This window comes from Lentzea sp. DG1S-22 (assembly GCF_036321065.1).
GTDB lineage: Bacteria > Actinomycetota > Actinomycetes > Mycobacteriales > Pseudonocardiaceae > Lentzea > Lentzea jiangxiensis.
Window position 1 is genome coordinate 4105481 of record NZ_CP143276.1, and the last position, 110447, is coordinate 4215927.

Annotated in this window: 124 protein-coding genes, 1 tRNA gene, 8 other RNA genes and 1 pseudogene (2 of these 134 running past the window's edge); 50 read left to right on the top strand and 84 right to left on the bottom strand. The window is 69.6% G+C overall.

The window, feature by feature from the left end:
* Positions 1 to 403: the 3' portion of an amino acid ABC transporter permease gene (locus V1227_RS18280; protein WP_090102762.1), read on the top strand. 245 nt of this gene lie to the left of the window's left edge; the window shows 403 of its 648 coding nt (coding positions 246-648); the start codon falls outside the window, past its left edge; it ends in the stop codon at positions 401 to 403.
* Positions 400 to 1278 carry an amino acid ABC transporter permease gene (locus V1227_RS18285; protein ID WP_329793779.1) on the top strand — a complete coding sequence of 293 codons (879 nt, stop codon included), beginning with the start codon at positions 400 to 402 and terminating at the stop codon, positions 1276 to 1278. The genes V1227_RS18280 and V1227_RS18285 overlap by 4 nt, the downstream gene beginning before the upstream one ends.
* Positions 1279 to 1358: 80 nt before the next feature.
* Here the strand turns inward: V1227_RS18285 and V1227_RS18290 are convergent, their stop codons facing one another.
* Positions 1359 to 1628 carry a hypothetical protein gene (locus tag V1227_RS18290; protein ID WP_329793780.1) on the bottom strand — a complete coding sequence of 90 codons (270 nt, stop codon included), beginning with the start codon at positions 1626 to 1628 and terminating at the stop codon, positions 1359 to 1361.
* A 113-nt stretch (positions 1629 to 1741) separates the two neighbouring features.
* On the opposite strand from V1227_RS18290, the gene V1227_RS18295 reads away from it, so the two are divergent.
* Positions 1742 to 2410 carry a response regulator transcription factor gene (locus tag V1227_RS18295; protein WP_329793781.1) on the top strand — a complete coding sequence of 223 codons (669 nt, stop codon included), beginning with the start codon at positions 1742 to 1744 and terminating at the stop codon, positions 2408 to 2410.
* Here the strand turns inward: V1227_RS18295 and V1227_RS18300 are convergent.
* The 4 genes from V1227_RS18300 to V1227_RS18315 all read right to left on the bottom strand — a co-directional run bounded on the left by V1227_RS18300 (position 2397) and on the right by V1227_RS18315 (position 6178).
* Positions 2397 to 3146, bottom strand: a complete 750-nt coding sequence (locus V1227_RS18300; RefSeq protein ID WP_329793783.1) for a succinate dehydrogenase/fumarate reductase iron-sulfur subunit — start codon at positions 3144 to 3146, stop codon at positions 2397 to 2399. The two genes, V1227_RS18295 and V1227_RS18300, sit on opposite strands and share 14 nt — an antisense overlap.
* Positions 3143 to 5029 carry a fumarate reductase/succinate dehydrogenase flavoprotein subunit gene (locus V1227_RS18305; protein ID WP_329793784.1) on the bottom strand — a complete coding sequence of 629 codons (1887 nt, stop codon included), beginning with the start codon at positions 5027 to 5029 and terminating at the stop codon, positions 3143 to 3145. Before V1227_RS18305 ends, V1227_RS18300 begins: the two co-directional genes overlap by 4 nt.
* A gap of 9 nt (positions 5030 to 5038) precedes the next feature.
* Positions 5039 to 5803, bottom strand: a complete 765-nt coding sequence (locus tag V1227_RS18310) for a hypothetical protein (protein WP_329793785.1) — start codon at positions 5801 to 5803, stop codon at positions 5039 to 5041.
* An 84-nt stretch (positions 5804 to 5887) separates the two neighbouring features.
* Positions 5888 to 6178, bottom strand: coding sequence for a hypothetical protein (locus V1227_RS18315; protein WP_329793786.1), 291 nt, complete (start codon positions 6176 to 6178; stop codon positions 5888 to 5890).
* A gap of 227 nt (positions 6179 to 6405) precedes the next feature.
* Here V1227_RS18315 and edd point away from each other — a divergent pair, with 227 nt between their 5' ends.
* Both edd and eda read left to right on the top strand, forming a co-directional pair.
* Positions 6406 to 8262 (top strand): phosphogluconate dehydratase, encoded by a 1857-nt coding sequence (edd, locus tag V1227_RS18320; RefSeq protein WP_329793787.1) that lies wholly within the window; start codon positions 6406 to 6408, stop codon positions 8260 to 8262.
* A 328-nt stretch (positions 8263 to 8590) separates the two neighbouring features.
* On the top strand, positions 8591 to 9226 hold the full coding sequence (eda, locus tag V1227_RS18325) for a bifunctional 4-hydroxy-2-oxoglutarate aldolase/2-dehydro-3-deoxy-phosphogluconate aldolase (protein WP_329793788.1): 636 nt from the start codon (positions 8591 to 8593) through the stop codon (positions 9224 to 9226).
* A gap of 16 nt (positions 9227 to 9242) precedes the next feature.
* Here the strand turns inward: eda and V1227_RS18330 are convergent, their stop codons facing one another.
* The 5 genes from V1227_RS18330 to V1227_RS18350 form a co-directional block, all read right to left on the bottom strand.
* Positions 9243 to 9425, bottom strand: coding sequence for a response regulator transcription factor (locus V1227_RS18330; RefSeq protein ID WP_442916506.1), 183 nt, complete (start codon positions 9423 to 9425; stop codon positions 9243 to 9245).
* Between the two features lie 153 nt (positions 9426 to 9578).
* On the bottom strand, positions 9579 to 9824 hold the full coding sequence (locus V1227_RS18335; RefSeq protein WP_329794055.1) for a hypothetical protein: 246 nt from the start codon (positions 9822 to 9824) through the stop codon (positions 9579 to 9581).
* Between the two features lie 12 nt (positions 9825 to 9836).
* A complete protein-coding gene (locus tag V1227_RS18340; RefSeq protein WP_329793789.1) occupies positions 9837 to 10721 on the bottom strand; it encodes an HD domain-containing protein in 885 nt (294 codons plus the stop codon).
* Entirely contained in the window at positions 10714 to 11481 is a 768-nt protein-coding gene (locus V1227_RS18345; protein WP_329793790.1) for an RNA ligase family protein, read from the bottom strand. Before V1227_RS18345 ends, V1227_RS18340 begins: the two co-directional genes overlap by 8 nt.
* A 41-nt stretch (positions 11482 to 11522) precedes the next feature.
* A complete protein-coding gene (locus V1227_RS18350; protein ID WP_329793791.1) occupies positions 11523 to 12284 on the bottom strand; it encodes a hypothetical protein in 762 nt (253 codons plus the stop codon).
* A 188-nt stretch (positions 12285 to 12472) separates the two neighbouring features.
* Here V1227_RS18350 and V1227_RS18355 point away from each other — a divergent pair, with 188 nt between their 5' ends.
* Positions 12473 to 13273, top strand: coding sequence for a S1 family peptidase (locus tag V1227_RS18355; protein WP_329793792.1), 801 nt, complete (start codon positions 12473 to 12475; stop codon positions 13271 to 13273).
* Between the two features lie 54 nt (positions 13274 to 13327).
* Here V1227_RS18355 and V1227_RS18360 read toward each other — a convergent pair whose 3' ends face one another.
* From V1227_RS18360 to V1227_RS18390, 7 genes are all read right to left on the bottom strand, one after another.
* Entirely contained in the window at positions 13328 to 14143 is an 816-nt protein-coding gene (locus V1227_RS18360) for an alpha/beta fold hydrolase (RefSeq protein ID WP_329793793.1), read from the bottom strand.
* Positions 14144 to 14253: 110 nt separating this feature from the next.
* Positions 14254 to 14709 (bottom strand): MarR family winged helix-turn-helix transcriptional regulator, encoded by a 456-nt coding sequence (locus V1227_RS18365; RefSeq protein ID WP_236223427.1) that lies wholly within the window; start codon positions 14707 to 14709, stop codon positions 14254 to 14256.
* Between the two features lie 139 nt (positions 14710 to 14848).
* Positions 14849 to 15355, bottom strand: a complete 507-nt coding sequence (locus V1227_RS18370) for a regulatory protein RecX (RefSeq protein ID WP_090102785.1) — start codon at positions 15353 to 15355, stop codon at positions 14849 to 14851.
* A gap of 11 nt (positions 15356 to 15366) precedes the next feature.
* On the bottom strand, positions 15367 to 16413 hold the full coding sequence (gene recA, locus V1227_RS18375) for a recombinase RecA (RefSeq protein WP_236223429.1): 1047 nt from the start codon (positions 16411 to 16413) through the stop codon (positions 15367 to 15369).
* Positions 16414 to 16572: 159 nt separating this feature from the next.
* Positions 16573 to 16767, bottom strand: coding sequence for a DUF3046 domain-containing protein (locus tag V1227_RS18380; RefSeq protein ID WP_329793794.1), 195 nt, complete (start codon positions 16765 to 16767; stop codon positions 16573 to 16575).
* A gap of 9 nt (positions 16768 to 16776) precedes the next feature.
* Positions 16777 to 18033, bottom strand: coding sequence for an MFS transporter (locus V1227_RS18385; protein ID WP_329793795.1), 1257 nt, complete (start codon positions 18031 to 18033; stop codon positions 16777 to 16779).
* Positions 18034 to 18086: 53 nt separating this feature from the next.
* Positions 18087 to 19937 carry an Hsp70 family protein gene (locus V1227_RS18390; protein WP_329793796.1) on the bottom strand — a complete coding sequence of 617 codons (1851 nt, stop codon included), beginning with the start codon at positions 19935 to 19937 and terminating at the stop codon, positions 18087 to 18089.
* Between the two features lie 111 nt (positions 19938 to 20048).
* Here V1227_RS18390 and V1227_RS18395 point away from each other — a divergent pair, with 111 nt between their 5' ends.
* Positions 20049 to 24593, top strand: a complete 4545-nt coding sequence (locus tag V1227_RS18395) for an ATP-dependent helicase (RefSeq protein WP_442916507.1) — start codon at positions 20049 to 20051, stop codon at positions 24591 to 24593.
* Positions 24594 to 24962: 369 nt separating this feature from the next.
* On the opposite strand, the gene V1227_RS18400 is transcribed toward V1227_RS18395, so the two are convergent.
* Positions 24963 to 25949: a 1-aminocyclopropane-1-carboxylate deaminase gene (locus V1227_RS18400; protein ID WP_329793799.1), complete on the bottom strand. Its 987-nt coding sequence runs from the start codon at positions 25947 to 25949 to the stop codon at positions 24963 to 24965.
* Entirely contained in the window at positions 25946 to 26554 is a 609-nt protein-coding gene (locus V1227_RS18405; RefSeq protein ID WP_236223434.1) for a GntR family transcriptional regulator, read from the bottom strand. Before V1227_RS18405 ends, V1227_RS18400 begins: the two co-directional genes overlap by 4 nt.
* 74 nt (positions 26555 to 26628) lie before the next feature.
* On the opposite strand from V1227_RS18405, the gene def reads away from it, so the two are divergent.
* On the top strand, positions 26629 to 27132 hold the full coding sequence (gene def, locus V1227_RS18410; protein WP_329793801.1) for a peptide deformylase: 504 nt from the start codon (positions 26629 to 26631) through the stop codon (positions 27130 to 27132).
* 19 nt (positions 27133 to 27151) lie between these two features.
* Here def and V1227_RS18415 read toward each other — a convergent pair whose 3' ends face one another.
* On the bottom strand, positions 27152 to 27712 hold the full coding sequence (locus tag V1227_RS18415) for a GNAT family N-acetyltransferase (protein ID WP_329793803.1): 561 nt from the start codon (positions 27710 to 27712) through the stop codon (positions 27152 to 27154).
* The gene (locus V1227_RS18420) at positions 27709 to 28197 is read right to left on the bottom strand and encodes a YbaK/EbsC family protein (RefSeq protein WP_236223437.1); all 489 of its coding nucleotides are present in this window, start codon (positions 28195 to 28197) and stop codon (positions 27709 to 27711) included. The genes V1227_RS18415 and V1227_RS18420 overlap by 4 nt, the downstream gene beginning before the upstream one ends.
* Before the next feature lie 205 nt (positions 28198 to 28402).
* Here V1227_RS18420 and V1227_RS18425 point away from each other — a divergent pair, with 205 nt between their 5' ends.
* Positions 28403 to 28822, top strand: coding sequence for an SAV_6107 family HEPN domain-containing protein (locus tag V1227_RS18425; protein WP_090102845.1), 420 nt, complete (start codon positions 28403 to 28405; stop codon positions 28820 to 28822).
* Positions 28819 to 29565: a maleylpyruvate isomerase N-terminal domain-containing protein gene (locus V1227_RS18430; protein ID WP_329793805.1), complete on the top strand. Its 747-nt coding sequence runs from the start codon at positions 28819 to 28821 to the stop codon at positions 29563 to 29565. Before V1227_RS18425 ends, V1227_RS18430 begins: the two co-directional genes overlap by 4 nt.
* Here the strand turns inward: V1227_RS18430 and V1227_RS18435 are convergent.
* A complete protein-coding gene (locus V1227_RS18435; protein ID WP_329793806.1) occupies positions 29542 to 31116 on the bottom strand; it encodes an alkaline phosphatase D family protein in 1575 nt (524 codons plus the stop codon). The two genes, V1227_RS18430 and V1227_RS18435, sit on opposite strands and share 24 nt — an antisense overlap.
* A gap of 24 nt (positions 31117 to 31140) precedes the next feature.
* On the opposite strand from V1227_RS18435, the gene V1227_RS18440 reads away from it, so the two are divergent.
* Positions 31141 to 31635, top strand: coding sequence for a VOC family protein (locus V1227_RS18440; RefSeq protein WP_329793807.1), 495 nt, complete (start codon positions 31141 to 31143; stop codon positions 31633 to 31635).
* A gap of 131 nt (positions 31636 to 31766) precedes the next feature.
* Here the strand turns inward: V1227_RS18440 and V1227_RS18445 are convergent, their stop codons facing one another.
* Positions 31767 to 33419, bottom strand: a complete 1653-nt coding sequence (locus V1227_RS18445) for a DUF885 domain-containing protein (RefSeq protein WP_329793808.1) — start codon at positions 33417 to 33419, stop codon at positions 31767 to 31769.
* A 97-nt stretch (positions 33420 to 33516) separates the two neighbouring features.
* On the opposite strand from V1227_RS18445, the gene V1227_RS18450 reads away from it, so the two are divergent.
* Entirely contained in the window at positions 33517 to 34179 is a 663-nt protein-coding gene (locus V1227_RS18450; RefSeq protein WP_329793809.1) for a DUF3153 domain-containing protein, read from the top strand.
* Here the strand turns inward: V1227_RS18450 and metF are convergent.
* On the bottom strand, positions 34176 to 35057 hold the full coding sequence (gene metF / locus V1227_RS18455) for a methylenetetrahydrofolate reductase [NAD(P)H] (RefSeq protein WP_329793810.1): 882 nt from the start codon (positions 35055 to 35057) through the stop codon (positions 34176 to 34178). The genes V1227_RS18450 and metF overlap by 4 nt on opposite strands.
* Positions 35058 to 35124: 67 nt before the next feature.
* On the opposite strand from metF, the gene V1227_RS18460 reads away from it, so the two are divergent.
* Both V1227_RS18460 and mptB read left to right on the top strand, forming a co-directional pair.
* Complete coding sequence (locus tag V1227_RS18460) at positions 35125 to 36228, top strand: polyprenyl synthetase family protein (protein ID WP_442916508.1); 1104 nt, start codon at positions 35125 to 35127, stop codon at positions 36226 to 36228.
* A 168-nt stretch (positions 36229 to 36396) separates the two neighbouring features.
* Complete coding sequence (gene mptB, locus V1227_RS18465; RefSeq protein WP_329793812.1) at positions 36397 to 37845, top strand: polyprenol phosphomannose-dependent alpha 1,6 mannosyltransferase MptB; 1449 nt, start codon at positions 36397 to 36399, stop codon at positions 37843 to 37845.
* 100 nt (positions 37846 to 37945) lie between these two features.
* Here the strand turns inward: mptB and V1227_RS18470 are convergent, their stop codons facing one another.
* Positions 37946 to 38131: a hypothetical protein gene (locus tag V1227_RS18470; RefSeq protein WP_329793813.1), complete on the bottom strand. Its 186-nt coding sequence runs from the start codon at positions 38129 to 38131 to the stop codon at positions 37946 to 37948.
* Positions 38132 to 38200: 69 nt separating this feature from the next.
* On the bottom strand, positions 38201 to 38566 hold the full coding sequence (locus tag V1227_RS18475) for an Rv2175c family DNA-binding protein (protein ID WP_236223445.1): 366 nt from the start codon (positions 38564 to 38566) through the stop codon (positions 38201 to 38203).
* Between the two features lie 101 nt (positions 38567 to 38667).
* Between V1227_RS18475 and pknB the strand changes: the two genes are divergently transcribed.
* Positions 38668 to 40665 carry a Stk1 family PASTA domain-containing Ser/Thr kinase gene (gene pknB, locus V1227_RS18480; RefSeq protein WP_442916540.1) on the top strand — a complete coding sequence of 666 codons (1998 nt, stop codon included), beginning with the start codon at positions 38668 to 38670 and terminating at the stop codon, positions 40663 to 40665.
* 72 nt (positions 40666 to 40737) lie between these two features.
* Here the strand turns inward: pknB and V1227_RS18485 are convergent, their stop codons facing one another.
* A complete protein-coding gene (locus tag V1227_RS18485; protein ID WP_329793815.1) occupies positions 40738 to 42126 on the bottom strand; it encodes a class II 3-deoxy-7-phosphoheptulonate synthase in 1389 nt (462 codons plus the stop codon).
* Between the two features lie 184 nt (positions 42127 to 42310).
* Between V1227_RS18485 and V1227_RS18490 the strand changes: the two genes are divergently transcribed.
* Positions 42311 to 43318: a DUF2891 domain-containing protein gene (locus tag V1227_RS18490; RefSeq protein WP_329793816.1), complete on the top strand. Its 1008-nt coding sequence runs from the start codon at positions 42311 to 42313 to the stop codon at positions 43316 to 43318.
* A gap of 119 nt (positions 43319 to 43437) precedes the next feature.
* On the opposite strand, the gene V1227_RS18495 is transcribed toward V1227_RS18490, so the two are convergent.
* The 3 genes from V1227_RS18495 to V1227_RS18505 all read right to left on the bottom strand — a co-directional run bounded on the left by V1227_RS18495 (position 43438) and on the right by V1227_RS18505 (position 45811).
* Positions 43438 to 44466: a 6-phosphofructokinase gene (locus V1227_RS18495; protein ID WP_329794057.1), complete on the bottom strand. Its 1029-nt coding sequence runs from the start codon at positions 44464 to 44466 to the stop codon at positions 43438 to 43440.
* A 76-nt stretch (positions 44467 to 44542) separates the two neighbouring features.
* Positions 44543 to 45055 (bottom strand): polyadenylate-specific 3'-exoribonuclease AS, encoded by a 513-nt coding sequence (locus V1227_RS18500; RefSeq protein ID WP_236223448.1) that lies wholly within the window; start codon positions 45053 to 45055, stop codon positions 44543 to 44545.
* A gap of 21 nt (positions 45056 to 45076) precedes the next feature.
* The gene (locus tag V1227_RS18505) at positions 45077 to 45811 is read right to left on the bottom strand and encodes a lysophospholipid acyltransferase family protein (RefSeq protein ID WP_329793817.1); all 735 of its coding nucleotides are present in this window, start codon (positions 45809 to 45811) and stop codon (positions 45077 to 45079) included.
* A gap of 187 nt (positions 45812 to 45998) precedes the next feature.
* Here V1227_RS18505 and V1227_RS18510 point away from each other — a divergent pair, with 187 nt between their 5' ends.
* Positions 45999 to 46484: a hypothetical protein gene (locus tag V1227_RS18510; RefSeq protein ID WP_329793818.1), complete on the top strand. Its 486-nt coding sequence runs from the start codon at positions 45999 to 46001 to the stop codon at positions 46482 to 46484.
* 66 nt (positions 46485 to 46550) lie between these two features.
* The gene (locus V1227_RS18515; protein WP_329793819.1) at positions 46551 to 46676 is read left to right on the top strand and encodes a hypothetical protein; all 126 of its coding nucleotides are present in this window, start codon (positions 46551 to 46553) and stop codon (positions 46674 to 46676) included.
* Positions 46677 to 46736: 60 nt separating this feature from the next.
* Here the strand turns inward: V1227_RS18515 and V1227_RS18520 are convergent, their stop codons facing one another.
* The gene (locus tag V1227_RS18520; RefSeq protein WP_090105693.1) at positions 46737 to 46952 is read right to left on the bottom strand and encodes a DUF2945 domain-containing protein; all 216 of its coding nucleotides are present in this window, start codon (positions 46950 to 46952) and stop codon (positions 46737 to 46739) included.
* A gap of 50 nt (positions 46953 to 47002) precedes the next feature.
* Between V1227_RS18520 and V1227_RS18525 the strand changes: the two genes are divergently transcribed.
* Positions 47003 to 47335 (top strand): DUF3140 domain-containing protein, encoded by a 333-nt coding sequence (locus V1227_RS18525; protein WP_329793821.1) that lies wholly within the window; start codon positions 47003 to 47005, stop codon positions 47333 to 47335.
* On the opposite strand, the gene V1227_RS18530 is transcribed toward V1227_RS18525, so the two are convergent.
* From V1227_RS18530 to V1227_RS18555, 6 genes are read right to left on the bottom strand one after another with little or no spacing between them, the layout of a single operon-like run.
* Positions 47332 to 48294 (bottom strand): ROK family glucokinase, encoded by a 963-nt coding sequence (locus tag V1227_RS18530; protein WP_442916541.1) that lies wholly within the window; start codon positions 48292 to 48294, stop codon positions 47332 to 47334. The genes V1227_RS18525 and V1227_RS18530 overlap by 4 nt on opposite strands.
* A gap of 14 nt (positions 48295 to 48308) precedes the next feature.
* Entirely contained in the window at positions 48309 to 48653 is a 345-nt protein-coding gene (locus V1227_RS18535) for a hypothetical protein (protein ID WP_329793823.1), read from the bottom strand.
* 26 nt (positions 48654 to 48679) lie between these two features.
* The gene (locus V1227_RS18540) at positions 48680 to 49888 is read right to left on the bottom strand and encodes an ArsA family ATPase (RefSeq protein ID WP_329793824.1); all 1209 of its coding nucleotides are present in this window, start codon (positions 49886 to 49888) and stop codon (positions 48680 to 48682) included.
* The gene (locus tag V1227_RS18545; RefSeq protein WP_329793825.1) at positions 49885 to 50325 is read right to left on the bottom strand and encodes an SRPBCC family protein; all 441 of its coding nucleotides are present in this window, start codon (positions 50323 to 50325) and stop codon (positions 49885 to 49887) included. The genes V1227_RS18540 and V1227_RS18545 overlap by 4 nt, the downstream gene beginning before the upstream one ends.
* Positions 50326 to 50348: 23 nt before the next feature.
* Positions 50349 to 51137: a metallophosphoesterase family protein gene (locus tag V1227_RS18550; protein ID WP_329793826.1), complete on the bottom strand. Its 789-nt coding sequence runs from the start codon at positions 51135 to 51137 to the stop codon at positions 50349 to 50351.
* Between the two features lie 30 nt (positions 51138 to 51167).
* On the bottom strand, positions 51168 to 51548 hold the full coding sequence (locus tag V1227_RS18555) for a polyketide cyclase / dehydrase and lipid transport (RefSeq protein WP_329793827.1): 381 nt from the start codon (positions 51546 to 51548) through the stop codon (positions 51168 to 51170).
* Positions 51549 to 51646: 98 nt separating this feature from the next.
* On the opposite strand from V1227_RS18555, the gene V1227_RS18560 reads away from it, so the two are divergent.
* On the top strand, positions 51647 to 53443 hold the full coding sequence (locus V1227_RS18560; protein WP_329793828.1) for an AMP-dependent synthetase/ligase: 1797 nt from the start codon (positions 51647 to 51649) through the stop codon (positions 53441 to 53443).
* A gap of 250 nt (positions 53444 to 53693) precedes the next feature.
* A complete protein-coding gene (locus V1227_RS18565) occupies positions 53694 to 56552 on the top strand; it encodes an AfsR/SARP family transcriptional regulator (RefSeq protein ID WP_329793829.1) in 2859 nt (952 codons plus the stop codon).
* Between the two features lie 131 nt (positions 56553 to 56683).
* On the opposite strand, the gene V1227_RS18570 is transcribed toward V1227_RS18565, so the two are convergent.
* The 4 genes from V1227_RS18570 to V1227_RS18585 form a co-directional block, all read right to left on the bottom strand.
* Complete coding sequence (locus V1227_RS18570; protein ID WP_329793830.1) at positions 56684 to 57787, bottom strand: glycosyltransferase family 4 protein; 1104 nt, start codon at positions 57785 to 57787, stop codon at positions 56684 to 56686.
* A gap of 10 nt (positions 57788 to 57797) precedes the next feature.
* Complete coding sequence (locus V1227_RS18575; RefSeq protein WP_329793831.1) at positions 57798 to 58565, bottom strand: basic secretory protein-like protein; 768 nt, start codon at positions 58563 to 58565, stop codon at positions 57798 to 57800.
* A 10-nt stretch (positions 58566 to 58575) separates the two neighbouring features.
* Positions 58576 to 59580, bottom strand: a complete 1005-nt coding sequence (locus tag V1227_RS18580; protein ID WP_329793832.1) for a C40 family peptidase — start codon at positions 59578 to 59580, stop codon at positions 58576 to 58578.
* A 65-nt stretch (positions 59581 to 59645) separates the two neighbouring features.
* Positions 59646 to 60989 (bottom strand): NYN domain-containing protein, encoded by a 1344-nt coding sequence (locus V1227_RS18585; RefSeq protein ID WP_329793833.1) that lies wholly within the window; start codon positions 60987 to 60989, stop codon positions 59646 to 59648.
* A 183-nt stretch (positions 60990 to 61172) separates the two neighbouring features.
* Between V1227_RS18585 and V1227_RS18590 the strand changes: the two genes are divergently transcribed.
* Both V1227_RS18590 and V1227_RS18595 read left to right on the top strand, forming a co-directional pair.
* The gene (locus V1227_RS18590) at positions 61173 to 62873 is read left to right on the top strand and encodes a DEDD exonuclease domain-containing protein (RefSeq protein ID WP_329793834.1); all 1701 of its coding nucleotides are present in this window, start codon (positions 61173 to 61175) and stop codon (positions 62871 to 62873) included.
* A gap of 414 nt (positions 62874 to 63287) precedes the next feature.
* Positions 63288 to 63575 (top strand): Lrp/AsnC family transcriptional regulator, encoded by a 288-nt coding sequence (locus tag V1227_RS18595; RefSeq protein WP_030465012.1) that lies wholly within the window; start codon positions 63288 to 63290, stop codon positions 63573 to 63575.
* Between the two features lie 103 nt (positions 63576 to 63678).
* On the opposite strand, the gene qcrB is transcribed toward V1227_RS18595, so the two are convergent.
* The 4 genes from qcrB to ctaE all read right to left on the bottom strand — a co-directional run bounded on the left by qcrB (position 63679) and on the right by ctaE (position 67947).
* Entirely contained in the window at positions 63679 to 65343 is a 1665-nt protein-coding gene (gene qcrB, locus V1227_RS18600) for a cytochrome bc1 complex cytochrome b subunit (protein WP_329794058.1), read from the bottom strand.
* Positions 65340 to 66467, bottom strand: coding sequence for a cytochrome bc1 complex Rieske iron-sulfur subunit (gene qcrA / locus V1227_RS18605; RefSeq protein ID WP_236223464.1), 1128 nt, complete (start codon positions 66465 to 66467; stop codon positions 65340 to 65342). Before qcrA ends, qcrB begins: the two co-directional genes overlap by 4 nt.
* Positions 66464 to 67276 (bottom strand): cytochrome bc1 complex diheme cytochrome c subunit, encoded by an 813-nt coding sequence (gene qcrC, locus V1227_RS18610; protein WP_090100804.1) that lies wholly within the window; start codon positions 67274 to 67276, stop codon positions 66464 to 66466. Before qcrC ends, qcrA begins: the two co-directional genes overlap by 4 nt.
* A 62-nt stretch (positions 67277 to 67338) precedes the next feature.
* The gene (ctaE, locus tag V1227_RS18615; protein ID WP_090100803.1) at positions 67339 to 67947 is read right to left on the bottom strand and encodes an aa3-type cytochrome oxidase subunit III; all 609 of its coding nucleotides are present in this window, start codon (positions 67945 to 67947) and stop codon (positions 67339 to 67341) included.
* A 91-nt stretch (positions 67948 to 68038) separates the two neighbouring features.
* Between ctaE and V1227_RS18620 the strand changes: the two genes are divergently transcribed.
* The 4 genes from V1227_RS18620 (at position 68039) to V1227_RS18635 (ending at position 70834) form a co-directional block, all read left to right on the top strand.
* Positions 68039 to 68428, top strand: coding sequence for a hypothetical protein (locus V1227_RS18620; RefSeq protein WP_329793835.1), 390 nt, complete (start codon positions 68039 to 68041; stop codon positions 68426 to 68428).
* 65 nt (positions 68429 to 68493) lie between these two features.
* Positions 68494 to 68904 (top strand): hypothetical protein, encoded by a 411-nt coding sequence (locus tag V1227_RS18625; RefSeq protein ID WP_329793836.1) that lies wholly within the window; start codon positions 68494 to 68496, stop codon positions 68902 to 68904.
* Between the two features lie 5 nt (positions 68905 to 68909).
* Entirely contained in the window at positions 68910 to 69950 is a 1041-nt protein-coding gene (gene trpD, locus V1227_RS18630) for an anthranilate phosphoribosyltransferase (RefSeq protein ID WP_329793837.1), read from the top strand.
* Between the two features lie 203 nt (positions 69951 to 70153).
* Entirely contained in the window at positions 70154 to 70834 is a 681-nt protein-coding gene (locus V1227_RS18635) for a lysophospholipid acyltransferase family protein (RefSeq protein ID WP_329793838.1), read from the top strand.
* A 156-nt stretch (positions 70835 to 70990) separates the two neighbouring features.
* Here the strand turns inward: V1227_RS18635 and V1227_RS18640 are convergent, their stop codons facing one another.
* Together V1227_RS18640 and ctaC are read right to left on the bottom strand one after the other, a co-directional pair.
* Positions 70991 to 71407, bottom strand: coding sequence for a cytochrome c oxidase subunit 4 (locus tag V1227_RS18640; protein WP_329793839.1), 417 nt, complete (start codon positions 71405 to 71407; stop codon positions 70991 to 70993).
* A 12-nt stretch (positions 71408 to 71419) separates the two neighbouring features.
* The gene (gene ctaC / locus V1227_RS18645; RefSeq protein ID WP_329793840.1) at positions 71420 to 72352 is read right to left on the bottom strand and encodes an aa3-type cytochrome oxidase subunit II; all 933 of its coding nucleotides are present in this window, start codon (positions 72350 to 72352) and stop codon (positions 71420 to 71422) included.
* A gap of 181 nt (positions 72353 to 72533) precedes the next feature.
* Between ctaC and asnB the strand changes: the two genes are divergently transcribed.
* Entirely contained in the window at positions 72534 to 74462 is a 1929-nt protein-coding gene (gene asnB / locus V1227_RS18650; RefSeq protein WP_329793841.1) for an asparagine synthase (glutamine-hydrolyzing), read from the top strand.
* Between the two features lie 35 nt (positions 74463 to 74497).
* On the opposite strand, the gene V1227_RS18655 is transcribed toward asnB, so the two are convergent.
* A complete protein-coding gene (locus V1227_RS18655; protein ID WP_329793842.1) occupies positions 74498 to 75262 on the bottom strand; it encodes a class I SAM-dependent methyltransferase in 765 nt (254 codons plus the stop codon).
* Positions 75263 to 75269: 7 nt separating this feature from the next.
* On the bottom strand, positions 75270 to 76202 hold the full coding sequence (locus tag V1227_RS18660) for a carbohydrate kinase family protein (RefSeq protein ID WP_329794060.1): 933 nt from the start codon (positions 76200 to 76202) through the stop codon (positions 75270 to 75272).
* A 157-nt stretch (positions 76203 to 76359) separates the two neighbouring features.
* Between V1227_RS18660 and V1227_RS18665 the strand changes: the two genes are divergently transcribed.
* Entirely contained in the window at positions 76360 to 76533 is a 174-nt protein-coding gene (locus V1227_RS18665; RefSeq protein ID WP_157984678.1) for a hypothetical protein, read from the top strand.
* A gap of 70 nt (positions 76534 to 76603) precedes the next feature.
* Here V1227_RS18665 and V1227_RS18670 read toward each other — a convergent pair whose 3' ends face one another.
* Both V1227_RS18670 and V1227_RS18675 read right to left on the bottom strand, forming a co-directional pair.
* On the bottom strand, positions 76604 to 76972 hold the full coding sequence (locus tag V1227_RS18670; RefSeq protein WP_236223474.1) for a HesB/IscA family protein: 369 nt from the start codon (positions 76970 to 76972) through the stop codon (positions 76604 to 76606).
* A gap of 167 nt (positions 76973 to 77139) precedes the next feature.
* Positions 77140 to 78177, bottom strand: coding sequence for a glycerate kinase family protein (locus tag V1227_RS18675; protein ID WP_329793843.1), 1038 nt, complete (start codon positions 78175 to 78177; stop codon positions 77140 to 77142).
* Between the two features lie 42 nt (positions 78178 to 78219).
* Here V1227_RS18675 and V1227_RS18680 point away from each other — a divergent pair, with 42 nt between their 5' ends.
* From V1227_RS18680 to V1227_RS18700, 5 genes and pseudogenes are all read left to right on the top strand, one after another.
* Complete coding sequence (locus tag V1227_RS18680) at positions 78220 to 78843, top strand: DUF3043 domain-containing protein (RefSeq protein WP_329793844.1); 624 nt, start codon at positions 78220 to 78222, stop codon at positions 78841 to 78843.
* A complete protein-coding gene (locus tag V1227_RS18685) occupies positions 78844 to 79476 on the top strand; it encodes a class I SAM-dependent methyltransferase (RefSeq protein ID WP_329793845.1) in 633 nt (210 codons plus the stop codon). It abuts the gene before it with no gap.
* A gap of 32 nt (positions 79477 to 79508) precedes the next feature.
* Positions 79509 to 79751, top strand: a pseudogene (locus V1227_RS18690) (aldo/keto reductase); the annotation flags it as partial.
* A 112-nt stretch (positions 79752 to 79863) separates the two neighbouring features.
* Positions 79864 to 80673 carry a hypothetical protein gene (locus V1227_RS18695; protein WP_329793846.1) on the top strand — a complete coding sequence of 270 codons (810 nt, stop codon included), beginning with the start codon at positions 79864 to 79866 and terminating at the stop codon, positions 80671 to 80673.
* Positions 80666 to 82171 (top strand): recombinase family protein, encoded by a 1506-nt coding sequence (locus V1227_RS18700; RefSeq protein WP_329793847.1) that lies wholly within the window; start codon positions 80666 to 80668, stop codon positions 82169 to 82171. The genes V1227_RS18695 and V1227_RS18700 overlap by 8 nt, the downstream gene beginning before the upstream one ends.
* Before the next feature lie 159 nt (positions 82172 to 82330).
* On the opposite strand, the gene V1227_RS18705 is transcribed toward V1227_RS18700, so the two are convergent.
* The 32 genes from V1227_RS18705 to V1227_RS18860 form a co-directional block, all read right to left on the bottom strand.
* Positions 82331 to 82702 (bottom strand): DUF7239 family protein, encoded by a 372-nt coding sequence (locus tag V1227_RS18705; RefSeq protein WP_329793848.1) that lies wholly within the window; start codon positions 82700 to 82702, stop codon positions 82331 to 82333.
* On the bottom strand, positions 82699 to 82848 hold the full coding sequence (locus tag V1227_RS18710; protein WP_329793849.1) for a hypothetical protein: 150 nt from the start codon (positions 82846 to 82848) through the stop codon (positions 82699 to 82701). The genes V1227_RS18705 and V1227_RS18710 overlap by 4 nt, the downstream gene beginning before the upstream one ends.
* A complete protein-coding gene (locus tag V1227_RS18715; protein ID WP_329793850.1) occupies positions 82845 to 83231 on the bottom strand; it encodes a hypothetical protein in 387 nt (128 codons plus the stop codon). The genes V1227_RS18710 and V1227_RS18715 overlap by 4 nt, the downstream gene beginning before the upstream one ends.
* The gene (locus tag V1227_RS18720; RefSeq protein ID WP_329793851.1) at positions 83228 to 83644 is read right to left on the bottom strand and encodes a hypothetical protein; all 417 of its coding nucleotides are present in this window, start codon (positions 83642 to 83644) and stop codon (positions 83228 to 83230) included. Before V1227_RS18720 ends, V1227_RS18715 begins: the two co-directional genes overlap by 4 nt.
* Complete coding sequence (locus tag V1227_RS18725; RefSeq protein WP_329793852.1) at positions 83641 to 83823, bottom strand: hypothetical protein; 183 nt, start codon at positions 83821 to 83823, stop codon at positions 83641 to 83643. The genes V1227_RS18720 and V1227_RS18725 overlap by 4 nt, the downstream gene beginning before the upstream one ends.
* Positions 83820 to 84113, bottom strand: coding sequence for a hypothetical protein (locus tag V1227_RS18730; RefSeq protein ID WP_329793853.1), 294 nt, complete (start codon positions 84111 to 84113; stop codon positions 83820 to 83822). The genes V1227_RS18725 and V1227_RS18730 overlap by 4 nt, the downstream gene beginning before the upstream one ends.
* On the bottom strand, positions 84110 to 84304 hold the full coding sequence (locus tag V1227_RS18735; RefSeq protein WP_329793854.1) for a hypothetical protein: 195 nt from the start codon (positions 84302 to 84304) through the stop codon (positions 84110 to 84112). The genes V1227_RS18730 and V1227_RS18735 overlap by 4 nt, the downstream gene beginning before the upstream one ends.
* 331 nt (positions 84305 to 84635) lie before the next feature.
* Positions 84636 to 85058 carry a hypothetical protein gene (locus V1227_RS18740; protein ID WP_329793855.1) on the bottom strand — a complete coding sequence of 141 codons (423 nt, stop codon included), beginning with the start codon at positions 85056 to 85058 and terminating at the stop codon, positions 84636 to 84638.
* Positions 85055 to 85519 (bottom strand): hypothetical protein, encoded by a 465-nt coding sequence (locus V1227_RS18745; RefSeq protein ID WP_329793856.1) that lies wholly within the window; start codon positions 85517 to 85519, stop codon positions 85055 to 85057. The genes V1227_RS18740 and V1227_RS18745 overlap by 4 nt, the downstream gene beginning before the upstream one ends.
* A gap of 87 nt (positions 85520 to 85606) precedes the next feature.
* The gene (locus V1227_RS18750; RefSeq protein WP_329793857.1) at positions 85607 to 85984 is read right to left on the bottom strand and encodes a dATP/dGTP diphosphohydrolase domain-containing protein; all 378 of its coding nucleotides are present in this window, start codon (positions 85982 to 85984) and stop codon (positions 85607 to 85609) included.
* Positions 85984 to 86265, bottom strand: a complete 282-nt coding sequence (locus V1227_RS18755) for a hypothetical protein (protein ID WP_266038160.1) — start codon at positions 86263 to 86265, stop codon at positions 85984 to 85986. The genes V1227_RS18750 and V1227_RS18755 overlap by 1 nt, the downstream gene beginning before the upstream one ends.
* 10 nt (positions 86266 to 86275) lie before the next feature.
* Positions 86276 to 86340: hammerhead ribozyme type II (locus tag V1227_RS18760), an RNA gene on the bottom strand.
* Positions 86340 to 86783 carry a hypothetical protein gene (locus V1227_RS18765; RefSeq protein WP_329793858.1) on the bottom strand — a complete coding sequence of 148 codons (444 nt, stop codon included), beginning with the start codon at positions 86781 to 86783 and terminating at the stop codon, positions 86340 to 86342. Before V1227_RS18765 ends, V1227_RS18760 begins: the two co-directional genes overlap by 1 nt.
* A 78-nt stretch (positions 86784 to 86861) precedes the next feature.
* Positions 86862 to 87224 (bottom strand): DUF7296 family protein, encoded by a 363-nt coding sequence (locus V1227_RS18770; RefSeq protein WP_329793859.1) that lies wholly within the window; start codon positions 87222 to 87224, stop codon positions 86862 to 86864.
* Between the two features lie 9 nt (positions 87225 to 87233).
* Positions 87234 to 87294: hammerhead ribozyme type II (locus tag V1227_RS18775), an RNA gene on the bottom strand.
* 3 nt (positions 87295 to 87297) lie between these two features.
* Complete coding sequence (locus tag V1227_RS18780; protein ID WP_329793860.1) at positions 87298 to 87636, bottom strand: hypothetical protein; 339 nt, start codon at positions 87634 to 87636, stop codon at positions 87298 to 87300.
* A gap of 16 nt (positions 87637 to 87652) precedes the next feature.
* An RNA gene (locus tag V1227_RS18785) (hammerhead ribozyme type II) lies at positions 87653 to 87718 on the bottom strand.
* A 59-nt stretch (positions 87719 to 87777) separates the two neighbouring features.
* A complete protein-coding gene (locus V1227_RS18790) occupies positions 87778 to 87948 on the bottom strand; it encodes a hypothetical protein (RefSeq protein ID WP_329793861.1) in 171 nt (56 codons plus the stop codon).
* A 63-nt stretch (positions 87949 to 88011) separates the two neighbouring features.
* A complete protein-coding gene (locus V1227_RS18795) occupies positions 88012 to 88626 on the bottom strand; it encodes a hypothetical protein (RefSeq protein WP_329793862.1) in 615 nt (204 codons plus the stop codon).
* Positions 88612 to 88677, bottom strand: an RNA gene (locus tag V1227_RS18800) — hammerhead ribozyme type II. Before V1227_RS18800 ends, V1227_RS18795 begins: the two co-directional genes overlap by 15 nt.
* Positions 88677 to 88955, bottom strand: coding sequence for a hypothetical protein (locus tag V1227_RS18805; RefSeq protein ID WP_329793863.1), 279 nt, complete (start codon positions 88953 to 88955; stop codon positions 88677 to 88679). Before V1227_RS18805 ends, V1227_RS18800 begins: the two co-directional genes overlap by 1 nt.
* A 16-nt stretch (positions 88956 to 88971) precedes the next feature.
* Positions 88972 to 89037: hammerhead ribozyme type II (locus V1227_RS18810), an RNA gene on the bottom strand.
* Complete coding sequence (locus V1227_RS18815) at positions 89037 to 89879, bottom strand: hypothetical protein (protein ID WP_329793864.1); 843 nt, start codon at positions 89877 to 89879, stop codon at positions 89037 to 89039. The genes V1227_RS18810 and V1227_RS18815 overlap by 1 nt, the downstream gene beginning before the upstream one ends.
* Positions 89880 to 89891: 12 nt before the next feature.
* Positions 89892 to 89957: hammerhead ribozyme type II (locus V1227_RS18820), an RNA gene on the bottom strand.
* Positions 89958 to 89960: 3 nt separating this feature from the next.
* Entirely contained in the window at positions 89961 to 90149 is a 189-nt protein-coding gene (locus V1227_RS18825) for a hypothetical protein (RefSeq protein ID WP_266038171.1), read from the bottom strand.
* Positions 90150 to 90231: 82 nt separating this feature from the next.
* Entirely contained in the window at positions 90232 to 90798 is a 567-nt protein-coding gene (locus tag V1227_RS18830; RefSeq protein WP_266038173.1) for an antirestriction protein ArdA, read from the bottom strand.
* A 14-nt stretch (positions 90799 to 90812) separates the two neighbouring features.
* Positions 90813 to 90878: hammerhead ribozyme type II (locus V1227_RS18835), an RNA gene on the bottom strand.
* A gap of 1 nt (position 90879) precedes the next feature.
* Complete coding sequence (locus V1227_RS18840; RefSeq protein ID WP_329793865.1) at positions 90880 to 91470, bottom strand: DUF7178 family protein; 591 nt, start codon at positions 91468 to 91470, stop codon at positions 90880 to 90882.
* A gap of 78 nt (positions 91471 to 91548) precedes the next feature.
* Positions 91549 to 91614, bottom strand: an RNA gene (locus tag V1227_RS18845) — hammerhead ribozyme type II.
* Between the two features lie 4 nt (positions 91615 to 91618).
* A complete protein-coding gene (locus V1227_RS18850) occupies positions 91619 to 91885 on the bottom strand; it encodes a hypothetical protein (RefSeq protein WP_329793866.1) in 267 nt (88 codons plus the stop codon).
* A gap of 119 nt (positions 91886 to 92004) precedes the next feature.
* A complete protein-coding gene (locus tag V1227_RS18855) occupies positions 92005 to 92763 on the bottom strand; it encodes a hypothetical protein (RefSeq protein ID WP_329793867.1) in 759 nt (252 codons plus the stop codon).
* A 78-nt stretch (positions 92764 to 92841) separates the two neighbouring features.
* Positions 92842 to 93114, bottom strand: coding sequence for a hypothetical protein (locus V1227_RS18860; protein ID WP_329793868.1), 273 nt, complete (start codon positions 93112 to 93114; stop codon positions 92842 to 92844).
* 2336 nt (positions 93115 to 95450) lie between these two features.
* Between V1227_RS18860 and V1227_RS18865 the strand changes: the two genes are divergently transcribed.
* From V1227_RS18865 to V1227_RS18895, 7 genes are all read left to right on the top strand, one after another.
* Positions 95451 to 95524: transfer RNA gene (locus V1227_RS18865), tRNA-Trp, on the top strand.
* 69 nt (positions 95525 to 95593) lie between these two features.
* The gene (locus V1227_RS18870; RefSeq protein ID WP_329793869.1) at positions 95594 to 96373 is read left to right on the top strand and encodes a peptidoglycan-binding domain-containing protein; all 780 of its coding nucleotides are present in this window, start codon (positions 95594 to 95596) and stop codon (positions 96371 to 96373) included.
* A 69-nt stretch (positions 96374 to 96442) separates the two neighbouring features.
* Positions 96443 to 96874, top strand: coding sequence for a phage terminase small subunit (locus tag V1227_RS18875; protein ID WP_329793870.1), 432 nt, complete (start codon positions 96443 to 96445; stop codon positions 96872 to 96874).
* Between the two features lie 44 nt (positions 96875 to 96918).
* A complete protein-coding gene (locus V1227_RS18880) occupies positions 96919 to 98562 on the top strand; it encodes a hypothetical protein (protein ID WP_329793871.1) in 1644 nt (547 codons plus the stop codon).
* Positions 98563 to 98573: 11 nt separating this feature from the next.
* The gene (locus tag V1227_RS18885; RefSeq protein ID WP_329793872.1) at positions 98574 to 100004 is read left to right on the top strand and encodes a phage portal protein; all 1431 of its coding nucleotides are present in this window, start codon (positions 98574 to 98576) and stop codon (positions 100002 to 100004) included.
* A gap of 199 nt (positions 100005 to 100203) precedes the next feature.
* The gene (locus tag V1227_RS18890) at positions 100204 to 101121 is read left to right on the top strand and encodes a VG15 protein (protein ID WP_329793874.1); all 918 of its coding nucleotides are present in this window, start codon (positions 100204 to 100206) and stop codon (positions 101119 to 101121) included.
* A 30-nt stretch (positions 101122 to 101151) separates the two neighbouring features.
* Positions 101152 to 101694 carry a hypothetical protein gene (locus V1227_RS18895; RefSeq protein WP_329793875.1) on the top strand — a complete coding sequence of 181 codons (543 nt, stop codon included), beginning with the start codon at positions 101152 to 101154 and terminating at the stop codon, positions 101692 to 101694.
* 8 nt (positions 101695 to 101702) lie between these two features.
* Here the strand turns inward: V1227_RS18895 and V1227_RS18900 are convergent, their stop codons facing one another.
* Positions 101703 to 102263: a hypothetical protein gene (locus V1227_RS18900; protein ID WP_329793876.1), complete on the bottom strand. Its 561-nt coding sequence runs from the start codon at positions 102261 to 102263 to the stop codon at positions 101703 to 101705.
* Positions 102264 to 102381: 118 nt separating this feature from the next.
* Here V1227_RS18900 and V1227_RS18905 point away from each other — a divergent pair, with 118 nt between their 5' ends.
* From V1227_RS18905 to V1227_RS18945, 9 genes are all read left to right on the top strand, one after another.
* A complete protein-coding gene (locus V1227_RS18905) occupies positions 102382 to 103443 on the top strand; it encodes a phage major capsid protein (RefSeq protein WP_329793877.1) in 1062 nt (353 codons plus the stop codon).
* Positions 103444 to 103511: 68 nt separating this feature from the next.
* Positions 103512 to 103973, top strand: a complete 462-nt coding sequence (locus V1227_RS18910) for a hypothetical protein (protein ID WP_329793878.1) — start codon at positions 103512 to 103514, stop codon at positions 103971 to 103973.
* A complete protein-coding gene (locus tag V1227_RS18915; protein WP_329793879.1) occupies positions 103970 to 104305 on the top strand; it encodes a phage head completion protein in 336 nt (111 codons plus the stop codon). Before V1227_RS18910 ends, V1227_RS18915 begins: the two co-directional genes overlap by 4 nt.
* A complete protein-coding gene (locus tag V1227_RS18920; RefSeq protein ID WP_329793880.1) occupies positions 104305 to 104664 on the top strand; it encodes a DUF5403 family protein in 360 nt (119 codons plus the stop codon). The genes V1227_RS18915 and V1227_RS18920 overlap by 1 nt, the downstream gene beginning before the upstream one ends.
* Positions 104661 to 105143 carry a hypothetical protein gene (locus V1227_RS18925; protein WP_329793881.1) on the top strand — a complete coding sequence of 161 codons (483 nt, stop codon included), beginning with the start codon at positions 104661 to 104663 and terminating at the stop codon, positions 105141 to 105143. Before V1227_RS18920 ends, V1227_RS18925 begins: the two co-directional genes overlap by 4 nt.
* A gap of 78 nt (positions 105144 to 105221) precedes the next feature.
* Positions 105222 to 105980, top strand: a complete 759-nt coding sequence (locus V1227_RS18930) for a phage tail tube protein (RefSeq protein WP_329793882.1) — start codon at positions 105222 to 105224, stop codon at positions 105978 to 105980.
* Between the two features lie 132 nt (positions 105981 to 106112).
* On the top strand, positions 106113 to 106466 hold the full coding sequence (locus V1227_RS18935; RefSeq protein ID WP_329793884.1) for a phage tail assembly protein: 354 nt from the start codon (positions 106113 to 106115) through the stop codon (positions 106464 to 106466).
* A gap of 110 nt (positions 106467 to 106576) precedes the next feature.
* Positions 106577 to 106843, top strand: a complete 267-nt coding sequence (locus V1227_RS18940) for a hypothetical protein (protein ID WP_329793885.1) — start codon at positions 106577 to 106579, stop codon at positions 106841 to 106843.
* Between the two features lie 3 nt (positions 106844 to 106846).
* A protein-coding gene (locus V1227_RS18945) for a hypothetical protein (RefSeq protein ID WP_329793886.1) crosses the window boundary here: on the top strand, positions 106847 to 110447 show its 5' portion. Its footprint extends 155 nt past the window's final position; only the first 3601 of its 3756 coding nucleotides appear in the window; it begins with the start codon at positions 106847 to 106849; its stop codon lies off the right edge, out of view.

Below are 110447 nucleotides of genomic sequence, written 5' to 3' on the forward strand. Positions count from 1 at the left end.
CGACGCCTACACCGCGGCTGTCGTGTCCTTGTCGCTCTACACCGCCGCCTTCGTCTGCGAGGTCGTGCGTTCGGGCATCAACACCGTGCCGGTCGGCCAGGCCGAGGCGTCGCGCGCGCTCGGCCTCACGTTCACGCAGATGCTCGGGAACGTGGTGCTGCCGCAGGCGCTGCGTTCGGTCGTGCCGCCGATGACGAGCACGATGATCGCGTTGCTGAAGAACACGACGGTCGCGTCCGGTTTCGCCGTCGTGCAGGCGGGCTCGATCCGCGACTCGCTGTCGGAGCAGGGTGAGAACGTCCTGCTCGGACTCCTGTGGGTGGCGGTCGGGTTCGTGATCCTGGTGATGCCGCTGACGTACGTGCAGCAGGTCTTCGAGAAGCGGTGGAGCGTGGCCCGATGAGCATGGTGCTGTTCGACATCCCCGGCCCGAAGGCCCGCGTCCGCCACCGGATCATGGCCGTCGTCGGCGTCGCGGCCGCCGTCGCCGCGGTCGCGTACGTGGCCATGCGGTTCATCGCCACCGACCAGTTCTCCCCGCGCAGGCTCGACTGGATCAACTACAAGCAGATCCAGCTCTCCCTGCTCGAGGCGATCGGCAACACGCTCACCGCGTTCGCCGCCGGAGCGGTGCTGGCACTGCTGTTCGGCGCGATCTTCGCGGCGGCGCGGCTGTCCGACCACGCGTGGGTGCGCGGGCCCGCCGCGGTGGTCGTCGAGATCTTCCGCGCGATCCCGCTCGTGATCATGATGTTCTTCTTCTACTACGGCCTTCCCGTGGCCGGGGTGAAGCTGAGCGCGTTCACGGCGGTCGTCATCAGCCTGATGCTCTACAACGGCTCGGTGCTCGCGGAGATCTTCCGCGCGGGCATCAACTCGCTGCCGAAGGGCCAGAGCGAGGCCGCGTACGCGCTGGGCATGCGCAAGACGCAGGTGATGACGTTCGTGCTGCTGCCGCAGGCGTTGCGGGCGATGATGCCGACCATCATCAGCCAGCTCGTCGTGCTGCTCAAGGACACCGCGCTCGGCTTCCTCATCACGTTCGAGGAGTTGCTGCGCTGGGGCACGCGCATCGGCAACGACGCGCCGAACTTCGGCCGCCCGATGATCTCGGTCATGATCGTGGTCGCGCTGATCTACATCGGACTGTGCCTGTTGCTGTCGTGGTTCGCGAACTACCTCGAGAAGCGTAACCGCCGCAACAAGAAGGTCATCCACCTCGACGACGGCAAGGCCGCGCAGGTCCAGGTCGCCGAGTCCGCCGCCGCTTCCGCCTGAGCGGCACCGCTCGGAGCCGGGACCGGGTGCACCGGGGCGTGTCCACATCGGACACGCCCCGTTCGCTTTCCCGGGCGGCGTCAGACGTTCCAGTCGACGACACCGGACCAGTCGGGGTCCTGCTCCCCCACGACGTCGAGGGAGAAAGTGGTGCCGGCGCGCAGACCGGCGCCGAGCAGCCGCCGTGAGCGGTCTCCGGCGGGGAACAGCACGGGGCTGCCCGCCAGCCGGTCGCCCCCGCACCACCGGATCTCCAGGTCGACCGGGCTGGCCGTGACGCGGAGCCAGACTTCCGAGCCGTCGACGGTGACCGTGCGGGCGGCGAGCAGGTCTGCCGATGCGGTGCGCATGCAGCGGAACGTAGCGGCGGGAGCGGAACCCGGTCGTCTCACGGGGAGTGGATCTCCTGTCAACTTTCGCGGTACGCTCGTGGTGGGGGAACTTCCGCGGTGACGTCACATGAATGAGGGACGTTGTGGCGCGCGTGCTTGTGGTCGACGACCAGCCGTTGTTCCGTGCGGGCCTGGTCGCGTTGCTGAACGCTTCACCTGATCTCACCGTCGTCGGCGAGGCAGCGGACGGCCACACCGCCGCGCTCCTGGCCGAGTCGTCGCGCCCGGACGTGGTCCTGATGGACATCCGCCTGCCGGGCACGGCCGCGCTGAAGCGGGCCGCGGCCTCGGCGCGGGTGCTGGTCCTGACGACGTTCGACCTCGACGAGCACGTGCACGAGGCGTTGCGGCTGGGCGCGGCCGGGTTCGTGCTGAAGGAGTCCGAGCCGGCCAGGCTGATCGCCGCGATCACCGCCGTCGCCTCGGGCGAGATGCAGTTCAGCCCCACGGTGATGCGCAGACTCGTGGCGGCCTACCTGCGCGGTGACGCGGCGGTGCCGCCGTGGTGCCCGGTGGGCCTGGACGAGCTCACGGGCCGCGAGCGCGAGGTGCTGAGGCTGGTCGGCACGGGCCTGACGAACACGGCCATCGCGACCAGGCTGACGGTCACGGAGGGCACGGTGAAGACGCACCTCAACCGCGTGATGACGAAGCTGCGGCTGACCAGCCGGGCTCAGGCCGTGGTGATGGCGTACGAGTCCGGGCTGGTCGTGCCGCAGGCCTTCGCTAGGACCGCTTGAACAGCTTGTTGCCGAGCCACACGATCGGGTCGTACTTGCGGTCGGCGACGCGCTCCTTCATGGGGATGAGCGCGTTGTCGGTGATGTGGATGTGCTCGGGGCAGACCTCGCTGCAGCACTTGGTGATGTTGCAGTAGCCGAGCCCGTGCTCGTCCTGGGCCTGGTCGACGCGGTCCGCGGTGTCGAGCGGGTGCATCTCCAGTTCCGCGACCCGCATGAGGAACCGCGGTCCCGAGAACGCCTCCTTGTTCTCCTCGTGGTCACGGATCACGTGGCAGGTGTTCTGGCACAGGAAGCACTCGATGCACTTGCGGAACTCCTGCGAGCGCTCGACGTCGACCTGCTGCATCCGGTACTCGCCCGGCTCCAGGTCCTTCGGCGGCGCGAACGACGGGACCTCGCGCGCCTTGGTGTAGTTGTAGGACACGTCGGTCACGAGGTCGCGGATGATCGGGAACGTCCGCATCGGCGTGACCGTGATCGTCTCCGACTCCTCGAAGATCGACATGCGGGTCATGCAGAGCAGGCGCGGCCGTCCGTTGATCTCCGCGGAGCACGAGCCGCACTTGCCCGCCTTGCAGTTCCACCGCACCGCGAGGTCCGGTGCCTGCGTGGCCTGCAGCCGGTGGATGATGTCGAGGACGACCTCGCCCTCGTTGACCTCGACGGTGAAGTCCTCCAGCGCGCCACCGGAGTCGTCACCGCGCCACACCCGGAACTTCCCCTGGTAGCTCATGACAACTCCTCGGCGGTGAGGTACTTCTCCAGTTCGGTGCGGTCGAACAGGTCCAGCAGGTCGGGCCGGATCGGGATCTGCGGCTTCTCCTCGACGCGCACTCCCTCGCCGGAGGTCGTGCACACCAGCAGCTTCCGGCGCCACTCGGAGTCCATCGACGGGTGGTCGTCGCGGGTGTGGCCGCCGCGGGACTCCGTGCGCAGCAACGCCGCCTTCGCGACGCACTCCGACACGAGCAGCATGTTGCGCAGGTCGAGCGCGAGGTGCCAGCCGGGGTTGAACTGCTGGTGGCCCTCGACGGTCAGCGACCGGGCGCGTTCCTTGAGCTTCTCCAGCCGCTGCAACGCCTCCTCCATCTCACCGGCGCGGCGGATGATGCCGACGAGGTCGTTCATCGACTGCTGCAGCTCCATGTGCAGCGTGTACGGGTTCTCGCCGCCCTCGTGCTGGAACGGCTTGAGCGCCGTGGCCCGCGCCTCGGTGACGGCCTCCTCGGTCACGACGGGCCGGTCGCCGAGCGCGCGCACGTACTCCGCGGCGCCCGCCCCGGCGCGCCGGCCGAACACCAGCAGGTCGGACAGCGAGTTGCCGCCCAGCCGGTTCGAGCCGTGCATGCCGCCGGAGACCTCGCCCGCGGCGTAGAGCCCCGGTACGGAGGAGGATCCGGTGTCCGGGTCGACCTCGACGCCGCCCATCACGTAGTGGCAGGTCGGGCCGACCTCCATGGGCTGCGCGGTGATGTCCACGTCGGCCAGTTCCTTGAACTGGTGGTGCATGGACGGCAGCCGGCGGCGGATCTCCTCGGCGGGCAGGCGCGTGGACACGTCGAGGAAGACGCCTCCGTGCGGTGATCCCCGGCCTGCCTTCACCTCGGAGTTGATCGCGCGGGCGACCTCGTCACGCGGCAGCAGCTCCGGTGGGCGCCGGTTGTTCGCCTGGTCGGTGTACCAGCGGTCGGCCTCTTCCTCGTTGTCGGCGTACTTGTCCTTGAAGACCTCGGGGATGTAGTCGAACATGAACCGCTTGCCGTCGGAGTTGCGGAGCACGCCGCCGTCACCGCGGACGGACTCGGTGACGAGGATGCCCTTGACCGACGGCGGCCAGACCATGCCGGTGGGGTGGAACTGGATGAACTCCATGTTGATCAGCGAGGCCCCCGCGCGCATCGCGAGCGCGTGGCCGTCGCCGGTGTACTCCCAGGAGTTCGAGGTGACCTTGAAGGACTTGCCGATGCCGCCGGTCGCGAGGATCACCGCGGGTGCCTCGAACAGCACGAACCGGCCGGACTCGCGCCAGTAGCCGAACGCGCCGGCGATCCTGCCCTCTTCGCCGGACCGGCCGCCGTCCTTGACGAGCTCGGTGACGGTGAACTCCTGGAACACCCGCAGGCGTTCCTCGTAGTCGCCGAACTCCTTGAAGTCGTCCTGCTGCAACGACACGATCTTCTGCTGCAGCGTGCGGATCAGCTCGAGGCCGGTGCGGTCGCCGACGTGGGCGAGGCGCGGGTACTCGTGGCCACCGAAGTTGCGTTGCGAGATGCGGCCGTCCTTGGTGCGGTCGAACAGCGCGCCGTAGGTCTCGAGCTCCCAGACCCGTTGCGGCGCTTCCTGGGCGTGCAGCTCGGCCATGCGCCAGTTGTTGAGGAACTTGCCCCCGCGCATGGTGTCGCGGAAGTGGACCTGCCAGTTGTCGCTCTCGTTCGCGTTGCCCATGGCGGCGGCGATCCCGCCTTCGGCCATGACGGTGTGGGCCTTGCCGAACAACGATTTGCAGAGAACGGCGGTGCGCAGGCCGTGCTCACGGGCCTCGATCGCGGCACGCAGACCGGCACCACCCGCGCCGATCACGAGAACGTCGAACGAATGCCTTTCCAGCTCGGGCAAAACCACTCCTTAGTCGATGAAGCGGAGGTCGGAGATCGTTCCCGAGGCGACCAGCGCGACGTACAGGTCCGTGAGGCAGACGAAGATCAGCGAAGCCCAGGCGAGCTGCATGTGCCGGTTGTTGAGCTTCGAGATCTGCGTCCACGTCCAGTAGCGGACCGGGTGCTTGGAGAAGTGCTTGAGGCGTCCGCCCGCGATGTGGCGGCACGAGTGGCACGACAACGTGTACGCGGCGAGCAGGCTGACGTTGACGAGCAGGATGATGTTGCCGAGGCCCAGGCCGGTGCCGAACGCGAGCACCGCGTCGTAGATGTTGATCAGCAGCAGGAGCGAGGCCGCGTAGAAGAAGTAGCGGTGCAGGTTCTGGGCGATGAGCGGGAACCGGGTCTCGCCGGTGTACTTGCCGTGCGGCTCGGCCACGGCGCACGCGGGCGGTGACGCCCAGGCCGCGCGGTAGTAGGCCTTGCGGTAGTAGTAGCAGGTGATCCGGAAGCCCAGCAGGAACGGGATGATCAGCAGCGGCGGGGTCAGGAAGCCGGGCAGCGCCGGGAACCACTGGCCGAAGTGCGACGCCGCCGGGATGCACTCCTCGGTGAGGCACGGCGAGTACATCGGTGTGAGGTAGTGGTACTGGTCGACCCAGTAGTAGTCCCCCTGGAACGTGCGGAACGCCGCGTAGATCGAGATGAGCAGCAGGCCGACGAATGTCGTCAGCGGTGGCAGCCACCATCGGTCCGTGCGCAGAGTCCTGGCGGCGATCTCTGCCCTCGCCATTGCTCACCTTTCTGGGGGGCCACGTCGTTGTGGAGGAACACACACGGCCCCCGCGTCAGGCGGGGGCCGTGTGATCAGCTCGGCTCAGGTCCGGTGCCGGTAGCCACCGAGTCCTTCGTCGTCCGCGTCCTTCCAGAGCGACTCGTCGTAAGGCGTGTCGGGCACGACCACGACCTCGCGTTCCAAGTGGGGCGCTTTGCGCTGCCTCGGGGTGCTGAGGTCGACGAGTTCGGTGGCGTCTATGTCCATGCGCTCGACGTCGTTGGCGAGTCGCTGCACGGCTGCCACGTCGCCGTACTTGGCGCGCAGGTTGCTGACGGCGTGCCGCATCTGACCGATGACCCGGCGCAGCTCGACGATCTCCGTGGAGTTCATGGGACACCTCCGTTCCAAGGTCGTGCCCCGCACTCTGCCCAATCTCAAGCGATGTGACAAGCACCACACGCCAAGATTCAAAACTGGTTCCAGACCAGTTACTGAATCGTTTTTGTGTCTACGACCAGCCATGACTTACTGTGTGTGGCGTCACGCCCGTCCGTGGGACGCCACTGTTGTCGTCTCGTGAGGGCCCCACCACGGCCCGTGATGACCCGGAGACCCCCATGACCGAACTGCATCCTGTTCTGACCGAGGTGACACGCCGGATCGCCGCCCGGAGCGCCGATTCCCGCCGCGTGTACCTCGAACGCGTGGCGGCCGCCGCGCAGGACGGAACGTCCCGGTCCGGCTTCGCGTGCAGCAACCTGGCGCACGGCTTCGCCGGAATCACCGGCGGCGACAAGGCGGCGCTGCGCGCGCTGCGCAAGTCCAACGTCGCGATCGTGTCGTCCTACAACGACATGCTCTCGGCCCACCAGCCGTTCCAGGAGTACCCGGCCTGGATCAAGGACGCCGTGCGCTCCGTCGGCGGCGTCTCCCAGTTCGCGGGCGGCGTGCCGGCCATGTGCGACGGCATCACGCAGGGCCGTGACGGCATGGAGCTGTCGCTGTTCAGCCGCGACGTGATCGCGATGTCCACCGGCGTCGCCCTGTCGCACGAGATGTTCGACGCCGCCGTCCTGCTGGGCGTGTGCGACAAGATCGTGCCCGGCCTGCTGATCGGCGCGCTGTCGTTCGGCCACCTGCCGTCGATCCTGGTGCCCGCCGGTCCGATGGCGTCCGGCCTGTCCAACAAGGAGAAGGCCCGCGTCCGGCAGCTGTACGCCGAGGGCAAGGCCTCCCGCGAGGACCTGCTGGAGGCCGAGGCGGCCTCGTACCACTCGCCCGGCACCTGCACGTTCTACGGCACCGCGAACTCGAACCAAATGGTCGTCGAGGTCATGGGCCTGCACCTGCCGGGCGCCTCGTTCGTGCCGCCGGGCACGACCCTGCGCCGCGCCCTGACCGAGCACGCGGGCCGCCGCGCCGTCGAGATGGCCAAGGGCGAGGGCTACACCCCGATCGCGCACATCGTCGACGAGAAGGCCGTGGTCAACGGCGTCGTCGCCCTGCTCGCCACCGGTGGCTCCACGAACCACACCATGCACCTCGTCGCCATCGCCGCGGCCGCGGGCATCGAGCTGAGCTGGGACGACTTCTCGGACCTGTCGTCGGTCGTGCCGCTCATCGCGCGGGTCTACCCGAACGGCGGCGCCGACATCAACCACTTCCAGGCCGCGGGCGGCGTCCAGTTCGTCGTCGGCACCCTCCTCGACGCCGGACTCCTGCACGCCGACGTCACCACGGTCGTCGGCCACGGCCTCGACCGCTACCGCCAGGAACCGGTGCTGGCCGACGGCGAGCTGATCTGGGTCGACGGCCCGGGCCGCTCGCTGGACACCGACGTGCTGCGTCCCGCTTCGGACCCGTTCGCCTCCGACGGCGGCCTGCGCATGCTGTCCGGCAACCTCGGCCGTTCGGTCATCAAGGTGTCGGCCGTGGCGGCGGAGAACCACGTCGTCGAGGCCCCGGCCCGCGTCTTCACCACGCAGGAGTCGTTCCAGGAGGCCTTCAAGGCGGGCGAGCTCGACCGCGACGTGGTCGTCGTGGTCCGCCAGCAGGGCCCCCAGGCCAACGGCATGCCCGAGCTGCACAAGCTGACGCCGCCCCTCGGCGTACTGATGGACCGCGGCTACAAGGTCGCCCTCGTGACCGACGGCCGCATGTCCGGCGCCTCGGGCAAGATCCCGGCCGCGATCCAGGTGACCCCGGAAGCCGCGGTCGGCGGCCCGCTCGGCCGGGTCCGCGACGGCGACGTCGTCCGCCTCGACGCCACCGCCGGCACCCTGGAGGTCCGGGTGCCCGCCGAAGAGCTGGCATCACGCCCGCTCGTCGACTTCCCGCCGTCGAGCCACGAGTGGGCGGGCACGGGACGCGAGCTGTTCGCCGCCCTGCGCCGTACCGTCGGACCCGCCGACCGCGGCGCGACGGTGTTCGGCCCGATCACCGCCGACCACTTCGCCCCGGTCACCCACCACTGACCCTCGACCCCATCCACCACCGATATATTACTTTCGCACTACCGCTGACCTGCCCCTTAGCAATGGCTCGTTGGGCTTCGTCCGCAAAAGACCCGTTGCAAAGGGGCGGTGACGCCCGACCAGCCGTCCTCGCGGACGCCCTCGAAGCACCACGTTCCGCCCACCGCCGCCGCCCACCTTTGCAACGAGTCTTTTGACTTCGTCCGCAAACGTTTTTTGCATCCGGTGAGGTGGCGGGCAGTGAGATCAGGGACAGCGGGGCGACGGCCGGCCCGGCGGTGTGCGATATATCGGTTTCCGCTCACCAGATCTGCCAAGGAGTGACACCGTGACCAACGGCGCGACCACCGGAGCCGACCTGCTCGCGCTCTCGCCCGTCATCCCCGTCGTCGTGGTTGACGACGCCGACCACGCGGTGCCGCTCGCCCGGGCACTGCTGCGCGGCGGCGTGCGCGTCATCGAGCTCACGCTGCGCACCCCGGCCGCGCTCGCCGCGATCGAGAACGTCGCGCGCGAAGTGCCGGAGATCGTGATCGGCGCGGGCACCGTCACGGCGCCGGAGCACGCCGAGCAGGCCGCGAAGGCCGGGGCGGCGTTCCTCGTCACGCCCGGCACGACCGACCGCGTGCTCGACGCCGCCGACGCGACCGGACTGCCGTACCTGCCGGGCGCGGCGACGGTGTCCGAGGTGATGCGGCTGGCCGAGCGCGGGCTGGACGCGCTCAAGTTCTTCCCGGCAGAGGCCGCCGGTGGCGTCGACTACCTGAAGTCGATCGGCGGCCCGATTCCGCACATCAGGTTCTGCCCGACCGGAGGCATCACGCCCCAGACGGCGCCGAAGTACCTCGCGCTGCCGAACGTCGGCTGCGTCGGCGGCTCGTGGCTCGCTCCGAAGGACGCCCTCGAGGCAGGCGACTGGGACCGCGTCGAGACGCTCGCCCGCGAGGCGTCGCAGCTCGGGTGACCAGCCCTGCCCGTCGTCAGGACCACAGGGCGGCGGCGAGTTCGGCACGTCCGTGGATGCCGAGCTTGCGGTAGGCGCTCGACAGGTGCAGTTCCACCGTGCGGCGGGTCAGGTGCGGGGTCTCGGCGATCCGCCGGTTCGTCAGGCCCTGCGCCGCCGTCCGCGCGACCCGGTTCTCCTGCTTGGTCAGGCCCTGCACCTGGTCGTCCTCGTCGCGGACCTCATCACCCGCGAGTTCGCCAGCGGGTGGGGCGCTGAGCTGCCGGGCCAGGTCGAAGGCCTGCCGCAGGTGCGCGGCCGCCGCGTTGACGCGGCCCTTGCGGCGCAGATGGTGGCGAGCCGGACCTGAAGATCAGCCTGCCGGGGTGCGCGACGAGATCGGCGAGGTGTCCACTCGTTCGACGACGTGCGCCTCGGTGGGGTCGACCGCCTCCCACTTGCCGACGAGCCGGTCGATCACGGCGGCCGGCACCGGTTCGGGACGCGAGCGGTTGCGCGCGTGGATCACGGTCCGCGGCGCCTCCAGCCCGACCAGGTTGATCCGCGCGCGGTAGTCGGCAGCCAGTCCGATGCACCGGTCGCGCAGTTGCCGGGAAATGTTGGTCGCGTTCTAGACGAACCGCTCCCCCGCCCTCAGCAGCGTCCGCGCCTCCTCGAACGCCGCGGCGGCCACCGGTCGCTGGTCGCCGTCGGGGGCGATGCCGAGTCGGGACCGCACCGCGTCGAGGCTCACCACGGTCCAGCCAGGCCGGTGCGCGGCGATCCAGTGGTCCTTGCCGACACCGGGCAGGCCGGACAGCACCGTCACCTCGACGCGCGTGTCGTCGTAGGCGTCGTAGTCCGGGTCGCGGCCGGGCGTGCGGAAGTACTGGAACCTCGCGTGGTCGGACGGGAAGGCGCGCGGGCGGTCGAGGCAGTCGCGTTCGCGGCAGTACTCCTCGAACAGCGCGATGTTCTCCAGCACCGCGTCGGCGTCCTGGCAGATCCGGCCGAGGATGTCGGCGCGAGCGAGTGTCGCCAGGTCGTCGTTGCGCGCGAGCAGGCTCACCCGGAACGCGATGCGGTCGAGGTCCGGGCGTTCCAGCGCCCAGAACGGCACCTGGTGGTGCCGCACCAGCGCGGCGACGTGCTCGCGCCAGGCGATCGGGCGGCCCATCTCCCACAGGACCCTGCGCGCCAGCAGGTCGCCGGCGCGGGAGTGCCCGTGGGCGGTGACACGGCCGTCCGCGGTCTGGGTGCGGAACGGTTTCGCGGAGTCGTGCAGCAGCACCGTCGCGAACAGCCGCACCCGGTCGGCTTCCGGGCGCGCCCGCCACTCCGGCAGGGACACCAGCGCCTCGCACGCCATCCGGGTGTGCGTGGCGACGTCGCCTTCCGCGTGGTGCACCGGGTCCTGCGGCACGCCCTCCATGGCGCGTACCCAGGGAAACGCCGACCGGACGGCGTCCCAGTCGAGAGTCCACTTCGGACCAGTGGGGCAGAGTTGCTCAAACACGGGCCACCACCTGGTTCGGCAGGATCGGGCGGTCCTGCCAGTGGCTTCCGGAGTCGAGCACGGCCGTGTGGAACGTCGGTCGCACCCACTTGTAGCGCTCGACCGTGCGGCCGTCCTCCTCCACCTTGATGTAGAGGCCTTCCATGTCGTCGTCCGGATCCGTCTCCGCGACAACGACCTGCGGGTTCTGCCCGGCCGCGCGAGCGGCTTCGACCAGGGCGTCATGCCACCGCGGGGTGCGGCAGGTGGACGGGCCGAGCAGCGCGGTCAGGTCCTTCAGCTTCCCCAGCGGTCCCTCGTGCAGCACCGGCACGGAGACGACCGGGGTACCTTCGAGCAGCCGCCGGCGTTCCGGTGTGGACAGGAACTCGCCGGTCGTGCGGTCGAGCAGGTCGAACTCGCAGAAGTGGTGCGGCAGCGCGTCGTAGAACACGGTGTGCTTGGCGTAGAGCCATTCCCCGTAGAGCACGTACCGGGTGCCGAGCCTCTCCCACAGCACTCCCTGGTGCGTCGCGGCCCACGCCTTCAGCGGTGCGAACTGCCGTTCGCGGGGGCCGCCCGCCAGGAAGTGGCCGCGCGACTGCAACTTCAGCACGCCGCCGGAGTCGAAGCTGATGCCCGCGTTGGCACCGTCGAGCTTCTCCTCGACCACGAGGTGCCGTCCCGCGATCGCGCGGAACGGCACCTGGTCGAGGTCCTCGTCGCCCGGCTGCAGGCGCGAGCCCTCGAGGTGGGGCGTTCGCGGGTACTTGCGCAACATGCCCGATTTGTAGCCCGTCCACGTGCCCGCGGGCGAACGGTTTACGCCTGGCCGACGAACGCCGCCTTGTCGGAGTTGAAGGTCGGCTCGAACACGAGCTGCATCTCACCGGGCTGAGCGCCGACCGCGTAGGCGACGTGGAAGGTGTAGGTCTTGCCCGGCAGCACCGTCGCCGAGTCGAACGTGCTGTCGCAGCCGCCGCCGGCGTCGAAGATCATGGTCGCCTTCTGCCCGTTGAACTGCGCGTCGGTGCCGACCGACATCAGCGCGGTCTCGAAAGCGGCGCTCGTCCCGTTGGTGATGGTGATCTCGAACTTCACCGCGCGGGCGATGTTCGCCGGTGCCGCGTACTCGCCGGGCGTGCACGCGGCCGGCGCGGCGACGTCGACCGAGAGGCCGTTCTCCCACGTGTACCGCTTGCCCCAGGTCGGGTTCTCGACGGCGGCGTCCTGCTTGGCGGTCTCGCCCGCGACACCGGTCTGCCCCTGGTTCGTGCCGCCGCCGAGGATCTTGTCGAGCTCCGCGACCGCGGCCTGCTGTGCCACCACGGTCAGCCCGATCGCCGCGACGCACAGGACGATGCCGATGACCGCGACGACCTTGCGGGTGCCGAACAACGCGACGACGCCGAGCACGAGCCCGATGAACGCGGCGATGGCGGTGAGGTTGTTGAGGAGGATGACCCACGAGCAAACAACGCCGACGATCCCGAGGATCAACGCCGTCCAGGCGAGCGCACCGAACTTCGCGGGCTTCGGAGGTGCGAGCGGGGGCTGAGCGTGGACGGGTGGCGTGTAGGTCATCAAGGACTCCTGGCGGTTGCGACGTGTGATCACCACGTCGAGTGGTCCGCTTCACCCGTTAGCCCGCTCCGGACACCGCCACTCGATCGAGTTACCAGCGGCTTGTCAGTCGGCTTCCGTCGGTAGCGGTACCGCTACGATCCGTGCAGGATCGGCCCTGGACGCCATCCTTGAAAGGACACCCGCACATGGCACGACGACTCGTCGGAACCCTGCTCGCGGCGATCGCCGCCCTCGGCGTGACGACGGCACCCGCCCAGGCCGCCGCCGACTTCACCGGCGTCGTGGCGCTGGACAACTGCTCCGGCTCCGTGGTCCGCCTGCCCGGTTCGGCGCCGGGGGACAAAGCACTGGTTCTCACGAACGGCCACTGCGTCGAGCTGATGAAGGCCGGCCAGGTGATCGTCGACCGGACGGTGACCCGCAACTTCAAGCTGCTCAACGGTTCCGGCTCGGACATCGCGACGGTGAAGAGCACCAAGCTCCTCTACGCGACGATGACCGGCACCGACGCCGCGCTCTACCAGCTGACCACGACCTACCAGCAGATCGAGCAGCAGTACGGCAGCCGCGCGCTGGAACTGTCCGCCTCGCGCCCGGTCGCCGGGACGGAGATCCGGATCGTCTCCGGCTACTGGAAGCGGATCTACTCCTGCGGGATCGACGGGTTCGTCCACCAGGTCAGGGAGGCGTCCTGGACCTGGCGCGACTCGCTGCGCTACACGCCGTCGTGCAACACCATCGGCGGCACCTCGGGCTCGCCGATCATCGACAACGCGAGCGGCAAGGTCGTCGGCGTCAACAACACCGGCAACGAGAGCGGCGGCCGCTGCACGATGAACAACCCGTGCGAGGTCGACGCCTCCGGCGCGATCACCGTGCGCAAGGGCATCAACTACGGCCAGCAGACGTACGACCTCGTCCCCTGCTTCGGTCCGGGCACGACGCTGAACCTGTCGCTGCCCGGCTGCGAGGTCGCGAAGCCCTGACGACGGCGAAAGCCGGGACGCCCCTGCCCGCGTCCCGGCTTTCGCGTTCTCCCCCTACTTCGCGGCGCGCACGATCAGGTCGGCCACCGCCTCGGGCTGCGACACCGCGATCGAGTGCGAGGCGCCCCGGACCTCGACGACCGCACGCGCGTGGGCGCGTTCGGCCATCCACTTCTGCGCGGCGATCGGGATGTTCTTGTCCTTGCCCGCCACCACGAAGTACGACGGGATGGCGTGCCACGCGGGGTCGCCGGCCTTCTCGGTCAGCGCGGTGTCGTTGACCGGGCGCTGGGTCGCCGCCGCCAGGGTCGCGTCCTTGCGCGGGACGTCGGCCGCGAACTGCTGCCAGTACTTGTCCTGCTGGATCACGAGGTCCTTGCTGCCGTCACCGATGTCGATGGTTGACAGAGTGTCGCCCAGCGTGCTGCCGGGGAACCTGTTCGACAGCTCAAGGGCGCTCTCGCCCTTCTCCGGCGCGAACGCCGCGACGTAGACCAGCGCCTTCACGTTCGGGTTGCCCAGCGCGGCCTGCGACTGGACCATGCCGCCGTAGGAGTGTCCCGCGAGGACGACCGGCCCGTCGATGGTGGCGAGGACCTTACGCAGGTACTCCGCGTCACCGGCGAGCGACCGCAGCGGGTTCGCCACCGCGACGACCGGGAAACCCTTGCGCTGCAGGCGTTTCACGACACCGTTCCAACTGGACGCATCGGCGAACGCACCGTGCACCAGCACGACGGTCGGCTTCTTCGAGCCCTGCTCCTGAGCGTCCTGCTCCCAGGCGTCCTCCGCGGCACCGGCACCGGACGGAACGACAGCGGCCAGCGCCAGCAGCGTGCCCAGAACGGCGAACACCTTACGAACTCGCATCGGTCTCTCACTCTCTCGTCGGGCACCGTGTCAGCGGTGCATCGCGCTCGATTAGGTCGTGCACGATGTAAGTTACCGGACGAGATACCTCGTACGCGATGTGTTTCAGCTCACTGGCGTTCGGCGCCGAGCTTCACGCGCTGCAGGGCCTTGCGGAGAACGGCGATCTCCTCGACGGTCATACCGAGGGCCTTGCCGAGCTGGCTGAACATCTCGGCACCGATCCACCGCAGGTCACGGCCCTTGTCGGTGAGCTGGACGAGCACGGACCGCTCGTCGTCGGGGTGCGTGACGCGCAGCAGCAGACCGCTCTTCTCCAGCCGTTTGATCAGCGGCGACAGGGTGCTGTACTCGAGGTCCAGCTCCCGCACGAGCTCCCGGATCGGCCTCGAGTCCCGCTCCCACAGCAGCAGCATCACCAGGAACTGCGGGTAGGTGATGCCCGCCTTGTCCAGGATCGGCCGGTAGAAGCCGGTGACCGCCCGCGACGTCGTGTAGAGGTCGAAGCAGAGCAGGTCGGAGACCGTGGGGGTCACGGCGGACGGCGCGTCGGGAGTAGTGCTCACGCATTTCAGGCTACTCGGGACCAACCGGTCAAGCGGCGAGATCGGTTACGGCGTCCCGAAGAGACGGAACCGGGGCCCGCCCCGGCCACCACCTCGCGCCGGACTGCGGACATGAGCCAGGCCGGTCGCGGCCTGGCTGCTACCAGGGTTCGTCCAGCACCGAGGCCTCGTCGCCGGCGTTGCGCAACTCGTCGCGCACCACCCGGTAGGCGAGGCCTTCCGCGTACCCCTTGCGCGCCAACGCACCCACGAGCCGACGGATCTTCGTCGTCTCGTCCACACCGGACAGGGTGCGCAGGCGTTTGCGGACGAGTTCGCGAGCCCGGTCTTCCTCGGCCTCGTTGTCGACCGCGGCCACGGCCTCGGCGACCACCTCGTCCGCCACGCCCTTGCGGCGCAGTTCCATGGCGAGGGCGCGGCGGCCCAGGCCGTTGTACGTGTGGCGGGAGCGGACCCACATCTCGGCGAACTGCGCGTCGTCGATCAGGCCGGCGCGGTCGAACTTGCCGAGGACGACCTCGGCGGCGCCGGCGCTGATCCCCTTGCGCAGCAGGGCGTCGTGCAGCTCCTGCCGCGAGCGGGCCCTGGCGGTGAGCAGCGCGTAGCAGATGTCCCGCGCCTTGCGCTGCTCCTCAGCCTCGTCCAACCCAGGACCTCTTAGAACTCGACCGGCGCGGCGGGAGCCGTCTCGTCGGCGTCGAGGGTGGCGCCGATGCCGAGCTTGTCCTTGATGCGCTTCTCGACCTCGTTCGCGATGTCCGGGTTGTCCAGCAGGAACTTGCGGGCGTTCTCCTTGCCCTGGCCCAGCTGGTCGCCCTCGTAGGTGTACCAGGCACCGGACTTGCGCAGGATGCCCTGGTCGACGCCCATGTCGATGAGCGAGCCCTCGCGGCTGACGCCCTTGCCGTAGAGGATGTCGAACTCGGCCTGCTTGAACGGCGGCGCGACCTTGTTCTTCACGACCTTGACCCTGGTGCGGTTGCCGACGGGCTCGCCGCCGTCCTTCAGGGTCTCGATGCGGCGCACGTCCAGACGCACGGAGGCGTAGAACTTCAACGCCTTACCACCGGTCGTGGTCTCCGGGGAGCCGAACATCACGCCGATCTTCTCGCGCAGCTGGTTGATGAAGATCGCGGTGGTGTTGGACGCGTTGAGCGCACCGGTGATCTTGCGCAGCGCCTGGCTCATCAGGCGGGCCTGCAGACCGACGTGGTTGTCGCCCATCTCGCCCTCGATCTCGGCGCGCGGCACGAGGGCGGCGACCGAGTCGATGACGAGGATGTCGAGCGCGCCGGAGCGGACCAGCATGTCCGCGATCTCGAGCGCCTGCTCACCGGTGTCGGGCTGGGAGACCAGCAGCGCGTCGGTGTCGACGCCCAGCTTCTTCGCGTACTCCGGGTCGAGGGCGTGCTCCGCGTCGATGAACGCGGCGATGCCGCCGGCCTTCTGGGCGTTCGCGACGGCGTGCAGGGCGACGGTGGTCTTACCGGAGGACTCGGGACCGTAGATCTCGACGACGCGACCCCTCGGCAGACCGCCGATGCCGAGCGCCACGTCCAGCGCGATCGCGCCGGTCGGGATCACCTCGATCGGGGCACGGCCCTCCTCGCCGAGGCGCATCACGGAGCCCTTGCCGAACTGCTTGTCGATCTGCGCCAGGGCCAGCTCGAGCGCTTTGTCCCGGTCGGGTGCTGCGGGTGCCATCTTGGGTCCACCTTTTGTCGTCTGCCGTTGCTTCGTCATGTTGGACCTGACGCTACTGGCGGGGTCTGACAATTTTGCGAAGCCGGGGGTCGGGGCCACTGTAGCCGAACACGTGTTCGAGCACACGTGACACTCCGGACGGCCTGTCCAGCCTCGATCTCAGCGTCGTTTCTCCGGAACTTCGAACGCGTCGCAGACCGCGAGCCAGACCTCCTTGGCGTCGATACCGGCCTCCAGCGCCTGGTCGGCGGTGCGGCCCCCGAGCGACGACAGCACGTGGTCCTGGGCGATCATCTCGGCCCTGACCTGGCCGAACTCCCCCGCCATGAGTTTGCGGAACATGGTGATGCGCACCGCCAGACACTAACGAACGGGCCTGCGCAGCGACGCGAAGAGGCACACGACCAGCAGCGGCAGCGCGGTGAACCCGACGATCAGGCCGAGCGCCGCGTACGACCACGCCGTGACGACGATCCCCGCGACCGCTCCCCCGATGGCGCCGCCGGCGTTCATCACCAGGTCGGACAGCCCCTGCGCCGCGGGCCGGTCCTCCACCCGCACGGACTCCGTCAGCAGCGCCGAGCCCGCCACCAGCCCGGCGGACCAGCCGAAGCCGAGCAGCGCGAGCCCCACGGCGAGCTGCGGGGCGTCGTGCGAGGACGCCATGCCCGCGACCCCGGACGCCGCGACCACCAGCGACGCGCCGATCGCGAGCACCGGCACGCGGCCGAGCCGGTCCGCCATCCACCCGAACAGCGGGCTCGCGGCGTACATGGCGGCGACGTGCAGGCTGATCACGACGCCGACGACGCGCAGCGACGACCCGGCGTGGTTCATGTGCACCGGGGTCATCGACATCAGCCCGACCATCGCGGTGTGGCACAACATCACACCGACGAGTGCAAGTCGGGCCATCGGCCCGAGCGTTCCCCAGACCTTCAGGCCACCGGGAGTCGCGCTGGAGCCTCCGGCGCAGTGCGGAGATTCAACCGGTCGTGTGCTTCTCACGACGACGAGCGGGTCCGGCCGCAGCCCGAACTGGATGACGAGCACCGCCACGACGAGCACCGCGGCCGCGAGCAGGAACGGCCCGACACCCGCGGGCAGGCCGAGGACCGCGGCGGCGCGACCGGCGGGATCGGCGAGGTTGGGACCGATGATCGCGCCGATCATGGCCGCCCACACCACGCGGGACAGTTCGCGCGCACGGCGATGCGGGTGCGCCAGATCCGTCGCGGCATAACGCGCCGCGTAGTTGGCACTGGAAGCACCGCCGAACAGGAGGAGCCCCAGCAGCAGCACCTGCCACGAGCCGAGGCCCACGGCGACAGCGGCGGTCAACGCGCCGAGACCGCCCATGCCGTAGCCGAGAACGAGCGCGGGCCGGCGCCCGCCGCGCTGGGCGAGCCGGGCTCCGGGCAGGGCGAGCAGTGCGGCCCCGGCGACGGCCGCGGTCTGCGCGAGCCCGCCGACGGCCTCGGACCCGGACAGCGACGCGGCGATCAGCGTGCTGAACGCGAGGCCGATCGTCACCGCCGCCGACCCGAGGACCTGGGTGCCGGTCAGCACGCGGACGACCTTGCGCTGCACGTGCTCCACCTGCGGCGCGGCAGTCACCATGATCACGATCGTGGCACGCCCGGCGGGCGCGCCGACAGGTCCATCAGGGGCGGTTACTCACCCGGTTGCACGGTCTTCTCGAAGAAGTCGGCCATTTCGTCCGGCTTGAGCTCGTCCGCGTTCTCCTCGGCGGTCTTGGTGAGGATGCCGAACATCGGGCGGCCCTTGGCGGTGAAGACGAGGACGCCGGTGCCGCTCGACGTGGCCGCGCGGTAGTCGCCCTCGAGGCCGTTGCCGGTCCAGTCGGCCTCGACGCGGTCGGTCTGGAACGACTTCGCGATGGCGTCGGCGTTGTTCTCGGCGCCGGTGACGCTGTCGGTGAGGATGTACTGCACCGCGTAGCCGTCGCGGATCGTGCAGCTCACGACGGTGCCCTTGATCTCCTCCATGCCGGTGATCTGCGCGGAGTCGGCCTTCTCGCAGCCGCCGCCGTCCGGCACGGTGCCCGCGAGCTGGCGCAGGCACTTCGTGAAGCCCTGGCCGTCCTGCGCGGTGTCGTCCTTGCACTCGTCCGCGCTCGGCAGGCTGGGGCCGGAGAACGCGAAGACGGCGCCGATGATGCCCGCCACCGCGAGGACCGCGGCGCCGGCACCGATGAGGACCTTCTTGTTGTCCTTCTTCGGGGCCTGCTGCTGCGGGAAGTTCATCGGGTAGCTGCCGCTGGTGTTCGGGTTCACCGAGTACGGCCCCGACACCGGGTAGCTGCCGCTCGCCGAGTACGACCCGCTCACGTTCGGGTTCGGGTACGACCCGCTGACCACGGGGTTCGGGCCGCTGACGTTCGGGTTGCCCACCGGGTGCGGGCCGGTGACGGCGGGGCTGACCGGCGCGGTGACGACCGTGGGCGGCTCGACGGACTTGGGCTTGTCGTCCTCGGCCTTGAGCGTGATCGTCGCCTTGTCGACGACCTGCGCGCCGGAGGCGACGATGGTCTCCGGGTGGTCCGGGCTGGTCGGGACTATGCCGACCTTCTCCGCGATGATCTGCCTGACCAGCGGCATCCGGCAGGAGCCGCCGACGAGGTAGACGTGCTCGGGCGTGACACCGGCCTTGCGCACCGTCGAGATGACGACCTCGGCGCTGCGGATCAGGCTGGGCCGGACGAGCGCCTCCAGCTCGTCGCGCGTGACGACGACCTTCTCGAACGGCTCCGGCATGAGCACCTCGACCTGGGGCAGCTCGGAGAGGTCCTCCTTGGCGAGGCGCAGCTCCTCGCGCAGGCCCAGGCGGGCGCGGTGGTCGTCGACGGTGGTCGGCCGCAGCAGCCGCTGCCAGCCGGCCGGGTCCTTGTGCGAGACCATGCGGCCGATGTGCTCGAGCAGCGCCTGGTCGACGTCGAGACCGCCGACGTCGCCGAGGCTGCCGTCGGCGAGGATGCGGTGCTCGGAGTCGAGCACGGAGACGTCGAACGTGTCGGCGCCGAAGTCGTAGACCGCGAGCGGGCGGCCGCCGCCGAGCGAGGCCACCGCGATGGCCTCGGGAACGGGCACGAGCTCGCCGGTCATGCCCGCGAGCCGCGCCGAGGACAGCAGCTTGTTGCGCCTGCTCGGACCCCATTCGGCCGGGTGGGTCAGGCGGATCTCGTCGAGCGCCGCGCCCATCAGCAGCGGTGTCACGGCCTCCATCACGCGCGCGTAGATGGCCGCGAGGGCGTCGTTGACGGGCAGGTTCCGCTCGCCGAGCTTGAGCGTGGCCTTGTCGATGTGGCGCTTCGGGTTCGGCTCGTAGCGCGACGGGTCCTGGCGCGACCGCCGGTCCGCCTCCCTGCCGACGAGCAGGGTGCCGTCCTCCTCGAGGTAGACGGACGAGGGCATCACGGGCCCTCCGTCCACGTCCACCACACCATGGCCGGACAGCACCGCAACCGTGTTGGCGGTGCCCAGGTCGACGGACAGGACGCGCACCGTGCTCCCCTCGAAGGACGTACTGCCGGTGATCGTGCCACAGGGGGCTCTGACGGGTGCTCGGACCTGCGTAATCAGAAATTGTCGGACCCCGGGGCCATGATGTTCTCCATGGACGTGATGGAGGCTTTCTCCCCGGCGACCAGGCAGTGGTTCGCCGGGGCCTTCGCCGCGCCCACCCAGGCGCAGACAGGTGCGTGGGCGGCCGCGGCGGCGGGCGAGCACGCGCTGGTCATCGCCCCGACGGGCTCGGGCAAGACGCTGGCCGCGTTCCTGTGGGCGCTCGACCGGCTGGCCGCCTCCCCCGTGCCCGAGGAGCCGAAGCGGCGGTGCCGCGTGCTCTACGTGTCGCCGTTGAAGGCGCTGGCGGTGGACGTCGAGCGGAACCTGCGCGCTCCCCTGGCGGGCATCCGGCAGGCCGCGCACCGGCTGGGGCTCGCGGAACCGTCGATCGCGGTCGGCATGAGGACGGGCGACACGTCGCCGGAGGAGCGGCGAGCGTTCGGGCGCACTCCCCCCGACGTGCTGGTCACGACGCCGGAGTCGTTGTTCCTGCTGCTCACGTCGTCGGCGCGCGAGTCGTTGCGCGGCGTGGAGACGGTGATCGTCGACGAGGTGCACGCGGTCGCGGGCACCAAACGCGGCGGGCACCTGGCGCTGTCACTCGAAAGGCTGGACGCACTGCTGGAGCGGCCGGCGCAGCGGATCGGGCTGTCGGCGACGGTGCGGCCGGTCGAGGAGATCGGCACCTTCCTCGCCGGCGGGCGGCCGGTGTCGGTCGTGCAGCCGAAGACGCCCAAGACCATCCAGGTCGAGGTCGAGGTGCCGGTCGAGGACATGACGGTGCTCGGCCAGCCCACGGGCGAGGTGTCGGGTTCGGCCGCCGGCGCCGAGCAGCGCACCTCCATCTGGCCGTCGGTCGAGGCACGGGTGCTGGAGCTGGTGCGCGCGCACCGGTCGACGATCGTCTTCGCGAACTCGCGGCGGCTCGCCGAACGGCTGACGGCGCGTCTCAACGAGCTCGCCGAGGAAGCCACCGAGCCGGAGTCCTTCCCCGCCGAGGCCATCGGCCAGGCGGGGATGACGGTGCAGAAGACCGCGTCGGTCGCCCGTGCACACCACGGGTCGATGTCGCGGGAGCAGCGCACCGCCGTCGAGGAGGACCTGAAGTCCGGGCGGCTGCCGTGCGTGGTGGCGACGTCCTCGCTGGAGCTGGGCATCGACATGGGCGCGGTCGACCTGGTGGTGCAGGTGGAGGCGCCGCCGTCGGTCGCGTCCGGGCTGCAGCGCGTCGGCCGTGCGGGCCACCAGGTGGGCGCGGTCTCGCGGGGCGTCATGTTCCCGAAGTTCCGCGGCGACCTGGTGTCGTGCGCGGTGGTGGCGGAACGGATGCAGAACGGCGGGATCGAGGCCGTCCGGTTCCCGCGCAACCCGCTCGACGTGCTGGCGCAGCACGTCGTGGCGATGGTGGCGATGGAGACGTGGACGGTCGAGGACCTGACGGCGCTGGTGCGGCGGGCGGCGCCGTTCGCCGGGCTGCCGGACTCCGCGCTGAACGCGGTGCTGGACATGCTGTCCGGGCGGTACCCGTCCGAGGAGTTCGGCGAGCTGCGGCCGCGGATCACGTGGGACCGGGTGAACTCCGAGCTGCGCGGGCGTCCCGGGTCGCAGCGGCTGGCGGTCACCTCCGGCGGCACGATCCCCGACCGGGGGCTGTTCGCGGTCATGACGCCGCCGTCGGAGAACGGTCCGGGCTCGCGCGTCGGCGAGCTCGACGAGGAGATGGTCTACGAGTCCCGCGTGGGCGACACGTTCCTGCTCGGCACGTCGTCGTGGCGGGTCGAGGACATCACGCACGACCGGGTGATCGTCGTGCCCGCGCCGGGCCAGCCCGCGCGGATGCCGTTCTGGAAGGGCGACGCTCCCGGCCGCCCGCTCGAACTGGGCCGCGCGATGGGCAGGTTCCTCCGCGAGGTGTCCACGATGGACGACGCGGCGGCCAGGGAACGGGCGGCGTCCGCGGGCCTGGACGCGTGGGCGACGGACAACCTGCTCGCGTACCTGGCCGAACAGCGCGAGGCCACGAGGCACGTCCCGAACGACAGGACCGTTCTGGTGGAACGGTTCCGCGACGAGCTGGGCGACTGGCGGCTGGTCGTGCACTCCCCCTTCGGCGCCCAGGTCAACGCGCCGTGGGCGCTGGCGATCGCCGCACGCCTGCGTGAGCGGCGTGGCGTCGAGGTGCAGGCCGCGCACTCCGACGACGGCATCGTGCTGCGGCTGCCCGACGCGCTCGACCACGACGGCGCGGAGGTCACGGCGAGCGCCGAGGACGTGCTGCTCGACCCGGAGGAGGTCGAGCAGATCGTGGTCGCGGAGGTGGGCGGCTCGGCGTTGTTCGCGGCCCGGTTCCGCGAGTGCGCCTCCCGGTCGCTGCTGCTGCCCCGCCGCGACCCGAAGCGCCGCACCCCGTTGTGGCAGCAGCGGCAGCGCTCTGCGCAGCTGCTGTCGGTGGCCGCGAAGTACGAGAGCTTCCCGGTGGTCCTGGAAGCGATGCGCGAGTGCCTGCAGGACGTCTACGACGTGCCCGGTCTGCGGGAGCTGATGGCGGACGTCCGCGCCCGCAAGGTGCGCGTGGTCGAGGTGGAGACGCCGTCTCCGTCGCCGTTCGCGCGCAGCCTGCTCTTCGGGTACGTGGGCATGTTCCTCTACGAGGCGGACACGCCGCTGGCGGAACGGCGGGCGGCCGCGCTGTCGCTCGACTCGACGCTGCTCGCGGAGCTGCTCGGCTCGGAGGCGATCCGCGAGCTGCTCGACCCGGAGGTCGTGGCCGAGGTCGAGCTCAGCCTGCAGCGCCTGTCCGAGGACCGCCGCCCCCGCCACGCCGAGGACACGGCGGACCTGTTGCGGTTCCTGGGAGATCTGTCCGACGCGGAGGCGCTCGAACGCGGCGTGCCCCGCGAGTGGCTCGACGAGCTGGTGGCCGAGCGCCGGGTGATCCGCGTCCGCATCGCCGGCGAGGAACGCACGATCGCGATCGAGGACGCGGGCCGGGTGCGGGACGCGCTCGGCGTCGCCCTGCCGGTCGGCGTCCCGGAGGCGTTCACCGAGCCGGTCGCGGATCCGCTGGGCGATCTGCTCAGCCGCTACGCCCGCACGCACGGGCCGTTCCCCGCCGCGGAACCCGCTTCCCGCTTCGGCCTGGGCGTGGCCGTGGTGACGGGTGTCCTGGAACGCATGGCCGCCACGGGCCGGTTGGTCCGCGGTGAGCTCCGTCCCGGCGGCACGCACACCGAGTACTGCGACGCAGACGTGCTGCGCCGGCTGCGCCGTGCGTCGCTGGCCCGGCTGCGCTCCGAGGTGGAGCCGGTCGAACCCGCGGCGCTGGGCCGGTTCCTGCCGCAGTGGCACGGACTGGGCCGCCGGCTGCGTTCGGCGCCGACGGTCGACGACGTGTTCTCGGTCGTGGAACAGCTCGCCGGAGCGCCACTTCCGGCCAGTGCGCTGGAGTCGCTGCTCCTCCCCGCGCGGCTGCCGGGCTACTACCCGGCGCTGCTGGACGAGCTGACGGCGTCCGGGGAGGTGACGTGGACGGGGTGCGGCGCACTGGCCGGTGGCGACGGCTGGGTCGCCCTCGCCCCGACCGACGTGGCCGACCTGCTGCTGCCCGACCTGGTGCCGGAGTCGATCCCGGAGTCGCCGCTGCACACCGCCGTGCTGGAGGCGTTGTCCGGCGGGGCGCTGTTCTTCCGGCAGGTCGTCGACAGGGCGTCGGTGTCCGTGACGTGCACGGACAAGGAGGTCGTCGGCACCCTGTGGGACCTGGTGTGGGCAGGACTGGTCACGAACGACACGTTGTCGCCGTTGCGCGCGCTGGTGTCCGGTGGCGGCGCGGCCCACAAGGCTCGCCGCAGCGCACCGCGCGGCCGCTACACCCGGCTGCGCGCCGCACGCCCGGACATGCCGTCCCGCACGGGCCCGCCGACCGCCGCCGGTCGCTGGTCCCTGGCGGTGCGGCCCGCGGAGGACCCGACCCGCCGCGCCCACGCCCGCGCCGAGGCCTTCCTGGAACGCCACGGCGTGCTGACCAGGGGCGCCCTGGACACCGAGCGCGTGACGGGCGGCTTCAGCGGCGTCTACAAGGTGCTGCGGGCCATGGAGGAGTCGGGCCAGGTCATCCGCGGCTACGTCGTCGAGGGCCTGGGCGCCGCCCAGTTCGCGGCGCGGGGCGCGGTGGACCGGCTGCGGGCGTTGTCCCGCCCTCCCGGCCAGCCGCTGCAGAACGACCAGGCCGTGGTGGTGCTCGCCGCGGCAGACCCCGCCCAGCCCTACGGAGCCGCTCTGGCGTGGCCGGATCCGCTGGGCGAGGGCAAGCACAGGCCGGCTCGCAAGGCCGGCGCGCTGGCGGTGCTCGTCGACGGCACCCCGGCGCTCTACGTGGAGAGAGGAGGCAAATCGCTGCTGTCGTTCACCGACGACGACCCGACCCTGCGCATCGCCGCGAACGCCCTGAGCAGGGCGGTCCGCGACGGCTGGCTGGGCCAGCTGGCGGTCCAGCGAGCCGACGGCGAGGTCGCACTCACCTCGCACCTGGCGACGGTCCTGCAGGAGGCCGGTTTCCGCGCCACACCGAAGGGTCTGCGCCTGCGGGCCTGACCCGTGGACCGGGTTCGCGGTCCACGGGGGCGCCACGCGACGCCGCACCTGTTGGTGCGGGGTGGCGTATGTGGTGGTGCGGAGTGGCGTGTCGGCGGCTCGGAGCCGACGGGTTCGGAGTTGGCGCACCTGGTCTGGCACAACGGTCTCGGCAGCCGAGGTCGCCCACGGCCCCGCGCCGGGGTTCGCGTCGCCGGGGTTCGCGCCGCCGATGTTTGCGTCGCCGAGTCTGCGTCGCCCGCGCGATCGCCGTGACAGCCGGCCGGAGTCGGAGCCGGACCTCGGGACGCGCGCCCGTGCCGCGGCTCCGGCACGAGGCGTCGCCGCACCCGGTCGAGAACCGGACCGCGGTGGTCCGGTGCCCCGAGGTCAGGCCGGGAAGAGCGAGCTGTAGGCGTTCAGCGCCGGCTGCCCGCCGAGGTGCGCGTAGAGGACCGTGGAGTCGCGGCTGATCTCGCCGGACGACACGAGGTGGATGAGGCCCGCGAGGGACTTCCCCTCGTAGACCGGGTCGGTGATCATGCCTTCGAGGCTCGCCCCGAGGCGCATGGCCTCCACAGTGGACTCGTCGGCGATGCCGTAGGTGCCGGCGTGGAAGCGGTCGTCGAGGAGGACGTCCTCTTCGGACACCGTGATCTCGCGGAGCTTCGCGGTGTTGTGCGCGATGCGGGTGATCTGGGCGAGGGTCTCGGCGGGCTTGGCCGAGGCGTCGATGCCGAGCACGCGGCGGTTGGTGTCGTTCGCGAAGCCCGCGACCATGCCCGCCTGGGTGCTGCCGGTGACCGAGCAGACGATGACGGTGTCGAAGAAGACGCCGAGCTGTTCCTCCTGCCGGCGGACCTCATCGGCCCACGAGGCGAAGCCCATGCCGCCCAGCGGGTGGTCGGAGGCGCCGGCGGGGATCGGGTACGGCTTGCCACCGGAGGCGCGGACCTCCTCGATCGCCTGTTCCCAGGCGGGTTTGACGCCGATGCCGAACTCGGCGTCCACGAGGCGGACGTCGGCTCCCATCATGCGGCTGAGCAGGATGTTGCCGACGCGGTCGCTGCCGACGTCGGACCACTCGACCCAGCTCTCCTGCACCAGCACGGCCTTCAGGCCCGCCCGCGCGGCGGCGGCCGCGACCTGGCGGGTGTGGTTGGACTGGATGCCGCCGATCGACACGAGGGTGTCGCAGCCGGTGGCGAGCGCGTCGGCGACGAGGTACTCGAGCTTGCGGGTCTTGTTGCCGCCGTAGGCGAGGCCGGAGTTGCAGTCCTCGCGCTTCGCCCAGACCGCGGCGCCGCCGAGGTGGGCCGTCAGGCGGTCGAGGCGGTGGACGGGCGAAGGGCCGAAGAGCAGCGGGAATCTGTTCACAGTTCCTCCTTCAGGGTGCCCCAGTTCTCATCGACCAGGAGCGAGGCCTGTTCGTGGTCGCCTCGTTCGCACGCCTCGATGATCCGGTCGTGCTGCGCGACCGAGTGGCGGGCCTGCGGTGAGGAGAACCGGCTGTGCTCGGCGCGGCGGACCAGGGGTGTGTAGCGGTCGATGGTCGCGGCGACGGCGAAGTTGCCGCAGCGGTGGACGGCCACCGCGTGGAACTCGTCGTCGGCGGCCAGTGCCGCGACGGCGTCGTTGGCGTCGAGCGCCTTCTTGAAGGCCTCGTTCGCCGCGCGCATCGCGGCGATGTCCTCGGCCGGCATCTCCCGGAGGACGGCGATGCCCACGGCGAGGGAGTGCATCGTCTGCACGACGACGAGCGCGTCGAGCACGGGCTCGGCTTCCAGCGCGGTGACGCGCGTGTACGCGTGCGGCTTGGTCTCGACGAGGCCCTCATCGGTCAGGGTCGCGAGCGCCTCGCGCACCGGCGTGCGGGACAGGCCGAGCCGCTCCGCCAGTTCGACGTCCTTGATGGGCGTGCCCGGCTGGAGGTCGCCGCGCACGATCGCCGAGCGGATCTCGGCGGCCGCACGCTCCTTCAACGACCCATATCCAATATATTGCATATCGGCAGCGTAGGTCTGAGGCCCGATGATCGCAACCTAGGCTGGACGGCATGGCGATGCGCGACATCCGGCTCTTCGGCGACCCGGTGCTGACGAGCCCCGCCGACCCGGTGACGCGGTTCGACCGCAACCTCGAAGCACTGGTCGCGGACTTGCTCGACACGGTCGAGCCGGACGGGCGCGCCGGGCTCGCGGCGCCGCAGATCGGCGTCGGGCTGCGGGCGTTCAGCTACGACGTGCCGGAGAAGAGCGGCCGCCGGCGCGGGTACGTGATCAACCCGGAGATCGTGGAGCTGTCCGAGGAGACCCAGGACGGCGGCGAGGGATGTCTGTCGGTGCCGGGACTGGCGTATCCGACCGTGCGCGCGCAGGAGGCCGTCGTGCACGGTGTCGATCTGCGCAACGAACCGGTCGTCGTGCGCGGGAGCGGGTTGATGGCTCGCTGCCTGCAGCACGAGACCGATCACCTGGACGGGAAGCTGTACCTGTCCCGTCTCACGCCCGAGTTGCGGCGCAAGGCGATGCGCGCGGCGCGGGAGTCGGACTGGTTCTGAACCGGGGCGGTTGGGCGGCCTAGAAGGGCAGGGTCCGGCCGAGCACCGCGAACGGGCGCGGGTCGCCGGTGAACTGGTAGTGCCTCAGCACGTCGAGGAAGCCGACACGGCGGTAGAGCTTCCACGCCTTGCTGGGGCCTTCGGGCGTGGACAGCAGCACGCGCGAGGACTTGACGCCCTCCATGAGCCTGCGCAGCAGGTCCTCACCGAGGCCACGGCCCTGGGCGCGCGGCAGCACGTGCAGTTCGGTCAGTTCGAAGTAGTCGGAAAGCCATTCGTCGACGACCGCGGGCGGCGAGACCTGCATCAGCCCGCGCCGCACCTGCTCGTGCCACCACTGGCCGGACGCGCCGCGGTAGCCGTAGCCGATGCCGACGAGCTCGTCCTGCTCCCCCAGCGCGACGACGCAGCGCCAGTCCTCGCGCATCATGTGCGCGAGCCACATCGGGGCGCGCTGCTCGACGGTGCCGGGCGGGTAGTTCATCGCCGTCACGTACAGCGCGAGCGCTTCGCCCAGCCGCGCGTTGAGCTCGGTGGTGGTCAGCTCGACGATGCGCTCCACGCGCGGCGAGGCCGTCATGCCGACACCACCGCTGCGCGGCCGCCCGTCAGGGCGACGAGGTCCGCGAAGGTCGTGGGGTAGACGGCGTGCGGGTGGCCCGCGGCCGCCCAGATCTCCTCGTAGCCGGACAGCGCCTCGTCCACGAGGGTCTCGATCGGCGCCGGGTGCCCGACCGGCGACACCCCGCCGATCACCTGACCCGTGTGCTCGCGGACGAACTCCGGGTCGGCGCGCTTCACGGCGTCCGCTCCGACCAGCTCGGCGACCAGCGACGTGTCCGCGCGGTGGGCGCCCGACGTCAGCACCAGCAATGGCGCCGCCTCCCCGTCGCGCACCGCGGCGAACAGCAGGCTGTTCGCGATCGCGCCCACCGGCACACCGACCGCCTCGGCCGCGGCCGCCGCGGTCCGCACGGCGTCCGGCAGCACGACGATGCGTTCTGCGGTGGCGGGCGGCAGGGCTTCCGCCACTTTGCGGATTCCGGGGTGTTCGAGCGCGCTCACGCCATCAATCAGACCATGACTCACGCCCACGTGGTGGGGCGGGTTGAGGAATCCATCGGCCGGGAGCTACGCTGGTGGGGACTCGAACATGTGTTCGAGTCTCACCATGCCTCGGAGGTGGGGTGGGGGAAGCACCCCACCTCCGAGAGCCGCCGGCTTCCCCTCGGCGGTGGACGTCGTTGACCGACGCCACGAGGAGGCCGAGATGACAGCTGAGATTTCGAGTCCGGCAGCCTTCCCCGTTCCGTTGCCCCCCGCGTCCGCGCTCACCCTGCTGCAGCAGGCCCGCGACTCGCTCGCCGAGTCGGAGCGCACGCCCGAACCCCCTGAGCGGTTCGCGACCGCCTACCTCGCCGCGTTGCGAGCCGCCGCCGCGGTGCTCGCTCTGCGTGGACGGCCTCATCGCGGGCGTTCGCGGCCGACCAGCGCCTGGGTGCTGCTGTCCGCGATCGCGCCGGAGATGGGCGAGTGGGCCGCGTTCTTCGCGTCGTGGTCGTCCACACGGGCCGCTGTGCTCGCCGGGATCACCCGGCACGTCAACGCGCGCACGGCCGACGATCTGGTTCGTCAGACCACTCTGTTCGTGATGCTCGTCGACCGTGTGATGAGCGAGGCGAAGCGGTGAACTTGCTCGACGTTTTGCGCCGTGAGGCGGATCTGCTCGCCATGTCCGCGATCGGCCAGCCTCCGCACAAAGGTGTGCCCGCCTGTCCCGGGCTGAACCTCGGGGAGACCGTGCGGCACATCGGCAGCGGCTACCGCAGTGCGCTGGCCTGGATCACACTCGGCCGCGAGCCCGTGGACGGCGAGTGGCAGGACCACCCGCAGCCGGGAGAGGACCCGCTGGACTTCATGAGGTCGGGCGCGGAGGCCGTGATCGCGGAGCTCGAAGCGCACGACGAGGACGAGCCGTGCGCTTCGTGGTGGCCCGAGCAGCAGACCTACGGGTTCTGGCGGCGACGGCTCGCGCACGAGACGACGGTGCACCGCATGGACGTCCAGGGCGCCGCCGGCATGGAGGTCGGCGCCGTCGCCGACGAGGTCGCGGTCGACGGCGTCGACGAGGTGCTCACGTTGTGGCTGGGGCACAAGCTGGACGTGCTCGGGGTGCGGGGCTCGCGCGACAGCCTCGTCACCGTCCAGGTCGAGGACTACGTGTGGCTCACGCGCTGCGGCCCGCAGGGCGCGTCGGCGTGGCGCGTGGTCGACCCGGAGGACGCCCACTCCGCCGACGCGCAGGTGTCGGCGAGCCCGATGACGATGTACCGCTGGTTGTGGGGACGGCTGCCCGACCGGATGGTCGAGGTGTTCGGCGACCACGACGCGATCGCGCAGCTGTGGGCGCTACTCCGTCTCGCGACCAAGTAGGACGGACGCGGTCTCCTCGCCCGTTGCCGACAGCAGGCGGTAACGGGCCTGGCGGCCGTTGAAGTCCAGCAGTGCCACGGAGTTCCCGAAGTGCGGGCCGCTCGTCTTGCGCCAGTGCACCAGGTCCTCGGGCACGCCGACCATCGTCGCGAGGCGGCGGAACACCTTCGAGGCCGCGCGCGACCACGACAGCCGGAACGCCGGGCGCAGCACCTTCGGCGCCTCGTTGTGGATGGGCGAGCACACGAGTTGCGCGACCACGGCCTTGGTGGGCCGGGGGAACTCGGCCTCGGCGACGTAGCTGTGGTGGACGTCACCCGACAGCACGCACACCGTGGCGGCACCGTTGCCGGCGGCCTTCTCGATCATGCGGGAGAGCCTGTCGAACGACTCGCGGAACGCGGGCCAGTGCTCCAGGTCGACCGCCTGCCGGATGGCCTCGGCGGCCTTGCCCTGCCAGCCCGGCTTGTTCGCGCCGATCTCGTTGATGGACTGGACGTGGCTGAGGGCGTGCGGCATCAGCCACGGCAGCGAAGAGCCGATCAGCAGGTGGTCGTACTCGCCGTCGTTCTCGCTGGTGTTGCGCTCGATCCACTCGAACTCGTCGTCGTTGACCATCTGCCGCCTGCCCTCTTCGAGGATGCGGCCGGAACGCGTGTCGACCATGAGCAGCCGGGCCCGGCCGAAGTCGCGGCGGAAGCTCCACCACGTCGACTTGCGGCCCTCGTTCTCCCTGTCCGCCGCTTCCGCGAAGTCCAGCAGCATCGGCAGCACGTCCGTGCCCTGCGCCTTCACCTTGGCGTACAGGGAGCTCTTCGCGAGCTCGTCCGGGCTGAGGTTGCCCAGGTGCTGGTAGACCCAGTACGAGGAGATGGCGCCGCGGATCCTGTCGCGCCACCACGGCTTCTCCGCCATCTGTGCGCGCCACACCGCGGAGGTGTTCCAGTCGTCGCGCACGTCGTGGTCGTCGAAGATCATCGCCGTCGGCACGACCGACAGCAGCCAGCGGATCTCGGGGTCGCCCCAGGTCTCGTGGTAGAGGTGGGCGTACTCGCCGAAGTGCACGACCTCGCCGTCGGGCTCGTCCGTGCCGCGCCTGCGGTCGCGCAGCCACTGCTTCGTGGACTCGGTGGGTTCGTCGGCGTAGACCTGGTCCCCGAGCAGGATCATCGCCTGCGGCCACTCCTCCTCCGGAGCGGCCATGAGCCGTTGCGCGAACGCGTCGAGCGCGTCCGGGCCGAGCGGCTGGTCGGGCGCGGCGCGGCACGACCCGAAGGCGATCCGGCGGACCTGCCCGGTGCGGATGACCGGCTTCGGGAAGTCGCTGCCCGGTTCCGGCCAGACCTTGGCGCCGTCCAGTTCGACGTCGTACTCGGTGCGGGGACCGAGGTTCTCGAGACGGACGAGCGCGTAGTGCTGGTTGCCCACCTGGAACGTGCGCGCCGAGCTCCCGGCGATCTTCACCTCGCAGGAGGCATCCGTCTCGACCCACACCGTCGCGGACGTCTCGTCGACATATCTCAGGAGGGGTCCGAGCACCAGCTTCGCCACGCGCGAGACAGTACCCTCGCACGGGTGGAAATCACGTTCGAGGCGGCGGATCCGTCCGCCCTCGCCGCCTTCTGGTCGGAGTTCGCCGGCGACGAGGTCGAGCTGACGTTCGTGTGGAGCGACGCTCCCAAGATCGAGAAGAACCGGGTGCACATCGACCTGGCGTCGTCCTCGGCCGAACACCAGGCGGACATCGTCGCGCGCGCGGTCAAGCTCGGCGCCGAACTCGCCGACATTGGCCAGACCGACGTGCCGTGGGTGGTGCTGCGCGACCCGCAGGGCAACGAGTTCTGCGTCCTGGAGCCCCGGCCCGAGTACTCCGGCGTGATCGCGGCCGTCGTCGTCGACTCGCCCGACCCGCTGGCGTCGGCCCGGGCGACCGGGCACCCGGTGGTGCGCAGCGGGGACGGGTTCGCCTCGGTGCGGCCGGAGCCCGGGCCGTGGCTCGAGTTCGTGCGGACCGACGACCCGGAGCCGATCACGAACCGCGTGCGCGTGCGATGGGCGGACCCGGCCTGACCGACGGGCGACTGGCCCGCGCCAAGTAGAACCGATATATCAGTTATGCAAAAGACGTTTGCGGACGTCCGCAAACGTCTTTTGCATTAGGGCGCGTTGATGCAGCTCAGAGCCTTGCAACGAGGTGTGCGTCAGAGAGCGGCCAACCGTTCACGAAGGGTGTCGAGGCCCATCGCGCCCATCTCCAGGGCCTCCTTGTGGAAGCGCTTGAGGTCGAAGTCGGCGCCCTTGCGGGTCCGCGCGTCCTCGCGGGCGGCGAGCCAGAGGCGCTCGCCGATCTTGTACGCGGGGGCCTGGCCCGGCCAGCCGAGGTAGCGGTCGATCTCGTCGCGGACGTGCGCCGGTTCGGAGAGGGTCCGGGTCAGCATGAACTCCAGGCCGAGCTCGGGCGTCCAGCGCTCGCCGGGGTGGAAGCCGGTGCCGGCGGGGATCTCCAGCTCGAGGTGCATGCCGATGTCGATGATGACGCGGGCCGCGCGGAACAGGTGCGCGTCGAGCATGCCGAGCAGGTCGCCGTCGTCGTCGAGGTAGCCGAGCTCGCGCATGAGGCGTTCCGCGTAGAGCGCCCAGCCCTCGCCGTGGCCCGACACCCAGCACATGAGGCGCTGGAAGTCGTTCAGCGTCTCCGACTGGTACACCGCCGTCGCGCACTGGAGGTGGTGGCCCGGAACGCCCTCGTGGTAGACGGTCGAGGTCTCGCGCCAGGTCGGGAACACCGTCTTGCCCTCGGCGATCGACCACCACATGCGGCCGGGGCGGGAGAAGTCGGCGGTCGGTGACGTGTAGTACGCGCCGACGGCACCGCCGGGCGGGGCGATCCTGCACTCGAGCTTCATCAGGGCGTCGGGCAGGTCGAAGTGCACGTCGCGCAGGTCGAGCAGGGCCTTGTCGGACAGCTCCTGCATCCACGCCTGCAGGCCGTCCTGGCCGTGCACCTGGTAGCGCGGGTGCTCGTCGAGGTACGCCGCGGTCTCCGTGAGCGAGGCGCCCGGCTTGAGCCGCGCGGCCACCTCCTTCATCTCGGCCTCGATGCCGAGGAACTCCTCCCAGCCCCACGCGTAGGCCTCGGCGAGGTCGAGGCGCGAGCCGGTGAAGTAGCGGGAGCCGAGGCGGTAGCGCTCCTCGCCGACGGCGTCCTTCTCGGGTGCCTGCGGGGCCAGCGTCGTGCGGAGGAAGGAGGCGAAGTCGGCGTACGCGGCGGCAGCGGCGGTGGCGCCGGCGTCGAGAGAGGAGCGCAACGAACCGTCGACGTTCGCGGAAGCCGCGAACGGGCCGAAGAAGGTCGTGGCGAAGGTCTCGCACTGCTTGGCGACCTGGGTGACCTGGCGGATCGCTGAGACCTGACCACGGGAGGCGGCGCGTGAGAGAGAGGCGCGCAGACCGTCCAGAGCGGCGGGCACGGCGGCGAGGCGTCGTCCGATCGTGGCCCAGTCTTCGGGCGTGTCGGTCGGCATCTGGTCGAAGATGTCGCGCACGGACTGGATCGGGCTCGCGATGACGTTCAGCGAGGACTCGGTCTCCCCGGCCTCGTACAGCTCGTGCTCGAGGCCCGTCCGCTCCAGGAAGACGGCCCGGGCCGCTTCTTCGGAGGCGTCGGCGGGCTGTGCGGCGGTGACGGCGGCGAGGGCGCGGACGGCGAGTTCGTCGCGTGCCGCGTGTCCTTCCGGGGAGAGGTCCGTCAGCTGGTCGTCGTGTCCCGCGAAGCCCAGGCTGGTGGCCGCGATGGGGTCCAGCGCGACGTAGTCGCTGACGAACTTGTTGCTGATCTCGTGCACGGATGACATGCGCCGAAACGCTACAGCGCCCCCTTCCACTCGAAAAGGTAGTTAGTCAAGCTCACGACCAACGGGGGGACTGCGTCGTGCCCGCCGTGCTGGCAGGATGGCCGCCGTGCGTCGATCCCGGGCACTGCTGGTGCCGGTCTTCCTGCTGCTCACCCTGTTTTCGTTGAGCGGATGCGTTCGCGTGTACGCGGCCATGGCCGTGTCCGACGACGACCGCATCTCGGGCGAGATCATCGCGGCCACACCTCCCACGCAGGACAACGATCCCGGCCCCCAGCTCGAGGTTCCGCCGGAGCTCGCGAGCCGGGTCACCACCAAGCCGTACCGGGTGGAGTCGTACGCGGGCACGCAGTTGTTCTTCAACGGGCTGTCGTTCGACGAGATGCGGACGCTGTCGTCGTCGACGAGCTCGTCGAACAGCCGCTACAACCTGAACTTCCGCCGGTCGGGTGATCTTGTGACGCTCTCCGGGTCGGTCGACCTGACCCAGGTGCCCGTGGAACGGGCCGACATCCAGGTCAAGGTCAGCTTCCCCGGCAAGGTCGTGAACACCAACGGCCGCGAGGAGGAGAACAACACGATCGCGTGGTCCCCGAAGCCCGGTCAGGCCTCCATGCTGCAGGCCACCGTGCAGTACGCGGGTCAGAACTCCAGCTCGTTCTTCGGCTGGGCGCTGCTGGTCGCCGGGCTCACCGGCGGCGCCGCGCTGGTCGTCGTCGTCCTCGCGCTCATCGCGCACAGGCGCAGCACCGTCGCCTAAGCGCGGGTGACCAGTCCCAGGCGCCCCAGCACCTCGCGCGTCGCCTTGGCCCTGTTCATCGTGTAGAAGTGCAGCGCGGGAACGCCCTCGTCGAGCAGCCGCCGGCACATCTCGGTCGCGATGTCGATGCCCGTCGCGCGGAACCCGGCGACGTCGTCGGCGTACGGCTCCAGCCGGCGCGAGACCTCCGGTGGCAGGTCGGCGCCGGACAGCTCCACGATCTTGGACAGCCCGCGCGGCGACAGCATCGGCATGATCCCCGGCAGGATCGCCGCGTCGCAGCCCGCCGCCGCCACCCTGTCGCGCAGCCGCAGGAACGGCTCCGGCGCGTGGAACAGCTGGGCCACCGCGTAGTCCGCGCCCGCGTTCAGCTTGCGCAGCAGAAACTTCAGGTCGGTGTCGAGGTCGGCCGAGCGCGGGTGCCCGTACGGGAACGCCGCCACGCCCACGCAGAAGTCGCCGAGCTCGCGGACGAGCCGCACCAGTTCGTCCGCGTAGTTCAGGCCCTGGGGGTGCGCGACCCACTCGCCCATCGGGTCGCCGGGAGGGTCGCCGCGCAGTGCGAGGACGTTGCGCACGCCGATCGCCGCGTACCAGCCGATGACGTTGCGCAGTTCGGCGACCGAGTGGTCGACGGCGGTGAGGTGCGCGACGGGGAGCAGCGTCGTCTCCTGCGCGATGCGGCCGGTGGCGCGGATCGTGCGGTCGCGGCGCGACCCGCCGGCGCCGTAGGTGATCGACACGAACGCCGGGTCGAGGCCTTCCAGCTCGCGGACGGCCTTCCAGAGGACCTTCTCGTCCTCCGCGTCTCGCGGTGGCAGGAACTCCACCGAGAACTTGGGTGACTCTCCCTGGAGCCGCTCCACCACCGACGTCATGGGGTCAACCCTAATGGTACTTCCGAGGAGTGGGACACCCGCTCACCATGTGGTACGCCGCCCCGACATGCGCGTGGTGCCGGACACAGCGGACCATGGACGTGTGTCCCACCACCCCATCGACGTGGCGCTGCCCCAGCACGTCGAAGAAGCGCTGACCACGTACCTGGCCTCCCGGCGCGCGTCCGGCGAGGCGATGGACCCGAGCTTCGCGAGCGCGGTCGACGCGCTGTCGGACTTCGTGCTGGGCGGGGGCAAGCGCATCCGCCCGACCTATGCGTGGTGGGGCTGGCGCGCGGCCGGCGGTGACCCGTACGGCGACCTCGCGGAGGAGGTCCTCACGGCGGTCAGCTCGCTGGAGCTGATCCAGGCGTGCGCGCTGATCCACGACGACCTGATGGACGCCTCCTCGGTGCGCCGGGGCAAGCCGACGGTGCACATCGCGTTCGGCGCGCGGCACCGCGAGCAGGGCTGGCTCGGTTCGGCGGAGCGGTTCGGCATGTCGGCGGCCGTCCTGATCGGCGACGTCGCCCTGGCGTGGGCGGACGACATGCTCTTCGCGGCCGGGCTGCCGGCGGAGGTGCTGCGGCGCATGAGCGAGCCGTGGCGGGACATGCGCACCGAGATGCTCGCCGGCCAGTACCTCGACGTGCTGACGCAGGCGCGGGGCGACTCGTCCCCGGACGCGGCGCTGCGCATCGACCGGCTCAAGACGGCCGCGTACACCGTCGAACGGCCGCTGCACATGGGCGCCGCGATGGCGGGCGGCTCACCGGAGCTCGTCGACGGGCTGCGTGCGTTCGGCGCCGACATCGGCGTCGCGTTCCAGCTGCGCGACGACCTGCTCGGCGTGTTCGGCAACCCGGAGGTCACCGGCAAGCCCGCCGGTGACGACCTCGCCGAGGGCAAGCGCACGCTGCTCGTGGCCCTGGGCGTGCAGTACGGCGCCGATGTGCTGGACTTCGCCCTGGGCAAGCCCGACCTCGACCTCGACACCGTCGAGGAGGTCCGCCGCGCGCTCGTGAAGGTCGGCGCCGTCGACGCCGTCGAGGAGCGCATCGAGGAGCTGACGAAGAGCGCGCTGGCCGCCCTCGACGCGGCCGGGGTGGCCGAACCGGCCGCGACCAAGCTCGCCGACCTCGCGATCAGCTCGACGAAGCGGACCTTCTGAGACGATCATGTCGTCCGGTTCCCGGGAGTTGATTAACTCCTCGTGACCGTGTGGGCCGTTGCCTGCTGACGCTTCCGCGCGTTGTGCAACGATGTTCGGGCGATGGCAGCAACTCCGTCCCTCCCCCGAACGAGCTCCGAGATGTCTCCGCAGGAGCTTCAACCAGCCGTGCGCGCGAACACCTACGCCATCCCCATCCGCACGACCATGCTCGGTCTGCTGGGCGTGGCGCTGATCGCGCTCGGGGGCATGGGGGCCGGCGCGATCCTCGAGCGCGACCCGCTGCTCGCCCAGGTCGGGCTGAGCTGGCTGCGCTACGGCCACGGCCGCGACCTCGCGAGCATGGTCCTGTACCTGGGGCTGGGGCTCGTCATCTGGGCGTGGATCCGGCTCGGCCGCCTCGTGCGGTGGGGTGAGATCGGCGACTTCGCCGTGCTGGTCGCGGTGACGGTCTGGACGTTGCCGCTGCTGTTCGCGCCGCCGTTGTTCAGCAAGGACATCTACAGCTACCTCGCGCAGGGGCAACTGGCGCTGAGCGGCTACGACCCCTACACGGTCGGGCCCGCGGTGCTGCAGAGCACGCTGAGCGAGAACGTCAGCTGGGTGTGGCAGCACACGCCCGCGCCGTACGGGCCGTTGTTCATCTTGATCGCCAAGGCGATCGTGTGGATCACGGACGCGAGCGTCATCCTCGGCGTCGTCGCCATGCGCTTCTCGCTCGCCGGCGGCCTGGTGCTGCTGTGCTGGGCGCTGCCGGGCCTGAGCAGGCACCTGGGCGGGAAGTCGGCGATCGCGCTGTGGCTGGTCGCCGCCAACCCGCTGGTACTGATCCACCTGATCGGCGGCGCGCACAACGACCTGCTGATGATCGGCCTCATGGCCGCCGGCGTGCTGCTGGTGCTCGACCGCAGGCACGTGCTCGGCTTCGTGCTGCTCGCCCTCGCGTTCTCGGTGAAGGCGACGGCGGTCGTGGTCGTGCCGTTCCTCGTCTGGATCTGGGCGGCTCGGCTCGACGGCGACAAGCGGACCCAGTTCCGCAAGGCCCTGGTCCCCGGTCTGATCGCGTTCCTCGGGACGTTCGCCGTGTGCACGGTGGTCGCGGGCGTGACGCTCGGCTGGATCCCGGCGCTGCGCAGCTCGTCGATGATCATCAACTGGCTGTCGGTGCCGAGCGCGGTCGGCGACTTCGTGCGGATGGTCGTCAACTGGTTCGTCTACGTCGACGGCGGCATCTTCCTCGGCGTCGCGCGGGGCATCGGTTCCCTGGTGCTGGTCTGGATCGCGTACACGCAGTGGTGGGCGGCCCGTGACGGCGAGGTGCGCGACGCGATCCGCCGCGGCGCGCTCACGATGCTGGCCGTCGCGCTGCTGTCGCCCGCGACGCTGCCCTGGTACTTCAGCTGGCCGCTGGCGCTGGCCGCCGGGTTCGCGTGGACCACGGGCGCGCTGGTCGCGGTGACGGTCGCGTCGCTGTTCCTGCTGCTGGTGACGTTCCCGAACGGCGACACGGCGCTGTACTCGTGGGGCTACCTGTTCTTCGCGCTGGTGGTGTCGGGCCTCGCGGCGCGGTCGCTGGTGAAGCCGGACCCGTTCGGCCTGTCCACCCGCTACGAATGAGCCCCGTGGACGTCCTCGGGCTCGTCGGCTGCGAGGTGCCGTGGCGGCGGCAGGCGCTGCTCGCGCGCGCCCTGCCCGTGACGACGAGATGAACCCCGCTTTAGACCACGACCACTGCGACGACGTTCGACGTCGCGGAGGCGTCGATGGTGAACGTCGCGTTCGGCCGGTAGGTGAGGCCGAGCGTCAGCCGCCGCTCGCCCCGGGTACCGAGCTCGCCCTTGACCTGGGGCTGGTTGCCCTTCCCGACCTCGGCACCACCGGCGTCGAGAGTTTCGGTGATCAAGTGCGCAGGCTCACGGGTTCCGGGCGTCTCGCGCTCGGCAAGACGCCCGGAACCGCTGCAACGGGTGAACTAGAAGCCCATGGCCTGAGCGCGGCGCTTTACCTCACGCCCACGGTCTCCGCGCAATGCTTCGATCGGAGTGCCGGGGAGGCTGTCGTCCTCCGTGAACAGCCAGCGCAGGATCTCCTCCGTGGAGAAGTTCTGGTCGCGCAGCACCGTGATGGTGCCGGGCAGACCCTTCACCACGGTTCCGGCGGCGAGGAAAGCCTCGGGAACGACGAGAACGCCGTTCCGCCGCTCGGCGAGCAGTTGCCCGTCGCGCAGCATTTGGTGGACCCGGGTGACCGGAAGTCCCATTCGGTCGGCCACCTCGGGGAGGCCGAGGACCTCCAGGTCGGCAGCCAGTACATCCGCAGCGGCAGGAATCGCACTCACGGGGGTCACGATGCCATAACCGAACTGGGAACGCCCTTCCGCCAACCGGGTCATCCTGAGCTTTACCATCTCGCACTGTGGAGAGGTCGGTTTCGAACGTGATGGGTGGACTGCTGGAGCAGCGCTACCGGGTGGACTCCGTGCTCGCACGGGGTGGCATGTCCACCGTCTATCGAGGTCGTGACACCCGCCTCGATCGCGATGTCGCCATCAAGGTGATGGATCCTCACCTGACCGCCGACCCCGCTTTCGTGGCGCGCTTCGTGCGCGAGGCGCGTGCCGCGGCCCAGCTGCATCACCCGGCCGTGGTGTCCGTGCACGACCAGGGCGTCGACGGTGACCAGGTGTACCTGGTGATGGAGCTGATCGACGGCGGCAACCTCCGCGACCTGCTCAACCAGCGCGGCAAGCTCGCTCCGGCGGTGGCGCTGAGCGTCCTCGGGCCGGTGCTGTCGGCGTTGGGCGCCGCGCACCGCGCAGGGCTCGTGCACCGGGACGTGAAGCCGGAAAACGTGCTGATCGGGCCCGGTGGCCAGGTGAAGGTGGCGGACTTCGGACTGGCCCGCGCGATCGCCGGGAACGGCGTCACGAGCGACAGCGAGATCCTGGGCACCGTCGCCTATCTTTCACCTGAACAGGTGGAGACGGGCGCCGCGGACGCGCGCAGTGACGTCTACTCGGCCGGCATCGTGCTCTACGAGATGCTGGCGGGCCAGTCGCCCTACCGCGGCGACACGGCCATCTCCGTCGCCTACCAGCACGTGAACTCCGACGTCCCCTCCGTGCCGGACGTCCCGCTGGCCCTCGACACGCTCGTGCGCAAGGCGACGCGGCGCGACGCGGCGCTGCGCCCGGCGAACGCCGACGCGTTCCTGGCCGAGCTGGAGCGCGTGGGCGCGGACCTCGGTCTCACGCCGCAGCCGGTGCCCGTGCCCGGCACGGCGCCGGAGACCGACAGGACCGTCGTCATGCGGCCCGTTCCCGTCGCGGTCGGCGCCACGCCTCCGTCCGTGGCCGCCGAGGCGACGAGGCCCGCGGTGCCGAAACCGGCGGCGCACGCGGCGATGACCACGGTCAGCACCGGTCCGCCGACTCCGCCTCCCGGTGTGGCCGCGACGCGCACGATGCAGCGGCCCGAACCGCCGCGGCGCCGTCCTCCGCAGAAGAAGAAGCCCAAGGTCGACCCGGTCGAGGAGGAGCGCAAGCGCCGCAAGAAGCTCTTCACCATCTGGGGCGCCGTGGCTGGCGTGCTGGTGCTGCTCATCGGCGTGTTCTTCTACTACGTCTCGGCCGGCCGCTACACGACGATGCCCGCGGTGACGGGCCTGACCGAGCAGAACGCGGTGTCGCTGATCCAGCAGGCGGACCTCACGGCGCAGGTCGAGAAGGTGCCGTCCAACGACGTCCCGCCCGGCACGGTCATCAGCTCCGACCCCGGCCCGAACACCGAGCTGCGCAAGAGCCAGGCCGTCAAGCTCGTCGTGTCGCGCGGCAAGCCCGTGGTGCCGTTCATCACCGCCGGCGCCGAGGTGGAGGCCGCGACCAAGGAGATCCAGGCGGCGGGCCTGAAGGCCGTCAAGGACCCAGCGAAGGACGCGTTCCACGACACGGTGCCGATCGGCAAGGTCGTCGGCCTCGACCCGCGTCCCGGAACGGCGCTCAACCTCGACAGCCCGGTGACGCTCGTGCTGAGCAAGGGTCCGTCGCCGCGCACCCCGGTGCCGAACGTGACGGGCAAGACGAAGAACGAGGCTTTCGCGGAGCTGCAGCGCGCCGGCCTGGAGCCGGTGGAAGCGGGCGGTGACGACGCCGCCGAGAACGACCAGTCGCGCGTGGTGCGGACCGACCCGGCCGCGGGCACGGTGCTGGAGGGGACGGGCAACAAGCGCGTCACCGTGTTCTTCCAGAACAACCGCGAGGTCGAGGTGCCCGAGGTGACGCGGCTCAAGGTCCGCGAGGCCAAGGAGCAGCTCGAACGGGCCGGTCTGCGCGTGAAGGTCGAGTTCAACAAGAGCAACAACGCGACCGTCGTGAACCAGTCGATCCCGCCGCGCACGCGGGTGAAGCGAGGAACCGAGATCAAGATCGTCGGCCTCTGACCAGGCCAAAGCGAGGGGCCCCGCGTTCTCGACGCGGGGCCCCTCGTTCTTCAGCCGGTCTTCGGCACCCCGTCAGGAGCGCAGCATCTCGGCGACGAGGAACGCGAGCTCGAGCGACTGCTGGGTGTTCAGGCGCGGGTCGCAGGCCGTCTCGTAGCGGCCGGCGAGGTCGGCGTCGGAGATCTCCTGGGCGCCGCCGAGGCACTCGGTGACGTCCTCACCGGTGAGTTCGATGTGGATGCCGCCGGGATGCGTGCCGAGGCGGCGGTGCACCTCGAAGAAGCCCTGGACCTCGTCGACGATGCGGTCGAAGTGCCGGGTCTTGTAGCCGGTGGACGACTCGTGGGTGTTGCCGTGCATCGGGTCGCACTGCCAGATGACCTTGTGGCCGCTGGCCTCGACCTTCTCCACGATGGCGGGCAGCACGTCGCGCACCTTCTGGTTGCCCATGCGCGAGATGAGCGTCAGACGGCCCGGTTCGTTGCGGGGGTCGAGGCGCTCGACGTACTCGACGGCCATCTCCGGCGACGTCGACGGCCCGATCTTCAGACCGATCGGGTTCGCCAGCATCTCGGCGAAGGCGATGTGCGCGCCGTCGAGCTGGCGGGTGCGCTCACCGATCCACACGAAGTGCGCCGACAGGTCGTAGAGGCGGGGCTCGTCGCCGGTGGTGTCCAGGCGCAGCAGCGCGCGCTCGTAGTCCAGCAGCAGCGCCTCGTGCGAGGCGAAGATCTCCGTGCCGTGCAGCGACTGGTCGGTGACGCCGCACGCCGACATGAACTTCAGGCCGCGGTCGATCTCGCCGGCCAGGGCCTCGTAGCGCTCGCCCGCGGGCGAGGTGCGCACGAAGTCGCGGTTCCAGTCGTGCACCCGGTGCAGGTCCGCCAGACCCGCGCCGGTCAGCGCCCGCAGCAGGTTCATGGCCGCACCCGCGTTGGCGTAGGCGCGGATCATGCGACCCGGGTCCGGAACACGGGCCTCGGGCGTCGCGACCAGGGAGTTGATGATGTCGCCGCGGTAGGACGGCAGCCCCAGCGCGTCGATGTTCGACGAACGCGGCTTGGCGTACTGGCCGGCGATGCGGCCGACCTTCACCACGGGCAGGCTCGCGCCGTAGGTCAGCACCACGGCCATCTGCAGCAGGGTCCGGATGTTCGCGCGGATGTGCGGCTCGGTGTTGTCGGCGAACGTCTCCGCGCAGTCACCGCCCTGCAGCAGAAACGCCTCACCGTTCGCGACCTGCGCCAGTTGCGTGTGCAGCCGGTCGATCTCGGCGGGCACGGTGATCGGCGGCACGCTCTCGAGCACGGTCCGCACACGACGCACCTGTTCGGCGTCAGGCCATTCGGGCTGCTGAGCAGCCGGACGCGACAGGGCGTCGTCCAGGCGCTTGCGCATCTCGGGAGGCAGCGGCGGAAGCTCGGGAAGCGTGTCGATGGGCACGTCCACGGTCCAGTTCACGCTGCTCATCCTAGTTGTCCCACACTGAGAGACCCTGCCGGGCCCGTCAGCTCCGCGAGGGATCCTCCGCCATCGGCCAGGTGCCGGTCAGGCCCAGGTCAACTCCCCCGCGGGCAGGGCAGTCTGTTACTGGTCAACTATCCGCCTCTGCCCTGCCGAGACGCCGCCCTGCATGATGTGGGCCATGGACGCCACCCGGTTGGATGACGGCACCGCGACCCGGCTGCTGGGCATCGCGATCGACAACCTCCAGCGAGACCACCCGGTGCACTGGACGCACGTGATCGACGGTGACCACCGGCTCGTGCCGCAACGCGAGCTGCACCCCGTGTTCGCCGGGTCCTTCGACTGGCACTCGTGCGTGCACCAGACGTGGCTCGCCGTGCGCCTGCTGCGGCTGCGCCCCTCTCTCGCGGGCGCCGACGCGGCCCGCGACGCCCTGGACAAGCTGATCACCCCGGACAACTGCGCCGTCGAGGCCGCCTTCTTCGCCTCGCCGGCGGGACGGCACTGGGAGCGGCCGTACGGCTGGGCGTGGCTGCTCGTGCTCGACGCCGAACTGCGCACCTCCGGCCTGCCGTGGTCGGTGGCGCCGATCGGGGACGTGCTGCGCGACCGCTACCTGGAGTGGGTCTCGGGCGCGCGGCTGCCGATCCGCACCGGCACGCACGGCAACACCGCGTTCGCGACCGGGCTGGTCCACGACGCGGCACAGGCCCGCGGCGACTCCGAACTGGCCTCGGCCTGCGTCGACGCGGCACTGAGGTGGCACGGGTCGGAAACCGCGTACGGGGGTTTCGAGCCGGACGCCGCCGACTTCCTCTCCCCCGCGCTGACGACCGCCGACCTGATGCGCCGGGCTCTGAGCGCCGACGACTTCGCCGACTGGTTCGACGCGTACCTGCCGGACCTCTCGTCGCAGCGGTGGCAGGCGCTGCGCGAGCCGTTCCCGGTCGACGACCCCAGCGACCCCTACGGCTCTCACCTGGCGGGGCTCGCGTTGTCGCGCGCCTGGTGCTGGGAGGCGATCGCCGACTCGCTGCCGTCCGGGCACCGGTACGCCCCGCTGGCCCGGTCGGCCTCCGCCGCGCACCGGGAAGTCGGGTGGAGCTACGTGTTCGGCGGGCACGGCTACATGGCCGACCACTGGCTCGGGACGTTCGGGGCGTACCTCGATGTGAAAGCCTTCTGAACTGCTCGAATGCGCTCTAATGCAAAAGACGTTTGCGGTCGTCCGCAAACGTCTTTTGCACAAGCGATGTATCGCATATCGGATATTGCGGGATCAGGCCTGGACGTCAGGCCCGGTCGTCAGGCTCCGAAGAAGACCTCGGCCTCTTCGTAGCGCTCGGTCGGGACCGTCTTCAGCTCGGCCGTCGCCTCCGACAGCTTCACGCGGACGATGTCGGTGCCGCGCAGCGCGACCATGGTGCCGAAGTCACCCGCGGCGACGGCGTCGACGGCGTGCAGGCCGAAGCGGGTCGCGAGGACGCGGTCGTAGGCGGTCGGCGTGCCACCGCGCTGGATGTGGCCGAGGATCGCGGCGCGCGACTCCTTGCCGGTGCGGTCCGCGATCTCCTCCGCGAGCCACTGGCCGACGCCACCGAGGCGGACGTGGCCGAACGCGTCGCGCTCACCGGAGTGCAGCACCTCGGCGCCGCCCTCGGGGATCGCGCCCTCGGCGACGACGATGATCGGGGCGAACTCGCTCTCGAAGCGGCGCTCGACGTGCTCGACGACCTTGTCGACGCTGAACGGGCGTTCCGGGACGAGGATGACGTTCGCGCCACCGGCGAGACCGGAGTGCAGCGCGATCCAGCCCGCGTGACGGCCCATGACCTCGACGACGAGAGCGCGGTGGTGCGACTCGGCGGTGGTGCGCAGGCGGTCGATGGCCTCGGTCGCGATGTGGACGGCCGTGTCGAAGCCGAACGTGTAGTCCGTGGCGCCGAGGTCGTTGTCGATCGTCTTCGGCACGCCGACGACGCCGATGCCGTCGTCGGTCAGGCGCTTGGCGACACCGAGGGTGTCCTCGCCGCCGATCGCGATGATGGCGTCGATGTTGTTCTCCGCGATGGTCTCGCGGATGCGGTCGACACCGCCCTCGACCTTGTAGGGGTTCGTGCGCGACGAGCCCAGGATCGTGCCACCGCGGGTCAGGATCTCCTCGACGTCCGCGAGGTCGATCGACTTGGTGAGGTTCTCGATCGGACCCTGCCACCCGTTGCGGAACCCGACGATCTCCCAGCCGTGTGCCTTGATGCCCTTGCGGACCACGGCCCGGATCACGGCGTTCAGACCGGGGCAGTCACCACCGCCAGTGAGCACACCGATGCGCATCTGCTTCCCCATCTCTCGTGTTCTGTGTCACGCAGACTTTCACGAGCTGTATCGGTGCAGCAACGGGGGGTCTCACTTACCGGACGGGAAAGCCGATTTTCCTGCGGTGTTCCTCGATCACCTTCCACCGCGCGAGGTTGTGCCGGGCGTCGGCGAGGGCGTCGTGGGCGTCGGCGGGCGGGGCCGGCAGCTTGGGGCGGCCGACGTCGTCCCAGCGCTGCCGAAGGTCGCGCGTGAACCGGGGCAGGGCGCGCGGCAACGCCGGCATGGCACCCCACAGCTGCGCCAGCGCCACGTGGTCGTAGGCGGCGAACCAGGCCCACAGCTCGATCTCGTCGCGCGCGGCGTCGCGGGCACCGAGGAAGTCGAGCAGGTCCTCGCGGATGCGCTCGCGGCTGCGCCACGCCCTGTCCGCGGGCGAGGGCAGCTGGTTGAGGACGTTCTGCCGCACCCAAGGCCCCGCGCGATCGGGGTCGAACTCAGTGGACACGGCGTAGAACTCGCGGCCTTCCTCGTCGACCACACCGATGGACACGAGGTCGATGGTCAGCCCGTCCTCGATGAACTCACAGTCGTAGAAAAACCGCACCGCGACACCCTAGGGGTGTGCTCAACTCGCCTTCTTCTCGGGCACCCGGTCGGTCTTGCCGCCCTGTTCCGGCACGTCGGCGGCCTGCTCCTTGGCCTTGGCCGCGTAGACGTCGACGTACTCCTGGCCGGAGAGCTCCATCAGGGCGTACATGATCTCGTCGGTGATCGACCGCAGCACGAACCTGTCGCCGGACAGGCCCTCGTAGCGGGAGAAGTCGAGCGGCTTGCCGATCTTGATCCGGATCGGGTACGGCTTCCACATCTTCGAGCCGATGGGGTTCGCCTTGTCCGTGCCGAACATCGCCACCGGGATGACCGGCGCACCGGACTCCAGGGCGATCCACGCGACGCCGACCTTGCCCTTGTACAGGCGCGCGTCGGGCGAACGGGTGCCCTCGGGGTAGATGCCGAGCAGCTTGCCCTCGCGCACGATCCGCACGCCGGTGTCGAGCGCTCCCTGCGCGGCGGACGCGCTGGACCGGTCGATCGGCACCTGGCCGACGCCGGAGAAGAACCACTTCTGCAGCTTGCCCTTGAACCCCGTGCCGGTGAAGTACTCGATCTTGGCGGGGAAGGTGACCCGCCGCGACAGCATCAGCGGCAGGAAGAAGGAGTCGGAGACGGCGAGGTGGTTGCTCGCCAGGATCGCGCCGCCCTCCTTGGGGATGTTCTCGGCGCCCTCGATGATCTTGGGCTGGAAGAACAGCCGCAAGATCGGTCCCAGGAGGACGTGCTTCATGATCCAGTACAGCACAGCGGGAAGCGCCTCCCTAGACACCGAACCTTGATCCCGGCGACCAGCCTACGGAGCCGACCGCACCTCACACAACGAATCCGGGGGCCGGGAGTCACCGTCGGCCGGACGACGTGACTGAGCCGACTGCCGCACCCCGCAACACAACCTGCCCGTGCAACGATGAGGGGTCAGAGGGTTGCGGCACGTGGAGAGGCTCTGGATGAACGCCCGGCGCGACTCGACCGACGGCCCGGAGAACGTCGACGAGCTCTTTGCCGAGATCGTCGCGGGTCTCGAGCGGGACGGGGTCGGCAAGAACTGGCTGGACCTCGACGAGGCGAGCCCCGAGGACTCCAGGCAGGGCGGGCCCGAGACCCGTGACGACGAGGCCGGCGACATCCCCGCCGACGTCGATGACGAGCCCGAATCCCGCGATCCGGCCGACGACGACCACTACGTCCCGCCGGAGCCGCCGCCGTTCCCCGTGCTGCGCGCCTCGACCTTCGCGGCGCTCGGCCTGTTCGTGCTCGGCATCCTCCTGCTCGTCGCGCCCGGCATCTTCGGGCTGCAGTCGAGCATCGGCACGCCGCTGTCGCTGGTGGCGCTCTGCTCGGGTGTCGGCTGGCTCATCCTGCGCATGCGCAACACGCCGCCGCCGGACTCCGGGTGGGACGACGGCGCCCAGGTGTGACGCGTCACGACCCGACCGGTAACGACGTGATAACGGCCACTCAAACCTTCAGATAACGATTCGGTCATGCCTACCGTGTCGGGCATGGACCAGATGCAGCACCTCATGATGGCCCGCGCCATGGCGACCCTCGGCAAGAAGGACGTGGCCAAGCGCCGCCGTCCGCGCATCCTGCGCCTGCTCGGCCGCTAGCGACCCCTCGCACGAGTGTTCGCGGTGGGCGAACAACCCCGGCACGTTCGCCGCGAACACTCAGTTCTTCTTCCGCAACGCCTCCGGCTTGTGCACCGCGTCCCTGCCGCTCTTCGCGCTCTCCACGCGGTACTGGGGCTCCTCCTCCGAGGCCTTCACCTTGCGCCCAGCGGCCTGCTTCTCGGTCGTGATCTCCTCCTTGACCTCGCCGTGCGTCGTCGAGCCGTGGCTCGACCACTCGACCTCGTCACCGGGCTTCAAAGGGTGCTTCGTCATGATCGCGGGGTACCCCACTCGGACGAACCCATTCGAGCGGGAGGACCACCGTGGACGACGAGGAGCGGGAGCAGACCCGGAAGGACTTCGCCGACGCGGTCAACATGACCGCCTCGAAGCTGGAGAAGTGGCTCGGCACCGACGAGTCGCAGCAGGTCGGGGACAAGTCCTCCGGCGAGTCGACCGGGCACGCGTCGGGCCGCCGCATCGTCGACCTGCTGAAGACGAAGCGCGACGACCTGACCGACAGCGACTACCAGCACATGCGCAAGGTCGTCGGGTATGTGCACCGGCACCTCGCCCAGCGGCCGGACGGCGACGTGAAGGAGAGCCGCTGGCGCTACTCGCTCATGAACTGGGGCCACGACCCCGTCGGGAGCTAGTGGCGCGAGTGGTTCCCGGCCGCCCGCGCCCTGACGGCCATCTCGCGGGCGAGCGTCGCCGCGCCCACGATGCCGGCGTCGTCGCCGAGCTGCGCGGTGCGGATCCGCGCCAGCGGGCGGTGGCCCGCCCCGGTCACCACGGATGCATACCGCTCGCGGGCGTCGTCGAGGAACAGCGGCGCCGACGTCGACACCCCTCCCCCGATCACGATGACCTCGGGGTCGTAGACGTCGGCGACGAGCGCGAGGCCCTCGCCGAGCCACTTGGCGAGCTCGGCCATCGCCCGCTTGGCGAGCGGGTCGCCGTCCCTGGCCGCCCCGGCCACCCGTCGGCCGGTCACGGCGCGGGAGTCACCGGCGGCCTCGCGGGCCAGCACGGTGGAGACGCCGGGGTGCTTGGCCAGCAGCTCGACGGCGGTGGCGCTCAGGGCCGTCCCGCTGCAGTAGCGCTCCCAGCAGCCGTTCTTGCCGCACGGGCAGGGGCGGCCGTCCGGGACCACCCGCAGGTGGCCCAGCTCGGGGGCGACGCCGTGCGCGCCGCGGAACAGCTCGCCGTCGAGCAGGAGCGCGGCGCCGATGCCGGTGCCGATGGCCACCAGCACGGCTGTGCGAGCGCCTCGGGCCGCACCGAAGCGGTGTTCGGCGAACGCCGCCGCGTTCGCGTCGTGCTCGAGCACCACGGGCATGCCGAGCCGGTCGCTCATGCGCTCCGCGACGTCGACCTGACGCCACGCCAGGTGCGGCGCGAAGCGGACCGTGCGGCGGTCCGAGGCGATGAAGCCCGCCACGGCGAGGCCGACGGCGTCCACCGGGTGCCGGGCCGCGACCTCCTCCACGGCGGCGGCGATCGCGTCTTCGAGGGCGCGCTCGTCCGCGGGCGTCGGTGCGCGCGAGGTGTCCAGCACCGAGCCGCGCGGGTCCACGACGCCGGCGCGCACGCTGGTGCCCCCGATGTCCACTCCGACCGTGAGCACTAGTGGGTCTTCCTGACGACCTTGATGTGCTGCACGCGCTGCCCGGCCTCGGGAGCCGGCTCGTCCGCCGCGTGCTCGGGCGGGGCGCCGGGCTCGCGCAGGGCGGCGCGCAGCACCGCGACCAGGCCCGCCGCGTGCTCGGCGGCCTTCGCGGCCAGTTCGGAGCGGTCGCCGCGCAGCAGCGCCACGCCGTTGCACAACGGGCACCAGCCGCACGTCTCGGGCGTGTGCGAGCCGTCGCCCGCCTCGGCGACGCGCTGCAGCCACGGCTGCATCCGCTCGGCGGCCGTGTCGACGAGCAGCCGCAGCTCCTCGGCGAGCTTGCCGGTGTTGTCCTGGGTCATCTACGAGCTCCTGATCAGCGCCACGGTCAGCGCCAGAGGGACGGGTCGGGACGGAACTCCACCGTCACGCCGCCCGAATCCATCTCCGCACCGATGACGATGCAGCGCCTCAGCAACGACGGCAGCGCCACGAGGCGACGCCGGCCGTCGACGGTCAGGGCGAGGTCGTCGCCCACGCGTGCGAGGTCCAGGTCCGTGTCGTCGGACAACGGCAGTGCGATCCGCAGCGAGTACCGGGCGTCGAGCCCGCGCCCGCTGCCCGACACCTCGAGCAGCGACTCCGGCACCGCGGCACCGGGCAACGGGTCCTCGTCGCCGTAGAGCTGCGCGGCGACCTCCAGCAGTGCGGGGACGCCGACGGGTTCGGCCGCGCGGTGGTCAACCGTGCGGATCCCGCCGATCCCGGTCAGCTCGGCCAGCACCGCGTCCTGCTCCTGGCGGCGCGTGCGCAGCCAGGAGGCCGCCGCACCGCGCGCCGCACCCGGTGAGGGCACCAGCCGGTTCGCGATCACGCTGTCGACCCGGATCCCCTGCAGCGCCAGCGCCGTCAGGGTGCGGCGGGTCTCGGCGGCGACGACGCGCTCGGGGGTGAGCACCAGCCGCACCGAGCACGACCCGGAGTCGGCGAGCATCGAGCGCAGCGCGTCCAGCCGTTCGGCGAGCCTGCTCAACGCATCCGCCGTGGCGTCCCACTTCTCGACCGTGCCGGTGCCCGCGACCCCCGCGAGCAGTCCGCGCACGACGCGCCGGTGGGTCGGGAAGAGGCGTTCGAGGTAGCCGGCGAACGCCTCGGGCAGCGACAGCAGCCGCAGCGTCTCCGCGGTCGGCCCGCAGTCGACGACCACGACCTCCCACGGCCCGGACGACGCGAGCCGCCGCACCTCCGCGAGCGCGAGGAGCTCCTCGACACCCGGCAGGACCGTCAGCTCCTCGGCGTCGAGCTCGTCGACACCGGCGCCCGCGAGGACCGTCCGCAGGTGCCCGCGCAGCTCGCCCCACGCCTCGTCGACGAGACCGCGGGGGTCGATCTGGCAGGCGAACAAGCCGCCTGAGCCGTCCACTTCGGACGGTTCGGCGCCCAGGGGCACGTCGAGCGCGTCGCCCAGGGAGTGCGCGGGGTCGGTGGAGACCACGAGCGCCTTGCGGCCGTGCGCGGCCAGCGAGGCGGCCGTGGCGGCCGACAGCGTCGTCTTGCCGACCCCGCCCTTGCCGGTGAAGAGCAGGACCCGGCTCAAGCCGCCTTCTCCGCGCGCTTCTTGAGCTCCTTGAGCGCGGTGTCGAGGATCAGCTTCTCGGCCTTGCGGCGGAACAGGCCGATCATCGGGATCACGAGCTGCACCGACAGCGTGTAGGTGACCTTGGTGCCGGTGCCGGACGGCGCCAGCACGTAGCTGCCCTGCTGGGCCTTCTGCATGGTGCCCTTGACGAGCTCCCACTTCACCGACAGACCGTCGGGGGCCCAGTCGTACTTCAGGGTGTACTCGTCCTTGACGGGGCCCTGGTCGATCGCGAACCGCACCTGCTCGGCACGGCCGTCGGGGCGGGTGCCGAGGACCTCGACCTCCTTCATCCCGTTCGCCCAGTCCGGGTACGACGGGAAGTCCGCGATGATCGCCATGATCTTCTCAGGCGGAGCGTCGATGACGATGGACTGAGTGGACTCGTCGGCCATAGACGTGGAGGTTACTCGCGTGGCTACCAGTTCAGGACGTGAGGCTTGCCGCTGCGCTGGAAGTGGCCGACGTTGACGCACTCGGTGCGGCCGACGCGCACGCGCCTGGCCAGTGGCTGGTGCACGTGCCCGAAGACCGACCAGCGCGGACCTTCGCGGACGATCTTGTCCAGCGCGGCCCGCGAGCCCCATTCCGGGCGGCGCGCGACTACGTCGTACGTCAGTTCGGCGACCGACGGCGGGATGTGCGTGCACAGCACGTCGACCCGTCCCATCCGCTCCAGAGCGGCCGCCATGTCCTCCTCCGTGCGCAGGTACGGGTGCCACGGCGCGTTGGGGTTGCGGACCAGTCCGGGCACCATCAGCCCGCCACCCGCGAAGCCGAACCTCAGCCCGCCGATGTCGGTGGCCTCGCCGTCGAGCACGTGCACGCCCACCCCGGCGAACCGCGGCCACAGGTGCGGACTGTCCACATTGCCCGGTGTCGCGTACGTCGGCGCGGACATGGCGCTGAACAGCGCGTGGTACTGCTCCAGCACCGCTTCTTCCACGACGGAACGGGCGTCGGCGAGGCCGTCCCACAGCGACCGGATGTAGCTCGCCGTGTCCGCGCGCCGGGTGCCGCGGCGGAGCTCGGCGAAGACCCCGACCTTCTCCGGCCCGAAGACGCGCCCGAGGATGCCCTTGGAGTGGTCGTGGTAGTCGACGAAGTCGATCAGGTCGCCGAGCACGACGAGCGCGTCGGCCCCGTCACCGGCGCGCGCCAGCGCCTCCGCGTTGCCGTGCACATCCGAGACCACGTGAACCCGCACGGTTCCAACTTAGTTGACGACTTGGCAAGATCACCCCGCCGGCGGGCAGCCGGCGGGACGGCCGTCCTCCAGCGTCAGCTTCAGCCCCAGTGCGACGGACTTCGCGTCCAGCTGGCGGCGTTGCACCTCGCGGCGGGCGCCCCGCGGGGTGAGCGGCCCCGCGGCCGGATCAGCGCGGAGGAAGTAGTGCACGACGGTGCCGTCGAGCACGGGCTCGAGCCAGACCTCCATCGTGCCGACGAGCGCCCCGCCGACCGTCCAGCGCAGTCCCTCGTCGCCGCGGTTCGCGTAGACGTCCAGGTCCAGGTCCGGCCAGAACGCCCGCCACGACGCGGGCGAGGCGAAGGCGGCGGCGACCACACCGGGTGGTACCGCCAGGAAAGTCTCGTCGACGACGTCCACGCTGGCCATGAGGACAAAAGGTAACGGAAGGGCGTACCCACCTTTGTATCGCCGGAATCACACGCTAGGTTTCCCCACCAGTAACATTTCACCGTACGGAGGTTGACGTGCGCGAGTTCAGCGTCCCCGCCACCGCCGCTGTGGCTCCGGAGGAGAACCTCACCGACATGGTGTGGGCCAACGCGGAGCGCTTCGGCAACGCCGTCAGCTTCCGCAGGCAGGTCGACGGCACCTGGGTGGACATCACCGCGCGTGACTTCGCCGCGCAGGTGATGGCCGTCGCGAAGGGCATGGTCGCCGCCGGTCTGGAGCTCGGCGACCGGGTCGGGCTGGTGTCCAAAACGCGCTACGAGTGGTCGCTGCTCGACTTCGCCATCTGGGCGGCGGGCGGCGTCGTGGTGCCCATCTACGAGACGTCGTCGGCGGACCAGATCGAGTGGATCCTGTCCGACTCCGGCGCGAAGGCCGTGTTCGTCGAGGCCGCGCAGCACCGCGCGCTGGTCGACGAGGTCGTCGGCAAGCTCCCGGAGCTGCGCCACGTGTGGCAGGTCGAGGGCGGTGCCGCCGCGGTCGACGAGCTGACCGCGCTGGGCGCCGAGATCACCGACGAGCAGGTGCACGAGCGCCGAGCGCAGGCCAAGGCCGACCACACGGCCACGCTGGTCTACACGTCCGGCACGACCGGGCGCCCCAAGGGCTGCACGCTGACGCACCGCAACCTGCTGTCCGAGGTGCGGTCGGCGCTGTCGCGGTTCCCCGAGATCCTCACCGCGGGCAACTCGCTGCTGCTGTTCCTGCCGCTCGCGCACATCCTGGCGCGCGCCCTGGCGCTGGCGTGCGTCTACTCGCGCGTGACGCTGGGTCACACCGCGGACGTGAAGAACCTCGTCGAGGACCTCGGCCAGTTCCGCCCGACGTTCGTCGTCGCGGTGCCGCGCGTGTTCGAGAAGGTCTACAACGGCGCGAAGCAGAAGGCGCACGCCGGCGGCAAGGGCAAGATCTTCGACGCCGCCGAGGCGACGTCGGTCGCGTACAGCACCGCGCTCGACAACGGCGGTCCCGGCCTCGGGCTGCGGATCAAGCACACCGTGTTCGACAAGCTGGTGTTCTCGAAGCTGCGCGCCGCGCTCGGCGGCCGCGCGATGGCGGCCGTGTCGGGTGGTGCGCCGCTGGGTGCCCGCCTGTCGCACTTCTTCCGCGGCGCGGGCATCCCGGTCTACGAGGGCTACGGCCTGACCGAGACGTCGGCCGCGGCGTGCGTGACGTTCCCCGGCCAGGAGAAGGTCGGCACGGTCGGCCTGCCGGTGCCCGGCACGTCGGTGCGCATCGCCGAGGACGGCGAGATCCTCATCAAGGGCGACATCGTCTTCACCGGCTACTGGAACAACGAGGAGGCCACCAAGGAGGCCCTCGAGGACGGCTGGTTCCACACCGGTGACATCGGTGAGCTCGACGGCGACGGGTTCCTCAAGATCACGGGCCGCAAGAAGGAGATCATCGTCACCGCCGGTGGCAAGAACGTCTCCCCGGCGCAGCTCGAGGACCGGATCCGGGCGCACCCGCTGATCTCGCAGTGCATGGTCGTCGGCGACAAGCAGCCGTTCATCGGCGCGCTGATCACGATCGACCCGGAGTTCTTCCCGGCGTGGAAGGAGTCGCACGGCAAGCCGGCGTCGGCCGAGGTCCCCGACCTCGTCGAGGACCCGGACCTGCTGGCCGAGATCCAGGCCGTGGTGGACGACGCGAACAAGACGGTGTCCCAGGCGGAGGCCATCCGCAAGTTCCGGGTGCTGCCCGTCGACTTCACCGAGGCCGGTGGCGAGATGACGCCGTCGCTGAAGCTGAAGCGCTCCGTCGTGGCGACGACCTACGCGTCGGACATCGACGCGATCTACGCGAAGTAAGTGGTCTGAAGTACGCGAAAGGCCCAGGAGCTGAGAGAGAGCTCCTGGGCCTTTCGACCCCCAGCGATCGTGATCCGCGGAGAGCTCCGCAGAACCCGAGAAGTGTGTTGCCCCGGCCCCCCGACCGGGACATGAGGAAGATTGCCGTACGGCGCTGACGTATCGCTGACGCGCCGATGTCACTGCGCGACAGCGCGCCAATAGGCTGTCCGGCAGACGGGGATCATCCGGCTCGCGCGAGGGGAAAGCAATGGCTTCGGGTCCGCAGTTCCGGCTGCTCGGCCCGATGGAGGTGCGCCTGGACGGCTCCTCGGTGGTGCTCAGGGCGGGCAAGCACCGGGCGTTGCTGGCGGCGTTGCTGCTGCGGCCGAACCGCGTGGTGCCCGTGACGGAACTCGTCGGGCACGTGTGGGGGGACACCCCGCCCGCGCGCACACGGGGGACGTTGCAGACGTACGTCATGCGCCTGCGCGCGGCTCTGGGTGACCCGTCGTTGATCCAGACGGCCGCGGACGGCTACTGGATGCGGGTCGACCCCCTTGCCGTGGACGCCCACCTGTTCGCTGACGCGGCTGCTCGCGGACGTGCGGCTGCCTCGTCGTCCGACCTGGCCACGGCGCGGAAAGCGTTTGCTGAGGCGTTGGAGCTGTGGCGCGGGCCGGTGCTGTCGGACGTGCCGTCGGAGACGCTGTACTCCGAGTACGCGCCGCGGCTCACCGAGCTGCTGATGACGGTGCACGAGCGGCGGGTCGACGTGGAGCTGGCGCTCGGCAACCACGCGGACCTGGTGCCGGAGCTGTTCGCGCTGACGCGTGACCACCCGTTGCGCGAACGCTTCTGGGCTCAGCTGATGCTCGCGCTGTACCGCAGCAGCAGGCAGGCGGAGGCGCTGGAGGCGTTCCGGCAGCTCGACCGGACGCTGGACGAGCAGCTGGGCATCGACCCGTCCGCCGAGCTGCGGTCGTTGCACCAGGCGATCCTCGTGGGCTCGCCGGAGCTGGCGGCGCCGGTGGTCGCGCGCGAACCGGAACGCGCTCCGCCGTCCCCGATGCGGCTGCCGGACGACATCGCGGACTTCACGGGCCGCGACCGGCACGTCGAGCGGATCACCGAGCTGGTCACGGGGTCGGTGCCGATCGTGACGCTGGCGGGGCAGCCGGGGGTCGGCAAGACGACGCTGGCGGTGCACGTGGCGCACCTGTTGCGCGACCGGTTCCCGGACGGGCAGCTCTACGTCGACCTGCGCGGGTACTCGTCGGGACCGCCCGCGGAGGGGCTGGACGTGCTGTCGCGGTTCCTGCGCGCGCTCGGGGTGCCGCCGGACGAGATCCCGCCGGACCCCGACGAGCAGAGCACGATGCTGCGGTCGCTGCTCTCGGGGCGGCGGATGCTGCTGGTGCTCGACAACGCCTCCGCTCCGGACCAGGTGCGGCCGCTGCTGCCGGGGACGGCGTCGTGCCGGGTGGTCGTGACGTCCAGGGACGACCTGCGCGGCCTGATCGCCATGAACGGCGCCCGGACCGTGCCGGTGGACGTGTTCGACGCCGCGGAGTCGGCGTCGTTGCTGACGAGGCTGCTCGGCCCCGGCGACCACGCCGAGCTGGCCTCCCGCTGCGGCCACCTGCCGCTCGCGCTGCGGGTGGCGGCGGCCTACCTGGCGGGACGGGACGAGGTGACGATCACCGGCTCGCCGATCGAGCTGGCCTACGCCGCGCTGCCGCCCGCGCCGCAGCGGTTGTTCCGGCTGCTGTCGCTGGTGCCGGGACCGGACTTCACGCCGGAGGCCGCCTCGGCCCTGGCCGACGTCGACGCCGAGGGCCTGCTGACCGTGCTGGCGATCGCCGAGCTGGTCGTGCTCGCCGCCCCCGGCCGCTACCGCTTCCACGACGAGCTGATGCGCTACGCCGTCGCGTCGCGCGAGGAGAACGACAGCCCCGCCGAGCAGCAGAACGCCTGGAAAGCCCTGCTCAACCACTACATGCGCGGCGTCGAGCGCTGCGCGGAGCTGCTCTACCCCGGCATCGTGCGGCTGCCGTCGTCGGCGACGGGCCCGGCACCGCGCATCCCGGCCTCGGCCGACGCGCTGGCGTGGCTCGACGCGGAACGCCCGAACCTGATCGCCGCCATCCGGCACGCCGCCGACCACGGCCCCGCCGAGATGGCCTGGCAGCTCGCCGACGCCCTGCGCGGCTACCTGTGGATCGGCCACCACGTCGGCGAATGGCTCGCGACGGCGCACCACGGCCTGCAGGCGGCCCGGGCGTCCGGCCACCGCGCGGCCGAGGCCGCCATGCACACCAACTTCGGCACCCTCTACCTGCGGCTCGGCGACTACGCGCGGTCGGTGGAACACCACGAACACGCCCTGGAGCTGTACCGGGAGCTGGGCGACGGGGACGCCGAGGCGAGCGTGCTCAACAACCTCAGCCTCGTGCACCGCCGCTCAGGAGACCTCGTCGCCGCCAAGGAGGCCCTGGTCCGCTGCCTGGAGATGCTGCGCTCGGCGGAACTCGTCAGCACCGGCCTCTACAACCTGGGCCAGCTCGCCGTGGAACTGGGCGAGCTCGACGACGCCGTCGAGCACTTCTCGCAGGCGCTGGCGCTCGCACCGACCGCCGACAGCCACACCTACGTCGGCATGGCCCTGCGCCTGCAGGGTCGCCTGGACGAGGCGCGCGGCCACCTCGAACGCGCCCTCGCCATCGGCAACGTCCCCGCCGGCGAGGCCGAGGCCCTGGAGAACCTCGCCGCTCTCGAACTCGCCTCGGGTGACGCCCCGGCCGCCCTCACCCTGGCGACCCGTGCCCTGGCGCTCGTGGCCGACGGCGGCGATCCCCAGGTGGCGACGTCGTTGCGGATCACGCTCGGCGAGGTCCGCCGCGCGCTGTCCGACCCCGACGGCGCCGCGGAGCTGTTCGAGCAGGCGCTGGCGACGGCGCGGCGCATCGGGTACGCGTCCGGCGAGGTGCGGGCGCTGATCGGCCTGGCGGCGGTGTTGCGCGATCTCGGCCGTCCGGCCGACTCGGCGTCCGCTGCCGAGCAGGCGGTGCGCCGCGGCGCCGAACTCGGTCTGCGCGCCTTGGAGAACCAAGCCCGCGAGCTGATCTGAGCTCGACCGACGTCTACGACGTCAGCCGCGATGTCTCACAGATGACAACGTTGTCTTTGCTGCTCGATGTCACATACCGACCACATACGTACACGCGTCCCAGCGGCGATATATCGGATACGGGATATCAGTCAGCCGATGAGACCTTCGAGGCGCTGAGCGAGCTGGTCCCAGCGCCAGTGGTCGCTGACCCACTCCCGGCCGGCGCGGCCCATCTTGGCCGCCGTCCCGGGGTCGGCCAGCAGGGAGGCGATCCGCTCGGCGACGTTCTCGACGTCGCGGCCGTCGACGAGGTTGCCGGTGATGCCGTCGCGCACCGTCTCCGGCGCACCGCCGGAGCGTCCGGCCACCACGGGCAGTCCGGTCGCCGAGGCCTCCAGGTAGACGATGCCGAGGCCCTCGACGTCGAGGCCGCGACCACGCGTGCGGCAGGGCATCGCGAAGACATCGCCTGCGTTGTAGTGCGCGGGCAGTTCCTCCCACGGCACCGAACCGGTCAGCACGACGTCGCGCGACCCGGCGGCCAGCTTCTCGAGCGTCCCCCGGTACGGTCCGCCGCCCACGATCAGCAGGGCGGCGTCCGGCACCGTGCGCCGGATCAGCGGCAGCGCGCGGATCAGGACGTCCTGCCCCTTGCGCGGCACCAGGCGCGAGACGCACACGACCACCGGCCGGTCGCCCAGGCCGTACCGCTTCCGCATCTCCGCCCGAGCCGCGGGATCCGGCCGGTACAGCTCGGTGTCCACACCGGACGGAAGGTGTTCCAACGCCGCCATGGGCCCGAACGCCGCCGAGAACCGGGAGCGCGTGTAGCGGCTGACGTAGGTCACGACGTCCACACCGGATCCGATGGCGCGCAACGCCTGCCGTGCCACCGGCAACATCGACCAGCCCACCTCGTGCCCGTGCGTGCACGCGACAGCGCGGCTCAGCCCGAGCGACGGCGCCAGCAACGCCAGCGGAGCCGCCGCACCGAACCAGGAGGCCTCGCACGACTCGGCGCGGGCGATGTCCCGTGCGCGGGACAGGACGTCCGGCGTCGGCAGCATCAGCGACGTGGGGTGCCGCACCACCGGGAACGGCTGCTCGGCGTCGAACTCCCGCGCGCCCTTCCACTTCGGCGCGTACACGACGAGGGAGTCCGCGGGCAGCCGTGTCGCCAGAGCGTGCAGGTAGGACTGGATGCCACCGGGGCGGGGCGGGAAGTCGTTGGTCACCAGCAGGGTTCGGCGCACGGGCGCAACGCTATCCGATGCTCGTTTTCAAGAACTCACGCCAGCCCGCCACATCGGCCGCGCTCAGGTCCACCGCGGACCTCACCCCGTTGCGGAGGTAGAAGTCCACGACGCCGCGCTCCCCCAGCCCGGACTCCAGGTACACCATGATCGAGTACGCCTGCTGGTAGGCGAGGTCGCGGCCGGGTCCGCTGAAGTCGGTGGGCACCGCCGACACGTCCGAGGTGAGCAACGGCGCGGCTTGGCGCAGCGACAGCCCGAGCCCGTGGAACGCCACCCAGTCCGCGAAGCCCTCCACGAGCCACAGCGGCGCCGAGTCCGACGTCAGGTCGCGCGTCGCGACGTGCGTGATCTCATGCCGCAGCAGCACCTTCAGTTCCAGCTCCGACAGCGCCGAGGCCCGCGTCCGGTTGAGCACCACGCGCTGCCCGGCACCGTCGCGGATCGCGACGCCGGCCATGTCCGCGAACGCGGGCCCGACGAGCGACACCAGCTCGGCTTCCGTCGCCGGAACGACCACATCCGCCCGTCGCCCCCAAGAGATATCCAATATATCGGCCACGCTGCGCACCGATTCGTCGAGCAACGCCGCCACCCGCGAAGCGAGTTCGGCGTCGCAGGAACTGCTGGTCACAGTGCCCGACGAGACCGTCAGCACGGTCTCTTTGCAACGATCGGTTTCGGTCGAGCGCAACTCAACGGGCCGTGTTGCAACGGTGACGCCCAGCAGGAACGTCATGGCGACGGTGACCGCCAGCAACGTCCGGAGGTGCTTCACCGGCGCAACGCTAGCCCTCGATGCGCCGGATCACCGCGATGGGACCGATGGCGTCGATCGGTGCGATCTTCACCGGCTGGCCCTCGGTCGAGGCGTGCACGGCGCGCGTGTTGTCGACGGCCATGGCGACGTGCGAGCGGCTCGCGTAGTAGATGATCAGGTCGCCGCCGCGGACCTCGCTGCGCGACACGGCACGCCCGACCCCGGCCTGCCCGCCGGAGGTGCGCGGGATCGAGACCCTCGCCGCCGCGTACGCCTTCATCGTCAGCCCGGCGCAGTCCCACTGGTCGGGGCCGGTGGAGCCGTACCTGTAGTCGTCGCCGCGCTGCGCCAGCGCGAAGGTGAGGGCGAGGCCCGCGGTGCCGCCGGGCACGCTGATCGCCGACCGGTCACCCGGATCGCGCAGCTGCTGCACGACCGGCGCAGGCAGTCGCGTCAACGCCGACCGCACCTCCCCGATCTGCGCCTGCAGCGCCTGGTTGCGCCCGTCCAGATCGGCCTTCAGCTTCTCGGCCGCCGCGGTGGTCTCCGCGGCACGGGTGCGCGCGGTCTCCGCCACCTGGTGCGCCTGGCGGGCCTTCTCGACCGCGCCGGACAGCCGCGCGAGCGACTCCGCCCTGTCGGTGGCGAGGATCCGCATCATCTCCAGGCGGTTCAGGAAGTCCTGCTGCGAGTCCGCGACGAGCAGCGCCGAGAGCTGGTTGAACCGGGCGCCCTCGAACGACGCCTGGGTGATGAGGTCGACCTGCTGGCGGAAGTCGTCCTCGTCGCGCTTGGCCTGCCGCTCGATCTGCTGCGCCGCGGCCACCGTCGCGGTCGCGCGGTCGAGCTCGGCCTTGCGCTGCACCAGGTCCTCCTGCGCGCGCAGCACTTCCTCGTTGAGCTTCGTGGCCTGCGCTGTCAGATCGGCGTAGGCGCGTGCGGGATCAGCCGGCTGCGCCGCCAGGGACACGGCCGGCGTGGCCGGGAGCAGCAGGGCCAGAACCAGGAAACCACGGGTGAACTTGCGCGACATGAGGTCGCCGATCCCCCTCGCCAGAACAAGACCGTCAAGATCGACGGCGTCAGGCTACCGGGTGATCAAACGCGCCCGAGACGGGCCAGCAACACGGCGGACGGCACCGGGTGCGCGCCGCGGCGGCGCACCGAGTCCGCGACCGCACGATCCGACGTCACGACCACCACGGGGCGCCCCTCGGGCTCTGCCGTGACCAGCGCTCGGATCACGTCATCGGCCAGAACACCGGGATCGCTGAAAAGGACGCGCACGCCCCGAGGCGCCGCCGCGGGCACGGCCACGACACCGGCGCCGTCGAACACCAGCGTCACCTCGGCACCCGTGCGCGCCGCGAGCACCGCCAGCTGGTGCACGAGCCGATCGCGCTGGTCCGACAGCGACAGCTCCGGATAACCGGTCTTCGTGACGTTGTAGCCGTCGACCACCAGGTGCACCGCCGGCAACGCCAGCAGCCGGTCCAGCGCCGCCGGGTCCTCCACGCGGCCCACGGTCCCCTGCGACGCGCTGGCGCCGCGCACGAGGTCGGCCGGACGTGGTCCCGTGCCTCCCAGGGCGAGCTCGCGGCGCAGGCCCGTCACGGCACCGTCGAGGGTGTCGACGAGCAGCGCGAGCCGCACCTCGTCCGCTTGGCGGGCCTCGCGGGCGGACTGCCGCGCCACCTCGGCGTCCGCGATCGCCCGCTGTGCTTTGCCGCGCTCGGTCTCGGCCCGTTCGCGTTCGCGGTCGCGTTCGGCGGTCAGGCGCTTGACCTCGTCCGCGGTGCGCTGCCGGATCTTCTCGACCTCGGCGGCCGCGGCCGCGGCGGCGTCCTTGGCCTCGCGCAGCTTCACGCCCTGCTCGCGCAACCGCTTGCGCAGGCGTTCGAGCTCGACTTCGGCGTCCGCGCGGACGCGTTCGGCGGTGCCGTCGAGCTGGGTGCGTTCGGCCCTCAGCCGGTCCAGCTCGCCTTCCAGCCGTTCGGCGCGGAGCACGGCGGCGTCCCGCTCGGCCCGCAGCGTCGCGTCACCGACCCGCCGCGACACCAGTTCCACGTAGTGCGGGGCGACCTCGTCCCCGGTCAGCACCGCGGCCGCCGCGGCGGTCACCGGGTCCGGTGACGTCACCTCCAGCGTCGACGGCCTGTTCTTGCGCAGCCACTCGACCACCGCGGTGCGGAAGTTCGCCGAGTTCCGCAGGCCGGCCACGACCTGCGTGCCACCGAGCCTGGCGCGTTTGGTGGGGGCGAACTTCGCCACCGGCCGCAGGTGCTGGGGCACGTCGACCTTCGCCATCTCGCCCAGCGCGTCCGCGCCCAGCTCGGCGAGCCTCACCCGCAACGGCTCCGGCAGGGCCGACCAGTCCACAGTGGATTCACCTGCGGACTCACCTGCCTCGTCGGCAGGCTGGTCGAACTCTGGCTCGGGCATCGGGTCTGGCACCCCCACAGGCTAGAGCCCCGGCACTCGAGCAGCGCACGGACGTGTCCGCCCTTCGGAACAACGATCAGGCAAAGATCACCCGCACACCACTCCAATGGAGCAACCGCAGGTCGCGCTACCGCGAACGACCACCTCCGGAAATTGTCAGACCCCGTCGCTAACGTCGGCGCCGTGACCGGACAACTGTCCTTCGACGAGCTCGGGACGCCCCTGCGCGACACGACGTTCGTCGTCTTCGACCTGGAGACGACGGGAGGGAGCGCCGAGGAGGACGCGATCACCGAGATCGGCGCGGTGAAGGTGCGCGGCGGCCAAGTGCTCGGCGAGTTCGCGACGCTCGTCGACCCCGAACGCGGCATCCCGCCGATGGTGGCGCAGCTGACCGGGATCACGCAGCTGATGGTGACGGGCGCGCCGACGATCAAGACGGTGCTGCCCGCGTTCCTGGAGTTCGCGGCCGGGGCGGTGCTGGTGGCGCACAACTCGGGCTTCGACACCGGGTTCATGAAGGCGGCCTGCGAACGGCACGGCTACCGCTGGCCGAAGCCGTCGGTGGTCTGCACGGTCAAGCTCGCCCGGCGCGTCCTGAGCCGCGACGAGGCGCCGTCGTGCCGCCTGTCGGCGCTCTCCGACCTGTTCCACACGGAGACCAAACCGACGCACCGCGCGCTGGCCGACGCCCGCACGACCGTCGAGGTGCTGCACGCGCTGCTCGAACGCGTCGGCAACGTGGGCGTGCACTCCCTCGAAGAACTGCTCGCGTACCTGCCGGAGGTCACCCCCGAACAACGCCGCAAGCGCTCCCTGGCCGCGCACCTGCCCTCCACACCGGGTGTGTACCTGTTCCGCGGCCCGAAGGAGGAGGTGCTGTACGTCGGCACGGCGTCAGACCTGCGCCGCCGCGTCCGGCAGTACTTCACCGCCAGCGAAGGCAGGCGGAGGCTGCGCGAGATGGTCGCCCTCGCTGTGCGCGTCGACGCCGTGGAGTGCGCACACTCCCTGGAAGCCGAAGTGCGCGAGCTCCGCCTCTTACGCGCACACCGCCCCGCGTACAACCGGCGCTCGAAGAACCCGCACCACGCCTGGTGGCTGGTCCTGACAGACGAGCCGTTCCCGCGGATGTCGCTGGTGAAGACCCCGCGAGAGGGGGCCCTGGGCCCGTTCCGCACCAGGAAGGCGGCCGAGGCGGTGGCCGACGCCCTGCTCGACGCCGTACCCCTGCGCTCGTGCACGATCAAGATCCCGGCGACGAACCAGCGCGCCTCCCCCTGCGCCCTGGCCGAACTGGACCGCTGCAAGGCGCCGTGCGCGGGCCGGCAGACGGTCGAGGAGTACTCCCCCGCCGTGGTGGCGGTGCGCGATCTGGTCGTGGGCCGCAGCGCCGCACCCCTGCGCACCCTCGTCGATCAACTGGGTGACCTGGCCTCGGCCGAGCGCTTCGAGGAGGCCGCCCGCCGCCGCGACCGCCTGGCGGGCCTCGTCAGGTCCCTGGACCGCGCCCAGCGCCTGGCCGCCCTCGCCGCACTCCCCCAACTGGTCGCCGCCCGCCCCGACCGCGAAGGCGGCTGGGAGTTCTCGGTGGTCCGCTACGGCCGCTTGGCCTCCGCCGGTGTCGCCCGCCGCGGCACCCGCCCGATGCCGGTGGTCGACGCCCTCGTCGCCTCCGCCGAGACGGTCATCCCCACCCCCGGTCCGCTCCGGGGCGCGCCGCCGGAGGAGACCGGCGTGGTGCTGCGCTGGCTCGACCAGGCAGGCACCCGCCTGGTGTACGCCGACGAACCGTGGTCGTCCCCCGCCGGAGCCGCCGCGGCCTGGCTGCCGTGGGCGGAGCAGGCCGCAGGAGCCCGGCCCATCCACGACCGCTGGAACTGAACCGCACTCCCGACTGCCCTTTGCAACGGTTGTTTGCTGTGGAGTGAAAGCTGCCGTTGCAAGGCCTCGACGGCGTCGGCTCGCTTCGCTCTGGCACCTTTGCCGCCGTCGCGTTCAGCCATGGCCGAACCTGGCTCTCAATTTCATCGCCGCCCTCTCCGCACCCGTGCTCGGTCCCTCCTAAGCACGCCCTTATGCAAAAGACGTTTGCGGACGTCCGCAAACGTCTTTTGCATAAGGGGTGTTGATGCAGGTCAGGGCGGTGGTTGTAGCCGATATATCAGTCGGTTTGTCGACAAAGCGAGGGGGTCGGCTGTGCAACGGGCGAGGGGCGACGTCTTCACGCCGGTGATCAGCCGGTAGGGCAGACTACGGGTGCTTGAGACACCGGAGCCCAGACCCGAGGAGGACGCCGTGGTCACCGCCATCGTGCTGATCCAGGCCGCCGCCGAACGCATTCCCGAGGCCGCGCAGGAGATCGCCGACATCGACGGAGTCACCGAGGTGTACTCCTGCGCCGGTGACGTGGACCTGATCGCGCTGGTGCGCGTCAGCAAGCACGAGGACCTCGCCGCGCTGGTGCCCGGCAAGATCAGCAAGGTCGCCGGCGTGCTGAACACCGACACGCACATCGCGTTCCGCAGCTACTCGAAGCGCGATGACGAAGCCGCGTTCTCGATCGGTCTCGACGACGCCCAGTAGGAACGGCGAGCCGGCGGAGCAGCACGGCCACTGGCGAACACCCCGGACAGCGAAAGGCCCCCGTGGAAGTCCACGGGGGCCTTTCGGTGCTTCAAGCCGAAGATCAGGCCTTCGGGTCGGACGGCTTGCCCGCGAGCTGGCCGGCCGTGTCCTCCGCGCTGAGGCCTTCGGTCACGTTCCGCCGGCGGCGCGCGTTCTGCAACGCCACGGTCTCCTCGACCGGGTCCGGCGACCACGTGCTACCCGCGACCGGATGACCGGCCGAACCGAGCTTGTTCATCTTCTTCGGCACCGACGCACCCTGATACGCCAACGCGATCGGATGCCCGTGCTCGTCCACCGGGCCCAGCGGCTGGTGGACCTCGATGAACTCACCATGCGGCAAACGCTTGATGATGCCCGTCTCCACACCGTGCTCGAGCACCTCACGGTCACCACGCTGCAGGCCGATGCAGATCCGGTAGGAGATGAAATACGCCACCGGCGGCAGCACCAGCATGCCGATACGGCCCATCCACGTCGTCAAGTTCAACGAGATGTCGAACTGATAGGCGAAAATGTCGTTCGCACCCATCAGCAACAACACCATGAAGTACGTGATCGCCATCCACCCCAGCGACGTGCGCACCGGCACATCACGCGGACGCTGCAACAGGTTGTGATGCGCGTAGTCCTTGGTCATCCTGCGCTCGATCCACGGATACGCCGCCGCGATACCGGTCAGCAACGGCAACCCCAGGATGAACGGCAAAAACGGCGCCGGAATCGTGTAGTTGCCCAGGTAGAACTCCCACGCCGGCCAGATCCGCACCAGACCGTCGGTCCAGCCCATGTACCAGTCCGGCTGCGAACCCGCCGACACCTGCGCGGGGTTGTACGGGCCGATGTTCCAGATCGGGTTGATCTGGAACACCCCACCCATGACCGCGATCACACCCACCACGATCGCGAAGAACCCGCCACCCTTGGCCGCGAACACCGGCATGATCCGCACACCGACCACGTTGGTCTCCTTGCGGCCCACCCCCGGGAACTGCGTGTGCTTCTGATACCACACCAACGCCAGATGCGCCGCGATCAACCCCAGGATGATCGCCGGAATGATCAGGATGTGCGCGGTGTAGAGCATCGGAATGATGTCGGTGCCCGGGAACTCCCCGCCGAACATCAACCAGTTCAACCACGTACCGATCACCGGGAACGAGATCAGCAACGCCGCCATCACCCGCAGACCCGTACCCGACAACAGGTCATCGGGCAACGAGTAACCCAGGAAACCCTCGATCGCGCCCAGCATGAACAACACGATGCCGATGACCCAGTTGATCTCACGCGGCTTGCGGAACGCACCGGTGAAGAAGATCCGGAACATGTGCACCACGATCGCCGCCATGAACAGCAACGCCGCCCAGTGGTGCACCTGACGCACGAACAACCCACCACGGGTCTCGAACGAGATGTCCAGCGTGGACGCGAACGCCCGCGACATCTCGATCCCACGCAAGTTCTCGAACGCACCGTTGTAGGTGACCTCCGTCATCGACGGATCGAAGAACAACGCCAGATACGTACCCGACAACAACAACACGATGAAGCTGTACAACGCGATCTCACCGAGCAGAAACGACCAGTGCGTCGGAAAGACCTTGTTCAACTGCTTGCGCAACCCCGAGGCCGCGTGGAACCGCTCGTCGGCAGCGTTGGCCGCCGCCCCTGCGACGCGCGCGGCCGTCTTGGCCGGCTTCGTCGGCGTGGTGATGGCACTCATGACTTCCGCTCCCAGAACGCCGGACCCACAGCCTCGATGAAGTCGCTGCGGGCTACCAAGTAGCCGTCTTCGTCCACAGTGATCGGAAGCTGCGGCAGAGGACGGGTTGCCGGACCGAACCGCGGCTTGGCGTATTCGAAGACGTCGAACTGCGACTGGTGGCACGGGCAGAGCAGCAGACCGGTCTGCTGCTCGAACAGCGACGTCGGGCACCCGAGGTGCGTGCAGATCTTCGAGTACGCGTAGAGGTCGCCGTAGTTGAAGTCCTCCTGGCCCGCGCGCTTGGTGATCGCCTGGTTCGGGCGCATGCGGATGAGCATGACCGGGGCGTCGGCCCGCTTGAGGGCCGCGACCAGGGCGTGCTCGTCGTCGCGCTCGGACTCGCGGAACGGGAAGACGGTCTCGAAGCCGCCGGGCTCGACGTCCTCGGGACGCACGAGGGAGACCTCGTGGAAGTTGCCGGTGTGGCGGCGCAGGTAGACCTTCTCGCCCTTTTCGGCCTTCCAGCCGGTGTGCCACAGCGAGTTCTTGGTCTCGCTGTCCGAGTGCGGGTTCTTGACGAGCGCGCCCAGCGGAACGGCGGCGACGCCCAGACCCAGCACGCCGGCGCCGAGGCCCGCGGTGCGCTTGATCAGGCTGCGGCGCGCGATGCCGCTGCGGTCACCCGCGTCGGCGAGCTCCGCGACGAGGGTGGCGCGGTCGACCTGGGTCGACGGGCCGTCGTGGCGCTGCTGCACCGCGAGCTCGTCCGGCAGGAACTTCTTCGTGTAGAGCAGCGCGCCGACGCCCAGCCCCAGCACCGACAGGCCGAGGAACAGGCCGATCAGCGGGTTGTAGAGGTTGTGCAGGAAGTGCGCGGTCTCGTTCGACGGGGACTCGTACTCCCACGGCCAGAAGAGGAAAACGCCGAGGAAGGCGATGCCCGACAGCGCGGAGACGAGGAACCACGCGGCCACCGAACGCTGAGCGCGACGCTCCGCGCGGGTGCCGGCGACCGGGAACTTCTCCTCGTAGTGGACGAGCTCGACGCCGTCCATCTTCGTGCCGAGCCTGACCAGCTCGTCCCGGCTCATCTCCGCGAGCTCTGCCTCGCTGGGCAGCTCGACCGGCTTGTCGCCGCTCATGCCTTGGCTCCGATCCAGAGGGTCACGCCGATGAGCGCGGCGATGCCCACGATGAACGCGATCAAGCCCTCGGACACGGGTCCGAACCCGCCCAGGGCGTTTCCGCCGGAGTTGTTCTTTCCGTCGGTGACCGACTTGACGTACGCGATGATGTCTTTCTTCTCTTCCGGCGTGAGCTGCCGCTCGCCGAACTTCGGCATGTTCTGCGGGCCGCTCAGCATCGCCGTGTAGATCTGCTCCTCGCTCACCCCGTCGAGGGCAGGGGCGAACTTGCCGGAGGACAGCGCGCCACCACGACCCGTGAAGTTGTGGCAGCTGGCGCAGTTGAGGCGGAAGAGCTCGCCACCACGGGCGGGGTTGTCGCCGCGCAGGGCCTCACCGGACTCGGAGGGCTTCTTCGGGCCCTCGCCACCGTTCGCGGTGATGTAGGCCATCAGCGCGTTGACCTGCTCGGGGGAGAGCTTCGCGGGCTTGCGGATGGCCTGCGCCTCCTGCCGCGCCATGGGCATGCGGCCGGAGGAAGTCTGGAAGTAGACCGCGGCGTCACCGACGCCGACGAGGCTCGGCCCGCGGCCCTCGACACCCTCCAGGGAGCTGCCGTGGCAGCTCAGGCAGGTGTTCAGGTAGATCTGCTCACCCTGGCGGACCAGGGCGTCCTGCTGCTGCGCCTGGGCGGTCTGCGCCTGGGGCGCGAAGGCGGCGAACAGCATGCCGGCGCTCAGCAGGCCGAAGCCCAGCGCGAGCAGTCCGGCGACCCGGCGGCGCAGCTTGGTGCGGGCGCCGCGGGGGCGTTTCGTCGTGGTGGTCATGGTGTGCGGCAACCCTTGCTGTCAGTTCGGGAGCTCGTGGCTTGGCTTCGTGCCGACCCAGGTCAGGGCACGATGTAGATGATGGCGAACAGGCCGATCCACACGACGTCGACGAAGTGCCAGTAGTACGACACGACGATCGCGGAGGTGGCCTGTGCCGGCGTGAACTTGCTGAGCTTCGTCCGGATCAACAGGTAGACGAACGCGATCAGGCCGCCGATGACGTGCAGGCCGTGGAAGCCGGTCGTCAGGTAGAAGACCGTGCCGTAGGCCGAGGACGGGATCGTCGTCCCGGCGTGGACCAGCTCGACGTACTCACCGGCCTGACCACCCACGAAGATCGCGCCCATGATCAGCGTCACGATGTACCAGCGACGCAGACCGAAGACATCACCCCGCTCCGCCGCGAAGACGCCCCACTGACAGGTGAAGGACGACGCGACCAGGATGATCGTGAAGACCGACGCGTAGGGGACGTTCAGGTGGGTGGGAGGCGGGGGCCAAGGTCCCTCGTTCTGGGCCTTCACCGTGAAGAACATGGCGAAGAGGCCAGCGAAGAACATGAGCTCGCTGGACAGCCAGACGATCGTGCCGACGCTGACCATGTTCGGGCGGTTCAGCGAGTGCACGCGCTGGCCGATTGAAGGCGCTGCCGTGGTCACGAGCAGCATTATTGCTTGCGCTATTTCCGTCCGCCCATCGGGTCCTGGGCAGATCATGGGTCGGCTGGGTCACACGCGGCTATCGCGAGGAGATCGACGAATGGGTTTGCTGAGCCGGTTGCGGGACGTGCTGCGGCGGGAGGCCGTGCCCGCGCTCTCGATGGACGACCCGTCGCTCGTCGTCGTGGTGGAGGCGTTCGACATCGCGGAGGCCGATTCGGCGGCTCTGGCGCGCTCCCCTCAGTGGCGCGCCGACGAGCTCGCCGTGCTCCGCCACCACGTGCGCATCCCCGCTGAGCAGGTAGAACGCGCGCGCGAACTGCTGGAGCCGGACGGCTGGGTCGTCGAGCCGGGGGAGGTGTCGCACATCAGCCGGGTGCAGAAGCTGGACGCGTTGCACTGCGCCCAGGAGCGGTCGCGGATGGCCTCGCTGGCGCAACGGCTCGGCGGCGACGCCCTGGGGTGGGACGCCCTGCAACCGGCCCGATAGCATCGCGGCGACCTTGGTCACTTTCTTCAGGACCGCAGTCGGCAGTCGCAGCGGAGGATCCAGAGATGAGCGCGCAGACCACGAAGATCCTGGTGTTCAGCCACCGGCCCGAGGTGCGTGAGACGATCATCACTGCGGTCGGCCGCCGTCCCGCGCCGGACCTGCCGCGGGTCGACTTCGTCGAGGTGGGCACGATCGCGGACGTCCTCTACGAGGTGGACAACGGCACCGTCGACCTGCTGATCCTCGACGGCGAGGCGCAGCCGACCGGGGGCATGGGCCTGTCCCGCCAGCTCAAGGACGAGATCACCGACTGCCCGCCGATCGTCGTGGCGGTGCGCCGCAAGGACGACCGGTGGCTCGCGACCTGGTCGCAGGCGGACGCGGTGCTGGTGCACCCGCTCGACCCGCTGGCCGCCGCCGAGACCGTGGCCGAGGTGCTGCGGGGCTCGGCTGTTCCCGTCGTCAAGGGCTGATCGCCATGAGCCAGCGCACCTGGCCCTCGCTGCTCAACCGCCTGATCGACGGCGTCGACCTGACCGCCGACGACACCGCCTGGGGCATGGACCGGGTGATGTCGGGCGAGGCGTCCCCGGCGCAGATCGCGGCGTTCGTCGTCGCGTTGCGCGCGAAGGGCGAGACGCCGGAGGAGGTCGACGGCCTCGCGACGATGATGCTGAACCACGCCCGCCGGTTCACGGTGGACGTGCGGGCGGCCGACATCGTGGGCACCGGCGGCGATCATTCCGGTTCGGTGAACATCTCGACGATGGCCGCGATCGTCACGGCCGCGGCGGGCGTTCCGGTGGTCAAGCACGGCAACCGGGCGGCGTCGTCGCAGTGCGGCACCGCGGACGTGCTGGACGCCCTGGGCGTCGCGATCGACCTGCCTCCGGAGGGCGTGCAGGCGACCGTGCGGGAGCTGGGGATCGGCTTCTGCTTCGCCCCGGTCTTCCACCCCGGCTTCCGGCACGCGGGTCCCGTGCGGCGCGAGATCGGCATCCCCACGTCGTTCAACCTGCTCGGCCCGCTGACGAACCCGGCGCAGCCCTCCGTCGGCCTGATCGGCTGCGCGCGGGCGTCCGCGGCACCGCTGATCGCCGGTGTGTTCGCGCGACGCCGCAACACCGCGCTGGTGGTGCGGGGTGACGACGGCCTCGACGAGATCACCACGACCACGACGACGTCCGCCTGGCTCGCCCAGGACGGCGTGGTGCGCACGGAGACGATCGACCCCGCGGTGCTCGGCGTGAAGCCGGCGCGCGAGGAGGACCTGAAGGGCGGCGACGCGTCCGTCAACGCCCAGGTGGTCCGCGACCTCGTGGGCGGCAGGACGGGGTCGGTGCGCGACGCGGTGCTCGTGAACGCGGCGGGTGCCATCGCGGCGCACGGCGGGTTCTCCGACGACCTGCACGCCGACCTGACGGCCTCACTGAGCCGTGCGGCCGACGCCATCGACTCAGGCAAGGCGGCGAGCCTGCTTAGCCGCTGGGTGGAGCTCTCAGCGTCTTTGAAGGGCTAGTCCTCGTCCCGGAGGCGGGCAGGCGCGCAACCCGTGCGGCTGCCCGCCTCCGGCGTCACAGGGCGAGTTTCGTCACGCCTCGTCGCCGGTGCGTGACCCTGCTGGCACGACCGCCGCACCGGCGTAGTCCGAGCGAGTGACGGGGTCGAGATGCGCGCCACGTGGTAACGCCGCGGCAACCCCCACCTGGAATGCTGGGGGTCATGGCCCTCCTCTACCCGGTGATGAAGCACGTCGTCGCGCGCACAGCCCGTCTTGTCTACCGCCCGGTGGTGGACGGTCTGGAGAACATCCCCACCGACGGCCCCGTCATCCTGGCGGCCAACCACCTCAGCTTCATCGACAGCGTCGTGATCCCGATGGTCGTCCCGCGCCGCGTGTCGTTCCTCGCGAAGGCGGAGTACTTCACGGGCACCGGCCTCAAGGGCTCGCTGTCGCGCTGGTTCTTCTCCTCGCTCGGCCACGTGCCGGTGCACCGCGGCAAGGGCCGCGACGCGCGAGCGGCGCTCGACACGGCCGCCGAGATCCTCGCCCGCGGCGACGCGTTCGCCATCTACCCGGAGGGCACCCGCTCGCTCGACGGCATGCTGCACCGCGGCCGCACGGGCGTGGCGCGCATGGCGCTCGAGTCCGGGGCTCCGGTCGTCCCGGTCGGCATCATCGGCACGGACGAGGTCCAGCCGGTCGGCAGCCGGTTCCCGAAGATCGTGCCGGTCACGGTCCGCTTCGGCGAGCCGCTCGACTTCAGCCGCTACGACGGCATGCAGGAGTCGCTGCCGGTGCTGCGCAGCGTCACCGACGAGATCATCTACCGCATCCTGGACCTGAGCGGCCAGGAGTACGTGGACGCGTACCAGAAGACGCCGGTGCCCGCCGCCGCGTAGTCCTGAACGCACGAAAAGAGCCCTTCCGCCGGCAAATCGGCGGGGGCTCTTTTTGTGCGATATGCGATGTATCACATATCGGATATCAGCGCTGGAAACGACAGAGGCCCCCTCCGCGCACGGAGAGGGCCTCGGCGAAATCCGGTGTGTCGGAGATCAGTCGTGGTTCGGGCCGGTGTGGTACTCGAACACCAGGCCGCCGACCGCGATCAGCACCATGACGATGGCGATCACGAGCAGCCACACGTGCCAGAACGCCACCGCGACACCCGTGGTCGCCGCCGCGGCGGCGAGACCGACCGGCCAGTACGAGCCGGGGCTGAAGAAGCCCAGCTCACCGGCACCGTCGGAGACCTCGGCGTCCGGGTTGTCCTCGGGCCGCACCTCGATGCGGCGGGCGACGAACCGGAAGTAGGTGCCGGTGATGAGGGCCAGGCCACCGGTCAGCGCGAGCGCCACCGTGCCGGTGGGCTCGACGTGGCCGGTCGCCAGGTGCGTCCAGTAGCCGTAGACGACGGCCATCAGGAACGAGAAGGCCATCACCAGGTCGAATACGCGAGCTTCGATCTTCATCGCGGAGCGTCCCTACTTCTGACCCGCGCCGGAGGCCTCGCGGGCCGTCCGGTCGGTGTTGAACGGGGTGGTCGTCGTGGCCAGCGGCGCGCACAGCTCACCGCAGTTGACCTGCGAGAGGGCCTCGGCCGTGGTGTACGGCTTGCCCGTCTTCCCGTTGACCTGCTTGCGCAGCTCGATGTACTTCTCGAAGTCGTCCTGCTCCAGGGCGCGGACCTCGAAGTTCATCACGGCGTGGTAGGAGCCGCAGAGCTCGGCGCACCGGCCGACGAACGCACCGGGACGGTCGATCTGGTCGATCTGGAAGACGTTGTCCTGGTTGTTCTTCTCCGGCTGCGGGAAGACGTCCCGCTTGAAGTGGAACTCCGGCACGAAGAACGAGTGGATGACGTCCGTCGAGCGCAGCGTGAACTGGATGCGCTTGCCGGCCGGCAGCACCATGACCGGGACCTCGCCCGAGGTGCCGACCGTGCTGACGACGCTGCCCTCTTCGGTCTTGTGGTCGGGGTACTGGAACTCCCAGTTCCACTGGAACGCGATGACGTCGACGTTCACGTCGGGCTTGCCCGACTTGTCCGTGACGTAGTTCTGCGTCACGGCGGTGAAGTAGAACAACACCGCCACGATCACCGTCGGCACGACGATGAGCACGATCTCCAGCGGGAGGTTGTACGCCGTCTGACGGGGCAGTTCCTCCGACTTCTTGCGGTGGAACACCACCGACCACGCGATCAGACCCCACACGATGACGCCGACGACGAGCGCGGCGATCACGGACCAGGTCCAGAGCTCCCGCATCGCTTCGGCCTGCGGCGTGACGGCCACCGGCCATCCGAAGCGCAGCACCTCGTCCGTGGAGCAACCGGTGGCCCCGATACCGACCAGGCCTACCAGCCCAGCGGTCTTCGCCAGCCGGGATGCCCTGGTGCCCTCCTTCAGGCCCACTGCTCGCCCGCCTCCTCGTTCCATGCCAACGGATCAAGCGGGAGCGTAGCCCAGCGCAACCGCGCTCACCCCTTGGGGGCACCGCCGCTGCGGTGCAGTTTCGGTCACACAGAGCCCCTTCGGCATACTGGGGACTTCCCCGTGGTCTTCCCCTTCATGTTTCTTGAGAGGTGCGAGAGCCTTGTGCGGCCTGGCAGGACTTGTTTGCCCCAGCGAGAACGAGGCCGAGAGCGCCCGCCCGGCGGTGGAGGCGGCGCTGCGCTGCATGCGGCACCGCGGGCCGGACGAGAGCGGCACCAGGCGGGTCGACGAGGTCGTGTTCGGCTTCAACCGCCTCTCCATCATCGACATCGAGCACTCGCACCAGCCGCTGACCTGGGGCCCGCCGGAGTCGCCGGGCCGGTACACGATCAACTTCAACGGTGAGATCTACAACTACCTGGAGCTGAGGGCGGAGCTGACCGAGTCGTTCGGCGCGGTCTTCCACACCGACGGCGACACCGAGACGATCGTCGCCGCGTACCACTACTACGGCCCCGCGGCGATCACGAAGCTGCGCGGCATGTTCGCGTTCATGATCTGGGACTCCGAGCGCGAGGTCGTCTTCGGCGGGCGCGACCCGTTCGGCATCAAGCCGCTGTACTGGGCGCAGGGCCAGGCGGGCGTCGCGTTCTCCAGCGAGAAGAAGATCCTGCTGGAGATCGCGTCCTCGATCGGCATCGTGCCGAAGATGAACGTCAAGGGCCTGCAGCACTACCTCACGCTGCAGTACGTGCCGGAGCCCGCCTCGCTGCACGACCACATCTTCCGCGTGGAGTCCGGGCACTCGTTCACGCTGGTCCCGGGCGAGTCGCCGAAGTTCGAGCGGTACTTCCCGGCGCACTTCAAGGTGCGCACCGTGCGCAGCGAAGGCGAGGCGAACGCCCTCTACGACGAGATCACGGCGGCGCTGCGCGACTCGGTCGCCAAGCACATGCGCGCGGACGTGACGGTCGGCTCGTTCCTGTCCGGCGGCATCGACTCGACGGTCGTCGCGGCGCTCGCCAAGGAGCACAACCCGGACCTGATCACGTTCACGACGGGCTTCGAGCGCCAGGGCTTCTCCGAGGTCGACGTGGCCGCGGAGTCGGCGGCGCTGATCGGCGTGAAGCACGTGGTCCGCACGGTCAGCGCGCAGGAGATGATGGACTCGCTGCCGCTGATCACGTGGTACCTCGACGACCCGGTGGCCGACCCGGCGCTGGTGCCGCTGTGGTTCATCGCCCGCGAGGCGCGCCGGCACGTGAAGGTCGTGCTGTCCGGTGAGGGCGCGGACGAGCTGTTCGGCGGGTACACGATCTACCGCGAGCCGTTGTCGCTGGCGGGCTTCGAGAAGGTGCCGGGCGCGCTGCGCAAGGCCATGGGCGTGGTCTCCACGAAGATCCCGCACGGCGTGCGGGGCAAGGACCTGCTGCGTCGCGGCGCCCTGACGCTGGAGGAGCGCTACTACGGCAACGCGCGCATCTTCCTCGACGACCACCTGCGCCAGGTGCTGAAGACGTACGACCCGTCGGTGTCGCACATGGACGTGACGGCCCGGCCGTACCGCGAGTCGCGCGACTGGGACCCGGTCACGCGCATGCAGCACGTCGACCTGTTCACGTGGCTGCGCGGCGACATCCTGGTCAAGGCCGACAAGATGACCATGGCGAACTCGCTGGAGCTGCGCGTCCCGTTCCTCGACCCCGAGGTCTTCAAGATCGCGTCGCAGATCCCCAGCGAGCTGAAGATCACCAAGGACACGACGAAGTTCGCGCTGCGCAAGGCGATCCGCGACATCGTGCCGGCGCACGTGCTCAACCGCCGCAAGCTGGGCTTCCCGGTGCCGATCCGGCACTGGCTCAAGGACGAGATGCACGACTGGGCGGTCGACGTCGTGCGTTCGTCGCAGACGGACCGGTACATCGACAAGAACGCGGTGCTGCGCCTGATCGAGGAGCACCGCTCCGGCGTGCTCGACCACAGCCGCCGCATCTGGGCGCTGCTGGTGTTCATGATCTGGCACGGCATCTTCGTCGAGGACCGCATCAAGCCGGTGGTGCCGGAACCGCACTACCCGGTCAAGCTCTAGCGTCGGAGGCCCCTCCGCGGAGGGGCCCTCCTGCGTCAGCGGCGTCCCTGGGCGCTGCACATCGCGTACGAGCTGACGACGGTCTCGGGCGACGCCATCAGCTCCAGGTAGCGGTCGAACTCGTCGTCGGTGAGCGGCAGCCTCGCGCGCACCAGGCGGGCGGTCGCGGCGAGCAGGCGGCAGCCGGCGGAGCCGCCCTGCCACTCCCGCACCTCGCGGGAGCCGCTGACGTCGTGCAGGCCGGCGTCGAGGAGCGCCCTCTCGATGCGCGCGCCCCACGCCAGTTCGGCACCCGCGTGTTCGAGCAGCGTCAGCAGGGCGTTCTTCACCCGCATGATCAGCTTCGCGTCGTCGGGAGCGGCGGAGAGGACCTCGAGCGGGAGGCAGTCGAACTCGTCGAGCACGAGCCAGCCGCCGGGGCGCAGCGAGTCGCGCAGCTTGCGCAGGACGGCGTCGCGCTGCGGGAGGTGGAAGAGCACCAGCCGGGCGTGGACCAGGTCGAACGCGTTGCCCGGCAGGATGTTGGACACGACGTCGTGCTCGAGCACGGTGACGTTGTCGCGCTCCTCGAGCCGTGTGACGTCGATGTCGGTGACCGTCACGTGGCCGGACGGGGCGACGACGTCGGCGAGCCAGTTCGCGACCGAGCCACCCCCGCCCCCGACCTCGAGGCAGCGCCAGCCGTTTGCGACGCCGAGCTGCTCGACGCGGGCGAACGTGCCCGCGTCGAGCAGGGAGCTCAGCGCGTCGAACTTCGGGTCGAGCGACTCACCGGAGTCGCCGAACAGGTACGTCCCCATTGTCCGATCATGGCAGGACGGGGGCGATCTCCTCAGCTGCTTCTTCGCCGAATGCACCGCGGATGCGGGCGAGGGCCGGGTCGCGCTCGAGCACCCACTCCTGCGTGCCGACGGTCTCGAGGACCTCGACGGCGATGAACGACCCCAGCTGAGCTGCGCGTTCGAGGCTCAGGCCGGACACCGTGCCGGCGAGGAAGCCCGCGCGGAAGCCGTCGCCGACGCCGGTGGGGTCGGTCTTCGCGACCTCGGGGACGGCGGGGACGTGCAGCGCGAAACCGTCGCGGTCGACGATCTCGACGCCCTTGGCGCCGAGCGTGGTGACGCGCCGGCCGACGCCGGCGAGGACGTCCGCCTCGGTCCAGCCGGTCTTCTGCAGCAGCAGTTCCCACTCGTAGTCGTTGCTGAACAGGTACTCGGCGCCCTCGACGAACGCGCGCGCCTGCTCCCCGTCCATGCGGGCGAGCTGCTGCGAGGGGTCGACGGCGAACCGGTAGCCGCGCTGACGGCACTCCTCGGCGTGGCGGAGCATGGCCGCGGGGTCGTCCGGGCTGATGACGACGAGCTCGAGGTTCTCGACGCGGCCGGCGATCGGCGAGAGCTCGATGTTGCGGGCCTCGGCCATCGCGCCGGCGTAGAAGGACGCGATCTGGCACATGTCGTCGTCCGTCGTGCAGACGAACCGCGCGGTGTGCGCGACCTCGGACACGTACACGCCGGACGTGTCGACGCCGTGCCGCTCGAGCCACGAGCGGTAGTCGTCGAAGTCCTTGCCGACGGCGCCCACGAGCACCGGCCGCACCCCGAGCACGCCGAGCCCGAACGCGATGTTCGCGCCGATGCCACCGCGGCGGACTACGAGGTCGTCGACCAGGAAGCTCAGCGACACGCGGTCGAGACGCTCCGCGACCAACTGGTCCGCGAAACGACCCGGGAAGTGCATCAGGTGGTCGGTCGCGATGCTGCCGCACACGGCTAGGGGCACGTCGAGTCCTCATTCCTTGTTGCGCTGGGTGACAGCTCACCCGGACGAGTGCAGCTGTGAAGACTACCGTTTGGTAGGGCTATCCCAGGTCAAGCCGTCCCAATACGGTCAGGGCGTGACGATCCCTGAGGCGACCACGATGAGTGAGCTGATCGACGACTGCGCGCAGCTCCCCTTCGCTCTGACCCACCCCGAGCACCCCCTCCCCGCCCCGCGCGCGGCCGCGCCGTGGCAGGTCGACGAGCGGTGCGCCCACCAGGTCGAAGGTCTCGCCGAGTACGGCGTCTGATTCCTGGTCCACACACGCGTGAGGCCGCGTTCCCGTCGATGCGGGAACGCGGCCTCATGCGTTGTTCGCCTTAGTGGAACGAGTCGCCGCAGGCGCACGACCCGCCGGCGTTCGGGTTGTCGATCGTGAAGCCCTGCTTCTCGATCGTGTCCACGAAGTCGATGACAGCGCCTTCGACGTAGGGCGCGCTCATGCGGTCAACGGCGACCTTCATGCCGTTGAAGTCGACCAGCGCGTCACCGTCGAGCGAACGCTCGTCGAAGAACAGCTGGTAGCGCAGGCCCGCGCACCCGCCGGGCTGGACGGCGATGCGCAGGTGCATGTCGTCGCGGCCCTCCTGGTCGAGCAGCGCCTTGGCCTTGACGGCGGCCGCATCGGTCAGCGTCACGCCGTGGCTCGGCGCCTGGGAGGTCGAAGCGGCATCCTGAGCGGTCGTCATGGCTCTCCTAAGAGGTCCTCTGCGGGCGGTCACCCATCAACAACACGGGCGTTCCCCGCCTTGTTCCGCTTCCCATGGTCCCACAACGGCACCCTTTGCCGCCCTGGGTGTCGACTGTCACGTAGACCACGCTCCGGCCGACCGATATATCAGTCGGTTCCCCGCGCTCAGCGCGACCACTGCCGCGCGACGTGCCTGGCCGTTGCAACGAGACTTTTGCGCGCGTCCGCAATCGACTTGTGCACGGAGCCGACGTGCTCGGAGACGGAGTAGGCGACCTGGACGCCGGCGGCGCCCATCTCGCGGCGGCCGACGCTCACCTGGCCCGCGATGGCGATGCAGGGGATGCCGCGGTCGGCGGCGCCCGAGGCGACGGCGGTGATGAGCTTGCCGCGCAGCGACTGCCAGTCGAAGCTGCCCTCGCCGGTGATGACCAGGTCGGCGTCGTCGAGGGCGGTGTCGAGGCCGGTGAGCTCGCGGACCAGTCCCGCGCCCGACGTCACCGCCGCGCCCAGGGAGAGGAGTGCGGCGCCCAGGCCGCCCGCCGCTCCGGCGCCCGGCACGTCGGCCACCGGGTGGAGGACCTCCATGGCGGCGAGCTTCGCTTCGAGGCGTTCGACGGCCTCCGGCGAGGCGCCTTTCTGCGGGCCGAACGTGTGCGCGGCGCCGTGCGGCCCGAGGAGCGGGTTCTCGACGTCGGATGCCGCCACAAGCGATATATCAGTCAGGTCGATGCCCGCGTCGGCGAGTGCGGCGAGCATGCCGGCGCCACCGTCGGTCGTGCCGGAGCCGCCGAGGCCGACCGTTATGACATCGTTGTCGGCCACAGCTGCCGCGATCAGCTCGCCGACGCCTCGCGTGGTGGCCGTCTCGCAGTACTCCGGGCGGACCTCGGCCGGGATGAGGTGGAGGCCGCACGCTTCGGCGGACTCGATGTACGCGACGCGGCGGCCGTCGGTGTGCACACTGCTGAGCCAGCGCGCTTCGACGGGGTCGCCGAGCGGGCCGGTGACGGTGCTGTGCCGCACGTCGCCCTCCGTCGCGGCCTGCAGGACGTCGACGAAACCGGGACCCCCGTCGGCGAGCGGGCGTTGGACGACGACGTCGTCGGGCTTGGCCTCGTGCCAGCCGGTGGCGATGGCGTCGGCGGCCTCGCGGGCGGTCAGGGTGCCGCCGAAGCAGTCCGGGGCGATGAGTACGCGCACCTCGCGAAAGGTACAGAAGGACCGCTGTCCTACCCTGTTGCCGTGAGGTTCCTGCGCCGCAACGCCGCCGACACCGAAGCCCCGGCCACCGAGCCGACCACCGAGGCCGAGTCCTCCCCCTCCGTGGGCAAGGGCCGGCCCACGCCCAAGCGGCGTGAGGCCCAGGGCAGGCGTTCCGGTCCCGTTCCGCCGCCTCCCCGCACGCAGCGCGAGGCGTTCAAGCGCATGCGCGGCAACAAGGTGAGCAAGGAAGAGCGCCGTGCCGCGGCCGTCGAGCGCCGTCAGCGCATGATGGCGGGCGAGGACAAGTACCTGCTGCCGCGCGACCGCGGTCCGGTGAAGGCGTACATCCGCGACCTCGTCGACTCGCGCCGCAACCTCATGGGCCTGTTCATGCCGCTCGCGATCCTGGTGTTCGTGGCGCTGCTGACCCCGTCGCTGGCCGTGCAGCGGTACGCGACGCTGGCGACGACGTTCATGCTGATCGCGATGGTCATCGAGGGCCTCGTGCTCGGCAGGCTCGTCACGCGCAAGGTGCGGGCGAAGTTCCCGACCGAGCCGATCAAGGGCATCTCCATCGGCTGGTACTCGTTCATCCGCGCGAGCCAGCTGCGCCGCCTCCGCGTGCCCAAGCCGCGGGTGAAGCCGGGCGAGGCCGTCAAGTAGGTGCGCGGGAAGCCGCGCAAGCTCCAGCTGCCGGAGAGGCTGCGGTGGAACCACAACGAGTGGTACCGCCGCCGGCTCCTCCGGCAGTTGCCGTCCGGGGCCGGGGCGGCGCTGGACGTCGGGTGCGGTCTCGGTGACCTGGCGCGGTCGATCAGGGCGGACGAGGTCACCGCGATCGACGCCAGCGCGCGCATGATCGAGCGAGCGAGTGCGACGAGCGACCGCGTGCGGTGGATCCACGGTGACGTGCTCACGCACGACCTGGAGCGGTACGACGTCGTCACCGCGGAGGCGAGCCTGCACCACCTGCCGTTGCGTGAAGGCCTCGCCAGGCTCGCGGCGCTGACGAAGCCGGGCGGCACGCTGGTCGTCGTCGGGTTGTACCTGACCGCGACGTGGGCGGACCGGGCGGTGGAGCTCGTGGCGTTGCCCGCGAACGCGGTCGTCGGCCTCGCGAAGGCCGTGCGGGGCACCGGCGGCTCGCCGCACGACCCCGAGATGCCGATCGTGACGACAGCTCCGACGTTGCCGGAGATCCGCGCGGCGGCAGCGGAGATCGTGCCCGGCGCGCGGATCCGCAGGCACGTGTTCTGGCGGTATTCGCTGGTCTGGCGGGCACCCGAAGTTCATTAGCAGCACGAACGACTTCGGCTAAGCTCGGAGGTATGAAGTTCCGTCGACTCGGCCGCAGCGGCCTGTCCATCAGTGAGATCTCGTACGGCAACTGGCTCACCCACGGCTCCCAGGTCGAGGAGGAGCAGGCCCACGCGTGCGTGAAGGCGGCGCTGGAGTCGGGGATCACGACCTTCGACACCGCCGACGTCTACGCCAACACCGCCGCGGAGTCGGTGCTCGGCCGCGCGCTCAGGGGTGAGCGGCGCGAGTCGCTCGAGATCCTCACCAAGATGTGCCGATCTGGCTAACTTGAGAGAGTTCAAGTAGAGCGGGTCCGGGCGGTGCTGCGAACACCGGCACCGGACCCTTGATCGGGAGAGGCCCCGACCCATGCAAGAGCCTAGTTTGGCGTACCCAAACGCACCCAGTCCGACCCGAGCGGAGCGCATCGAGCGCGGCGCGCAGGTCCTCATCCTCGGCGCTGTCGGCTGCGCGGCAGGCGCGGTCAGCTTCACGCACGTGCACGAGTGGTCGATGATCCACCTGCCGGCAGCCACCCCTGACGCATTCGGGTGGGTCAACGCCGCGGTCTCCGAGCTGGTGCCCATCGCCGCGCTACTCACCATCCGTCAGCGGCGCCGCAGTGGTCGCGGCACTACGTACCCGCTCGCCATCTTGGTGGGCGCGAGTCTGCTCTCCCTCGCCGCTCAGCTCGCCGTCGCGACTCCGAGCCCATCCGGGTGGCTGCTCTCATCAGTGCCGACGCTGGCGTTCATGGCCCTGACCAAGCTCGTCCTGTCTGAGCTTCCGGTCGTTTCACCATCCCCAATTGGGCAACCTGATGATGCAACCTTGTCGGAACTTCCGGAACAGTCTAAGGTTGCTCAAGTTCCGGTTGCTCAAGTTCCACGAAGGCGAGCACCGGAAGTTCCGGTCGTCGAGCCGAAAGCGGAAGTTCCGCCTCAGGCGCAGGCGCCGGTAGCGGAGCGAGTGACGCCGGAAGTTCCGGCCGCAGACATCGTGCCGATCGAGCAGGCCCAGGAAGGTAAGCGGAAGCGCGTGCCCTCCGATGTCTTGCGCGCGAGGGCGATGGAACTCCTCGACTCCCCGAGCAAGCCCACCAAGGCGGCAGTGGCCGCCGAGCTTGGCGTGTCCGACCGCAGGCTGCGCCAGGTCCTGAACGCAACCGATGGAGAGGAGAGGATCGGTGCCTGAGCTGAACGCCCCCAAGACGCACAGCCCTTCACCGCTGGGGATCAAGCGGGCGGTCGTGTACTGCCGCGCCTCGCTCGACATCACGGGCGAGCACAGCTCGGTGATGCGCCAGGAGGAGGCGTGCCGAGCTCTGATCGTCGCCCGCGGCTGGACGCTGGTCGACGTCGTGATCGACAACTCGGTGTCGGCCTACGGCAAGAAGGCCCGCAAGGGCTGGTTGCAGGTCGGCGAGATGATCACGTCCGGCGCGGTCGATGTAGTGGTCGCCTGGCACCTGGACCGCATCACGCGGAACATGAACGACTTGGAGCAGTTGATCCTGCTCAGCGACAAGCACGGCGTGGGTGTGGCCACCGCAACGGGCGACATCGACCTGACCACAGACGTGGGCCGCATGGTCGCTCGCATCCTGGCCGCAGTCGCCCGCGCCGAGGTCGAGCGCAAGGGCGAGAGGCAGCGCTCTGGCAACCGGCAACGAGCTGCAAGCGGCGGACGCACGGTCGGCATGAGGCCGTTCGGATACACGAGCGACCAGACCGACATCGTGCCCGACGAGGCCGAGGCCATCCGCAAGGCGGCCGACGACCTGCTCAACAGCAACGCCTCACTGTCGGGGATCGCACGCGAGTGGGCGGAGAAGGGCTTCACCACCTCCCAGCGCCGCAACGGGAAAATCACGACGTGGTCCTCCTCCGGTGTGAAGAGGGTGCTGACCAGCCCGCGGTATGTCGGCAAGCGGGTCTACCGCGGCGAAGTCGTCGCCGACGCGAAGTGGCCGGCGATCCTCACCGAGCCCGTGTTCAACTCGCTCCAGCACCTGCTGAAGATGCGAGGCAAGGACATGCGCCCGGCTGGCCTGCTCGCCAGCGGCATGAAACCGCTGAACCTGCTCACCAAGATCGCACTGTGCGGCGACTGCGGGGCGCCGATGCGTGCCACCACCCGCAAGGCCCGCAAGGATGCGGGGTGCACGACCAAGGTCTACGAGTGCAGCGCGTCGAGCAAATGCACGGTGATCGAGCGACAAGATGTCGACACGTTCATCGAGCGCGTGGCGCTGCGCCGCCTCATGCAGGCTGACGCGCCAAGCCTGCTCGGTAAGGCGGACGGCGGTCGCCTGGAGAAGCTGCGCGAGGAGCAGCTCACTGCCAGCACGCGCCTCAAGGAGCTGAGTGAGGCGTTCGCTGGCGGGCTGATCACCCTCGCGCAGCTCACGGCAGGTTCGTCCGCACTGAAGGCACGCCTGGAGGCGATCCAGGCGGAGTTGGAGCGGATGGGCAAGTCGCAGGTACTCGTCGAGCTTGCCGGCCGCGATGACATCGAGCAGCGCTGGTATGGCACGGACGAGGAGGACCGGCCTCTCCTGCCGATCGGCCGCAAGCGCGAGATCATCAAGGCGCTGATGCCGGAGATCCGGGTCAAGACGCCGGGCCGGGGCCTGAAGCCCTTCCTCGGGATCGAGAACGTCGAGATCACCTGGGCTGGCAAGGCGAAGTAGCTGGAGACACAGAAGGCCCCTCCCGAGACCGGGAGGGGCCTTCTTGCTGTGAGTTGACCGCATCCGGTGGACGTGCCCGCGGGTCCGCGGAACCAAATAGCGTGCAACCGGAACAGGGAAAGGCGGGACATCCAGCTTCGGATGTCCCGCCGGGTTCGATCAGCGCGAGGTCAGCTTGGCCACATTGCCCGAGTAGGGATGGATGGCCAGCTCCCAGGGGCCTCGCACCCAGATCACGTCGTGCTCAAGCCAGACGTCGATGTACCTGCTGTCCGGCGCGTTCGGCCGGAACCTGACCCGCGGTTCCTTGCCCAGGCCGATCGGCACCTCGTCGCTGGCCGCGACCAGAACCGCGTCGGATTCCTCCGGGCGGGTGGCGAGCCTGGCCTCCTCCGCCCGCCGGTCGGCGTACTCGACCTCGCGGGCGGCGATCTGCGCCGAGTCGCGCAGGCGGTCCAGCTTCTCGCGAGCCCAGCGGGGCAGCTTGTCCTCGCGGGCGTCGGGCGCCAGCAGGGCGGCGAGCTGACTCACGCGGCCATCCTCTCTTGCCCCGCGGGTCGGGGCGGCTCGGTGCTGAACAGGCGGCGCAACTGCGCGGCCTGGAGGTCGTTCAGGGGTGGGGGCGGGTGCTCGTCGAGGTAGTCCTGCGCGAGCCGGTCCAGCTCGGCGAGTGTCACGCCTCGAACGCCCTGTCCTGACGCAGGGCTTGGAGCAGCGAGGCGTATCGCTCCCCCGTCTCGACCTCGCCGGCCTCGTCCTCCGCCTTGAGGCGCTCGTAGGCGTCCGCGTGCACGACCATCTCGCCGAGCCCGCGCGCGACCAGTTCGTGGAGCAGGTCCTCGACGCGATCGAAGCCGCGGAGGCTCTGCGCGTTGCTGGTGAAGAAGGCGCGGCGGAACTTGCGACCCTGCAAGCGGAACAGCAGGGGCGTGGAGGCCGCCATGACCTGCTGATGGCGGAACTGCGGGTAGTGGCGCCGCTCCTCGGGGAAGCCGACGATCAGGAGGTCGCCCTCGTGGGCAAGCTCGGGGGCCTTGCGAGTGGTGGGACCGGTGTTCACTGAGCAGAACCGTCCTTAGTGGAGGGAACAGGGCTGACGGGCTGGGGGTCGAGCAGCTCCAGTGACCTCGCGATGACGAGGTGGAGCTCCAGGGAGAGGGCCTGCCCCACGAAGGTGGAGCCGAACGGGGTGGCCGCCATGTCGGCGACCCAGTCGAGGAGGTCGCGGATCACGCCGGCAAACCTCAGCGTCGAGCCGTCCGGGTCGTCGGGCCACGGCGACAGCGACGGCTCGCACGCCTCGTAGAGCGCGGCGGCGTGACGCTGAAGGGCGCCAACGACGTAGTTGCTGAGGTCCTCGAACTCGGGCTCGGCGCCGACCGGGCAGGTGCAGCGGATGGCTTCGAACCAGCCGTCCTCGTCGATGCCAGGCGACAACCAGGCCGCCCGGCATCCCTTGCAGCAGAGGATCACTGGCCGCGCTCCTCATCGACCTGGCGCTCGATCTCGTTTGCGACATCGCGAAGGATCGAGACCAGCGCCGCGTCGGAGTCCGCCTCCAGCGCTCGGCGGTCGAGGTAGCCGACGAGCTGGGCGGGCAGGTCGCCGACCGTGACGAAGAAGGGGACGCGGCGGTAGGGCGGGACGCTCACCAGCCACGCACCCGGAAGTCGACACTCTCGCGGAGCGCGCCCGGCGCGAAGCCGTCCGGCGGGAGGCCGCGAAGCTGCGCGTTCTGCCGGCGCAGGCCGTCGACCGCATCCACGACGCGGCACATGTTCGCCAGGCTCCAGGTCTGGCCACCGAGCGGGTTCTCACCGAGGTTGACCCCGACCAGACGCCCGATCTCCGCCAGGAGTCCGCGGGCCTCGCCGCCACGCTCGTTCTCCTCGTAGACGGCCTCCTGGACTGCCTCCAAGGCGCGATGGAGCTTGCTGCTCACGCGGCCACCTCGCACTGCGCCTCGTGTTCAGCGAGGGCCGTCTTTGCGGACTTGACCGCAGCCTTGGCGGCGGTCACGAACGCGAGATTGCGGCTAGTCTCGTTGCGCACCGCGATCCGGGCTACGCGGGTGAGGTTGCCCGTCTCCGACGAGAGCGCGAAGCGACGAGCCAAGCACGTCTGGCAGCTCACGCGGCCACCTCCGGCTGGCGGGCGGTGCGGGCGTTGTGCACTCGGCGCGACAGCTCGGTCAGGTGGAGCAGGCCCTCGGGGCACTCGTAGATCCGGTTCTCGCGCTTCATGCCGCGCCGAGAGGCCGGATTGTTCTGGTCTGCCCAGCGCTCTCGACGAGCGCGTGCACGGCCGAGAGCCCTCTCGGCGTCATGGTCTTCCGTGAAGCCTCGCTTTCCGCAGGGCTCGCACCAGACATGGGAAACCGTCTTGAAGCTGCTCACAAGGTCACTTCCAGAAGGGATGCACTCGGGCCGCCTCCGACAGCGGCCCGAGCGAGGGGAGAAAGGGACTACTGCTGGTCCTGCCCGCAGGTGCACCCGCGGACGGAGCATTTGCCGCCGTAGCGGGCCAGTTCGTGCGCGCCCTGGAGGTGGAAGCACTGATCGCATGCCGCGACCGGGACGCCGGGGTTCTTCTTGAGGCGCTCCGTGAAGGCGCCTGTGCTGCACAGCCGCAGCGACATTGACTGGCCGCCGAGCTTCGCCTTGGTGGCGAACTTGACGACCTCGGAGTCCGAGGTGAACGGCCCCCAGGCCAGTTGCATCTCGCCCGGACCGAAGCGGTGCACCCAGGCGTAGAACTCGCGGTCAGCGAGCACCTCGCCTACGCGCTTGATCACGGCTTTCGCTAGGGCTTCTGCGGACTCGTAGCTGCCGTCTTCCAGCACTTCCACGAGGGCCGCGACCTCATGCTTGCGAGGCGTGATCCTCACTGGGCAACCTGACCACTCAGGTTACCCAATCGGCCATGCCACCGTGAGGCGTGCACGACCTGAAGGTCCTTGGGGTCGAACGGGATGACGTGGGCCGACTCGGTCATGCGGACGTAGACCACGCCGCGGGAGACGTCGTTCACGATGCCCGTCGATCCGACCGGCGCCCAACCAGGAAACGCGGTGGACAGAATGCACACCGGCTCTCCCGAGACGAACGCGGGGACGCCTTCCTCGGGTGTCGGCGCGAGCATGATGTCAGCCGCACGAAGAAGAACCACGCCTCCGTTCTCAGCGCGGCCGAAGTAGTGCTCACCCTCGACACTGGGGATCTCGGCCTTCCCGATAATGGCGAAGAGCTGAGACTCAGGATGAGCACGGAGGACGACGTCGTCCCCGTCCTCGAAGGGCGGTCCCTGCGCGACGGGAACGCCTGCGCCGTCCGGGCTCTTGTTACTCACTGTTGCAGCTCCCTCCCTGTCGTCTCTCAGGTTACCCAATCGGACAGCTGTGGGCAACCTGATTGACGAGGGTTACACGAATTGCCGTCACTGGCGGGGGCGCTTGGGCGCGTCGAACCTGTCGTCAGTGCCGATGCCCCGGAGCATGAAGCTCAGCATCGCCAGGCAGTGCCAGGCGGCGTGCGCCAGGTGCGGCAGGCCGCTTTCGGGGTCCAGCTCCTCGCCAGCCCAGAACGCCAGCAGGTGGCGCATGCAGGCGTCGAAGCTCAGGCTCCAGGCGTAGCCGCGCAGGTAGTTGTGCTGCGAGTACTTCGCCGCACCGAACCCGGACGCCTCCGCCAGCACGAGCAGGGCTTTGGGGTCGAGGCTGCCCACCGAGGCCAGCTTCTTGCCCTTCTCCCCGCCAGTCTCCGACGTCACGCGGACCTCTTCGCCGCGCTTGATGATCGGCTCGGGCGGCGGCATCAGGCGGCCCTCAGTTCGCGCAGCTCGATGTACGGCGCCCACTCGGGGTGCCGGTTCACCAACTCCCGCGCGTAGCGGCTGGTGTAGGCGTCGTTCAGGGCGAACGTGCCCGGCGCGGCAGCCTTGCTGCGCTCCCACCGCATCGTCTCCCAGAGCATCTTCACCCCAAGCTTGCGCATCCCCGCCGAGAACCACTCGCCGGCGAGACGCTCCAGGGCCTCGAAGACCTCTGGGTTGTCCAGGTGAAACTGCTGGAAGCGCTCCTGGATGGTGTGCTGCACTCAATCCTCCTCGTGGCAGGCTCATCAGCGCAGGGATGCCAGCCCCACGGACCCGGCGCCGGCCGGGTTTCGCCTTACTTCCTCGCCTCGTTGAAGTGGCGGACCCAGAAGTTGGTCACCGTCGAGTCGATCACCAGATGCGGCACCTCGACGATGCGCGCGACGAGGTCGCGCACCAACGCTCCGTCCCCCGCCGCCCGCGCCAAACGCGCGAAGTCCTGGTACGCGCGCTCCTTGCGCTCCAGTAGCGGCGCCGCGCGCTCGCGTAGCTCGTCATAGGGCAGCGCCACGACGTGGCGCACGTGGGCGCTCATCGCCTCGTCGTTCACCAGCCGTAGGCGCCACACCTCCCGCGGTATGGCCGGAATCAGGATGTCGAGCGCGTCGAGGCACCCCTTGCACCGGTTGCGGTCGTTGCCCGCGTGGTAGATCGAGGACCCCATCGCGTTGGTCTCCGGGCAGTCCGGCGTGTAGCACAGGCCGCCGAAGTTGCCCCTCGTCTCGCTGGTCGTGGTCATCGCGCTCTCCTTTGTCGTGGCAGGCTCATCAGCGCAGGAATGCCAGCCCTGCGGACGCCTCACGGCGTTTCGCCTCGTTCATGCGAGGTGGTGGAGCGAGACGGCGTGGGGCTGCACTCGCCCGTCCGCGTAGTGGACAAAGACGTGCGCGCCCCTCAGCTCGTCGTCGCCCGCATCAGGGACGAGTTCTCGCGCCGGGGTGCATCCGTCCTCGACGATCGGCTCGTCGTAGCCACCGCTTCCGTCGAAGTCCTCCGCCGGGACCCACCGCTGACCACAGCAGTTGTCCTCGTCGTCGAAATCCAGGCCGATCTCACGAGCCCGGTGGTTGGCCTCCTCAGCGGAGGCTGCCTCGATCACCACGTGTTTCGTGATCCCGCGCTCCGAGTCGTACACATACCGCCCGCCCGTGTTGATCTGGCGGAACTCGTAGAAGGTCATGGACACTCCTCCTGGCAGGCTCATCAGCGCAGGGATGCCAGCCCTACGGACCCCCGCGGGGGTTTCGCCTCGATCAGTGCTCGGCGCCGGCCAGCCCCACCTCGACCAAGGACAGAAAGTGCTTGTCTCCAAGGTGGTAGGTCTCTGTGCGCCAGTCGCTGCGGTACTGCTCTCTCGCGTGCCTCTCGCAAAGCGGGCACAGCGAACCTCGCTCCACGCGAGTCGCGACCCCGTCGCAGTAGTCGCAGATCGGCCGAACTCCCAGGACCTCCGCCCGCGCGGCGTGACCCCAGGACCCCGTGATCAGTCGGGCCAGCAGTTCGGCCTGGTCTGCGTCGTAGGCCAGCGGATAGACCGTCGTGCGGTCTTGCTCGTCTCGCAGCCTGACGGCGAACTCCCGCAACTCGCTCATCGTCCACACTCCCTCTGTTCGGCAGGCTCATCAGCGCGGGGATGCCAACCCCACGGACCGTCCGCAATGGACGGTTTCGCCTGGTCATAACGGGTGCCACTGGTACTGCCTGATCAGCGGCATGGTGTCTCTCTCTTCGCGTTAGCCGACGAGCTGGTCCGCGGGGCCGCAGAACCTGTTGCCCATCACTTGGCAGATCCAGCCGGGGTCGTCCTCCTGGAGCTTTCTGAGGGGCACGACCGGCAGGTTCGTCATCGTCAGCCCCGCCACCAGGACGAGGGCAGACACCTTGCGCAGCAGTCGAATCGGCATGGCCGCATTCCTTTCGTTGCTTGGGCTATCTGTGGAAGTACTGCTCTTGGCGAATCGGCAACATCAGTGCCTCACCTCGCCGAAGCACGCGACCTGTGCAACTAAGTCACCCGAGACCGTGTCCAGGTCCTGAACCTGGATGCCGTCCGCATCTCTGTCCGCCCACGCCGTGCGGAAGTAGTGGGCGGATCGGGCATGGACGAGCTTCTGCTCGGGGTCGGCCAGCATCAGGAAGGCGATGCGAATGTCGCCGTAGGTCAGGTGAAAGTCCCGGTCGTTTGCGATGTCGACCACCGTGAAGGTGGTCTCCGATGGGGTTTCCGCCTCGTTCGCCAGGTTCAGCGGGTCCATCCAGTAGTCGGCCCCCTGGCTCATCAACTCCATGATGCTGCGGACGTTCTCGTCCGTGATGGCGCGGTGATCCTGGGCGGCCACCCACTCGTTGACCGTCCGAACCCGCAGGCGCCAGGCGTCCGCGTAGCTCTCTCGCTCCCATTTGCCCGGATCACGAACCGACACCTTGGCGGTGCCGTTGTACTCAGCACCCCGCGTGACCCGCAGGAAGGTGCCGGGCGCCCCGCGGAAGTTCGCGATCGAGTCACCCTCGTTGATCCGCTCGCCGGCCTCGTTCATCACTAGGTACGGCATCTCTTTCCTCTCACCGAATGGCAGGCTCATCAGCGCAGGGATGCCAGCCCTGCGGACCGTCCAACGTGGACGGTTTCGCCCTATACGCCCTCGAACACGCGGACGAACTCCTGCGCCGCGGACAGGAACTCCTCGTAGGTTCTTGGGACTTCGGTCATGAAGCGCTCGGGGTTGCCGACGCGGATCGTCGCCCACTCATTCGTCTCCCCGAGCCGGACGCCGAAGTGCAAACGCGGGTACCCAACGGGGTTGCCGAGTCGGTTGAGGGTCCGGCCGTCCTGCGATGGCCAGTCGACCGCGAACCAGCGGTCACTACTCGCGTTGGTCAGCTCGGGTAGCGTCGGCTTGCTGACGTTCATGTACGCGCCTCTCGGTTCATGGCAGGCTCATCAGCGCAGGGATGCCAGCCCCGCGGACCCGGCCCACGGCCGGGTTTCGCCTCATCTCGGATCGGGCTCCTGCCCCTGCGCGGCGTCGAACTCGCGCACCGTTCGCACCGCGACCCGGACGACGTCGTTGATCACGGAGCAAACGTCCCAAGCCGGGTCCTTGCCTCGCGTCGCAGCGACGACGCGCTCCAGGCTGGCGGGGCCGGCAACGACCGCCTCCCACACCGCGTCGGGCACGTCGTCCTCGCCCTCAGGCTCGGGACTGGCCTCGGGGGCGGGCTCGTCGGGAACCGACAGGAGTCCGGAGTCTGCGCGCACTTGCGCTTCCTCCTCGTGGCAACGCACTGCCCTCGATGCCTCCGCCTCGGCGTCGGCCTCGTCGTAGTAGCCGCCGATCGCCTCGACCTCCTCCCACGTGTCCCTGTCCCCGTGATCAGGGTTGGTCCAGGTCGTCCGCTTCTCGATCACGTAGCGGACCGCCAGGTTGTAGGCCCAGTTCCTGTACTCGTCCCGCTCGGACTTCAGGAGGTGCAAGCCCTCGCTCTGTCGCAGCTCGGGGTTGTTGCGCGTGGCGGCCATCCACCACCACACCTTGTTGGGCATCACGTACCAGATCGCCCACGCCCCGTCGCTCGGGCGGTCAACCAGGGTGACCGCCCCGTGAATCGTCTGTGCGTAGCGCTCGAAGATCCGCATTGCGAGCGGGCTGGAGTAGCGATAGGCGAGACGTCGCCAGGTGTCGGACAGCGGTCCGAAGTCGTCATCGACCGGGACGTAGTTGCGGCGGAGGACCGTGACCACGTTCGTCAGCGTGCCGCCGCTCTTGCGCGGGTTCTCCGCGTACTCGTCGTGCTCGATGCGGTAGCGGAACTCGGGAATCAGTGTGCTCGTCATGGGCTCCCCTTCTCATGGCAGGCTCATCAGCACGGGCATGCCAGGCCCGTGGACCGTCGTAAGTGGACGGTTTCGCCAGATTCATGGGGTGCGCACGCACACCCGGTACGTGACCCCGTTCGGGGTGGTCGTCTCGTACTGGTGGGCGCAGAAGACGCCTTGAACGGTCTCGGGCGAGATCCAGGCGACCAGGAAGACCATGCCGACCGCCAAGCCGACCGTGACGATCCAGACGGCCGCGAACACCATCAGGGCATTGCGAGTTTTCACTGGTACTCCAGGGGATTTGGCAGGCTCGTCAGCACGGACATGCCAGGTCCGTGGACGGGAGTTCGCTCCCGTTTCGCCGTGGTCAGTGCGAGAAGATGAAGACGCCACCGTCCGGTGCGTCGAGCGCGTCGTAGTCGCTCATGAAGAACTCGCGGGCAGCCGCATCCCAGTCGATGCAGCTGTACGGAAACTGCGAGGTGTCGACTCCGTCGCACTCCTCGATCCAGTCCCGGACGTAGTCCTCCGCGCTGTCAGCTCTCCCCTGATAGGAGTCCTGGAACTGCTTCAGGTGGTCGGAGTCGGCCGACAGGTGCTGGTTGGCGAGCCACGCGCCGAAGGCGTCGCGCTCGTCGTCGCCGAGGTCTTCGACCAGCTGCCAGACCTCGGCCGCCTGACCGGGCGAGCACTCACCCTTGATCAGGTCGCCGAACCCCTCCGAGTCGTAGCACCACAGTTCCTCGTGGGCCTCGACAATGTGGTAGGCCTGGGCCTTGCCGTTCGGCCAGTTCCTCGCGCTGTCGATCAGGCTGGTCCACTGGTCCATTTCGGCGTAGGTGTCCGCCTCGTCCGCGTCCACCCATTCGCCGACCAAGAATCCGCCGTTGTAACAGCCAATGCAGCCGATCCAGACGCGCGGCATCTCGTTCATTGATTCCCCTTGGTTTTGGGCAGGCTCATCAGCACGGGCATGCCAATCCCGTGGACCGTCCAGTCAGGACGGTTTCGCCAGTCAGGCCGCGTACAGCGCGGCGTACTCGCGGCGCCAGTGGACCCACGTGGTCGCCTGCACAGCAGCGGGCGACAGGTCGGTGCCGAACTCCCGCGACAGGATTCGGGCCGCGCGGCGGTAGACGTCGCACACCTCGTCGTAGGCACCAGCGCGACCCAGGAGCACGCCGCGCACCTTGTCGCCCAGTACGCGGCCTGCCGCGATGTCGATCGCGTGCCGGTCGATCACAACCGCACGAGGGTCGGTCGGGTCCGCGATGGTGCGCCAGAACGCACGCACCTTGGGGCCGCTGACGACAACCTCGGGGTCCTCCCCCGCGATGATTCGTCTCGCCTTGTCCGCGTTGAGCCCCAAGGTCTTGATGGGACGTCCGGCGTAGGCGTTCTGCGCCTCGATCACGTTGCGCCGCCACGAGAGTTGGGGAGACAGCACCGCGATCACAGCCGCCGCCCGCACGGGGTCCTGAGGGTCCAAGCTTTCGGCGATCTCTCGTGCAGTTGCGTACCAGCCGCGCCCTTCCACTCGATCATCCGTGGTGGCAGCGCGGTAGATCCGGGTGATGTTGCGGACGGACACCTTCACGTCGGGCATGGATGTTCCTTGGCTGTGCGTGGGGAAGGGGGTGTCGCGATGCCTGGCGCGCTCGGGTAGACCGGCGACAGCTCAGGTCGTGGGCAGGCTCATCAGCACGGGCATGCCAATCCCGTGGACCGTCCGATCAGGACGGTTTCGCCGGTCCCTACAGAAAGTTCTCGTCCACGTACTCGCGCGCCCGGCTCCGGGCGAGGGCCTGGGAATCCTCCGATTCGTCGGAGACTGCCGCGTGCAGGTCTCCGTGCGTGTCGTACTCGTCCGTGTCGTTCTTGGCGTGCCCGATCAGCCACGTCTCCGCCGCCTCCCGGAATCCGAGCAGCACCAGTCCTCTCGCGATGGCATCCGCCTCACGACAGGTGAAGCTCGAACCGCACTCGTAGGCAACCTCGCCGTCGCCGAACACGTCGGCCATCTCTGCCATTGCGCCAGGCTGAGTCGTCGTCGCAGTCACGCGCATTTCCTCTCTCATGGCAGGCTCATCAGCACGGGCATGCCAGTCCCGTGGACCCCTCGCGGGGTTTCGCCGGTTGGTCAGACAGACAGGGGCAGGGCAGGCTGCGCAGGGTCGTAGACCCACTTCCGCCACGCGGCCAGCACGGTGCCCTGGATGTGCTCGGTGATCTCGCGGAAGCTGGTGTTCGTGATGGACGTGGCGCTCTGGAACTCCCAGCAGGCGGGGATGTAGCCGTAGAACATCTCGCGCAGTTCATCGTCGGAGACGCCGAAGTCCTCCCAGCCGTCCCCGCCAGCCCACTTGTCCAGCTCGCCGATCAGGTCGCTACGCAGCCACTCGTCCCACGCGGCCTCACGCAGCTCCCGCTCGTACTCGTAGAGCTTTTCGTGATCCAAGATCGGGTAGTCGGCGATCCTGTCGACGCACTCGACGATGTGCTCCAGCCACTCCAGGCAGGTGTCGATGTCCTCACCCAGATCGCCCGGCAGTTCGCCGAGCTGGACCCGTGCGTGCCCCTCGCCTCCACGCCCTTCAGTCCTGGTTTCCACCCCAGGGGTGCCTTCCAGGGCGAGCACGTTCGCCGCGTCGAATTCGCTCCCGTGGTGGTCGCTGTAGCTGACCAGGGTCACGGTCACGGCGTCGTAGTCGTACGTCTCCGCCCCATCGCTCATGATCAGCTGGGCGAGGTGGTCAGGCTCGATCTTCTCGATACCCATCCCGTACTTGTCGGTGCTCATTCTGATCACGTGGGAGTCAAGAAGCTGCCCCCACAATTCCATGGCGCGCTCGTACTGCGCCGGGGTGTACGTGCGGTAAAAGCGCATGATCGTGCTCATGTTCAAGGCTCCAGATTCCGTCGATTGATGACCTGAGCCAGGGGCCATGCGGAACCGCACGCACCCCTCGACCGGACATCAAGCAGCGGTTCTGTCCCTGAGTTCCTGCTCCGCGTCTTCGCGGGTCCACTCGAAGTGGTTGTCCTCTTCCTCTTCCGAAGAAGATTCCCCGTGCTCGACGAGCCACGTGACGGCCTGTTCCTCGTATCCCATGAGGAAGAGGACATTCGCCAGTGCGTCCAGCTCACTGCACGCGAGGGACTCGGACACGGATGAAGCGAGCATTCCGTCCGCCCATGCGTCGCCGAACCTGTCGAGTGCAGCGGCGAGTTGGGTGGTGATTGCAGGCATTGAGGTCTCCCATTGTCCAAACAACTCAAGTTACCCAATCGGGCAGAAGAAGGCACACTTCACCCCTGTGAAGTGACTTCGCCCTTGCGTCTGTCGCCGCTTCCGAGGCATGGCCATCCCGAAGATGGTCAGCGACAGACTGGCCTCTCAAGTTACCCATTGAGGCCTAAGAATTCCGCAGCATCGTTCCTGCCTGGGCTCCGCATGTGATGTGTCGTCCACGCACTTCCCAGGGGTATCGGCTGGCCCATCCACGTGCCCCCCGAGGGGGCTAACGGGCTGCCCGTATGCGATGCCGCATTTCCGGTTACACGCTATTTAGTTCCCAAAGAGCAAGCCTGGAGTGGCTAGCTTGAGGGATGCTCCGGACTTAGCAGCCATTTCTGGCGACCAGTATCCGGTCCCTCTCTTTCGTGCTGTGTCAAACCTTAGCAGGTCTGATCTGAATTCGCAAGTTACCCATTCGGAGCGCCGCTTGGTTCTTCGGTCTGCGGTGCTTTGCCGTGCCGTTCGCGCTCGCTTTGGCTTGTCTTTGCAGGTCAGACGGTCAACCTAACCCCCGCCCGTTGCGGAGTGATCCAACCAGCTTCACGCGGTTTCCCGTGCGCTGCCTTGACTTTGCCTGCCCGATTGCGTCCGGCGTGGCTCGCTGTGTGTTGCCATGAACCCTAGCGAATCGTCGCCCGATGTGCAACTTGCGAATTCAGTTCTCAAAGACCGTGTGTCCAGGAAGCCCGTCCCCTGTGTTCCGGGGGCTTCGTTCCTGACACCGAGAAATCTACCAGGTTGCCCATCGAATACCAAATCGGATTTGTTTTCCCAGGTCAGAACGGGTGCCCTCAGGTTGCCAATTCCGATATCGCCTGGTCGCAGCGATGAAGCGCATAGAGGGGCCTGAGAGCGACGTAGACGCGCGCTACCGCCTGCCCGGTGTCCTAACTCCCCCTGCCAGCACGGGCGATCTAAGCCCATATCAGCAGGTAGAGAGGCCAGAGTCGGCCCTGATCATGCACGCTGACCGGTCGCGCTGGCAGCCCGTCCCGCCGTCCCTTTGCCTGGTGTGACGTGGGTCACCGGTTGCCTGCCTGCCTGGTCAGAAAGAGGAACCGCGCACGGGCAGCGCGCGGGGATACATCACCGCTTGCCGTCCGTATACCCCATGGGGGTATGACCCCTTGTGAGCCCGAGCCGGCACCGCCATGTCTTAGCGCCTGAGGTTCTGCCACGGTTCCAAGGTCGCTCGCAAGCTTACGAGCCGAGGCCACGCTCTGTGTCGCCGCTGCTCAGGCCTGACATCGAGCCTTCCCTGCCGGCCTCGACGGCGGACAGAATCTGGTGATTTCCCGCTGGTGGAGCTGTCGCCCCGCGGCGGCGTAGGCAAGCCTCCACGCAGGCCTTCACCTGGGCAGACCCTGCCGCCGGGTGGAGCTCCAGCCTCGACTGGCCTCCGACGCCCTCCGCAGAATCTGGCGCTTTCGGCCGCCGCTAACTGGCCGGCGAAGGCCCGTGGACCCCGGAGGGGTCCCAGCCTGAACTCCCGCTGGCGATGTCTCAGGGTGCCCCTGCGGGGCACCAGCCTTCAGGCCGACGCCTTCGGGCGGAGCCCCCATCACCTTGCCGCCGCTGCGTGCCCGACAGGGCACCCGGCCTCCTCAGCTCCTCGCCGTTGCACAGCCTGACGGCTGTGACTCAGGTTACACATGAACGTGGTTCTACGACCATGATCATCAGCCGTATTACTAGTACAAGCCTGATGGGCTGGATAAAGCCTGAAGGCTTCAGCCTCTATCGAGGCTGACGGAGATAGCACTTAGCCAGAAGGCTTAGGCCCCTGTCGGGGCCTCCTGATCAAGACCATCAGGCAAATCCAAAGCCTTAAGGGTATCTCCCTTTCAGACCGCCTCGGGTCGGCAGCAGGTCCTCCTCTCCCTGCATTACGTCGTCGAGGCTTTTTCTTCCACGTCGTGAGGCGGTATTCGCCATGCCCCAGTGGTCCGGTTCTGACCGGCGTAGTCGCCTCCCGGCTGACTGGGTTCGCATCCGCGCTCGCATCTTGCGACGCGACGGTTTTCGCTGCACGCACCTCGACAACGACGGGGAGCGGTGCGCAGAACCGGCGAGCGACGTGGACCACGTTCTGCCCGGTGACGACCACCGAGACGCCAACCTCACCTCGCTCTGCGGGTGGCATCACCGGCAGAAGTCCTCCAAAGAAGGGGCGGCAGCGAAAGCTGCCAACTGGAGGAGGCAGAACGCGAAGTTCCGGCGCACGGAGGAGCACCCCGGCCTCCTGTGAATTTCCGCGGTCGAGGTCGCCGGCACCTCGCCCGCACCAAAGGTGCGTAGCTCAGCGGAACAGAGCAGCGGTCTCCAAACCCGTGTTGCGCAGGTTCGAATCCTGCCGCGCCTGCGCGCAAAGGCCCCGTCAGCGAATCGGCTGGCGGGGCTTTTTGCGCGCCCTCCGATTGGAGTTGAGCCTTTGTCCTACCTCCTGGCGCCCGCGCTGGTCACCCTCCGAGCGCAGTTCGATCAGAAGTTCCCGAACCGGAGCAAGGCTTCGGACGGCTGGATCGGCGACGCGGCTCACCGCGCGCAGGGTTCGGCGAGCGACCACAACCCGTGGGTCGTGATCGACGGCCAGGCGTACGTGACGGCGCTGGACATCACCAATCACCCGGCGATCGGGCTGGACCTGAACGCCTTCACGGACCAGCTCCAGGTGGCCTGCCGCGACCAGGGCGAGAACCGCCTCAAGTACGCGATCCACCGGGCACTGCTCATGGACACCCGTCCGCAGTACAGCCCGTACAGGTGGACGCAGAGCAGCGGGCACTGGTCGCACGCGCACTTCAGCGTGCACAGCGACCGGCGACTGCTCGACCCGCGGCCGTGGAACATCCCGATGCTGACGGGTACCAGCGCTCCGGCGCCGGCCCCTGCTCCTGCGCCGCCCAAGCCTGCTGTTCCGGCCTGGCCCTTGTCGGCCGGTCACTGGTTCGGCGACTGGCGCGGCCCGAACGCTCAGCACGGCGGTGCACCCGGCTCCCAGTACGACTGGGAGCGGCCCCACATCCGGGCCATCCAGGTCAAGCTCCAGCAGCTCGGCCTCGCCCCCGGCCACGCCGGTTGGGCTGACGGTCGTTGGGACCCGGCCACGACCGACGCGATGGCGGCCTTCCAGCGGAAGTACCGCGCGAACCAGACGACGATCTGGGGCAAGTGCTACAGCGACGACTGGCAGCACCTCTTCAGCCTCTGATCGACGCGACCACGCCCGCCCTGCCCCTGTCGCGGGGCGGGCGTCTTCCCCCTGCGAGGAGGTGATCGAGTGCCCGGCCCCGTTCCCGAACGTGAGGACAACCTCGCCCGGCCGCGTGAGCGGAAGGGCGGCGATGCCACGCCGGTTACCCGCGGAGTCCTGCGCTCGGTCACCGTCCCGCACCCAGACAAGAACTGGCACCCGATCGCACTCCGCCTCTACAAGGCGTTGAGGACCAGCGGGCAAGCCGACTTCTACCAGGACAGCGACTGGGCCTTCGCCTACTCGCTGTGCGAAGACCTCTCGTACTACAAGAACGCGCCGGGTGGAAAGCGGTCGGGGCAGATGCTCCAGACCATCTACTCCGCGTTCGAGCGGCTGCTGGTCTCCGAAGGTGATCGCCGTCGCGTTCGCATCGAGCTGCACGAGCCGGAAGAGGAAAGCACCCCGGCCTCCGTGACGGCCATCGCCGACTACCGCAAGGACCTTGGCCTCGCCTGAGCCTGATCTGCCTCCGCGCGGTCCCCCGCCCGAGGAGGCACATCGTGGCGACCACGCCCTTGACCGCCGAGGAGATCGACGCCCTTGAGCCGTCGTTCCTCGGCCCCACCTGGATGCGCAATCCCCTGGGCGCTTGGGAACTTCCGCAGTTCACGCTCGGCTGGCAGATCGCTGGCTGGTGCGCGGAGTACCTGCGCGCCGAGGACGGCGGCCCCTGGAAGTTCACGCCGGAGCAGCTCCGGTTCGTCTTGTGGTGGTACGCGGTCGACAAGAACGGCCGCTTCATCTACCGCAAGGGTGTCCTTCAGCGCATGAAGGGCTGGGGCAAAGACCCTTTGCTCGCAGTGCTTTGCCTCGTCGAGCTGGTCGGCCCGTCGCGGTTCTCCCACTGGGACCCCAAGACCAGCGAGCCGGTCGGCGTCCCGCACCCGCAGGCGTGGGTTCAGGTCACCGCGGTCAACCAGTCGCAGACCACCAACACGATGGCGCTCATCCCTTCGTTGATGAGCGACCGGTTCAAGCAGGTCTACCGCATCAAGGATGGCGCGGAGCTGATCCGGGCCAACGGCGGCAAGGCTCGCCTTGAGGCCGTCACGTCGTCCTACCGTGCGATCGAGGGCAAGCGGACCACGTTCGTTCTGCTCAACGAGACGCACCACTGGATCGCCGGCAACAACGGCCACAAGATGTACGAGACGATCGACGGCAACGCGACCAAAAAGGACTCGCGCTACCTCGCGATCACCAACGCCTACCTGCCCGGCGAGAACTCCGTCGCCGAGAAGATGCGCGCCTCGTTCGAGCAGATCCTCGAAGGCCGCGCCGCCAAGATCAGCTACCTCTACGACTCGATCGAGGCTCACCCGAAGACCCCGCTGACGCCTGAGGCGCTGCGGATCGTCATCCCCAAAATCCGGGGTGACGCGGTGTGGCTCAACGTCGATGCGATCATCGAGTCGGTCCTCGACCTGACGATCTCGGCCAGCCGGTCCCGCCGGATGTGGCTCAACCAGATCGTCGCCGAAGAGGACGCGCTGTACGGGCCGGCCGAGTGGAAAGCCTGCGAGCGCGACGACTTGGTGTTGCGCCCCGGCGACGAGATCGTCCTCGGGTTCGACGGCGGCAAGACGGACGACGCGACCGCCCTCGTGGCGATTCGGGTCGCCGACATGGCGGCGTTCGTCATCGACCTCTGGGAGAAGCCGGACGGCCCGCAGGGCGAGAACTGGGAAGTCAACCGCGAGCTGGTCGACAGCCGCGTGCACGAGACCTTTCAGCTCTACGACGTGAAGGCGTTCTACGCCGACGTCGCGCTCTGGGAGTCCTACATCACCGACTGGGCCGCCGCGTACGGCGAGGGCCTGGCCGTGAAGGCTCCCGGCACCAACGCCATCGCCTGGGACATGCGCGGATCGCTTCAGCGTTCCACCCTGGCGCACGAGCGGCTCATGCGGTCGATCCTCGACGCGAAGCTGGTCCACAACGGGGACCTGGCGCTCAAGCGGCACGCCCTCAACGCACGGCGCCGCACCAACAACTACGGCCTGTCCTTCGGCAAGGAGAGCGCCGACTCTCCGCGCAAGGTCGACCTCTACGCGGCGCTGATGCTCGCACACGAGGCCCTTTACGACCTGCGTACGCGCGGCAAGAAGACCAAGAAGCGCACCGGGCGCGGCTACTTCATGTGAGGTGATTTCCCTTGGCCAGCACGAGTCCCGCGTCCCTCGCGAAGCAGCTCCTCGGCATCCTCTACAAGGACAAGCCGCGGCTGGATCGGATCGACGACTATCTACACGGCCGACACGACGACCCGTACATGCCGGAGACGGCGGACGCGGAGTACAAGCTGCTGGCCCGGCGGTCGGTGTCCAACTGGATGCCGCTGCTCGTCGGCACTCCGGCGCAGGCGCTGTGCGTGGACGGGTTTCGGCGCGGTCGCCCCGGCGAGCTGCCCAAGGGCAACGACGGGGCGGGCCTGCCCGAGTGGGACCACTGGGAGCGCTCGCGACTGGGCGGCCGGCAGTCCGCGATCTACCGCGGCGCGCTGAGCTACGGCCACGCCTTCGCCCTGACCGAGAAGGTCAAGGGCCGCGTCCGCTCGAAGGGCCTGTCGGCCATGAAGACCGCGGCCCTGTTCGAGGACCCGGCCAACGACGAGGTCCCGTTCGCCGCGCTGACGATCATCCAGTCCCCGCGCGGAGACGAGCGAGGCATCGCCCGGCTGTGGGACGCGCGCAACGAGTACCGCGTGACCTTCAAGTCCCTGTCCGACTTGGACAGCGTGAAGGTCCAGAACGGCCGTCGCCACGGCTCGTCGGAGTGTCCGATCACCCGGTTCGCCGCACTGGTGGACCTGGAGGGCCGGACCATCGGCGTGATCGAGCCGATGATCGAGTTGCAGGACCGGATCAACCAGACGGTCTTCGACCTGCTCATCGCGCAGACGGGCGGCTCGTTCAAGGTCCGCTACGCCTCGGGCATGGCCCCGCCGGTCAAGCGGGACCCGGAGACCGGCGAGCCCATCCTCGACGAGAACGGCGCCCCGCAGCCGTTGCCGGTCAACCTCAACGCGAAGCGGTTCCTGTTCAGCGACGACGCGGACGTCAAGTTCGGCACGCTCGACGAAACGCCCTTGGGCGGCTTCATCGAGAGCATCGACATGAGCATCCGCCACCTGGCGGCCGTGTCGCAGACTCCCCCGCACCACCTGCTCGGGCAGATCGCCAACCTGTCGGCCGAAGCCTTGCTGGCCGCGGAGACCGCGCTGTCGCGCAAGATCGAGGAGTTCCGCCGCGTGTTCTCCGAGGCGTGGGAACGGGTCTTCCGTCTCGCCGCCGAGCTGGCTGGCGAGTCCGCGTCGGCCGAGGACTTCCACGGCGAGGTCCTGTGGCGCGACATGGAGCAGCGCTCGCTGGCGCAGTCCGCGGACGCCCTCGGCAAGCTCGCCGACCAGCTCCACGTCCCCAAGCGCGGCCTGTGGCGGCGCATCCCCGGCGTCACCCAGAACGAGATCGACGACTGGGAGGACCTCCGCGAGCAGGAGGACGCCGAGCTGATGCTCGCCGCCTCCGTCCGGCGCGCGACGGCACCTCCGGCCCCGGTCGAGTTCTCCGACGCCCCGGCCGCCTGACTGAACAGGGGGTGACCCACTGACTGCCCCAGCGCAGCAGGCGCCGGAAGCCGACGCCGCAGCCATCGCCTACCACCTAGCCCTCAACCAGCTCGGCGTCGCCACGATCCAGGACGCCCTGGAGCTGTGGTCGAGGGTTCCGCCGGCCAGGACCACCGCGCTCAGCGCGGCCTGGCTGGCGCGGGCTGTCCGGCTGGTGATGACCCGCAGGGGCCAGGCGCGCGACCTCGCGCTGGCCTACTACCGGCTCAGCCGCGCGCTGCGCACCGGCACCACCGCGGCCGACCCGCGACGCCCTGAACCGCCCTACGTCACCCTGTCCATGCTGCGTGCCGAGTTCGCCGCGCTGGCAGGCCCTCAGCCGTCCCAGGAGGACGTCGAGGAGCCCGCCGGCACAGCGAGCCGCCCGGCGCCAGACAGGGCCACAGAGGACGACTCAGGGACGCGGGAGCAGCCCGACGACCCCACCGAGGATGACCGAGTCCCCGTCGAGACGATCGACGGCCTCGACCGCGAGCTGGAGCGCCAGGAGCGCGAGGCCGAGGCTGAGGCCCGCCTCGTGCTCGAAGCGCTCGGACTGGACAACCTCGACCGCAAGCTCAACGAGATCGACGACGAGCAGCCCGCGTCCACAGTGGACGTGCAGCGGGCAGAAGCACACCGCCAGGCCGGAGCCCGACAGGCAGCCGCGGCCGAGCGCGTCGCCATGAACGGTGCCCGGAGCACTGTCTGGGTGGCCGGTCAGCGCGACAGGCGAGTTCTGGGCTACGTCCGGCTGTCCCGTACAGGGACGCCGTGCGGCTGGTGCGCGATGCTCATCTCCCGTGGCGCCGTCTACAAGTCGGCCGAGGGGTCCAGCGCGGACGTCACGTTCGGCGATCTGGACAAGTACCACGACAACTGCCACTGCTACGCCGAGCCGATCTACAGCTTCGAGCAGTTCAAGCAGTCGTCGCTGACCGACCTGAACCGCCGGTACGCGAGCGAGTGGAAGACCCGCATCGCCGACCGCGGCTTCAAGGGCAAGGCGGCACTGCGTGAGTGGCGCCGCCACATCAACCAGGAGAAGCGCGAAGCCGCGCGCCTGGCCCGCCAGCGTCCAGGAGACGCGGCGTGATCCACCCCGAGAGCGTCCAGGAGGCGTCCCGTGCAGCCCGAGTCCACCACCACCACGACCACCGAGGAGCCGAAGGCCGATGACCAGCAGGCCACGGGGAGCACAACGACCCCCGAGGGCGGCGCGGTATCCGGCGACGGTTCAGCGGCCACCGAGGTAGACGGCGACGAGGGCCGCGAGGACGACCTGCCGGCCTGGGCGCGCAAGAAGCTGGAGAAGGCCAACGCACAGGCCGCCAGCTACCGCGCCCAGCTCCGCGAGGCGCAGACCTCCCTGGAGAACGCCAAGACGCCCGAGGAGGTCGCCGCCGCGACTACGGCGCTGACCGAGAAGGTGCAGGAGCTGGAGCACCAGCTCGTTCGCGAGCAGGTCGCCCGCAAGTACGAGCTGCCCGACGAGCTGGCCGCACTGCTCACCGGCAAGACGGCCGACGAGCTGGAGGCGGTCGCCAAGACCCTCCAGAAATACGCCCCCGCAACCGATTCCGTCGTGCTGGGTGGGGGCCTGACCCCCGACGACGGCGACGACGGCGAGCTGGACCCCCGCAAGCTCGCCCGCCGCACCCGGCGCTAGGGCTGGCATCAGCCATGGCTGGAGGACAGAGGATCGTGGTTCTCCAGCGCTGCGATGCAGCGCTCGGCAACGCAGTCCCTAAACGAGGTCCACGGGCCATCCGAGCGTATGTGGCGGGCCTCCAGGCTGCCGCGGACCGCCCTGACTTCCAGCTGCAATAGATGAGCTGCACCTGAAAAATAATCCTGCTTAGGGGGATCAATCGGCCCCTTGACGTCCTGCGCGACGATCAGCAATAGCTGACCACTAGGCAGCAGCAAATGCACCTCGTCATTGTTGTACTTCGCTGAATTCACCGGGAGCTGGCGGTAGCCATAAAGTACCGGCTGTCGGTGCAACACAAAGCCAGCCGGGGAATATATGTCGGAGCGGAGCGCTCGGCGCTCCAGCACGATCTGAGTTGGTCGGACTCGGGCCGACAGGTATGCAGCAGCATCGGCAAGAACCTGCTTCCACTCTTGCATACTTCGCGCATATTCGGCGTCTTGTCGAGCCCGAGAATCAGTCGCACGCGCGCTCGCTTCGCTCTTTTGAGCCTTGATTCGCGCCACATCATCTTCGAATCCCATCTCGGCATTGTAAGTCCGACTCGGCGCTCCAAGGCGGATTTCGCGCCACACCCAACCGTTTGCAGCCTCCGTGCCATCCCGGCCGGGGGCTTTGTCATGCTCCTGGAGGAGTCACACAGTGCCCACCCCTCAGCACCAGGTCGTCAAGCCGGAGAAGCTCGTCGCGACCGCCATCGGGATGCTGGAGCAGGAACTCGTCGTCCCGAACCTCTTCAAGAAGGAGTCCGTGGACGCCTTCAAGGGCGCCAAGGACGACACCATCTCGGTCAAGGTCGAGGGCGTGCTCCCGTTCCACGAGTACGCCTGGAGGAACGACCGCTCCAGCGGCATCGTCTTCGACGAGTACGCGGAGCGGAAGATCCCCGTCACGTTCGGCGGGAACTTCTACTCGGCGGTCAAGCTGACCGACGAGCAGAACGACTTCGACATCGACCAGTGGGGCAAGCTGCTGCGCCCGCAGGTCAAGGCGGTCGCCCGCGGCCTGGCGCGCAAGTGCGTCACCACGCTGACCGGCGCGGCCTACAACGTCGTCGTCGGCAACACCCAGCAGAACCTGCGCGGCGCGCTGATCGAGGCCCGCCGGGTCCTGAACAAGTTCCAGGTCCCCGAGGGCCAGCGCTTCATGCTGGTCGGCTCGGACTTCGAAGCGGCGCTGCTGGCCGACGAGAAGCTCAACCTCGCGCAGTACGTCGGCGACGACACCGCGGAGAGCGCGCTGCGCCTGGCGAGCCTGGGCCAGAAGTTCGGCTTCACGTTCGTGGTCGACCAGACCATCGGCGCGACCGACGCCTACGCCTTCGCCGACACGGCCTTCATCATGGCCACCGCGGCGCCGTCCGTCCCGCAGTCGGTGCCCTACGGCGCGACGACCAGCTTCGAGGGTCTCGCGCTGCGCTGGGTCCGCGACTACGACTCCGAGCACATGCAGGACCGCTCGGTCGTCAACTGCTACGCGGGCGTCCGGGACGTCAAGGACGTCCTGGTCGGCTGGGACGAGGTCGAGAAGACCGAGATCGTTTCGGCCGGCGAGCACTTCGTGCGCGGCATCAAGCTCACGCTCGACGGCGCCTCGAACTACCCGGCCGCAGCCTCGGAGCTGGCGAAGATCACCGGCATCAGCGACGCGAGCGTCTGGACCCCGGCCGGCCGCAAGCCGGAGACCGACCCGGCCAACGCCTGATCCACCCCTGAGCACGGCGGCACGTCCACCTCGGACGTGCCGCCTGCCCCCGTGCGCACCGAGGAGGCATGAGCATGGAGCCCTTCGCCACGCTGGAGCAGCTCAAGGCCCGCCTGGACTGGACGCTCGACGAGGACGAGGAGCGCCTGGGCGCTGCCGCTCTCGACGACCTGTCCGGCTGGGCCAGGTACTACGGCCGCCCCTGGCCCGATCCCCTCACGGCCCCGCAGCTCGTCCGCACGATGGTCCTGGGGGCCGCGGTGCGCTACATGCGCAACCCGGAGGGCTACGTCACCAGCCGCGCGGGCGACGAAACGCTGACGTGGAGCGAACTCGGCGACCGCGCCGGGTCCGCGCACTTCAACAGCGACGAGCTTCGGGCGCTGACGTCGATGTCGGGCAAGACCTCACTGCTGACCGCGCCCGTCACGGCCTGGAACTCCCGGCCCAAGCCAGTCGCCGGCTACGTCCCGGTGACCGGCGGCGGCAAGCCGTTCCCGATGTTCTCCGACCCGGAGAGCCCCTGGTGAGCCACCAGCGCAAGCGCGGGCAGCTCGCCCGCATCTGGAAGACGGCCCAGACCACCGACCGGCGCGGCAACCACGTGACCCGCGCCGAGCCGGACGGCCCGCACGATGTGCGCGCGGCGTTCATCCCACAGCGCTCTGCGCGAGCCGAAGTGCCCGGCCAGCAACAGATCAACGTGACCCGCATGATCGTGTCCGCGGACCTGGAGGGCGTGAACCTCTGGTCTCGCGTGGAGTGGAAGGGTCGGCAGTGGGACATCGTCTCGCCGCCGCAGTACCACCACGGCACGCGCCGCACCCGGCACTGGTCACTCGACATCCGAGAGAGGCCGTAGTGGCTGAGGTGTACCGGCGCGTTGGGCGCCACAGGATCGAGAAGCTCATCGCCCTGCATCGGACCGTGCAGGACGGTCTGGACGACATCGCCCTGGAGCGCGCGGGGCACGCTGAGGCCGGCCTCGCCGCGCATCGCCACGATGGCCACGCGAGCATCGACGTGGAGCAGGGTGACATCGACCGCTTCGTGGTCCTCGACGACGAGCGCGGCCTCATGGCCGCCATGAGCATCGAGTTCGGTCGCGCCCCCGTTCCGCCGACCGAGGACGACCCGGTCGGCCGCGCGGGCATGGAGGGCCTTGGGGTCCTTCGCGACGCGATGGGTGTGAAGCGCAAGCCCCGCAGGGGCAGGCAATGATCGACCTTCCCGCCAGCGTGCTGGCCCTGGTCGAGCTCACGCCGATCGAGGACATCTGCCTGCGCATCCTGCGCGAGGGCCTGCCGGACGTGCCTGTCGTCAGCCTCATCGCTGACGACGCGCCCGGCCTGTTCATCATCGTGCGCCGGCTGCCCGCCCTGGGCGCCTGGCGCGGCGACCCGCGGTTCACCGACCAGGCTCGCTTCAGCGTGAACGTGTTCACGCAGGACCCGGACGGCGACGAGAAGGGCGCGATCGTCTCCGAGGCCGTGCGCGTGGTCATGCGCAATGCCTGGCTCGCCCACGTCAACTACCCCGGCCTGGGGTCCATCGTCTCGATCAAGATGCGCGGCGAGCCCTCCCGAAAGCCCGACTGGGCCACCAGTTCAGGCCCGGTGCAGTACGCCGATCTGCCCACCGGCATGTGGCGCTACGAGAGCACGTACGACCTGGAGATCCGCAAGCCGCGCAGGCGCTGACTCCTCCCCACCTTCACCCCGCCCTCGTCGAGGAGCGGGGTCCTTGCTGACCCCTCGATCCCCTGGGAGGGAACGACTTTGGCACTCGACGACGGCGCAACTCTCGTCATCGACACCGGCAACTACCTGCTGGCCCCGACCGGCACGGAGATGCCCTCGGACCTGACCTCGCCCGCGGCCCCGTGGGACAACGTCGGTCACACCTCGCTGGAGGAGCTGCTCAGCATCACCTCCGAGGGCGGTGAGGCGACGGTCCTCGCGACGCTCCAGAACAAGACGCTGCGCACCCGCTACTCGGCGCGCACTGAGAGGATGCTGTTCACGCTCCAGCAGTTCGACGTCAAGGGCCTGCGCCTGTTCTACGGCGCGAACGCGCCCCTGCTGGCCAACGGCACGCTGGGTGTCCCGACCGACCCCAAGCCGACCGTGTGCGCGGTGCTGGTCGTGTTCGTGGACGGCGACAACATCTTCGCCTTCTACGCGCCCAAGGCGGAAATCTACCGCGCGGACGACATGTCGTTGTCGGACACGGAGTCGCTCGCCGGCATGCCGATCGGCATCACTCCGCTGGTGCACGGCACGAACACGTGGACCTACGCGGTGACCCCGCTCGCGAGCACCCCGACTTCCGTGGTCGCCACGGGCGCGACGGCGGGCACGCCCGGCACCTTCACCCCGTCCGGCGCGGCCCTTCCGTCGAGTCTGGCGGCGCTGCGCGCGAGCACGATCACCGCCTCCCCGGCGACCGCGTGGACCGCCGGCCAGTTCGTGACCCTCGGCGACTCCACGCAGGCCCACTGGGATGGCGACTCCTGGGAGTCCGGCGCGGTCGCCTGACCCGCGCGCTCCCCCTGACACCCGGCGTGCACGTGCCTTGCGGACCCGCGTGCACGCCGGGCCACCCCTCGCGGTGGCTCCTCCCTGGTCCGCTTCTCCTTGTACTGCCCCAAATCTGGAGGTCCGCCAACCGTGTCCAGCTTCTCCCTCGACGACATCCGCGCCGCCGCCGACCGCAAGTACGGCTCCACCGACATCACCCTCGGCAAGGAGACCGTGCGGCTGCTCAACCCGCTGCGGATGAAGAAGGCCCAGCGCAACAAGCTCATCGGCATCCAGAAGCAGATGGAGACCGAGGCGGGCGAGGCCGAGGACGTCGACCAGGTGGCCGTCTTCCAGGAGGCGCTGCGCATCGTCGCGCAGACCCCGGCGCAGGCCAAGCTGCTCATCGACTCCATCGGCGACGACCTCGGCGTGCTGGCCGAGGTGTTCGAGCGCTACACGGAGGGCCAGTCCGTGGGGGAAGCCTCGTCCTCTGCCGCCTGATCGACGACTACGGCCGGGGCCTGTACGCGGACCTGCGCTTTCACTACGGCATCGACCTGGTGGACGTGATCGAGTGCCGCGGACCGGCTCCGGCCCTTGTCCTCGCTCTGGTGCAGAGGCTTCCCGACACCTCCATGACCGCTGCGCTCGCCAACGGCGGGATGCGGCACTTCGGCTGGGGCGTCGACCGGCACATGCAGGCCGACACCTACGACGCCATCAACTTGCAGACCCGCGCGACTGGCAACTGGGGCAAGACGCCTCCGAAGTTCCCGGAATGGCCGCGCCCCAACGACAAGCCCAAGTCCGCGCCCACGGCCGCCCCCAAGAAGCGCGTGAGCGTCGCGGATCTGCACGCGCGCATCTCCCGGAGGTAGCTCATGCCCGGCACCCAGATCATCGGCCGCGTGGCGGTCAAGGTCCTGCCGAACACGGACGAGTTCCGGCCCGACGCCGAGCGTCAGCTCAACGTCATCGAGAAGGCCCTGCGGGATGTCAAGGTCGTCGTCAAGCCGAACCTCGACATGAGCGGCGTCGCGGCGCAGGCGCGCAAGGTGCGGGAGACCGCAGCCAAGCAGCTCGACGCGATCACGCTGCGCGTGAAGATGGACGACCAGGGTTCGGTGCAGCGGGCCATCACGCGCCTGCGCGCCGAGTTGGACGCACTGGACGAGAAGGAAATCAAGGTCAAGCTCGACCGCGCTGACCTGACGAGCAAGCTGGGCGCGCTGGAGAAGCAACTGGCCAGCATCGCCACGCTGGACCTCAAGGTCCGGCCCGGCAGCGAGTCCTCTCTCCAGCGCGCCGTCGCCAAGATCGACGCTGAGTTGGAGAAGCTCGCCGAGGTCGATCTCAAGGTCAAGATGGACAAGGCGTCGTTGGAGAAGGCCCGCAAGGACCTTCAGGCCCAGCTCGACGCCGCGACCACTGTGAACATCCGCGTCAACAAGGGCAGCGTCTCCTCGCTTCAGTCGGCCATCTCGAAGATCGACGCCGAGCTGGAGAAGCTGCGCGAGGTCGAGATCAAGGTCAAGCCCGACCGCGCCTCGCTGGAGAAGGCCAAGGCGGAGCTGGAGCGCAACCTCAAGGTCCACCAGGACCTGGAGCTGGCGGTCAACTACGCCAAGGCGGACGAGATCCGCAAGCGCGTTCAGGCACGCCTCGACGGCGTGCGGATCGCACCGACCCTCGACCAGGCCGCGGTGCAGCGCACCATGCGCCAGATCGAGGCGCACGCCGAGAAGATCGAGCAGCTCAAGGCGCAGATCAAGCCCGAACTCGACTCCGTTGCCCGGCGCAAGCTGGAGCGCGAGATCGAGGAGATCGAGGACCGGATCAGCAGCCTGACGGCCGAGATCCACACCGACGTCAACGCGCTGTCGGAGAAGGCGTCCAGGGCCAAGCTCGCCGCCATGACCCGCGCCCGCCGCGTGGAGATCATCGTCGACATCAACAAGGCGTCGGCCGCGCGCGTGAGCGCCGTGCTCGCGTCGCTGTCTGGTGCCCGAGTCGCGACCAACTGGATTCGCCAGCTCGGCCAGGCCTTGTCCGACCTGGACAAGAACGTCCCGATCATCGGCTCGATCGCCCTTGCAATCGCAGGCCTGGCCGGCTGGGCGCTCACCGCCGTGAGCAATCTCTTCACCCTGTCGGCGTCGCTGGCGCAGATCGGCGGAGCGGCGCTCGCCCTGCCCGGCATCTTCGGCGGCATCGCGGTCGGAGTGGGTGTCGCCATCGCGGTCCTCAAGGACTTCAACGAGGTCCTCCCCGAGGTCAAGGCGCGACTGTCCAGCTTGCAGGACCAGCTCTCCGAGCGGTTCTGGAAGGTGGCCGAGGCGCCGATTCGCCGGCTGGTCGACGACCTGTTCCCCTCCCTGGAGAAGGGCGCCGGTCGCACCGCGGACGCGCTGGGCGGGTTCTTCGCCAACCTGTCCAACTCCCTGCGCAAGGCGCTCGGGGCGGACGTCCTGCGCGGCATGTTCGACTCGCTGGTCGAGTCCATCCGCGTCGCCGGCAAGGGCACCGACGCCTACGCCGGAATCCTGGCCAAGCTCGGCACGGTCGGCTCGTCCTACCTGCCCCGACTGGCGCAGTGGTTCGTCGACATCTCCAAGCGCCTGGACGACTTCCTCGGGCAGGCGTCCGCAGACGGCCGACTCCAGACCTGGATCGACAACGGCATCCAGGCGCTCGCCGATCTCGGCACGATCATCGTCCAAGTTGGACGGATCTTCCTCGGCATGACGAAGGCGGCCGAGGCCGCGGGCGGCTCCACCCTGAGCACTCTCGCCGACAAGCTGACCCGGATCGCCGACATCGTCAACGGCGAGCGCTTCCAGAGCGGCATGACCGACGTCTTCCGCGCGGCGCACCAGGCGATGGATCTCATCGCCACGATCTCGGGTCCCGCGGTCACGCGCCTGCTGGAGACGCTGGGTCGGACCCTCACGGCCATCCTCCCGGTGGTCGGCGAGGCCCTCGGCACGCTGCTCAACAACGTCGCTACGGCCCTGAGCCACCCTGCCTTCCAGGGCGCGCTGGTGCTGATGTTCGAGGCGCTGCGCGATGCCCTGGCCGCACTGGGACCCGCCTTCGGGCCGGTCGCTGTCGCGCTGGGCAAACTGGCCATCCTCGTGGGCGAGTTCGCTCGCGTGCTGGGGCCGCTGGCGGCCGAGGTCCTCGGGACCCTGGCCGAGGTCGTGATCCGGCTCGCGCCGAGCATCACCCGACTGGTCGGCGTCCTGGGCGACGGCCTGCTGCGGGTGACCGAGGCGCTGTCGCCGGTCCTGCTGCGTGTCGCCGACGCGCTCGCGCGGGCAGCCGACACGGCCCTGGTTCCGGCGCTCACGACCGCGATCAACGGCCTGCTGCCCGTCCTGGAGCGCCTGCTCCCGCTCATCGGCGACGCGCTGGTGACCGCGCTGGAGTCGCTGACCTCCAGCGACCTGATGCCGAAGCTCGCCGAGCTGTTCGTGCAGATGGTCGGCGTGTGGGGTGGCATGGTCGAGCGCCTGCTGCCCGAGCTGGTCAAGCTGATCCCGCTCGTCGCTGACGCCCTCGCGCGGATCACGGAAGCGGTAACGCCGCTCCTGCCCGGCTTCGCCGAGCTGGCGACGCTCGCGAGCGAGACTCTCGTTCCCGCGTTCGTCGCGTTCGCGCTGGAGGTCTTGCCGGCGCTGGTCGGCGCCATCGTCAAGGTGGCCGAGGTCATCGCACCGATGGTCTCGAAGGGGGCTGAGGCCGCGCGCGTCTTCCGCGAGGATGTCCTCCCCGCGGCACGCCTGCTGGCGTCCTTCCTCGGCGAGAACCTCGCGTCCGTCCTAACTGGACTGACCGACGTCTTCTCGGGCGCTTTCACCGCCATGAAGGGCTCCTGGGACATCTTCGCCGGGTTCCTGACGGCGGACTGGGACCGCGTCTGGCGCGGGATCAAGGAAATCGGCCAGGGAATCTGGTCCATGATCACCGGCACCTTCGCCACGTTCATGGGCGTGAACCTGTTGGCGCCCTTGACAAGCGGCCTCGGCAAGATGCGCGAGCTGTGGTCCTCCGGCTGGGAGGACATGCGGCAGAAGTCGCGCGACGCCTGGCGGTTGATGGCAGACGCCGCGCGCGACGGCGTGAACAGCGTCGTCGACTGGGTCCGCGGCATCCCGGACCGCATCGTCGCGGCGCTCGGACCGCTCGGCCAGCTCCTCGTCGACGCTGGAAACAAGGTGATCGACGGGTTCCTTGCCGGCATCCGGAGCGCCTTCGGGCGGGTGAGGGCCGCGCTCGCCGAGCTGACCGCGCTCCTGCCCGACTGGAAGGGACCGGCTCCCCGCGACCGGACCATCCTGCGCGGCGCTGGCCAGCTCGTCATCGACGGCTTCATCGACGGCCTCGAATCGCGTTACGACGCGGTCCGGAAGTCGTTGCGGGGCCTCACCGACGACGTGGCCGACACCGACTTCGCCATCCCCGGAGTGGACGCCCCTGGCG

What these genes read in the sequence shown, in the direction of transcription:
- V1227_RS18285 (WP_329793779.1), top strand. Translation starts at nt 400, where the DNA reads ATGAGCATGGTGCTGTTCGACATCCCCGGCCCGAAGGCCCGCGTCCGC.
- V1227_RS18290 (WP_329793780.1), bottom strand. Translation starts at nt 1,628, where the DNA reads ATGCGCACCGCATCGGCAGACCTGCTCGCCGCCCGCACGGTCACCGTC.
- V1227_RS18295 (WP_329793781.1), top strand. Translation starts at nt 1,742, where the DNA reads ATGAGGGACGTTGTGGCGCGCGTGCTTGTGGTCGACGACCAGCCGTTG.
- V1227_RS18300 (WP_329793783.1), bottom strand. Translation starts at nt 3,146, where the DNA reads ATGAGCTACCAGGGGAAGTTCCGGGTGTGGCGCGGTGACGACTCCGGT.
- V1227_RS18310 (WP_329793785.1), bottom strand. Translation starts at nt 5,803, where the DNA reads ATGGCGAGGGCAGAGATCGCCGCCAGGACTCTGCGCACGGACCGATGG.
- V1227_RS18315 (WP_329793786.1), bottom strand. Translation starts at nt 6,178, where the DNA reads ATGAACTCCACGGAGATCGTCGAGCTGCGCCGGGTCATCGGTCAGATG.
- edd (WP_329793787.1), top strand. Translation starts at nt 6,406, where the DNA reads ATGACCGAACTGCATCCTGTTCTGACCGAGGTGACACGCCGGATCGCC.
- V1227_RS18345 (WP_329793790.1), bottom strand. Translation starts at nt 11,481, where the DNA reads ATGTTGCGCAAGTACCCGCGAACGCCCCACCTCGAGGGCTCGCGCCTG.
- V1227_RS18350 (WP_329793791.1), bottom strand. Translation starts at nt 12,284, where the DNA reads ATGACCTACACGCCACCCGTCCACGCTCAGCCCCCGCTCGCACCTCCG.
- V1227_RS18355 (WP_329793792.1), top strand. Translation starts at nt 12,473, where the DNA reads ATGGCACGACGACTCGTCGGAACCCTGCTCGCGGCGATCGCCGCCCTC.
- V1227_RS18360 (WP_329793793.1), bottom strand. Translation starts at nt 14,143, where the DNA reads ATGCGAGTTCGTAAGGTGTTCGCCGTTCTGGGCACGCTGCTGGCGCTG.
- recA (WP_236223429.1), bottom strand. Translation starts at nt 16,413, where the DNA reads ATGGCACCCGCAGCACCCGACCGGGACAAAGCGCTCGAGCTGGCCCTG.
- V1227_RS18385 (WP_329793795.1), bottom strand. Translation starts at nt 18,033, where the DNA reads ATGGTGACTGCCGCGCCGCAGGTGGAGCACGTGCAGCGCAAGGTCGTC.
- V1227_RS18395 (WP_442916507.1), top strand. Translation starts at nt 20,049, where the DNA reads ATGGACGTGATGGAGGCTTTCTCCCCGGCGACCAGGCAGTGGTTCGCC.
- def (WP_329793801.1), top strand. Translation starts at nt 26,629, where the DNA reads ATGGCGATGCGCGACATCCGGCTCTTCGGCGACCCGGTGCTGACGAGC.
- V1227_RS18415 (WP_329793803.1), bottom strand. Translation starts at nt 27,712, where the DNA reads ATGACGGCCTCGCCGCGCGTGGAGCGCATCGTCGAGCTGACCACCACC.
- V1227_RS18425 (WP_090102845.1), top strand. Translation starts at nt 28,403, where the DNA reads ATGACAGCTGAGATTTCGAGTCCGGCAGCCTTCCCCGTTCCGTTGCCC.
- V1227_RS18445 (WP_329793808.1), bottom strand. Translation starts at nt 33,419, where the DNA reads ATGTCATCCGTGCACGAGATCAGCAACAAGTTCGTCAGCGACTACGTC.
- V1227_RS18450 (WP_329793809.1), top strand. Translation starts at nt 33,517, where the DNA reads ATGGCCGCCGTGCGTCGATCCCGGGCACTGCTGGTGCCGGTCTTCCTG.
- metF (WP_329793810.1), bottom strand. Translation starts at nt 35,057, where the DNA reads ATGACGTCGGTGGTGGAGCGGCTCCAGGGAGAGTCACCCAAGTTCTCG.
- V1227_RS18460 (WP_442916508.1), top strand. Translation starts at nt 35,125, where the DNA reads ATGCGCGTGGTGCCGGACACAGCGGACCATGGACGTGTGTCCCACCAC.
- pknB (WP_442916540.1), top strand. Translation starts at nt 38,668, where the DNA reads ATGGGTGGACTGCTGGAGCAGCGCTACCGGGTGGACTCCGTGCTCGCA.
- V1227_RS18490 (WP_329793816.1), top strand. Translation starts at nt 42,311, where the DNA reads ATGGACGCCACCCGGTTGGATGACGGCACCGCGACCCGGCTGCTGGGC.
- V1227_RS18495 (WP_329794057.1), bottom strand. Translation starts at nt 44,466, where the DNA reads ATGCGCATCGGTGTGCTCACTGGCGGTGGTGACTGCCCCGGTCTGAAC.
- V1227_RS18515 (WP_329793819.1), top strand. Translation starts at nt 46,551, where the DNA reads ATGCCTACCGTGTCGGGCATGGACCAGATGCAGCACCTCATGATGGCC.
- V1227_RS18520 (WP_090105693.1), bottom strand. Translation starts at nt 46,952, where the DNA reads ATGACGAAGCACCCTTTGAAGCCCGGTGACGAGGTCGAGTGGTCGAGC.
- V1227_RS18535 (WP_329793823.1), bottom strand. Translation starts at nt 48,653, where the DNA reads ATGACCCAGGACAACACCGGCAAGCTCGCCGAGGAGCTGCGGCTGCTC.
- V1227_RS18545 (WP_329793825.1), bottom strand. Translation starts at nt 50,325, where the DNA reads ATGGCCGACGAGTCCACTCAGTCCATCGTCATCGACGCTCCGCCTGAG.
- V1227_RS18555 (WP_329793827.1), bottom strand. Translation starts at nt 51,548, where the DNA reads ATGGCCAGCGTGGACGTCGTCGACGAGACTTTCCTGGCGGTACCACCC.
- V1227_RS18565 (WP_329793829.1), top strand. Translation starts at nt 53,694, where the DNA reads ATGGCTTCGGGTCCGCAGTTCCGGCTGCTCGGCCCGATGGAGGTGCGC.
- V1227_RS18580 (WP_329793832.1), bottom strand. Translation starts at nt 59,580, where the DNA reads ATGTCGCGCAAGTTCACCCGTGGTTTCCTGGTTCTGGCCCTGCTGCTC.
- V1227_RS18585 (WP_329793833.1), bottom strand. Translation starts at nt 60,989, where the DNA reads ATGCCCGAGCCAGAGTTCGACCAGCCTGCCGACGAGGCAGGTGAGTCC.
- qcrB (WP_329794058.1), bottom strand. Translation starts at nt 65,343, where the DNA reads ATGAGTGCCATCACCACGCCGACGAAGCCGGCCAAGACGGCCGCGCGC.
- qcrA (WP_236223464.1), bottom strand. Translation starts at nt 66,467, where the DNA reads ATGAGCGGCGACAAGCCGGTCGAGCTGCCCAGCGAGGCAGAGCTCGCG.
- qcrC (WP_090100804.1), bottom strand. Translation starts at nt 67,276, where the DNA reads ATGACCACCACGACGAAACGCCCCCGCGGCGCCCGCACCAAGCTGCGC.
- ctaE (WP_090100803.1), bottom strand. Translation starts at nt 67,947, where the DNA reads ATGCTGCTCGTGACCACGGCAGCGCCTTCAATCGGCCAGCGCGTGCAC.
- V1227_RS18620 (WP_329793835.1), top strand. Translation starts at nt 68,039, where the DNA reads ATGGGTTTGCTGAGCCGGTTGCGGGACGTGCTGCGGCGGGAGGCCGTG.
- V1227_RS18625 (WP_329793836.1), top strand. Translation starts at nt 68,494, where the DNA reads ATGAGCGCGCAGACCACGAAGATCCTGGTGTTCAGCCACCGGCCCGAG.
- trpD (WP_329793837.1), top strand. Translation starts at nt 68,910, where the DNA reads ATGAGCCAGCGCACCTGGCCCTCGCTGCTCAACCGCCTGATCGACGGC.
- V1227_RS18635 (WP_329793838.1), top strand. Translation starts at nt 70,154, where the DNA reads ATGGCCCTCCTCTACCCGGTGATGAAGCACGTCGTCGCGCGCACAGCC.
- V1227_RS18640 (WP_329793839.1), bottom strand. Translation starts at nt 71,407, where the DNA reads ATGAAGATCGAAGCTCGCGTATTCGACCTGGTGATGGCCTTCTCGTTC.
- V1227_RS18655 (WP_329793842.1), bottom strand. Translation starts at nt 75,262, where the DNA reads ATGGGGACGTACCTGTTCGGCGACTCCGGTGAGTCGCTCGACCCGAAG.
- V1227_RS18660 (WP_329794060.1), bottom strand. Translation starts at nt 76,202, where the DNA reads ATGCACTTCCCGGGTCGTTTCGCGGACCAGTTGGTCGCGGAGCGTCTC.
- V1227_RS18670 (WP_236223474.1), bottom strand. Translation starts at nt 76,972, where the DNA reads ATGACGACCGCTCAGGATGCCGCTTCGACCTCCCAGGCGCCGAGCCAC.
- V1227_RS18750 (WP_329793857.1), bottom strand. Translation starts at nt 85,984, where the DNA reads ATGCCGCCGCCCGAGCCGATCATCAAGCGCGGCGAAGAGGTCCGCGTG.
- V1227_RS18765 (WP_329793858.1), bottom strand. Translation starts at nt 86,783, where the DNA reads ATGACCACGACCAGCGAGACGAGGGGCAACTTCGGCGGCCTGTGCTAC.
- V1227_RS18770 (WP_329793859.1), bottom strand. Translation starts at nt 87,224, where the DNA reads ATGACCTTCTACGAGTTCCGCCAGATCAACACGGGCGGGCGGTATGTG.
- V1227_RS18780 (WP_329793860.1), bottom strand. Translation starts at nt 87,636, where the DNA reads ATGAGCGAGTTGCGGGAGTTCGCCGTCAGGCTGCGAGACGAGCAAGAC.
- V1227_RS18790 (WP_329793861.1), bottom strand. Translation starts at nt 87,948, where the DNA reads ATGCCGATTCGACTGCTGCGCAAGGTGTCTGCCCTCGTCCTGGTGGCG.
- V1227_RS18795 (WP_329793862.1), bottom strand. Translation starts at nt 88,626, where the DNA reads ATGAGCCTGCCATTCGGTGAGAGGAAAGAGATGCCGTACCTAGTGATG.
- V1227_RS18805 (WP_329793863.1), bottom strand. Translation starts at nt 88,955, where the DNA reads ATGAACGTCAGCAAGCCGACGCTACCCGAGCTGACCAACGCGAGTAGT.
- V1227_RS18815 (WP_329793864.1), bottom strand. Translation starts at nt 89,879, where the DNA reads ATGACGAGCACACTGATTCCCGAGTTCCGCTACCGCATCGAGCACGAC.
- V1227_RS18830 (WP_266038173.1), bottom strand. Translation starts at nt 90,798, where the DNA reads ATGAACGAGATGCCGCGCGTCTGGATCGGCTGCATTGGCTGTTACAAC.
- V1227_RS18840 (WP_329793865.1), bottom strand. Translation starts at nt 91,470, where the DNA reads ATGCCCGACGTGAAGGTGTCCGTCCGCAACATCACCCGGATCTACCGC.
- V1227_RS18850 (WP_329793866.1), bottom strand. Translation starts at nt 91,885, where the DNA reads ATGGCCGACGTGTTCGGCGACGGCGAGGTTGCCTACGAGTGCGGTTCG.
- V1227_RS18855 (WP_329793867.1), bottom strand. Translation starts at nt 92,763, where the DNA reads ATGAGCACGATCATGCGCTTTTACCGCACGTACACCCCGGCGCAGTAC.
- V1227_RS18860 (WP_329793868.1), bottom strand. Translation starts at nt 93,114, where the DNA reads ATGCCTGCAATCACCACCCAACTCGCCGCTGCACTCGACAGGTTCGGC.
- V1227_RS18890 (WP_329793874.1), top strand. Translation starts at nt 100,204, where the DNA reads ATGACCCGCAGGGGCCAGGCGCGCGACCTCGCGCTGGCCTACTACCGG.
- V1227_RS18900 (WP_329793876.1), bottom strand. Translation starts at nt 102,263, where the DNA reads ATGGGATTCGAAGATGATGTGGCGCGAATCAAGGCTCAAAAGAGCGAA.
- V1227_RS18910 (WP_329793878.1), top strand. Translation starts at nt 103,512, where the DNA reads ATGAGCATGGAGCCCTTCGCCACGCTGGAGCAGCTCAAGGCCCGCCTG.
- V1227_RS18925 (WP_329793881.1), top strand. Translation starts at nt 104,661, where the DNA reads ATGATCGACCTTCCCGCCAGCGTGCTGGCCCTGGTCGAGCTCACGCCG.